104 protein-coding genes and 3 tRNA genes (1 of these 107 cut by a window edge) are annotated in these 111242 nt (G+C 67.0%); 62 read left to right on the top strand and 45 right to left on the bottom strand.

Annotation, left to right across the window (positions count from 1 at the left end; translation table 11 throughout):
* Together ACZ5MJ_RS12370 and ACZ5MJ_RS12365 are read left to right on the top strand one after the other, a co-directional pair.
* Window positions 1-213, top strand: the 3' end of a protein-coding gene (locus ACZ5MJ_RS12370) for a substrate-binding periplasmic protein (protein WP_464219648.1). It extends 537 nt beyond the left edge of the window; 213 of the gene's 750 nt are visible here — the last part of the coding sequence; its start codon lies beyond the left edge, outside the window; the stop codon is at window positions 211-213.
* Between the two features lie 3 nt (window positions 214-216).
* Window positions 217-531 carry a hypothetical protein gene (locus ACZ5MJ_RS12365; RefSeq protein WP_464219646.1) on the top strand — a complete coding sequence of 105 codons (315 nt, stop codon included), beginning with the start codon at window positions 217-219 and terminating at the stop codon, window positions 529-531.
* A 27-nt stretch (window positions 532-558) separates the two neighbouring features.
* Here ACZ5MJ_RS12365 and ACZ5MJ_RS12360 read toward each other — a convergent pair whose 3' ends face one another.
* From ACZ5MJ_RS12360 to ACZ5MJ_RS12345, 4 genes are all read right to left on the bottom strand, one after another.
* Window positions 559-774, bottom strand: a complete 216-nt coding sequence (locus ACZ5MJ_RS12360) for a DUF2188 domain-containing protein (protein ID WP_464219645.1) — start codon at window positions 772-774, stop codon at window positions 559-561.
* A 615-nt stretch (window positions 775-1389) separates the two neighbouring features.
* On the bottom strand, window positions 1390-2502 hold the full coding sequence (ppk2, locus tag ACZ5MJ_RS12355) for a polyphosphate kinase 2 (RefSeq protein ID WP_464219643.1): 1113 nt from the start codon (window positions 2500-2502) through the stop codon (window positions 1390-1392).
* Between the two features lie 13 nt (window positions 2503-2515).
* The gene (locus ACZ5MJ_RS12350; RefSeq protein WP_464219641.1) at window positions 2516-2731 is read right to left on the bottom strand and encodes a YdcH family protein; all 216 of its coding nucleotides are present in this window, start codon (window positions 2729-2731) and stop codon (window positions 2516-2518) included.
* 200 nt (window positions 2732-2931) lie between these two features.
* Window positions 2932-3753 (bottom strand): inositol monophosphatase family protein, encoded by an 822-nt coding sequence (locus ACZ5MJ_RS12345; protein WP_464219640.1) that lies wholly within the window; start codon window positions 3751-3753, stop codon window positions 2932-2934.
* Between the two features lie 211 nt (window positions 3754-3964).
* On the opposite strand from ACZ5MJ_RS12345, the gene ACZ5MJ_RS12340 reads away from it, so the two are divergent.
* Together ACZ5MJ_RS12340 and cysE are read left to right on the top strand one after the other, a co-directional pair.
* The gene (locus ACZ5MJ_RS12340; protein WP_464219638.1) at window positions 3965-4795 is read left to right on the top strand and encodes an RNA methyltransferase; all 831 of its coding nucleotides are present in this window, start codon (window positions 3965-3967) and stop codon (window positions 4793-4795) included.
* Window positions 4796-5100: 305 nt separating this feature from the next.
* Window positions 5101-5844 (top strand): serine O-acetyltransferase, encoded by a 744-nt coding sequence (gene cysE / locus ACZ5MJ_RS12335; RefSeq protein WP_464219637.1) that lies wholly within the window; start codon window positions 5101-5103, stop codon window positions 5842-5844.
* Between the two features lie 35 nt (window positions 5845-5879).
* Here cysE and ACZ5MJ_RS12330 read toward each other — a convergent pair whose 3' ends face one another.
* The 4 genes from ACZ5MJ_RS12330 to ACZ5MJ_RS12315 all read right to left on the bottom strand — a co-directional run bounded on the left by ACZ5MJ_RS12330 (window position 5880) and on the right by ACZ5MJ_RS12315 (window position 8639).
* On the bottom strand, window positions 5880-6677 hold the full coding sequence (locus ACZ5MJ_RS12330) for a UDP-2,3-diacylglucosamine diphosphatase (RefSeq protein ID WP_464219635.1): 798 nt from the start codon (window positions 6675-6677) through the stop codon (window positions 5880-5882).
* 66 nt (window positions 6678-6743) lie between these two features.
* Window positions 6744-7244, bottom strand: a complete 501-nt coding sequence (locus ACZ5MJ_RS12325; RefSeq protein WP_432259777.1) for a peptidylprolyl isomerase — start codon at window positions 7242-7244, stop codon at window positions 6744-6746.
* A gap of 22 nt (window positions 7245-7266) precedes the next feature.
* Complete coding sequence (locus ACZ5MJ_RS12320) at window positions 7267-7851, bottom strand: peptidylprolyl isomerase (protein WP_432259778.1); 585 nt, start codon at window positions 7849-7851, stop codon at window positions 7267-7269.
* 71 nt (window positions 7852-7922) lie between these two features.
* A complete protein-coding gene (locus ACZ5MJ_RS12315) occupies window positions 7923-8639 on the bottom strand; it encodes a tetratricopeptide repeat protein (protein WP_464219633.1) in 717 nt (238 codons plus the stop codon).
* Window positions 8640-8880: 241 nt separating this feature from the next.
* Between ACZ5MJ_RS12315 and cysS the strand changes: the two genes are divergently transcribed.
* From cysS to ACZ5MJ_RS12265, 10 genes are all read left to right on the top strand, one after another.
* Window positions 8881-10269: a cysteine--tRNA ligase gene (cysS, locus tag ACZ5MJ_RS12310; RefSeq protein WP_464219632.1), complete on the top strand. Its 1389-nt coding sequence runs from the start codon at window positions 8881-8883 to the stop codon at window positions 10267-10269.
* Window positions 10266-11126, top strand: coding sequence for a DNA-3-methyladenine glycosylase family protein (locus ACZ5MJ_RS12305; protein WP_464219631.1), 861 nt, complete (start codon window positions 10266-10268; stop codon window positions 11124-11126). Before cysS ends, ACZ5MJ_RS12305 begins: the two co-directional genes overlap by 4 nt.
* A gap of 115 nt (window positions 11127-11241) precedes the next feature.
* On the top strand, window positions 11242-12213 hold the full coding sequence (locus tag ACZ5MJ_RS12300) for an acetyl-CoA carboxylase carboxyltransferase subunit alpha (RefSeq protein WP_010808961.1): 972 nt from the start codon (window positions 11242-11244) through the stop codon (window positions 12211-12213).
* Window positions 12179-13636 (top strand): tRNA lysidine(34) synthetase TilS, encoded by a 1458-nt coding sequence (tilS, locus tag ACZ5MJ_RS12295; RefSeq protein ID WP_464219627.1) that lies wholly within the window; start codon window positions 12179-12181, stop codon window positions 13634-13636. The genes ACZ5MJ_RS12300 and tilS overlap by 35 nt, the downstream gene beginning before the upstream one ends.
* Before the next feature lie 123 nt (window positions 13637-13759).
* Window positions 13760-15010, top strand: coding sequence for an aspartate kinase (locus ACZ5MJ_RS12290; protein ID WP_464219626.1), 1251 nt, complete (start codon window positions 13760-13762; stop codon window positions 15008-15010).
* Between the two features lie 126 nt (window positions 15011-15136).
* A tRNA-Ser gene (locus ACZ5MJ_RS12285) sits at window positions 15137-15230 on the top strand.
* Between the two features lie 762 nt (window positions 15231-15992).
* Entirely contained in the window at window positions 15993-16439 is a 447-nt protein-coding gene (locus tag ACZ5MJ_RS12280; protein WP_464219625.1) for a hypothetical protein, read from the top strand.
* A 789-nt stretch (window positions 16440-17228) separates the two neighbouring features.
* The gene (locus tag ACZ5MJ_RS12275; RefSeq protein WP_464219623.1) at window positions 17229-17939 is read left to right on the top strand and encodes an SDR family NAD(P)-dependent oxidoreductase; all 711 of its coding nucleotides are present in this window, start codon (window positions 17229-17231) and stop codon (window positions 17937-17939) included.
* Between the two features lie 266 nt (window positions 17940-18205).
* Window positions 18206-18841 carry a glutathione S-transferase family protein gene (locus ACZ5MJ_RS12270; protein WP_464219622.1) on the top strand — a complete coding sequence of 212 codons (636 nt, stop codon included), beginning with the start codon at window positions 18206-18208 and terminating at the stop codon, window positions 18839-18841.
* A gap of 373 nt (window positions 18842-19214) precedes the next feature.
* Window positions 19215-19562, top strand: coding sequence for a hypothetical protein (locus ACZ5MJ_RS12265; protein ID WP_464219621.1), 348 nt, complete (start codon window positions 19215-19217; stop codon window positions 19560-19562).
* Window positions 19563-19897: 335 nt separating this feature from the next.
* Here the strand turns inward: ACZ5MJ_RS12265 and ACZ5MJ_RS12260 are convergent, their stop codons facing one another.
* On the bottom strand, window positions 19898-20668 hold the full coding sequence (locus ACZ5MJ_RS12260) for an IclR family transcriptional regulator (RefSeq protein ID WP_464219620.1): 771 nt from the start codon (window positions 20666-20668) through the stop codon (window positions 19898-19900).
* Window positions 20669-20764: 96 nt separating this feature from the next.
* Here ACZ5MJ_RS12260 and ACZ5MJ_RS12255 point away from each other — a divergent pair, with 96 nt between their 5' ends.
* The 5 genes from ACZ5MJ_RS12255 (at window position 20765) to ACZ5MJ_RS12235 (ending at window position 25432) form a co-directional block, all read left to right on the top strand.
* Window positions 20765-21742 (top strand): Bug family tripartite tricarboxylate transporter substrate binding protein, encoded by a 978-nt coding sequence (locus ACZ5MJ_RS12255; protein WP_464223710.1) that lies wholly within the window; start codon window positions 20765-20767, stop codon window positions 21740-21742.
* Between the two features lie 43 nt (window positions 21743-21785).
* Window positions 21786-22469 carry an RraA family protein gene (locus tag ACZ5MJ_RS12250; protein ID WP_464219618.1) on the top strand — a complete coding sequence of 228 codons (684 nt, stop codon included), beginning with the start codon at window positions 21786-21788 and terminating at the stop codon, window positions 22467-22469.
* Window positions 22466-23413: an NAD(P)-dependent oxidoreductase gene (locus tag ACZ5MJ_RS12245; protein WP_464219617.1), complete on the top strand. Its 948-nt coding sequence runs from the start codon at window positions 22466-22468 to the stop codon at window positions 23411-23413. The genes ACZ5MJ_RS12250 and ACZ5MJ_RS12245 overlap by 4 nt, the downstream gene beginning before the upstream one ends.
* A 37-nt stretch (window positions 23414-23450) precedes the next feature.
* On the top strand, window positions 23451-24431 hold the full coding sequence (locus tag ACZ5MJ_RS12240) for a Bug family tripartite tricarboxylate transporter substrate binding protein (RefSeq protein WP_464219616.1): 981 nt from the start codon (window positions 23451-23453) through the stop codon (window positions 24429-24431).
* A gap of 83 nt (window positions 24432-24514) precedes the next feature.
* Window positions 24515-25432, top strand: coding sequence for an SMP-30/gluconolactonase/LRE family protein (locus ACZ5MJ_RS12235; protein WP_464219615.1), 918 nt, complete (start codon window positions 24515-24517; stop codon window positions 25430-25432).
* A 2-nt stretch (window positions 25433-25434) separates the two neighbouring features.
* On the opposite strand, the gene ACZ5MJ_RS12230 is transcribed toward ACZ5MJ_RS12235, so the two are convergent.
* Entirely contained in the window at window positions 25435-28851 is a 3417-nt protein-coding gene (locus tag ACZ5MJ_RS12230) for an AAA family ATPase (protein WP_464219614.1), read from the bottom strand.
* A gap of 212 nt (window positions 28852-29063) precedes the next feature.
* Between ACZ5MJ_RS12230 and ACZ5MJ_RS12225 the strand changes: the two genes are divergently transcribed.
* A complete protein-coding gene (locus tag ACZ5MJ_RS12225; RefSeq protein ID WP_464219613.1) occupies window positions 29064-29993 on the top strand; it encodes an adenylate/guanylate cyclase domain-containing protein in 930 nt (309 codons plus the stop codon).
* 516 nt (window positions 29994-30509) lie between these two features.
* Window positions 30510-34019 carry a pyruvate carboxylase gene (locus tag ACZ5MJ_RS12220; RefSeq protein ID WP_464219612.1) on the top strand — a complete coding sequence of 1170 codons (3510 nt, stop codon included), beginning with the start codon at window positions 30510-30512 and terminating at the stop codon, window positions 34017-34019.
* A 34-nt stretch (window positions 34020-34053) separates the two neighbouring features.
* Here ACZ5MJ_RS12220 and ACZ5MJ_RS12215 read toward each other — a convergent pair whose 3' ends face one another.
* The 7 genes from ACZ5MJ_RS12215 to ACZ5MJ_RS12185 form a co-directional block, all read right to left on the bottom strand.
* Window positions 34054-35166 carry a porin gene (locus tag ACZ5MJ_RS12215; RefSeq protein WP_464219611.1) on the bottom strand — a complete coding sequence of 371 codons (1113 nt, stop codon included), beginning with the start codon at window positions 35164-35166 and terminating at the stop codon, window positions 34054-34056.
* A gap of 236 nt (window positions 35167-35402) precedes the next feature.
* Window positions 35403-36278, bottom strand: a complete 876-nt coding sequence (locus ACZ5MJ_RS12210) for an intradiol ring-cleavage dioxygenase (RefSeq protein WP_464219609.1) — start codon at window positions 36276-36278, stop codon at window positions 35403-35405.
* A 25-nt stretch (window positions 36279-36303) separates the two neighbouring features.
* Window positions 36304-37671 carry an amidohydrolase family protein gene (locus ACZ5MJ_RS12205; protein WP_464219608.1) on the bottom strand — a complete coding sequence of 456 codons (1368 nt, stop codon included), beginning with the start codon at window positions 37669-37671 and terminating at the stop codon, window positions 36304-36306.
* Window positions 37672-37873: 202 nt separating this feature from the next.
* Window positions 37874-38770 carry an NAD(P)-dependent oxidoreductase gene (locus ACZ5MJ_RS12200; protein WP_464219606.1) on the bottom strand — a complete coding sequence of 299 codons (897 nt, stop codon included), beginning with the start codon at window positions 38768-38770 and terminating at the stop codon, window positions 37874-37876.
* A 34-nt stretch (window positions 38771-38804) separates the two neighbouring features.
* Window positions 38805-39107, bottom strand: a complete 303-nt coding sequence (locus ACZ5MJ_RS12195; protein WP_464219605.1) for a YciI family protein — start codon at window positions 39105-39107, stop codon at window positions 38805-38807.
* Between the two features lie 11 nt (window positions 39108-39118).
* The gene (locus tag ACZ5MJ_RS12190; protein ID WP_464219604.1) at window positions 39119-39451 is read right to left on the bottom strand and encodes a YciI family protein; all 333 of its coding nucleotides are present in this window, start codon (window positions 39449-39451) and stop codon (window positions 39119-39121) included.
* A complete protein-coding gene (locus ACZ5MJ_RS12185; RefSeq protein WP_464219603.1) occupies window positions 39451-40953 on the bottom strand; it encodes a class I adenylate-forming enzyme family protein in 1503 nt (500 codons plus the stop codon). The genes ACZ5MJ_RS12190 and ACZ5MJ_RS12185 overlap by 1 nt, the downstream gene beginning before the upstream one ends.
* Before the next feature lie 141 nt (window positions 40954-41094).
* On the opposite strand from ACZ5MJ_RS12185, the gene ACZ5MJ_RS12180 reads away from it, so the two are divergent.
* The 3 genes from ACZ5MJ_RS12180 to ACZ5MJ_RS12170 all read left to right on the top strand — a co-directional run bounded on the left by ACZ5MJ_RS12180 (window position 41095) and on the right by ACZ5MJ_RS12170 (window position 43690).
* Window positions 41095-41859, top strand: a complete 765-nt coding sequence (locus ACZ5MJ_RS12180) for a GntR family transcriptional regulator (RefSeq protein WP_464219602.1) — start codon at window positions 41095-41097, stop codon at window positions 41857-41859.
* A gap of 236 nt (window positions 41860-42095) precedes the next feature.
* Window positions 42096-42674: an acyloxyacyl hydrolase gene (locus ACZ5MJ_RS12175; protein WP_464219600.1), complete on the top strand. Its 579-nt coding sequence runs from the start codon at window positions 42096-42098 to the stop codon at window positions 42672-42674.
* Between the two features lie 140 nt (window positions 42675-42814).
* Entirely contained in the window at window positions 42815-43690 is an 876-nt protein-coding gene (locus ACZ5MJ_RS12170; RefSeq protein ID WP_464219599.1) for a pirin family protein, read from the top strand.
* A 51-nt stretch (window positions 43691-43741) separates the two neighbouring features.
* Here the strand turns inward: ACZ5MJ_RS12170 and ACZ5MJ_RS12165 are convergent, their stop codons facing one another.
* The 7 genes from ACZ5MJ_RS12165 to ACZ5MJ_RS12135 all read right to left on the bottom strand — a co-directional run bounded on the left by ACZ5MJ_RS12165 (window position 43742) and on the right by ACZ5MJ_RS12135 (window position 52318).
* Window positions 43742-44890 carry a porin gene (locus ACZ5MJ_RS12165; protein WP_464219597.1) on the bottom strand — a complete coding sequence of 383 codons (1149 nt, stop codon included), beginning with the start codon at window positions 44888-44890 and terminating at the stop codon, window positions 43742-43744.
* Between the two features lie 263 nt (window positions 44891-45153).
* Window positions 45154-45978 carry an SDR family NAD(P)-dependent oxidoreductase gene (locus ACZ5MJ_RS12160; RefSeq protein ID WP_464219595.1) on the bottom strand — a complete coding sequence of 275 codons (825 nt, stop codon included), beginning with the start codon at window positions 45976-45978 and terminating at the stop codon, window positions 45154-45156.
* Window positions 45979-46019: 41 nt separating this feature from the next.
* Window positions 46020-46436 carry a MaoC family dehydratase gene (locus tag ACZ5MJ_RS12155; RefSeq protein ID WP_464219593.1) on the bottom strand — a complete coding sequence of 139 codons (417 nt, stop codon included), beginning with the start codon at window positions 46434-46436 and terminating at the stop codon, window positions 46020-46022.
* 14 nt (window positions 46437-46450) lie between these two features.
* Entirely contained in the window at window positions 46451-46891 is a 441-nt protein-coding gene (locus ACZ5MJ_RS12150) for a MaoC family dehydratase N-terminal domain-containing protein (protein ID WP_464219591.1), read from the bottom strand.
* A 19-nt stretch (window positions 46892-46910) separates the two neighbouring features.
* Window positions 46911-48098, bottom strand: coding sequence for a lipid-transfer protein (locus ACZ5MJ_RS12145; protein ID WP_464219589.1), 1188 nt, complete (start codon window positions 48096-48098; stop codon window positions 46911-46913).
* A 37-nt stretch (window positions 48099-48135) separates the two neighbouring features.
* Entirely contained in the window at window positions 48136-49275 is a 1140-nt protein-coding gene (locus tag ACZ5MJ_RS12140) for an acyl-CoA dehydrogenase family protein (RefSeq protein WP_464219588.1), read from the bottom strand.
* Between the two features lie 196 nt (window positions 49276-49471).
* Window positions 49472-52318, bottom strand: coding sequence for a LuxR C-terminal-related transcriptional regulator (locus tag ACZ5MJ_RS12135; RefSeq protein ID WP_464219587.1), 2847 nt, complete (start codon window positions 52316-52318; stop codon window positions 49472-49474).
* 372 nt (window positions 52319-52690) lie between these two features.
* On the opposite strand from ACZ5MJ_RS12135, the gene ACZ5MJ_RS12130 reads away from it, so the two are divergent.
* Window positions 52691-55456 (top strand): LuxR C-terminal-related transcriptional regulator, encoded by a 2766-nt coding sequence (locus ACZ5MJ_RS12130; RefSeq protein WP_464219586.1) that lies wholly within the window; start codon window positions 52691-52693, stop codon window positions 55454-55456.
* 33 nt (window positions 55457-55489) lie between these two features.
* On the opposite strand, the gene ACZ5MJ_RS12125 is transcribed toward ACZ5MJ_RS12130, so the two are convergent.
* On the bottom strand, window positions 55490-56458 hold the full coding sequence (locus ACZ5MJ_RS12125; RefSeq protein WP_464219584.1) for a Bug family tripartite tricarboxylate transporter substrate binding protein: 969 nt from the start codon (window positions 56456-56458) through the stop codon (window positions 55490-55492).
* A gap of 266 nt (window positions 56459-56724) precedes the next feature.
* Entirely contained in the window at window positions 56725-57888 is a 1164-nt protein-coding gene (locus ACZ5MJ_RS12120) for a CaiB/BaiF CoA transferase family protein (protein ID WP_464219582.1), read from the bottom strand.
* A 175-nt stretch (window positions 57889-58063) separates the two neighbouring features.
* On the opposite strand from ACZ5MJ_RS12120, the gene ACZ5MJ_RS12115 reads away from it, so the two are divergent.
* Entirely contained in the window at window positions 58064-58777 is a 714-nt protein-coding gene (locus tag ACZ5MJ_RS12115) for a hypothetical protein (protein WP_464219581.1), read from the top strand.
* 91 nt (window positions 58778-58868) lie between these two features.
* Here ACZ5MJ_RS12115 and ACZ5MJ_RS12110 read toward each other — a convergent pair whose 3' ends face one another.
* The 3 genes from ACZ5MJ_RS12110 to ACZ5MJ_RS12100 all read right to left on the bottom strand — a co-directional run bounded on the left by ACZ5MJ_RS12110 (window position 58869) and on the right by ACZ5MJ_RS12100 (window position 62075).
* Complete coding sequence (locus tag ACZ5MJ_RS12110; protein ID WP_464219580.1) at window positions 58869-59267, bottom strand: Zn-ribbon domain-containing OB-fold protein; 399 nt, start codon at window positions 59265-59267, stop codon at window positions 58869-58871.
* Between the two features lie 17 nt (window positions 59268-59284).
* A complete protein-coding gene (locus tag ACZ5MJ_RS12105) occupies window positions 59285-60451 on the bottom strand; it encodes a thiolase domain-containing protein (protein WP_464219578.1) in 1167 nt (388 codons plus the stop codon).
* Between the two features lie 70 nt (window positions 60452-60521).
* On the bottom strand, window positions 60522-62075 hold the full coding sequence (locus tag ACZ5MJ_RS12100) for an acyl-CoA synthetase (protein WP_464219577.1): 1554 nt from the start codon (window positions 62073-62075) through the stop codon (window positions 60522-60524).
* Between the two features lie 211 nt (window positions 62076-62286).
* Here ACZ5MJ_RS12100 and ACZ5MJ_RS12095 point away from each other — a divergent pair, with 211 nt between their 5' ends.
* The 8 genes from ACZ5MJ_RS12095 (at window position 62287) to ACZ5MJ_RS12060 (ending at window position 70822) form a co-directional block, all read left to right on the top strand.
* Window positions 62287-63045, top strand: coding sequence for an IclR family transcriptional regulator (locus ACZ5MJ_RS12095; protein WP_464219576.1), 759 nt, complete (start codon window positions 62287-62289; stop codon window positions 63043-63045).
* A 188-nt stretch (window positions 63046-63233) separates the two neighbouring features.
* On the top strand, window positions 63234-64862 hold the full coding sequence (locus ACZ5MJ_RS12090; RefSeq protein ID WP_464219574.1) for an ABC transporter substrate-binding protein: 1629 nt from the start codon (window positions 63234-63236) through the stop codon (window positions 64860-64862).
* A gap of 32 nt (window positions 64863-64894) precedes the next feature.
* A complete protein-coding gene (locus ACZ5MJ_RS12085; RefSeq protein WP_464219573.1) occupies window positions 64895-65866 on the top strand; it encodes an ABC transporter permease in 972 nt (323 codons plus the stop codon).
* Window positions 65867-65924: 58 nt separating this feature from the next.
* Complete coding sequence (locus ACZ5MJ_RS12080) at window positions 65925-66836, top strand: ABC transporter permease (protein WP_464219571.1); 912 nt, start codon at window positions 65925-65927, stop codon at window positions 66834-66836.
* A 10-nt stretch (window positions 66837-66846) separates the two neighbouring features.
* Window positions 66847-67809 carry an ABC transporter ATP-binding protein gene (locus ACZ5MJ_RS12075; RefSeq protein WP_464219569.1) on the top strand — a complete coding sequence of 321 codons (963 nt, stop codon included), beginning with the start codon at window positions 66847-66849 and terminating at the stop codon, window positions 67807-67809.
* Window positions 67806-68765, top strand: coding sequence for an ABC transporter ATP-binding protein (locus tag ACZ5MJ_RS12070; protein WP_464219567.1), 960 nt, complete (start codon window positions 67806-67808; stop codon window positions 68763-68765). The genes ACZ5MJ_RS12075 and ACZ5MJ_RS12070 overlap by 4 nt, the downstream gene beginning before the upstream one ends.
* Before the next feature lie 168 nt (window positions 68766-68933).
* Window positions 68934-69971, top strand: a complete 1038-nt coding sequence (locus ACZ5MJ_RS12065) for a porin (RefSeq protein ID WP_464219565.1) — start codon at window positions 68934-68936, stop codon at window positions 69969-69971.
* A gap of 2 nt (window positions 69972-69973) precedes the next feature.
* Window positions 69974-70822 (top strand): N-formylglutamate amidohydrolase, encoded by an 849-nt coding sequence (locus ACZ5MJ_RS12060; RefSeq protein ID WP_464219564.1) that lies wholly within the window; start codon window positions 69974-69976, stop codon window positions 70820-70822.
* Between the two features lie 13 nt (window positions 70823-70835).
* On the opposite strand, the gene ACZ5MJ_RS12055 is transcribed toward ACZ5MJ_RS12060, so the two are convergent.
* From ACZ5MJ_RS12055 to wrbA, 3 genes are read right to left on the bottom strand one after another with little or no spacing between them, the layout of a single operon-like run.
* The gene (locus ACZ5MJ_RS12055) at window positions 70836-72254 is read right to left on the bottom strand and encodes an FAD-binding oxidoreductase (RefSeq protein WP_464219563.1); all 1419 of its coding nucleotides are present in this window, start codon (window positions 72252-72254) and stop codon (window positions 70836-70838) included.
* A gap of 19 nt (window positions 72255-72273) precedes the next feature.
* The gene (locus ACZ5MJ_RS12050; RefSeq protein WP_464219562.1) at window positions 72274-72681 is read right to left on the bottom strand and encodes a DUF2069 domain-containing protein; all 408 of its coding nucleotides are present in this window, start codon (window positions 72679-72681) and stop codon (window positions 72274-72276) included.
* Window positions 72678-73280, bottom strand: a complete 603-nt coding sequence (gene wrbA / locus ACZ5MJ_RS12045; RefSeq protein ID WP_464219561.1) for an NAD(P)H:quinone oxidoreductase — start codon at window positions 73278-73280, stop codon at window positions 72678-72680. The genes ACZ5MJ_RS12050 and wrbA overlap by 4 nt, the downstream gene beginning before the upstream one ends.
* A gap of 163 nt (window positions 73281-73443) precedes the next feature.
* On the opposite strand from wrbA, the gene ACZ5MJ_RS12040 reads away from it, so the two are divergent.
* Window positions 73444-74787 (top strand): YihY family inner membrane protein, encoded by a 1344-nt coding sequence (locus tag ACZ5MJ_RS12040; protein ID WP_464219559.1) that lies wholly within the window; start codon window positions 73444-73446, stop codon window positions 74785-74787.
* A 47-nt stretch (window positions 74788-74834) separates the two neighbouring features.
* Here the strand turns inward: ACZ5MJ_RS12040 and ACZ5MJ_RS12035 are convergent, their stop codons facing one another.
* From ACZ5MJ_RS12035 to ACZ5MJ_RS12025, 3 genes are all read right to left on the bottom strand, one after another.
* The gene (locus ACZ5MJ_RS12035; RefSeq protein WP_464219558.1) at window positions 74835-75152 is read right to left on the bottom strand and encodes an Mpo1-like protein; all 318 of its coding nucleotides are present in this window, start codon (window positions 75150-75152) and stop codon (window positions 74835-74837) included.
* A 102-nt stretch (window positions 75153-75254) separates the two neighbouring features.
* Window positions 75255-76079, bottom strand: a complete 825-nt coding sequence (locus tag ACZ5MJ_RS12030) for an alpha/beta fold hydrolase (RefSeq protein ID WP_464219557.1) — start codon at window positions 76077-76079, stop codon at window positions 75255-75257.
* Window positions 76079-77401: an O-acetylhomoserine aminocarboxypropyltransferase gene (locus ACZ5MJ_RS12025; RefSeq protein ID WP_464219556.1), complete on the bottom strand. Its 1323-nt coding sequence runs from the start codon at window positions 77399-77401 to the stop codon at window positions 76079-76081. The genes ACZ5MJ_RS12030 and ACZ5MJ_RS12025 overlap by 1 nt, the downstream gene beginning before the upstream one ends.
* A gap of 251 nt (window positions 77402-77652) precedes the next feature.
* Here ACZ5MJ_RS12025 and ACZ5MJ_RS12020 point away from each other — a divergent pair, with 251 nt between their 5' ends.
* The 5 genes from ACZ5MJ_RS12020 to ACZ5MJ_RS12000 all read left to right on the top strand — a co-directional run bounded on the left by ACZ5MJ_RS12020 (window position 77653) and on the right by ACZ5MJ_RS12000 (window position 83374).
* Window positions 77653-78099 (top strand): CBS domain-containing protein, encoded by a 447-nt coding sequence (locus tag ACZ5MJ_RS12020; RefSeq protein ID WP_115662440.1) that lies wholly within the window; start codon window positions 77653-77655, stop codon window positions 78097-78099.
* Window positions 78100-78259: 160 nt separating this feature from the next.
* Complete coding sequence (locus ACZ5MJ_RS12015; RefSeq protein WP_464219554.1) at window positions 78260-80158, top strand: MFS transporter; 1899 nt, start codon at window positions 78260-78262, stop codon at window positions 80156-80158.
* Window positions 80159-80185: 27 nt separating this feature from the next.
* A complete protein-coding gene (locus tag ACZ5MJ_RS12010; protein ID WP_464219553.1) occupies window positions 80186-80908 on the top strand; it encodes a glutathione S-transferase C-terminal domain-containing protein in 723 nt (240 codons plus the stop codon).
* Window positions 80909-80982: 74 nt separating this feature from the next.
* Entirely contained in the window at window positions 80983-82092 is a 1110-nt protein-coding gene (gene aroC, locus ACZ5MJ_RS12005; protein WP_464219551.1) for a chorismate synthase, read from the top strand.
* A 1-nt stretch (window position 82093) separates the two neighbouring features.
* Window positions 82094-83374, top strand: coding sequence for an MFS transporter (locus ACZ5MJ_RS12000; protein WP_464219549.1), 1281 nt, complete (start codon window positions 82094-82096; stop codon window positions 83372-83374).
* On the opposite strand, the gene ACZ5MJ_RS11995 is transcribed toward ACZ5MJ_RS12000, so the two are convergent.
* Together ACZ5MJ_RS11995 and ACZ5MJ_RS11990 are read right to left on the bottom strand one after the other, a co-directional pair.
* A complete protein-coding gene (locus tag ACZ5MJ_RS11995) occupies window positions 83296-84402 on the bottom strand; it encodes an NAD(P)/FAD-dependent oxidoreductase (RefSeq protein WP_464219547.1) in 1107 nt (368 codons plus the stop codon). The genes ACZ5MJ_RS12000 and ACZ5MJ_RS11995 overlap by 79 nt on opposite strands.
* Before the next feature lie 37 nt (window positions 84403-84439).
* Complete coding sequence (locus ACZ5MJ_RS11990) at window positions 84440-85153, bottom strand: FadR/GntR family transcriptional regulator (protein WP_464219546.1); 714 nt, start codon at window positions 85151-85153, stop codon at window positions 84440-84442.
* Window positions 85154-85392: 239 nt separating this feature from the next.
* On the opposite strand from ACZ5MJ_RS11990, the gene ACZ5MJ_RS11985 reads away from it, so the two are divergent.
* Window positions 85393-86280, top strand: a complete 888-nt coding sequence (locus ACZ5MJ_RS11985) for a flagellar brake protein (RefSeq protein WP_464219544.1) — start codon at window positions 85393-85395, stop codon at window positions 86278-86280.
* Between the two features lie 116 nt (window positions 86281-86396).
* Here ACZ5MJ_RS11985 and ACZ5MJ_RS11980 read toward each other — a convergent pair whose 3' ends face one another.
* Window positions 86397-88085 (bottom strand): electron transfer flavoprotein-ubiquinone oxidoreductase, encoded by a 1689-nt coding sequence (locus ACZ5MJ_RS11980; RefSeq protein WP_464219543.1) that lies wholly within the window; start codon window positions 88083-88085, stop codon window positions 86397-86399.
* A gap of 333 nt (window positions 88086-88418) precedes the next feature.
* Here ACZ5MJ_RS11980 and ACZ5MJ_RS11975 point away from each other — a divergent pair, with 333 nt between their 5' ends.
* The 5 genes from ACZ5MJ_RS11975 to ACZ5MJ_RS11955 all read left to right on the top strand — a co-directional run bounded on the left by ACZ5MJ_RS11975 (window position 88419) and on the right by ACZ5MJ_RS11955 (window position 92963).
* Window positions 88419-89204 (top strand): SDR family oxidoreductase, encoded by a 786-nt coding sequence (locus ACZ5MJ_RS11975; protein WP_115013865.1) that lies wholly within the window; start codon window positions 88419-88421, stop codon window positions 89202-89204.
* Window positions 89205-89527: 323 nt separating this feature from the next.
* The gene (locus tag ACZ5MJ_RS11970; RefSeq protein ID WP_464219540.1) at window positions 89528-90130 is read left to right on the top strand and encodes a TRAP transporter small permease; all 603 of its coding nucleotides are present in this window, start codon (window positions 89528-89530) and stop codon (window positions 90128-90130) included.
* Window positions 90127-91431: a TRAP transporter large permease gene (locus ACZ5MJ_RS11965; RefSeq protein ID WP_464219539.1), complete on the top strand. Its 1305-nt coding sequence runs from the start codon at window positions 90127-90129 to the stop codon at window positions 91429-91431. Before ACZ5MJ_RS11970 ends, ACZ5MJ_RS11965 begins: the two co-directional genes overlap by 4 nt.
* Before the next feature lie 49 nt (window positions 91432-91480).
* The gene (locus ACZ5MJ_RS11960) at window positions 91481-92509 is read left to right on the top strand and encodes a DctP family TRAP transporter solute-binding subunit (RefSeq protein ID WP_464219538.1); all 1029 of its coding nucleotides are present in this window, start codon (window positions 91481-91483) and stop codon (window positions 92507-92509) included.
* A gap of 52 nt (window positions 92510-92561) precedes the next feature.
* Entirely contained in the window at window positions 92562-92963 is a 402-nt protein-coding gene (locus ACZ5MJ_RS11955; protein WP_018310310.1) for an acyl-CoA thioesterase, read from the top strand.
* 15 nt (window positions 92964-92978) lie between these two features.
* On the opposite strand, the gene ACZ5MJ_RS11950 is transcribed toward ACZ5MJ_RS11955, so the two are convergent.
* The gene (locus ACZ5MJ_RS11950; RefSeq protein ID WP_464219535.1) at window positions 92979-93524 is read right to left on the bottom strand and encodes a helix-turn-helix transcriptional regulator; all 546 of its coding nucleotides are present in this window, start codon (window positions 93522-93524) and stop codon (window positions 92979-92981) included.
* A gap of 170 nt (window positions 93525-93694) precedes the next feature.
* Here ACZ5MJ_RS11950 and ACZ5MJ_RS11945 point away from each other — a divergent pair, with 170 nt between their 5' ends.
* Together ACZ5MJ_RS11945 and ACZ5MJ_RS11940 are read left to right on the top strand one after the other, a co-directional pair.
* Window positions 93695-94396, top strand: a complete 702-nt coding sequence (locus ACZ5MJ_RS11945) for a CoA transferase subunit A (protein ID WP_464219533.1) — start codon at window positions 93695-93697, stop codon at window positions 94394-94396.
* 10 nt (window positions 94397-94406) lie between these two features.
* Window positions 94407-95045, top strand: coding sequence for a CoA transferase subunit B (locus ACZ5MJ_RS11940; protein WP_432259837.1), 639 nt, complete (start codon window positions 94407-94409; stop codon window positions 95043-95045).
* Window positions 95046-95120: 75 nt separating this feature from the next.
* Here the strand turns inward: ACZ5MJ_RS11940 and ACZ5MJ_RS11935 are convergent, their stop codons facing one another.
* Both ACZ5MJ_RS11935 and ACZ5MJ_RS11930 read right to left on the bottom strand, forming a co-directional pair.
* Window positions 95121-95603 carry a DUF411 domain-containing protein gene (locus ACZ5MJ_RS11935; protein ID WP_464219531.1) on the bottom strand — a complete coding sequence of 161 codons (483 nt, stop codon included), beginning with the start codon at window positions 95601-95603 and terminating at the stop codon, window positions 95121-95123.
* 10 nt (window positions 95604-95613) lie between these two features.
* A complete protein-coding gene (locus tag ACZ5MJ_RS11930) occupies window positions 95614-96390 on the bottom strand; it encodes a 3-hydroxybutyrate dehydrogenase (RefSeq protein WP_464219530.1) in 777 nt (258 codons plus the stop codon).
* A gap of 190 nt (window positions 96391-96580) precedes the next feature.
* Here ACZ5MJ_RS11930 and ACZ5MJ_RS11925 point away from each other — a divergent pair, with 190 nt between their 5' ends.
* The 13 genes from ACZ5MJ_RS11925 (at window position 96581) to ACZ5MJ_RS11865 (ending at window position 108756) form a co-directional block, all read left to right on the top strand.
* A complete protein-coding gene (locus tag ACZ5MJ_RS11925; protein ID WP_464219528.1) occupies window positions 96581-97462 on the top strand; it encodes an alpha/beta fold hydrolase in 882 nt (293 codons plus the stop codon).
* 44 nt (window positions 97463-97506) lie between these two features.
* Window positions 97507-97869: a RidA family protein gene (locus ACZ5MJ_RS11920; RefSeq protein ID WP_464219527.1), complete on the top strand. Its 363-nt coding sequence runs from the start codon at window positions 97507-97509 to the stop codon at window positions 97867-97869.
* 15 nt (window positions 97870-97884) lie between these two features.
* Entirely contained in the window at window positions 97885-100110 is a 2226-nt protein-coding gene (locus tag ACZ5MJ_RS11915) for a RelA/SpoT family protein (protein WP_464219525.1), read from the top strand.
* A gap of 21 nt (window positions 100111-100131) precedes the next feature.
* A tRNA-Val gene (locus ACZ5MJ_RS11910) sits at window positions 100132-100208 on the top strand.
* 357 nt (window positions 100209-100565) lie between these two features.
* Window positions 100566-102473: a threonine--tRNA ligase gene (thrS, locus tag ACZ5MJ_RS11905; RefSeq protein ID WP_464219523.1), complete on the top strand. Its 1908-nt coding sequence runs from the start codon at window positions 100566-100568 to the stop codon at window positions 102471-102473.
* A 48-nt stretch (window positions 102474-102521) separates the two neighbouring features.
* Window positions 102522-103043: a translation initiation factor IF-3 gene (gene infC / locus ACZ5MJ_RS11900; protein WP_464223709.1), complete on the top strand. Its 522-nt coding sequence runs from the start codon at window positions 102522-102524 to the stop codon at window positions 103041-103043.
* A gap of 168 nt (window positions 103044-103211) precedes the next feature.
* On the top strand, window positions 103212-103409 hold the full coding sequence (gene rpmI, locus ACZ5MJ_RS11895) for a 50S ribosomal protein L35 (RefSeq protein WP_006575466.1): 198 nt from the start codon (window positions 103212-103214) through the stop codon (window positions 103407-103409).
* Between the two features lie 28 nt (window positions 103410-103437).
* Window positions 103438-103794, top strand: a complete 357-nt coding sequence (gene rplT / locus ACZ5MJ_RS11890; protein WP_008650487.1) for a 50S ribosomal protein L20 — start codon at window positions 103438-103440, stop codon at window positions 103792-103794.
* A gap of 238 nt (window positions 103795-104032) precedes the next feature.
* Entirely contained in the window at window positions 104033-105064 is a 1032-nt protein-coding gene (gene pheS, locus ACZ5MJ_RS11885) for a phenylalanine--tRNA ligase subunit alpha (RefSeq protein WP_432259844.1), read from the top strand.
* 58 nt (window positions 105065-105122) lie between these two features.
* Window positions 105123-107570 (top strand): phenylalanine--tRNA ligase subunit beta, encoded by a 2448-nt coding sequence (gene pheT, locus ACZ5MJ_RS11880; protein ID WP_464219518.1) that lies wholly within the window; start codon window positions 105123-105125, stop codon window positions 107568-107570.
* A 101-nt stretch (window positions 107571-107671) separates the two neighbouring features.
* Window positions 107672-108082, top strand: a complete 411-nt coding sequence (locus ACZ5MJ_RS11875) for an integration host factor subunit alpha (RefSeq protein WP_432259846.1) — start codon at window positions 107672-107674, stop codon at window positions 108080-108082.
* 116 nt (window positions 108083-108198) lie between these two features.
* The gene (locus tag ACZ5MJ_RS11870) at window positions 108199-108624 is read left to right on the top strand and encodes a MerR family transcriptional regulator (RefSeq protein ID WP_464219516.1); all 426 of its coding nucleotides are present in this window, start codon (window positions 108199-108201) and stop codon (window positions 108622-108624) included.
* 55 nt (window positions 108625-108679) lie between these two features.
* Window positions 108680-108756, top strand: a tRNA-Pro gene (locus ACZ5MJ_RS11865).
* 139 nt (window positions 108757-108895) lie between these two features.
* Here ACZ5MJ_RS11865 and ACZ5MJ_RS11860 read toward each other — a convergent pair.
* The 4 genes from ACZ5MJ_RS11860 to ACZ5MJ_RS11845 form a co-directional block, all read right to left on the bottom strand.
* Entirely contained in the window at window positions 108896-109276 is a 381-nt protein-coding gene (locus ACZ5MJ_RS11860) for a helix-turn-helix domain-containing protein (RefSeq protein ID WP_464219514.1), read from the bottom strand.
* Window positions 109273-109647 (bottom strand): type II toxin-antitoxin system RelE family toxin, encoded by a 375-nt coding sequence (locus tag ACZ5MJ_RS11855; RefSeq protein ID WP_464219513.1) that lies wholly within the window; start codon window positions 109645-109647, stop codon window positions 109273-109275. The genes ACZ5MJ_RS11860 and ACZ5MJ_RS11855 overlap by 4 nt, the downstream gene beginning before the upstream one ends.
* A gap of 91 nt (window positions 109648-109738) precedes the next feature.
* Entirely contained in the window at window positions 109739-110245 is a 507-nt protein-coding gene (locus ACZ5MJ_RS11850) for a cupin domain-containing protein (protein WP_464219511.1), read from the bottom strand.
* A gap of 41 nt (window positions 110246-110286) precedes the next feature.
* Window positions 110287-110547, bottom strand: coding sequence for a hypothetical protein (locus ACZ5MJ_RS11845; RefSeq protein ID WP_464219510.1), 261 nt, complete (start codon window positions 110545-110547; stop codon window positions 110287-110289).
* Between the two features lie 207 nt (window positions 110548-110754).
* On the opposite strand from ACZ5MJ_RS11845, the gene ACZ5MJ_RS11840 reads away from it, so the two are divergent.
* The gene (locus ACZ5MJ_RS11840) at window positions 110755-111141 is read left to right on the top strand and encodes a hypothetical protein (protein ID WP_464219509.1); all 387 of its coding nucleotides are present in this window, start codon (window positions 110755-110757) and stop codon (window positions 111139-111141) included.
* Window positions 111142-111242 lie beyond the last annotated feature (101 nt).

The raw sequence follows: 111242 nt of genomic DNA, 5'->3' as shown, positions 1-111242 counted from the left end.
GACAATGGGCTGCAGATAGCATTCCGGATGCGAAATAATGCTCATCCTGATCTCAAGATCGTGGATTCGTACCAGCCAATCCAGGAGAACAAATTGGCCTTTGCAGTGCGAAAGGGTGACACTGACCTGCTTGCAAAACTGAATGCATCGTTAATGAAGCTACAAGCTGATGGCACAGTAAGGGTAATTTACTCAAGGTGGGGGCTCAATTAGCGATTGTCCCGCGTCTACGCCGGCAACAAACGATCTGAAGTGCTAGCATCGGTGCTCGGCGGAACGATTCCATCAAGCTGTTGCATCGACCGGTTGAATCCGCAGCACGCAGAGGCCGCTCGTGGTGGTGCTGGCCAGCAGTTGCTGCAGCAGGGCCTCGCGCTGCTCGATGGGCCGCACGCGGATGTCTCGGCCGCGATCGACCAGGGGGACGAAGGCGCAGAACGCAATCAGGTCGGCGCCGGCGTACCAGCGTCGTCGCAGCGCCCAGACATGCAGCCAGTCAAAGTCGGCGCGAAGCGGCCGCCGGCGTATTGACGCACAGCCCTTGGCAAGGCATCGGCGTTAGTGAGTGTCTTTGCTGAAGGTGAAGCGTTCGCGGATTTTGCCGCTCCGGCCGTGGATGAACAGTGCAACGCCATCCTCTTTCGCTTTTTCTGTGCCAGCGGCGACCGCCTGATCCTGCGTCAGGTATTCCGCGCTCGCTTCGTCTTCCCCTTCAACTTCGACGACCCAACCGTGCTGACCGGTTGGGATAACGTGGATATTGTGCGCATGCATGGTGGCTTCCTCCAGCTACCCGTTAATGATTTGATTCTGGCGCTGGCGTGTCTGAAAGCGCCAGCGGCGACCGTGTGATATCGCACAGTGAGTACTGGCCACGCCAGGCGCGGATCGGGTGCTAGAGGGGGCGAATGGGTCGGGCGGCTCCCGACAGGCGAACTAACCGGTAGGAGGGGCACAGTAGGCGCTGCCTTATCGCCGCCAGTCGAGTTACGCGAGAAGGCTGGCCACGCATTCCTTGAAGAACAGCTTATCTGGCTTGTCATCGATGCCGTGGATCATCAGGACGGCATCATGCTCGATAGCCGTTTGCATGCCCGCTGCGATAGTTTCATCGGCTCGGAGCAATCCACTGCCATGCAGTGCGAATGAACGAGGCGCGCGAACCAGCTTGGGACCACTGCGCCCGGTTCTCCTCGGACCCGAAGGGTGTTTACCTTACTTTTGGTGAGGCCGAGACCTCTTTGCGGCGTTACGTCTGGCGTAGGTTTGTGCTGGCCAGGGCGCGAAGGAGGGCGTTTTCGAATATGGGCGATATGGTACAGCACGGGGCTGCCGCCGCAGTGGCCGCGGAGCGGCTGCGGCGGCACTGTGGCGGCTTGATTTGGTGGCTTAATTTGCCAGCGCGCGCCCCACGATCAGCGGGTCGGGCTGCCCGATGGCGGTGGTATCGCGATTGGCGTAGGAGAAGCGCGCCAGGATGAAGCGCAGCGCATTGAGTCGCGCGCGCTTCTTGCAGTCCGAGCGGATCACGGTCCACGGCGCATCGGCGGTGTCGGTATGGGCGAACATTGCCTCCTTGGCGCGGGTGTAGTCGTCCCACTTGTCCAGCGAGGCCACGTCGACAGGGCTGAGCTTCCATTGCTTGAGCGGGTGGATCTCACGCTCGCGGAAGCGCCGCCGTTGTTCCTTCTGGCTGACCGAGAACCAGAACTTGAACAGGTGGATGCCGCTGCGCACCAGGTGCCGCTCGAAGTCCGGGGCCTGCTGCAGGAAATCCTGGTATTCGCGCGGCGAGCAGAAGCCCATCACATGTTCCACGCCGGCGCGGTTGTACCAGGAACGGTCGAACAGCACGATCTCGCCGGCAGCCGGCAGGTGCTGCACATAGCGCTGGAAGTACCATTGCCCGCGCTCGGTTTCAGAGGGCTTTTCCAGTGCCACCACGCGCGCGCCGCGCGGGTTCATGTGTTCCATGAAGCGTTTGATGGTGCCGCCCTTGCCGGCGGCGTCGCGGCCTTCGAACACGATCACCACGCGCTGGCCGGTTTCGCGCACCCAGGCCTGGAGCTTGAGCAGCTCCACCTGCAGGCGGTACTTCTGCTTTTCGTAGTTGCGCCGCGACATCAGGTTCTGGTACGGGTACGCGCCTTCGCGCCAGCCCGCGGACAGCTCATCGTCCGGATGCCGCTTGCGGCCGGCCTGCCAGGCGGCGGGATCGCCTTCGAGGATGAGGCTGCGCAGTTGCGCGGCCTCGTCGGGCGCCAGGCCGTCAAGCAGCGTGCGCATGGCATCGAGCATGCCGGCACCGTGGCCGGCGCGGCTGGCCAGGATGTCCTGCATGCTGCTGGCCGCGAGTTGCACCGCGGCGTCGACGGCGCTGTCGACTTCATTGCGCTGGGCCGACAGCGCCGAGTTGGTGGGCAGTACATCGCCCCTGGCCGTGGCGCGCGGACGTGGCGGGGTCGCGGTGTGGGACGGCTGGAGGGTGTCGCGATCGGTCATCTGCGGTCCTCGGTCAGGCAGCCTTGGTGCGCAGGATCTCGTAGAGCTGGTCCTTGAGCCGGAGCTTTTCCTTTTTCAGCCGCTCGATCTCGAAGGTGGAGGCCGGCACCAGCCCGGACTCCATGTTGTGGATTTCCTGGTCCAGCGCGTTGTGGCGGTGGAACAGGCGCGCGAAGCGGGCATCCTGGGTCTTCAGGGCGGTGATCTGGTCGCGGTATTCGGGGAACATGCTGGCTCTCCTGTGCTGGATCCGCGCGCACGGGGCGTGGCGCATGGATTCATTCTGGGGAGGGCAGGGTGGTGCGGCCTTGACCAGGATCATGGCCGTCGGAGGAATGAGAATGATCTGACTGGCGCCGCGCATAAAGCAAAACGCCCGCCGGGGCGCGGCGGGCGTCGGGGGCATGGCCGTCAGGCCATGTGCCGGTGTCAGGCGGCGGTGGGCTTGGCGTGGTCCAGCGAGAACGGCGACAGCAGGCGCACCATCTGGGCGAACGCCTTGGGGTTGCCGGCCAGCACTTCGCCCTGTTCCATCTGGCGCGGTTCGCCGGCGTAGTTGCCGACCAGGCCGCCTGATTCAGTGATCAGCAGCATGCCGGCGGCCATGTCCCACGGCTTCAGGCCGCGCTCGAAGAAGCCGTCGAGGCGGCCGCAGGCGACGTAGGCCAGGTCCAGCGCGGCGGCGCCCGGGCGGCGCAGGCCGGCACAGCTGCGGGTCATCAGCGCGAACATTTCCAGGTATTCGTCCATGCCTTCCAGGTCGCGGAACGGGAAGCCGGTGCCGATCAGGCAGTCGGCCAGCTTGTCGCGGCGCGTGACGCGGATGCGGCGGTTGTTCAGGAAGGCGCCGGCACCCTTGCTGGCGGTGAACAGCTCGTCACGGGTCGGGTCGTAGACCACGGCCTGCACCGGGGTGCCGCGGTGCAGCTGGGCGATCGAGACCGCGTATTGGGGGAAGCCGTGGATGAAGTTGGTGGTGCCGTCCAGCGGGTCGATGACCCAGGTGTACTCGCGGGCGTCTTCGCCTTCGGCCCAGGACTGGCCGGATTCTTCCGCTAGAATGCCGTGTTCCGGGTAGGCCGTGCGCAGGACCTCGATGATCGCGGCTTCGGCGGCGCGGTCCACCTCGGTGACAAAATCGTTGTGTTGCTTGCGCGAGACGCGCACCAGATCGACGTCGAGCGACGCGCGGTTGATGATGGATCCCGCCTTGCGGGCCGCCTTGATGGCGATATTGAGCATCGGATGCATGAATCTCTCCAGGCCGGCCACGACCGCGCGGCGGGGCGCCAAAGCGCCGCACGCCCGCTCATGGGCAGCTGACAACACAACGGATTGTAGAAGAACGTCGGGCGTCGCCGGTGCTGCTGCGCTCTGCTGAGAAAACTCGCAAAAGTGCCGCGAAAGACTCGCGAGCAAGCAAAAACCTGGCGCCGCGCCAAAGAAGAATCCCGAATTGTATATGAACCCGGCAATTGATACGAGCCAGCCCGCTTCCCATGGCGCAAGCGGCGACACCGGCGGCGACGCCTTCGGGCGCGTGCGCTTCGTGCTGGTCGAAACCAGCCACCCCGGCAACGTCGGCTCGGTGGCGCGCGCGATCAAGACCATGGGCTTCGGCAGCCTGGTGCTGGTCTCGCCGCGCGAGCCGGACGTGCTGCGGCACCCCGAGGCCATCGCCATGGCCAGCGGTGCCGACGATGTGCTGGCCGGCGCCGTGATCGTCGACCAGATCGACGCGGCCCTGGCGGGCGCCGCGCTGACCGTGGCCATGACGGCCCGCCAGCGCGAGTTCGGCCCGCCGCGGCTGCTGCCGCGCGCCGCCGCGGAACGCGCGCGCCAGACGCTGTCCGGCAGCGGCGGCGTGGCCTTCGTGTTCGGCAACGAGCGCTATGGACTGCCCAACGAGGCGGTCGAGCGCTGCAACGCCGTCACCCATATTCCCGCCAATCCCGCCTATACCTCGCTGAACCTGGCTCAGGCGGTGCAGCTCATTGCCTACGAACTGCGGCTGGCACTGCTGGAGGCGGCGCCGGACGCGGGTGCCAATATCGGCTATGCTGGTGAGCCGGCCACGGCCGAGCAGGTCGAGGCCATGTTCGGGCATCTGCAGACCGGCCTGGAGGCGATCGGTTTTCTCGATCCGTCCAATCCGCGCAAGCTGATGACCCGGCTGCGCCGGCTGCTGGCACGCAGCGGCCTGGAGCGCGAGGAAGTGAACATCCTGCGCGGCATCGCCAAGCACATGCTGATCGCCGCGCAACACCAGCCGGGCCCGCAAGGGGACCGGTGACAGGAGCAAGGACAGTGGCAGCAACCCATGGCGATTCGATGCAGGGCGAGGCACGCGCACGCAGCTGGTGCGCGGGTTGTTGCCGTGCCGCTGCGGGTTTGCGCGAGCCCGGGCGATGTTGATCGCGGCATCGATGGAATGTCCCTGACGGATCAGGGGCCAAATGCCGGCGCCAGAGACTGGCCCGGCAAATCACTTACACTCCCTGATCCCGTCCCCACCGGCCACCGACCTCGCCGGCGACCCTGCCCCGGGCACCAGCCCGGGTGGCGCGGCGCACGGCGCGGCACCACGACACGACCAAGATGTTCTCTCACCTGAAGGAAGATATCGACACGATCATGCTGCGCGATCCCGCCGCGCGCAGCCGCCTCGAAGTGCTGACCTGCTATCCCGGCCTGCACGCCGTGGTGTTCCACCGTTTTGCGCACGCATGCTGGAACGTGGGCTTGCACTGGCTGGGTCGCTGGATCTCGCACTGGTCGCGTTTTCTGACCGGCATCGAGATTCACCCGGCCGTCAAGCTGGGCCGGCGCGTGTTCATCGACCACGGCATGGGCGTGGTGATCGGCGAGACCGCCGAGATCGGCGACGATTGCACCATCTACCAGGGGGTGACGCTGGGCGGTACCTCGTTGTACAAGGGCCAGAAGCGCCACCCCACGTTGGGCGACGGCGTGGTGGTCAGCGCGGGCGCCAAGGTGCTGGGCGGATTCGTGGTGGGCGACGGTGCGCGCGTGGGCTCCAACGCGGTGGTGCTCAAGCCGGTGCCGCCAGGCGCGACTGCCGTGGGCATCCCGGCCCGCGTCATCCTGCCGGATGCGCCATCGGCGCAGCAGGGCGCCAGGCAGGAGTTCTCGGCCTACGGCATCACGCCCAATGCGGACGACCCGGTATCGCTGGCGCTCAAGAGCCTGATCGACAATGCGGCGGCCCAGCATGACCGCATCGAAGCGGTGCTGGCCGCGCTCGACCGGCTTGGCGAACACCTGGAGAACACGCCGAACGATCCCTTCGACGCAAGCGAGCTGCGCAAGCTGATGAAGTGAGCGGATGGCGAGACGGACTGCGCCGGCGCTGCCGGTCAGTCCGTCTGCGGCAGCAGACGAAACCCGTCGCGATCCAGTTGCAGCACCGCGGCGCGCGGATGCGCGCCATCGAGATCCCAATCGGTCAGCACCCAGCGCACGCCCCCGGCTTCTTCATGCCGCGCGGGGCGGTGCGTGTGGCCATGCACCAGCAGCGATGCGCCCGCCGCGCCGAGCAATTCGGCCGCGGCCGCCGGCGCCACATCGCCATAGATCACCGGCACGGCCGCGCCGGCGCTCAACTGCCTGGCGCGGTTGCCTTCACTGTCCGCGCGCAGCTTGCGCGCGATCGACAAACGCACCTTCAGCGGCAGCGCCAGGAACACGCGCTGCACCCAGCCCTTGCGGGTCCAGCGGCGGAATCGGTTGTAGCGTTCGTCGTCGATGCACAGCATGTCGCCGTGGCTGAGCACGACGCGCTCGCCGGCGCAGTGGATCACGGTGGGGTCGGGCAGCAGCGTGGCGCCCGCGGCGCGGGCGAAGCGCTGTCCCAGCAGGAAGTCGCGGTTGCCGTGCATCAGGTAGACCGCCACGCCGCGCGCTGCCAGCGCGCGCAGGGCGCCCGCCACGCGTTGCGCGAACGGCGAGTCAGCTTCTTCGTCGCCGACCCAGAATTCAAAGAAGTCGCCCAGGATGAACAGCGCGCGCGCGTGCTGCGCGGCGCGTTCGAGCGTGCGCTCGAAGGCCGCCAGCGTGCGGGGCATGCCGGGCGTCAGGTGCAGGTCTGAAATGAACCACGCCGGCGCCTGTACCTCGAGGGGACCGGCCACCGGCGTGTGGGGGATTGCGGTCATGCGTGGTGTCGGAAGGATAAAGCCGGCACGTGGGCGCGCACGGGACCGCAATCGGCAGGCATTGGCTTACTCGACGATGACGGCCTTCTCGATCACGACGTCTTCCAGCGGCACGTCCTGGTGGAAGCCCGAGCTGCCGGTGCGCACGCCCTTGATCTGCTCGACCACGTCGGTGCCGTCGACCACCTTGCCGAACACGGCATAGCCGAAGCCCTGCGGGGTGGGCGAGGAGAAGTTCAGGAAGTCGTTGTCGACCACGTTGATGAAGAACTGCGCGGTGGCCGAGTGCGGCGCGTTGGTGCGCGCCATGGCCACGGTGTAGCGGTCGTTCTTCAGGCCGTTGCCGGCTTCGTTCTCGATCGGGGCGTCGGTGCCCTTTTGCTTCATGCCGGGCTCGAAGCCGCCGCCCTGGATCATGAAGTTCTTGATCACGCGGTGGAAGATGGTGTTGTCGTAGTGGCCCTTGCGGACATACGACAGGAAGTTCTCAACCGACTTCGGGGCCTTTTCGGCGTCGAGTTCGATGGTGATGACACCCTGGTTGGTGTGGAGCTGGACCTTGGACATGGCGGTTTCCTCTGTTCGGTAATTATTTGACGACGCTGGCCGACTCGATCACGATCGGCGTGGCCGGCACATTGCGCATCGGGCCGTAGGCCGTGGTCGGCACGGTCTTGATCTTGTCGATCGTGTCCATGCCTTCCACCACCTTGCCGAAGACTGCGTAGCCGTTGCCGTCCGGCTGCGGGTAGTCAAGACTCGGATTATCCACCACATTGACGAAGAACTGCGCGGTGGCCGAGTTGGGGTCGCTGGTGCGTGCCATGGCGAGCGTGCCGGCCTTGTTCTTCAGGCCGCTGCGGGCTTCCAGCGGGATCGGCGCGCGCGTGGGCTTTTCCTTCATGTCGCGGTCAAAGCCGCCGCCCTGCACCATGAAGCCGTTGATCACGCGGTGGAAGATGGTGCCACTGTAGAAGCCGCTCTTCACATATTCCAGGAAGTTCGCGACGGTCTTGGGCGCGGCATCCGGGTAGAGCTCGACAGTGAACTTGCCGGCGCTGGTGACGAACTGGACGCGCTCGGCGGCCTTCTGCTGGGCCAGCGCGCTGAACGAAGACAGCGCCAGGGCGCCTGCGGTCAGGCCGGCCAGGACGATGCGACGGGAACGGATCATGAGTGGAACTCCGGTAGGTCTGGATGGACACGGCCCGGGCGCGCGGCGCCCGGGCCTGCGGATGGAAGCCGTCAGTTGGCCGCGGGGGCGCTGGCAGGTGCCTGGCGCCCGGCCGGTGCCGCCTTGCGGCTGCCGGCGGGTGCGGCCGGCTTTGCCGGCGCTGCCGCCGGGGCGGAAGCGGGGTTCAGCTGGCGCAGGCCGGCGCTGGCGCGGGCATCGCCCGGATTGCGGCGCAGCGCCTCGGCGTACGACTGCTCGGCCAGGCGGCGGTAGACATCGCCCAGGTTGGTATAGCCGATGGCAAAGCCCGGCTTGACCTGGGTGGCCAGCAGCAGCTCGGCCTCGGCGCGCTTCAGGTCGCCGCGCTTGGCGTAGAGCAGCGCCAGGTTGTTGTGCGGCTCGGGCAGTTCCGGAAAGTCCTGCGCCATCTCGGCAAAGGCCTGGATGGCCGCATCCTCGCGGCCGGACTGGGCCAGGGCCCAGGCGCGCTGGAAGCGAGCCTGCGCATTGCGCGGGTTGGCGGCCAGCACGCGATCGAAGCCCTTGATGGCCTCGTCATAGCGGCGCGCATTGGCGGCCTGCTGAGCCTCGCTCATGCCCGGGTCGGTCGACTGGATGCCGCCGGCCGGTGCGGTGGGCGCGGCCAGCGACAGCGGGCCGGTCTGCGCCTGGGCGGGGGCAGCCAGGGCGGCCGCCAGGGCCAGCAGGGGCAGTACGGCGCGATGGCCGCGCCGGCGCGCGGCGGCGGCGGGCGTGGCGAAGGACGGGGAGGGCAGCGGCAGGCTCATTGAGGACGGGTCCGTTATACTCCGCGGCATTCTAGCAAAGCGGCAAGTCCGGCACGAAGGCGATGCCATGGCGGCGCATGGTGCGCGACTTGCGTGCGCCCCGGCAGTGCAACGCTGCGGGCCCAACCCGCGCACCGCCTTCCGGTAAGATATGGGGCGCGACGGTATTGCGCCGGTGGCCACGGCCCGCGCTGCCTGCTGTGCGAACCCGGCAGTCCCCTCTCACCACTCACTTCGTTTCATGCAGCTTCTGAACATCTACAACACGCTCGCGCGTGAGAAACAGCCATTCGTGCCAATCGAACCCGGCAAGGTCCGCATGTATGTATGCGGCATGACCGTGTACGACTACTGTCACGTTGGCCATGCTCGCGTGATGGTCGTGTTCGATATGGTGCACCGCTGGCTGCGCGCCGCCGGCTACGAGGTGACATATGTGCAGAACATCACTGATATCGATGACAAGATCATCCGCCGCGCGGCCGAGAATGGCGAGACCATCGGCGAGCTGACCACGCGCTTCATCCAGTACATGCACGAGGATGCCGCCGCGCTGGGCGTGATCCGTCCCGACCATGAGCCGCGCGCCACCGACTACGTGCCGCAGATGCTTGACATGATCGGCAAGCTCGAAGCCAGGGGCCTGGCCTACCAGGCCAGCGACGGCGACGTGAACTATTCGGTGCGCAAGTTCGACGGCTACGGCAAGCTCTCGGGCAAGTCGCTGGAAGACCTGCGCGCCGGCGAACGCGTCAGTGCCAACGATGCCAAGCAGGACCCGCTGGACTTCGTGCTGTGGAAATCCGCCAAAGCCAGCGAGCCGCCCGAGACCAAATGGGAATCGAAGTGGGGCGCCGGCCGCCCGGGCTGGCACATTGAATGCTCCGCCATGAGCTGCGCGCTGCTGGGCGAGCATTTCGACATCCATGGCGGCGGGGCTGACTTGCAGTTCCCGCACCACGAGAACGAGATTGCGCAGTCTGAAGGCGCCAGCGGCAAGCCCTTCGTCAATATGTGGATGCACAACGGTTTCGTGCGCATCAACGACGAAAAAATGTCCAAGTCGCTTGGCAATTTTTTCACCATCCGCGAGGTCCTGAAGTCGTACGACGCCGAGGTCGTGCGCTTCTTCATCCTGCGCGCGCATTACCGCAGCCCGCTGAACTACAGCGACGCGCACCTGGACGATGCCCGCCACGCGCTGACGCGCCTGTACACCGCGCTCAAGGACAGTCAGCCGGGCGGCTGCGCGGTGGACTGGGACGAGCCGCACGCCAAGCGGTTTGCCGAGGCGATGGGCGACGACTTCAACACCCCGATCGCGATGTCGGTGCTGTTCGACCTGGCCAGCGAGATCAACCGCACCGGCTCGACCGCGGCCGCGCGCCAGCTCAAGGCGCTGGCCGGCACGCTGGGCTTGCTTGAGCGCGATCCGCACACCTTCCTGCAGGGTGGCAAGTCCGACGACGGCCCGTCGCCGGACGAGATCGAAAAGCTGATCGCCGCGCGCAAGACCGCCAAGGTCGAGCGCAACTTTGCCGAGGCGGACCGCATCCGCGCCCAATTGCTGGAAGCGGGCATCGTGCTGGAAGACAAGCCGGGCGGTGCCACCGAGTGGAGGCGTGCTTGAACGCTGCCGCGCGCAAGCCCGCCACCGCCACGACGCCCGTCGCGCCTGCCGCCACGCGCGGTCGTGCGAAGGCGGCCGGCCCGCGCCCGGGCAAGGCCGGCGCCAAGGAGGCGCCGCTGCCCGATGGCAAGGACACGGGCAAGGACGCGGGCAAACTCGCGGCAAAGACGCGCAACGCCAAGGCCGTGCTGCCCGAGGCGGATGCGGTGCCGCTGCCGGTTGAAACCGTCATCGATGCGGTGCGCCCCGCCTACTGGGACGAGGCCTGCGCCGACCTGATGAAGCGCGACCGCATCCTGCGCAAGATGATTCCGACCTATGGCCCGGCACACCTGGTGTCGCGCGGGGATCCGTTCGTCACGCTGGCGCGCGCGGTGGTGGGCCAGCAGATCTCGGTCAAGGCGGCGCAGTCGGTGTGGGAGCGGCTGCATGCGGCTTGCCCGAAGCTGGCGCCGGCGCAGTTCCTGCGCGCCGGCCCCGAGAAACTGGCCGGCTGCGGCTTGTCCAAGCGCAAGGCGGAATACCTGATCGACCTGGCCGACCATTTCAAGGCGGGCACGGTACACGTCGCCGAATGGGCGCGGATGGACGACGAAGCCGTCATCGCCGAGCTGACCCAGATCCGTGGCATCGGCCGCTGGACTGCCGAGATGTTCCTGATGTTCAATCTGATGCGGCCCAATGTGCTGCCGCTCGACGACGTCGGCCTGATCAACGCGATCTCCACCAATTACTTCAGCGGCGAACCGGTCACGCGCAGCGAGGCGCGCGAGGTGGCGGCCAACTGGGAGCCCTGGCGCACGGTCGCAACGTGGTACATGTGGCGCAGTCTCGACCCGCTGCCAGTGACGTATTAGGCATCGCGGCAAGAAAATTTAGTAGCAGGTGCAGTCCGGGCTATCTGGCAGGCGCTAAGATAGCGACCAAATTCCGGTAGAATGCGCCCCTTCACAGACAGGTACGTGTGATTTTATGAAAACCACCTTCCTGGATTTTGAGCAGCCCATTGCCGAACTCGAGGCAAAGATCGAAGAACTGCGCTTTGTGCAGGACGATTCGGCTGTCGATATTTCCGAAGAGATTTCGCGGCTGGCCGGCAAGAGCCAGCAGCTGACCAAGGACATCTACGCCAACCTGACCCCGTGGCAGGTTGCGCAAATCGCCCGCCACCCCCAGCGTCCCTACACGCTGGACTACGTGCGCGAGATCTTTACCGATTTCCACGAGCTGCACGGCGACCGCACCTTTGCCGACGATCTGTCGATCATCGGCGGCCTGGCGCGCTTCAATGGCCAGGCGTGCATGGTCATCGGCCACCAGAAGGGCCGTGATACGAAAGAGCGCGCCATGCGCAATTTCGGCATGCCCAAGCCCGAGGGCTACCGCAAGGCCAAGCGCCTGATGGAGCTGGCGGACAAGTTCGGCCTGCCGATCTTCACCTTTGTCGACACCCCGGGCGCATTCCCCGGCATCGACGCCGAAGAGCGCGGCCAGTCCGAGGCCATCGGCCACAACCTGTATGTGATGGCCGGCCTGAAGGTGCCCCTGATCGCCACCATCATCGGTGAAGGCGGTTCGGGCGGCGCGCTGGCGATTGCCGTGGGCGACGTGGTGCAGATGCTGCAGTTCGCCACCTACGCGGTGATCTCGCCCGAAGGCTGCGCCTCGATCCTCTGGAAGACCGCCGAGAAGGCACCGGAAGCCGCCGAGGCCCTGGGCCTGACCGCGCACCGCCTGAAGGCGCTGGGCCTGATCGACAAGATCGTAAGCGAGCCGCTGGGCGGCGCGCACCGTGACTACAAGGGCATGGCGGCAATGCTCAAGCGCTCGCTGGCCGAGTCGCTGCGCCAGTTCCAGGGCATGAGCGTGAAGGAGCTGCAGGCTCGCCGCTACGAGCGCCTGCTCGCCTATGGCAAGTTCAAGGAAACCGGCACCCAGGACTGACCCGTCCGCCCGGCTGACCGACAAGGTCGCACAGGCCCTCCAGGCCGGTGCGGCCTTTGTTGTTTCTGGTGGCGGTGCGGGCGAGGGCGCGGCAACGATCGCGGTGGCACTGTCGGGCGGTCGCGATTCGGTCACGCTGCTGCATGCCGCCCGCGCGGCTGCGGCAGCGTGGGGTGTTGGCGCGCGCGTGGTGGCGCTGCATGTCCACCATGGCCTGCAAGCCGAGGCCGACGACTGGGACCGCTTCTGCGCCGCGCTGTGCGAGCAGTGGCAGGTCGGCTATTTCGTACGGCGGGTGTCGGTGCGGCCGGAGGCGGGCGAGGGCGTGGAAGCGGCTGCACGCCGTGCGCGCTACGCCGCGCTGGCGGCGATGTGCGCCGACAGCGGGGCGCACCTGCTGCTCTTTGCCCATCACCAGGACGACCAGGTCGAGACCGTGCTGCTGCGGCTGTTTCGCGGCGCCGGCGTGGCGGGCATGGCCGGCATGCCCGCCATGCGCGCGCTGGATGAGGGCAGCGGCGTGATGCTGCTGCGTCCCTGGCTGGACGTGTCCCGTGCCGAAATCGAGGACTACTGCGCCGCCAACGCCTTGCAATGGGTCGACGATCCGTCCAATGCCGATGCCCGCTACGCGCGCAATGCCTTGCGCGCGCACCTGCCGGCGCTGCTGGAGGCCTTTCCGGCGCTGTCGGCCAATGTGGTGCAGGCGGCAGCGCATTTCGCGCAGGCTGGCCAACTGATCGATGCACTGGCCTCGGCCTCGCTGGCGGCGCTGGCGCACCCCGGCCGCGATCCCGATACGCTTTCCGAACTCGACCTGGCTGGCCTGCGCGCCTTGCCCGCGGCGCATGCCGATGCCGTGCTGCGCTTCTGGCTGCGCGACCTGAGTGTGCGCGCGCCGTCCACCGCGCGGCTGGCGGCGATGCGCGAGCAACTGGTCACGCACGCCGGCGGCGAGCCCGCGATCGCGCATGAGGGCCTGGTGCTGCGCCGCTTCCGCGACCGCGTACTGGCCTGCACGCCGCCACCGGCAGCCGCGCCGGCACCCGTGATGCTGGACTGGCGCGGCGAGGCGCGCATTGTCGTGCCCGCATGGCGCGGCGAACTTCACTTCTTCCGCGACGATACCTTCGGCGTGCCCGAAGCGGTGCTGCGCCAGCCCTTGCGCCTGGCCGCGCGCAGCGGCGGCGAGCGTATCGTGCTGCGCCCCGGCGGCCCGGCACGGGCGCTGAAGCAAGCCTGCCAGGAAGCCGGCATCCCGGCCTGGCGCCGGGCCTGGCTGCCGTTGCTGTGGGCGGGCGACACCCTGGTGCTGGCCGCCGGCCTCGGCATGCACCGGCGCTGGCCGGATGCCCAGGCGGCGCCGCGCTGGCGCGTGGAATGGCATCCGCGGCCGCCGGCGGTGGCGCCGCCGCCGCACTGAAACCGCCGGATCGCCGCCGGCATCACATCGGATCTGCAGCCCGGACCCCGCTCCCGCCTTGCCTGACGGGGCGTGTTCGTGTATTTTCAAGGGCTTTGCACAATCGCTGGCGTCGACAAGAAGATGGCTCTCATCGTTCACAAATACGGCGGCACTTCGATGGGTTCCACGGAACGCATCAAGAATGTCGCCAAGCGCGTTGCCAAGTGGCACCGCGCCGGTCACCGCGTAGTCGTGGTGCCTTCGGCCATGTCGGGCGAGACCAATCGCCTGCTGGGACTCGCCAAGGAAATTTCGCCGCAGCCCGATCCGCGTGAACTGGACATGCTCGCCTCCACCGGCGAACAGGCCAGCGTGGCGCTGCTGGCCATCGCGCTGCACGGCGAGGATATCGACGCGGTCAGCTACACCGGCTGGCAAGTGCCGGTGAAGACCGACTCGTCGTACACCAAGGCCCGCATCGAGTCGATCGACGACGAGCGCATCCTGGGCGATCTCGACGCCGGCCGCGTGGTCGTGATTACCGGCTTCCAGGGCATCGACGACGACGGCAACATCACCACGCTGGGCCGTGGCGGCTCGGACACCTCGGCCGTGGCCATTGCCGCCGCCATCGAGGCCGACGAGTGCCTGATCTACACCGACGTGGACGGCGTGTACACCACCGATCCGCGCGTGGTCGAAGACGCCCGCCGCCTGGACCAGATCACCTTCGAAGAAATGCTGGAAATGGCCAGCCTCGGCTCCAAGGTGCTGCAGATCCGCTCCGTGGAGTTCGCCGGCAAGTACCGCGTGAAGACCCGCGTGCTGTCGTCGCTGACCGACCCGCTTATGCCGCTCGAGCAGGAAATGCACTCGGGCACGCTGATCACTTTTGAGGAAGACTCCACCATGGAAGCAGCCGTCATCTCCGGCATTGCCTTTGCCCGTGACGAAGCCAAGATCACCGTTCTGGGCGTGCCGGACAAGCCGGGCATCGCCTACCAGATCCTGGGCCCGGTCGCCGACGCCAACATCGACGTCGACATGATCATCCAGAACCAGTCCGTCGACGGCAAGACCGACTTCACCTTCACCGTGCCGCGCGGCGACTACCAGCGCGCGCTGGCTATCCTGAACGATGGCGTGAAGTCGCATATCGGGGCCGGCAGCGTGTCGGGCGATCCGAAGGTGTCAAAGGTGTCGGTGGTGGGCGTGGGCATGCGCTCGCACGTGGGCATCGCCAGCAAGATGTTCCGCACCCTGGCGGAAGAGGGCATCAACATCCAGATGATCTCCACCTCGGAAATCAAGATCTCGGTGCTGATCGACGAGAAGTACATGGAACTGGCCGTGCGCGCCCTGCACAAGGCCTTCGAACTGGAACAGGCGTGATCCGTTCGTGAACACTTCTGACGGCGCGATTTTTGTGTTGTGTCATCAATTTTTCGTTGACCAGCGCGCGCAGCGTCGTTAGAATACGCGCTTCGTTGTGTGGCTCCCTCACACAACGCAAGTTTGGGAGACGTGGCCGAGAGGTCGAAGGCACTCCCCTGCTAAGGGAGCATCTGGGCCAAAACCTGGATCGAGGGTTCGAATCCCTCCGTCTCCGCCAGCAATGGCGGCGAACCCCGGAAGATCGCGGTCTTCCGGGGTTTTGTTTTTTCTGGCCCATCGGTTGCCCATCCGTGGCTCCCCCGAGGGGACCGACTCCATCGCAGAACGTCCGTCGTCCCGTCTGCGCCGCATATCCAAGAGCGCGGCGACAGCGCCTTGCGGGGCACGGAGCTTCGCTCATCCGCGTGCCGAGCGGCACCGAAGACTTTCATGGCATCCCCCTGCGTCACCGCGCGTGCTTCCTCGCCCACGCCTCTCGCAAGATGAGCGGCGTCGGTCATGGCTCGCAGGCGATGGCTGTGTTGACGCCGCCAGGCCCGCTACCAGAAGATTCTGCGCGTTCGGATGGCGGCGTCGGAGAGCTCCCGGTTCGTCCTTGGCGCACCGGTTCCCGGATTTTGGGGGGCTGGCCCCGTGGCCGGTCGCACGCTCGACTCGCTCGGGTCAATCGAGCGGAAGTAGGGGGAGGCCAGTCGCGCCGTAAGGGCGGACATCCGGCCGGCGGCTGGGGCATGAATTCTGCGCATCTCGGCTCCTCGCTGCCCTGTTGCGTGTTTTCGCAGGGCAGCACAATGCCAGCGAGTTCTGGCAGGACCGCACAAGGCGCGGGGCTGGCCGAATGGCCTTAAGCGACGCTGCCTTACCGTGACTTCCTTCCTTGGGTCCCGGAGCCAGGCGGGGCCTGGCCGGACCACCGAAGTTGGAATCGTAAATACTATATATACTGTATGAACGATGATGCCTAGGAACGGAGGACTTGATGGCAGGCGAATCACGGAAGAAGGTGGCCGCGTCGTTAGCACCGGACGCAATGGGCGAGGAAGGTACCGACATCAAGCTGCGCGCCGGCAAGGCGGGAAAGAAGGCGGCTTCTACCGCGAAGGTCTCGGCTGATGCTGCGGCAGCCACTGATGGAGGGGCTTCCAGTTCGAAGAAGGCAAAGAAGCCGGGCAATGGTGCGGCACCACAGGCAGAGAAACCACCCAAGAAGCCGAAGGTTGTCCGGGATAGCTTCACCATGCCGGAGCACGACTATGGAAAGCTGGCTGACCTGAAGCGAAAATGCCTGGCTGGTGGCGTCCAGGTGAAGAAGAGTGAGCTGCTGAGGGCGGGACTCCTGGCTCTCGAAGCCCTCTCGGAAAAGAGGCTGCTCAGCGTTGTTGCGCAAGTCGAGGCGGTCAAGACTGGACGGCCCGCAAAATCCTGAGCTGGCGCTCCGGGTCTGCTTCACGGAAGGTGCGACCGAAACAAAAGAGCCATCCAATGTGGATGGCTCCGGCAACCCCCCGCGACAATAATCACGTCTACCCAACTTGCACCTGCAGCCGAACGCTCTCCGGCATTCATGCCTTCCGCAGAGTTGCCTCGGCTCGACGTGCATCAAGCCGCTATATGGCCCACCCCAACGGTCCATATGCAACGCATTGTCAGTAATTCTGTCGTCGCGACTTGATTCGGCCTGATCATAGGGCACTTTTATTGCAGCAATAAGACGTTCCTGGCCGGCATTATTGGCGCTCGAAAAAAAGCCGGCGAGAGGTGAATCGCGGCGATGCGCGGCCTCAGGCGTGGGCGCCGTCCAGGTCGGATCGGCTGCGCGCGCCGGGTCAGCGGAGGGACCTGAGCGCGTCCCCCTTGTCGTACGTCGACATTGCGCGCGCCTCCGGTGTACGGGTCGCGCACGCCGGGACCGGCGGCCTGTGCGCCGGCGGCGGCAGCTGCCAGGGCGAGGGCGTACGCCATCCACTGCCAGGATGTCCATGCCGAATCGGAGGCAGTCGATGCTCAAGGAAGCGTTGTGCCAGAAAGTGGCGAACGGGATGCTTTACGCTCTCGGCAGCGGGCCGGTGGCGCGACTGACTTGTGCCCGCCACGCATAACTGTTTGTTGCCGCAAGGTCTTCGAACGCAGCACGGATTTGCCTAGATTGGAGCCCATCGGAGCCACCGGCCCGATCGGCAACACGGCCGAACCAACTGACATCGAGGTTCAAGACATGAGCGCAGCAAAGAAAGTCGTAGTCATCACGGGCGCATCGCAAGGTATTGGCGCTGAACTGGTCAAGGCATTCCGCGAGCGCGGCCATCGCGTGGTCGCCACGGCCCGCAGCATCCGGCCGTCGGATGATCCGGAGATCCTGGCGGTGCCTGGCGATATCGCCGATCCGGCAACCGCGCACCGCGTCATCTCCGAGGCCGTGGCAAAGTTCGGCCGCATCGATACGCTGGTCAACAATGCGGGCGTCTTCGTCGCCAAGCCGTTCACCAGCTATACGTCCGAGGACTATGCCACCGTCACCGGCATCAACCTGACGGGCTTCTTCCATATCACGCAGCTGGCCATTGCGGAGATGCAGAAGAACCGCAGCGGCCACGTGGTGAGCATCACGACCAGCCTGGTCGACCATGCGAACAGTGGCGTGCCGTCGGTGCTGGCCTCGCTGACCAAGGGTGGCCTGAACGCCGCGACCAGGTCGCTGGCCATCGAGTACGCCAAGACTGGTATCCGCGCCAACGCGGTTGCGCCGGGCGTCATCAAGTCGCCGATGCATCCGCCCGAAACCCACGAGGCGCTGGGCGCGCTGCATCCGGTGGGCCATATGGGCGAGATGCGCGACATCGCCGATGCCGTGCTGTATCTCGATTCGGCGCCGTTCGTTACTGGCGAGATCCTGCACGTCGACGGCGGCCAGAGCGCAGGGCACTGAGCGGGAGCGGGGCAAGGGGCAACGGCACGCGCGTCAATCCCGGGCCGCTGCCAGGTCTGCTCCTGTTCGAGCGCCGGCAATCATCGACATGATGCTGGTGGTGGCCTGAGGCGCGGGTATGCTGCGAACATGGCGGCTGCCCACCGCCCGCCACGCCAGGGGGGAGCGCTCAGCGCTCGAAGCCGTTCCCCCACGCATCAGGCTAGCTGATTCACGGCGGTGCGAAACTGCCAGTCGGCGCGCCCGACCTAAAAGGACTGCATCTTATGAGTATCCTGCTGCACACCTGGAATACGCCAAACGGACGCAAGATCAGCGTCGCGCTCGAAGAAATGGATTTGCCCTATACGGTCAAGACGGTGAATATTTCGAAGGGCGAGCAATTTGCGCCTGAGTTCCTGCGCATCAGCCCGAACAACAAGATCCCGGCAATCGTCGATCCCGACGGGCCCGGCGGGCAGCCGATATCGGTGTTCGAATCCGGCGCGATCCTGCTTTACCTTGGTGAGAAGACTGGCAGATTCCTGCCGGCAAGCCTGCGCGAGCGCGTACCGGTGCTCGAATGGCTGATGTGGCAGATGGGCGGATTCGGTCCCATGCCCGGCCAGGTCCATCATTTCCGCATGCTCGAGTCCGAAGTGGACCGACATTATGGTCTCAAGCGCTACTCGGAGGAAACGTACCGCCTCTATGGGGTGCTGGACCGCCGGCTTGCACACGTGGAGTTTGTCGCCGGCGAACTGTCCGTCGCCGATTTCGCGATCCTTGGCTGGGCATGGCGGCATGAGCGCCATCAGGTTTCCCTCAGTCAATTCCCGAACGTCAGGCGTTGGTACGAAACACTATGGGCGCGTCCCGGCGTGCAGCGCGGTTTTGCGGTCAAGCTGGATGCTACGGAGTAGCGAGACGCTGCCACGGCTACATCGCCAAATGTTTCGGTGAACTGCGGCATCCGTGGTGACAGCCTGTCGATGAAGCGGGTGCACCGCAAATTCTGGTCGCGTCGCGCCGCGATGGTGGCGCCCAGCCGGGGGCTATCGGGCCGATAGAAAAGAATTTCCTTGACTATCTACCTAGTAGTAGATAGGATGTGACTCATGGACGCGCTGCTTCCACCTGCAAACGAAGCAGGAAGCCAACGGACAGCGGGGCCATTGCACTACCGGAGGCGGTCTTTTTTTTGGCCTGGTTATCTATCTACTAGTAGATAACAATGCCGAAAGCGACTGGCCCAGAAGCAACTGATACGAGACATTGCCAAGTTAGGAGCCCATCATGACCAAGTTCGCCAAGACCCTGATCACCGCCGCAACCCTTGCCGCCGCCTTTGTGGGCGGTGCTGCCCAGGCCGGCACGGTGCCCGCCGACAAGTACGGCTACGAGTTCCGCGTAGGCAAGACCGATGCCTTCACCGACGGTGCCCGCGCCGGCAAGTTCGACCCCTTCACCGAGGGTGCGCGCGTGGGCGGCAAGTTCGACACGTTCACCGACGGTGCCCGCACGGTAGCCGGCCTGGACCGCAGCGGTGTCTCGGCTGCCCCGGCCCGCAGCTTTGACCCGTACACCGACGGCGCACGCGTGGGCGGCAAGTTCGACCCGTACACCGACGGCGCTCTGGCCTGATTACCCGCCGGCCTGGTTGCCGGCACCTGCTGACAAAAACGGGCGAAGCCGCAGAGGCTGCGCTTTGCCCGCTTGCCTGAGTTCATCATGCGTTTGCGTGACAGCGCCCTGATCCTGACCGGATGGGTCGGGCTTTGCCTGGTCAGCGGTTCGCTCATCACCCTGGTTGCGCAGGCTCTGCCGGCCTGAGCCGGCCGGCTGCATCGAGCGGGCTGATCATGGCGACGCGTTCCGTCCGCCAGCAACTGGATGGATTCGAGCGCCTCGACCACATTGTCTGCGTCGATGGCCACATTGCCGGTGCGCCGGGCTGGTTTGATCAGCCGGCAGGTTCATCAGGGATGCCAGGTTGACGGTTTTTCAATCTGCATCGCAGGCCGTTGGCTTCCTGCCATGGCATACGAAAGCCTGGTCGCCGCGTCGACGACTGTCTGTGCCAGTTCCAGCAGGCGTTCTTCGCTGAGCCGCGAGGTCGGTCCCGAAATGCACATCGAGCCGAGCAGCCGCCAGTGCAATCCGAATACCGGTGCAGACACGCTCGAGACTTCGGCTTCCCGCTCGCCAAGCGACAGATGAAAACCACGGCGGCGGATCATTTCATAGAGCTCGCCGGGCTCCCCCGAGAACGCCAGGATGACACGCCCCGGCGAGCCGCTGTCCAGCGGCAGTGCCGCCCCGATCCTGACGTGATGCCGGATAGCCTGCGGTCCTTCGACGCGGACCAGGCAGGTTCGCTGTTGTCCCTCCCGGACGTAGAACGAAGCGCTTTCACCGGTCTTGATCGTCAGCTCCCTCAGGACCGGCTCCACCACCTCGTGCACATTGAAGGTTGCCTGGTAGCACGCGCCCAGCCATCCCGCTGCGCGCCCAAGCCGCCAGCTGCCGTCTTCCTTCTGTACGAGATAGTTGTCTGCGGCGAGCGTGCGGGCGAGCCGGAGCACGGTGGTCTTGTGAATGCCGGTGCGCCGGCTCAGTTCGGCAAGCGACAGTTGCGGGTCATTGACCCCGAAGGCCTCCAGCACGCGCAAGGCCCGAGTGACGGCTGTCACGGCGCCCGGCGCGTCGTCGCTCGCGCGCGGGGTGTCTGAATCACTATCCTGGTTCATCGTACGAAATGCGTTGCACGGTGCGAAACGACATTGTATGCCGTGAAACGACCCACCACAATCCGGATCACAACGAAACAAGATTCGGAGACACCAATGAAGGCAATTTCCCGCCGAGGCGTGTTGGTCCTTGCCGGCCTGTTCATGGCATCGGCCGCTGTCCATGCCGTGCCGCAGTACCCCAGCAAGCCCATCAGAGTCATCGTCCCGTTTCCCGCCGGCGGGGGGACGGACATCATCGCGCGCGAAGTGACCAAAACGGTTGCCAGGTCGACCGGCTGGGTCTTTGTGGTCGAGAACAAGCCGGGGTCCGGTGGCAACCTGGGCGTGGACGCGGCAGCCAAGGCGCCCGCCGATGGCTACACCATCGTCATGGGGCAGACCAGCAACCTTGCGATCAATCCCTCGCTGTATGAACGGTTGCCTTATGACCCGTTGACGGATCTGGCGCCAATCGGCCTGGTCGCCTCCGCGCCGCTCGTGCTGGTCACGCACGTCAACTCGCCCTACAAGACGCTGCAGGACGTGATCCGGTCGGCCAGGGCAAAGCCCGGCGCGATCAATTTCGCATCGCCGGGCAACGGCACGGTGGCACACCTTGGCGGCGAGCAGCTGCAGAGCACCGCGAAGGTGAAGTTCACCCATGTGCCGTACAAGGGCGCGGCGCAGGCGGTCAGCGACCTGATGGGCGGGCAGGTCGATCTCTACATGGCATCGGTGCCGACGTTGCTCGGGCATATCCGGAACAACAGGATGCGGGCACTTGCGGTGACGTCCCCGAAGCGGGTGCAAGACCTGCCTCAGGTGCCGACCGTCGCAGAACTCGGCTATCCCGGCTTTGATACCGCGACCTGGTTCGGCTTCGTCGCGCCTGCCGCGACGCCGAAGGACATCGTGGTGCGCCTGAATACCGAGTTCAACAAGGCGCTCAAGTCTCCGGCGCTTGCCAGCAAGCTGAATGAACAAGGTGCGTCGGTGCTGGCCGGCACGCCCGAGGCGTTCAGCGCGCTGATCAGGCAGGACATCGGACGCTGGGCATCTGTCATCAAAACGTCCGGCACGAAGCTGGATTGACGCCCCTGTCTACCTATTCATTTCCTCTTGCCTGGAGTCCAGCATGACTTTGCCCAATATCATCAAATCGTTTGAGCGTGTGTCCGCCGAGATCGTGGCGCGGGCCGCCAGGTTCCAGCCGGCAATCCTTTCCGATGTCGGCGGACGCCGCGGTGCGTTGCATGGCCGGATCAAGGCCTTGCGGCCGACCATGAAAGTCGCCGGACCTGCCTTCACTGTCGAAGTTCGTCCGGGAGATAACCTGATGATCCATGCGGCGCTGGCGCTTGCGCAGCCCGGCGATGTACTGGTCGTCGATGGCAAGGGCGACCAGACCTCGGCGCTGATGGGGACGATCATGATGCATGCCGCCCGCCAGCGCGGCCTGGCCGGTGTTGTCATCGACGGCGCCGTCCGGGACAGCCTGGAGCTGGATGAAATGCAGTTCCCGGTCTTTTCGGTGGGGACGAATCCCAATGGCCCCACCAAGGAAGTCGGTGGCCGCATCGGGCACCCCGTCTCGGTTGGTGGCGTGACGGTGAACCCTGGTGACTATATCTGCGGCGATGCTGATGGGCTGGTTGTGGTGGAACGCGAAAAGATCGAAGCCTTGCTCGACGCCGCGGCAAGGAAGGAAGAGGCGGAAGCCATGCGTATTGCCCAGATCAAGGAGGGTAATACCACTGCGCCGTGGCTGCTGGCATCGCTGGTGACGGCCGGTGTCCTGAAGCTGGGAGAGGAACTGTGAGGAACCAGCCGGTCATTATCGTTACGGGTGCGGACCTTGCGCCGGAGGCGCTCGCGCTGCTGAGCGACTATGAAATCGTATTTGCCGGGAAGGCGCCCCAGACGGCTGATCTCGTGGCGCTGGCCAGGACGTACAACCCGGTCGGCATGATCGTGCGCTACGGCAGCGTCACCGCCGAAGTCATGGATGCCGCACCAGCCTTGAAGGTGATTTCGAAACACGGCACCGGAACCGATACCATCGACAAGGCCGCAGCGCAGGCGCGGGGCATCAGGGTGACCGCCGCCGCCGGAGCCAATGCCGCGGCTGTTGCCGAGCATGCGCTGGCGTTGATGCTGGCGTGCGCCAAATCGGTGGTGCCACTGGATGCGCGCATGCATGCCGGCCACTGGGACAAAGCGACGCACAAGAGCCTGGAGCTGAACGGACTGACCATCGGACTCATTGGCCTGGGCGCCATCGGGCGACGGTTTGCCAGGATGTGCGATGCCATCGGTATGCGCGTGATTGGTTTCGATCCCTTCGCCGCGGAACTGCCGGATTATGTCGAAGCTGTCCCGCTGGAACGGATCTGGGAAGCGTCGGATGTCATCTCGCTGCAATGTCCGTTGACGGCAGAGAACAAGGAAATGGTCAATGCCGGCACGCTTGCGCGCTGCAAGCCTGGTGTCATCATCATCAACACCGCCCGGGGCGGGCTGATCGACGAAGCGGCGCTGCGCGACGCCGTACAGTCGGGGCGCGTGGCGGCGGCCGGCCTGGATAGCTTTGCGCGCGAGCCGATGTCATCGCCGCATATCTTCCAGGGGCAGCCCGGCATCGTGTTGAGCCCGCATATCGGTGGCGTGACCACCGCGGCCTACGTCAACATGGGTGTCGCAGCGGCGACCAACACGATCGCGGTACTGAACGAGGCTGGCGAGCCCGCAGTCGGACAGCTATAGCCGTCATACAAGAACATCTCGCACCAATGGAGACAGCATGAAACAGAAGAAGGGCGGAGTGTGGATGCTCCAGGCACTGGCGTTGGCCACGCTTGCCGCCATGTCGATGGCAGCTCAAGCGCAAGGCTGGCCCGCCAAGCCGGTCAGGATTGTCGTGCCTTATCCCCCAGGCGGCGCGGTGGATGCCGTCACCCGCAAGATGGCGCAGCGGCTCTCCGAGCAGACGGGCCAGAGCTTCTACGTGGAAAACAAGGCCGGCGCGACGGGAACCATCGGCACGGCCCAGGTTGCGCGCGCGGCGCCGGACGGCTACACGCTGCTGGCCAACGACACGACCTACGCGCTGCTGCCCCACATCTTCAAGACCTTGCCTTTTGACCCGGCAAAGGACCTGCAGCCGGTTGCGGCATACGTGTTTGCGCCCATGGGTGTGGTGGTCAAGGCCGGTGGCAAGTACAAGACGCTGGCCGATCTGATCGCCGCGGCGAAGGCCGAGGACAAGGTCTCATATGGATCGGGCGGATCAGGTTCCACCCCTCACTTCGCCAGCGAGGCTTTTGGCATCGCCGCGGGAACACGCTTCATGCATGTGCCTTTCAAGGGCGCCGGCGAGGCTACCGTTGCGCTGCTGAGCGGTACCGTCGATTTCCAGATGGCCTCCATCCCGGGCGTCATCGGACAGGTCAAGGGCAACAAGCTGGCGGTGCTGGCCGTCAGCGGCACCAGGCGCTTGCCTGCGTTGGCCAACGTGCCTACCTTTGCCGAGGCTGGCGTCAAGGGCTATGGTGTGACCAATTTCACGGGCTTGTGGGCACCGAAGGGCACGCCCGCTGACGTGCTGGACCGCATCCAGAAGGAGGTGGGCAAGGCCATGGCGACGTCGGACATGCAAGCCTATGCTGAGAGTATCGGTGCCGAGCCAGGTTATTGGGATGCCGGTACCTTCAGGGCCGAAGTGGCCAGCAGAACCGCATTCTGGGGCAACGTTGCCCGCGGCACGGGCTTTCAAAAACAGTAGTGGCTGGCTGCATGCCGGAGGGCGGTGGCGTCACCCCCTTCTGGCCTCTGCTGCCGGAGACATCATCAACGGGATGCCAGGACATGTTTCTATTGAACCCACCGACGATCCGCGAAGCGCAGACGTATTCCAGCCTACCGGCCCGCTATCGCCAACAGCGGGGAACCGACTGGTCCAGGGCGAACCAGGGTGGGCGTGAGATCGACTCTTTTCTCGAAGGGCCTGTCGCCGACGATGCGGGCAACCTGTACGTCACCGATATCCCGAATGGGCGGATCTTCCGGATTGACCCGAAAGGCGAGTGGGATCTGGTTGCCGAATGGGAAGGCGAACCCAATGGCATGAAGTTCCTCAGCGCTGATTCCTTGCTCGTCACGGATTACCGCAACGGGCTCATGGAAGTGGACCTGCACGCCGGCAATGCCAGGCCGTACCTGCCACGCCGCAATACCGAGAGCTTTAAGGGCGTCAATGACCTGACCCTGGATTCGCGGGGAAACATCTATTTCACCGATCAGGGACAAACCGGCCTGCATGACCCCACGGGGAGGGTCTATCGGCTTACCCCGGAAGGCCGGCTGGAACTGCTGCTTGCCAATGTGCCCAGCCCGAATGGCATCGTGCTGTCGCCGGACGAGCGCTTCCTGTTCGTTGCCGTCACCCGGGGCAACTGCGTCTGGCGCATGCCCCTGCAGGAGGACGGCAGCGTGTCCAAGGCAGGACAGTTCTTCACGTCCTACGGTCCAAGCGGCCCGGACGGGCTCGCCATGGACGTCGATGGCCGCTTGCTGGTCGCCAACCCGGGACTCGCCTACGTATGGGTGCTCAATCATCGTGCCGAGCCGGTCGAGGTGATCCGTGGCACGGCCGGCCATTCGCTGACGAATCTTGCGTTTGGCGGTCCGGATCGCAGCACGCTCTTCATGACGGATTCGACGGCGGGCGAGATCCTGCGGATTGGCATGTCGGTTCCCGGCGTGAAGCCGCCGCAGCGGGTTTGATGTCAACGGCACGCGGCGCCGGCATCCTGCATATCCGCGCTGTCGAAACCTTCGGTGAATGCGCGCCGGATCTCCGCCAGCAGTTGCCTGGATGGCTCGATGCTGCCTTGCAGTCGCCACAGCTGCGCCAGATTCAGGGCCGCCCGCAATTCAAAGGATTTGGCATGCTGCCGGCGGGCTACCGCGATCGCGTTGCGAAAACACGCTTCCGCTTCTGCCTCGGCACCAGGCCTGAGGCCGCGGGGGGCCGAACTTTGCAGGATCAGTTCGCCCTTGACCCGATGCCACTCCGCTTCGCAATAGCGTTCCCCGATCCTTTCCACTGCGTCCTTCGCCTCGGCAAGCGCGCTCAGGCCTGACTCGATCTGTCCCACGTGCCCATAGGCCCGGGACAACAGCGCCTGGAAGTGCGAATACCCCAGCGTCGCCCCCGTCGCCTGATAGGCGGCCAGTCCCTGGCGCATCTGCGCGATGCCTTCGTGCTGCTGTCCCTGCTCGGAGAGCGCCCAGCCGCGAAGGATGGTCGTCCACGCCAGCCAGAACGGGAAGGCTTGTTCGGTCGAGAGCGCGATGCAGGCCTCGGCGTACTCTTGCGTGAGTCCGGGGTCGCGGCGGAACTGGTGCAGTTCCGCGACAAAGCAAAGGGAATGCGCCAGGCTGAACGGGTGGGACAGCTTCCGGGCCAGCGCGAGGGACCCTTGCGCATTCCTGACGGCCTGGTCGGGATAGCCGAGACACCACAAGACCAGAGCCGAAATGGATAGCGCCCGTACCTCCGGATCCACGCCATGAAAATTGAGGTGGTCGTAATGCGGTGCCTTGGTGTAGAGCTTGAGTGCATTCTGCAGATGGACCGCTGCAGCCGTAAACTTTCCCAGGTAATACAGCGTCGTTCCGAGCGAGACATGCGCCTCGGCCAGCAACTCGGGGTCTTGCGCATTCCTGGCCAGGCCAAGGAGTTGCCTCCCCAGCTGGTATGCCTTCGCATGTTCTGCTCGCAGAGAGAAATAGGTGCGCAATCCCACTTGCGTTCGAAAGCGCTGCGGTGTTTCCCCAACCTGGCTGCACAATGCCAGGGCATGGCTGTAAATGGCTTCCACCTCGGGCGAGGCAAATCCTCTGGCGGCAATCAATGCCGGCCCGATGGCAAGTCGCAAAGCGAGTTCCTGGCGTGCGCGTTCGGGGGTATCGGGCAGGCGCTTGAGCAATGCCAGGGCTGCATACAGTTGACGGATGGCTTCCTCATAGGCGGAGCGCTGTACGGCCTGCTGTCCGGTGGCCAGAAGGTACTCCACGGCTTTCGGATCGTTGCCGCTAAGGCTGTAATGCCGTGCCAGTTCGCTGTAGTAATCCTTCAGCTGATGGTGGAAGAGGGCCTCGATCGCATGGGCCGTGCGTTCATGCAGCGCAGTGCGTTGTTCCGTGAGCAGCGAGCTGCCGGCGACTTCCTGGGTCAGCGCATGCTTGAACGTGTATTCCGTGTCGGGGAATGCGGGCCGCTCGTAAATGAATCCGCCAGCCTCCAGTTGGGCCAGGAGACGGTGCAGCGGATCGTCAGGCTGCGCCACGACCCGCTGGATCAGGCGGTAAGGAAATTCCTTGCCGATCACGGCGAGGCTCTGCAACAAGTCCTTTTCGGCACGGGGAAGCCGGTCGATGCGGGCCGCCAGCACGCCTTGTACCGTGGTCGGGATATGCAGCGCCGTCGGGGTCTTCTCGATGCGGCAATGGCCAGGCTCGCCGTGCAGAACCTTCTCCTCGAACAGGGTCTGCACCACTTCCTCCATGAAAAAGGGATTGCCTTCCGTCTTCTCCATGATGAGCGTCTTGAGAGGCATGAGCGTGGGATCCTCGCCGAGCAGCACGGCGAGCAGTTGCCCGGCCTCGACCTGGCCCAGCGGATCCAGCCTGAGCTGCGTGTAGTGATCCTTTTCACGCCAGTCGTGCTGATACTCGGGCCGGTAATTCAGCAGCAGCAGAATCCTGGCGCCGGGCAAGTGGTCAGCGAGTACCTCCAGGAATGCCTCGGTTTCGTGGTCCAGCCATTGCAGATCTTCAAACAGGAGTTCCAGCGGCTGATTGTGGCTCTCCCGGACCAGCAGGCGCGTGATCGCCTCGAATGTGCGCTGGCGCCGGATCTGCGAGTCCATGTCCGGCAACGCAGAATTCGGGTCGGCGATGCCCAGCAGGTGCAGCAGATAGGGCAAGAGGTCTTCCAGCGTGCGGTCGAGCATCAGCACCCTGCCTGCAACCTTTTCCCGGCACCTCCGTTCGTCGTCCTGCACCTCGATCTGGAAGTAGTTCTTCACCAGTTCGATCAGCGGCAAGTAGGCAAAGGACTTGCCGTGCGAGACGGAAAAAGTTTCCAGGACCATGCAGCCGTGCTGTGACAGCGCCTTGAATTCGTGGAACAGTCGGGACTTGCCGACCCCGGCTTCCCCGACCACCCCGACAATCTGCCCGCTACCCGTCCTGGCCCGGTCCAGGGCCCCATGCAAATGCGCCAGCTCGTCCTGGCGTCCGACAAATTGCGCCAGGCCGCGACGCTGCGCCACTTGCAGGCGCGTGCGCAACACCCCCGGGCGCAGCACCTCGTACACGGCAAGGGGTTCCGGTATGCCCTTTACCTGGGCGGCGCCGAGGGCCTTGACGTCGAAATACCCGTCCGTGAGCCTGCGCACCGACTCGCTGACGAGAATGGAGGAAGGCGTGGCAATGGTCTCCATCCGCGACGCGATGTGGATCGTGTGTCCCACCGGATCGTAGTCCGTGTGCAGGTCGTCCCTGCGAATGGAACGCACCACCACCTCGCCGGTGTGGATCCCCACCCGGATCTGAAGCGGTATGCCTTGCTCGAGCCGGATGCGGTCACTGTGACGACGCATGGCTTCCTGCATCCGCAGCGCTGCATACACGGCGCGCTGCGGATGATCTTCGTGGGCGATGGGGGCGCCGAACAGGGCCAGGATGCCGTCTCCCAGGGACTTGGCGACATAGCCCTCATAGTGATGCACGGCCTCCATCATCAGGGCCATGACGGGGTCGATCAGGTGGCGTGCCGCTTCGGGATCCAGGTCGTGGATCAGGGCCGTGGAGCCGGCCATGTCGGCGAACAGGGCGGTAATGGTCTTGCGCTCACCCGCGGTGGATCCCCTGGCCTCCATGGCAGCCTGCTCGGCCAGAATGCGCTCGACCAGGTGACGTGGTGTGTAGTCGATAGGGGCGGGCGCGATCGGCCGGGCACCGCCGGACGGCTCTTCAGTGGGGATGGTGAAGGATGCGCCGCATTCCGTGCAGAACTTGTCAGCGGAGCCCGCCTCATGGCTGCAGTTCGGGCAGCGCCGTACAAGCCTGGCCCCGCAGTCCTTGCAGAATCTGGCTCCTTCGGGGTTGTCGGAGCCGCAGCTTGTGCAGCGCATATCGCCTCTTCACATCCGGCCCTTGTATGAACGATTAGACGCCTTCCGCACCGGGGTATCAATGGGCGCGACGGTGCCTGGCGCAGCAGGCAGATTCATATTGAGCATCAGGATCGGCGGTGCCAGAATTCCCTACATGCGGGGCGAGGCGCGGGGCGGGCGGTCACACATCGTGCTGGGCCGCCCGGCGCTGGCTGGCCGGACAGATCGGGATGCACATGGACCGGGAACTGCTGCACGAAGCGTCAGAGGGGTCGGTACTGTTTGCGGATGTCAGCGGCAGTACCCGGCTCTATGAACGGGCTGGCAACGCCGCCGCCGTTGCCGCGATCGGCCGCTGCATCGGTGCGATGCGATCCTGTTCCGAGGCGACGCAGGGCCGCCTCGTCAAGACCATCGGCGACGAGGTCATGGTGCTGTTCCCGTCCGCCGAACAGGCGCTGCGGGCGGCACTCGACATGCAGCTCGCCGTTTCTGAACTTCCGCCCGTGGCCGGCTTTTCCATGTCGGCCCATATCGGGTTCCACCATGGCCCGATCCTGTGCGAGGCGTCGGGCGATGTGTTCGGCGATGCCGTGAATCTTGCCGCCCGCCTGTCCAAGCTGGCCTCGCGCGGACAGATCATCACCAGCAAGGATGCGGTGGCGGACCTGCCCGCGCCGTTGCGCCAGATGACGCGCTACCTGTACCCCATCCAGGTGCGCGGCAGGGAGCAGCCGGTCGAGCTGTACGAGGCGATCTGGCAGCAGGCCACCGACCTGACCCTGATTGCGGGTTTCAACCAGCCCTTGCTGAATGCCAGCTTCCTCACGCTCCGCTACCGGGACACCGTGGTAGAAATGAGTGCCGCCTCCGCGCCGGTCACCATCGGGCGCGACGCCGGCATGACGATCGTCGTGACGGACCGGCTGGCATCCCGCTTCCAGGCCATGGCCGAGCCCCGCGCCGGCAGGTATGTGCTGATCGACAGGAGTTCGAACGGCACCCATGTCAGCCTGGACGGCAGCGAGCCATTCATCCTGCGCCGCGATGAGGTCACACTCAGGGGCCACGGCTGGATCGGCTTTGGCCCGTGGGCGGGACCGACCGCGGAGTGCATCGAGTTCGCGCTGTGCGTCGACAGGACTGGTGTGGCGCGCTAGCCGGCATGCTTGCGTTGAAATGGTGAATTTCAATTGTGAAATTCAAATTGTGTTCCGTACTCTGAAATCCCTTTCAAATCAGAAGGATGCAGCGTGGCCCGCTTCTTGCGCCCTGCGCACAGGATAGGCGCGGATTTCATCGTGCCTGCAATCTGCCGTCGCCCTGGCCATCGTGTTGTGTTGAGGGCAGGCGCCCCTGGCCTTGAAGAGGAATGCACCGCGATGTACTACGGACGAAACGGAACCGGCGCGCATAGCCGCGAGCTTGCCGGAGATGGCGATCAGCCGCGTGCCGGCCAGAATCGAAACGAACACGGCGACCGTGACCAGCAGTCGCCAAAGCGAACCAACTGGGCGTGGGCCGCTGCATCGGCGCATCATGACTGGATGGATTCGCACACTGCATTTGCACATTACGACTAGCGCCAGGGGCAAGCCTGACGCCCTTGCTGCATTCCCGATCACCTGACCCTGCCGTCGCGGTTGCGCATGGCTGGTTCGCTTCCTTGCATCCCCATGGACTACGCCCCTATCCGCTCCCTGCTGATTGCCAACCGTTCCGAGATCGCCATCCGCGTGATGCGCGCGGCCGCCGAGATGAATGTGCGCACGGTGGCGATCTATTCGAAGGAAGACCGCCTCGCGCTGCATCGCTTCAAGTCCGATGAGAGCTACCTGGTCGGCGAAGGCAAGAAGCCGCTGGCGGCTTACCTCGACATCGACGACATCCTGCGCATTGCCAGGCAGGCGAAGGTCGACGCGATTCATCCCGGCTATGGCTTCCTGTCGGAAAACCCGGAGTTCGCGCAGGCCGTGATCGACGCGGGCATCCGCTGGATCGGCCCGTCGCCCGAGGTCATGCGCAAGCTTGGCAACAAGGTGGCGGCGCGCAACGCGGCGATCGCGGCGGGCGTGCCGGTGATGCCGGCAACCGATCCGCTGCCGCATGACCTGGAAGCGTGCAAGCGCCTGGCCGCCGGCGTCGGCTATCCGCTGATGCTCAAGGCAAGCTGGGGCGGCGGTGGACGCGGCATGCGGGTGCTGGAAAGCGAGCAGGACCTTGAGGGGGCGCTGGCCGCGGCGCGGCGCGAGGCGCTGGCCGCGTTCGGCAACGACGAGGTGTATGTCGAAAAGCTGGTGCGCAACGCGCGCCACGTCGAAGTGCAGGTGCTCGGCGACACGCACGGCAACCTCGTGCATCTCTATGAGCGCGACTGTACCGTGCAGCGGCGCAACCAGAAGGTGGTCGAGCGCGCGCCCGCGCCTTACCTCGACGATGCCGGCCGGGCCGCGCTGTGCGAATCGGCGCTGCGGCTGATGCGCGCGGTCGGCTACACGCATGCCGGCACGGTCGAATTCCTGATGGATGCCGACTCGGGCCAGTTCTACTTCATCGAAGTCAACCCGCGCATCCAGGTCGAACACACGGTCACGGAGATGGTCACCGGGATCGACATCGTCAAGGCCCAGATCCGCGTGACCGAAGGCGGCCATATCGGCATGACCGAGAACACGCGCAACGAGAACGGCGAGATCGTCGTGCGCGCCGCGGGCGTGCCGGTGCAGGAGGCGATTTCGCTGAACGGTCATGCGCTGCAATGCCGGATCACCACCGAGGACCCGGAGAACGGCTTCCTGCCGGACTACGGCCGCCTCACCGCCTACCGCAGCGCGGCCGGCTTCGGCGTGCGCCTGGATGCCGGCACCGCCTATGGCGGCGCGGTGATCACGCCGTACTACGATTCGCTGCTGGTCAAGGTCACCACCTGGGCGCCGACCGCGCCCGAATCGATCCGGCGCATGGACCGTGCGCTGCGCGAGTTCCGCATCCGCGGCGTCGCGTCCAACCTGCAGTTCCTCGAGAACGTCATCAACCATCCCGCGTTCAAGTCCGGCGACGTCACCACGCGCTTTATCGACCTGACGCCGGAACTGCTGGCGTTCACCAGGCGCCTGGACCGCGCCACCAAGCTGCTGCGTTACCTGGGCGAGGTCAGCGTCAACGGGCACCCGGAGATGAGCGGCCGCCCGCTGCCATCGCTGCCGCTGCCCGCGCCGGTGCTGCCCGCCGTCGACACCAGCGGTGCGCTGCCCTACGGTACGCGCGACCGGCTGCGCGAACTGGGCGCGGACAAGTTCTCGCGCTGGATGCTGGAGCAGAAGCAGGTGCTGCTGACTGACACCACCATGCGCGACGCGCACCAGTCGCTGTTCGCCACGCGCATGCGCACCGCCGACATGCTGCCGATCGCGCCGTTCTATGCGCGCGAGCTGTCGCAACTGTTCTCGCTCGAGTGCTGGGGCGGAGCCACCTTCGACGTGGCGCTGCGCTTCCTCAAGGAAGACCCGTGGCAGCGCCTTGAGCAACTGCGCGAGCGCGTTCCCAACGTGCTGTTCCAGATGCTGCTGCGCGGATCGAACGCAGTCGGCTACACCAACTATGCCGACAACGTGGTGCGCTTCTTCGTGCGCCAGGCCGCCAGCGCCGGCGTGGATGTGTTCCGCGTGTTCGATTCGCTGAACTGGGTGCGCAATATGCGCGTCGCAATCGATGCCGTCGGCGAAAGCGGCGCGCTGTGCGAAGGCGCGATCTGCTATACCGGCGACCTGTTCGACAAGTCGCGCGCCAAGTACGACCTGAAGTACTACGTCGGCATCGCGCGCGAGCTGCAGCAGGCCGGCGTGCATGTGCTGGGCATCAAGGACATGGCCGGCATCTGCCGTCCGCAGGCGGCCGCGGCGCTGGTCAGGGCGCTCAAGGAAGAGACCGGGCTGCCGGTGCATTTCCATACCCACGATACCAGCGGCATCTCGGCCGCTTCGGCGCTGGCCGCGATCGAAGCCGGTTGCGATGCGGTCGACGGCGCGCTCGACGCCATGAGCGGGCTGACCTCGCAACCCAACCTGTCGAGCATCGCCGCGGCGCTGGCCGGCAGCGAGCGCGATCCCGGCCTCAGCTTGGAGCGCCTGCACGAAGCGTCGATGTACTGGGAAGGGGTGCGCCGCTACTACGCGCCGTTCGAATCCGAAATCCGCGCCGGCACCGCCGACGTTTACCGCCACGAGATGCCCGGCGGCCAGTACACCAACCTGCGCGAGCAGGCGCGCTCGCTCGGCATCGAGCATCGCTGGACCGAGGTGTCGCGCGCCTACGCCGAGGTCAACCAGATGTTCGGCGACATCGTCAAGGTGACGCCGACGTCCAAGGTGGTCGGCGACCTGGCCCTGATGATGGTGGCCAACGACCTGAGCGCCGCCGACGTGTGCGATCCGGCCAAGGAAATTGCTTTCCCTGAATCGGTGGTGTCGCTGTTCAAGGGCGAATTGGGCTTTCCGCCCGACGGCTTCCCCGCGGCACTGTCGCGCAAGGTGCTGCGCGGCGAGCCGCCCGCGCCGTACCGGCCCGGCGACCAGATCGCGCCGGTCGATCTCGACGCGGCGCGCGCCGCGGGCGAAGCCGCGTGCGAACAGCCGCTCGACGACCGCCAGCTGGCGTCGTACCTGATGTACCCGAAGCAGGCCGGCGAGTACCACGCGCATGTGCGCAACTACAGCGATACCTCGGTGGTACCCACGCCGGCCTATCTGTACGGCCTGCAGCCGCAGGAAGAAGTGGCCATCGACATCGCCGCCGGCAAGACCCTGCTGGTTTCGCTGCAAGGCACGCACCCCGATGCCGAGGAGGGGCTGATCAAGGTCCAGTTCGAGCTGAACGGGCAGTCGCGCACCGCGCTGGTCGAACAGCGCAGCACCACGCAAGCGGCCGCGGCGCGCCACAGCCGTCCGGTTGCCGAGCCCGATAACCCGCTGCATGTCGCCGCGCCCATGCCTGGCTCGATCGTGACCGTGGCGGTGCAGCCGGGCCAGCGCGTGGCAGCCGGCACGACGCTGCTGGCGCTGGAGGCGATGAAGATGGAAACCCATATCGCGGCGGACCGGGACTGCGAGATTGCGGCGGTGCATGTTCAGCAGGGGGATCGTGTGGCGGCGAAGGATCTGTTGATCGAGCTGAAGGACGTGGGTTGACGTTGGCGAAGGTCCTGCCTGCCGCTGCCAGCCGCTAGAACGAGTGCACGATGCCGGTATACACGCCTTGCTGCGTGACCCCGGCCAGCGGCTTGGTATCCGGCGTGACCTCCACCGAGAAGGCGGCATTGCCGCGGTTGACGACCGTGCCCACCGTCGCATAGAGCAGCGTGCGCTTGGACAGCGCGTAATTGGCGCCTAGCGCGAGCAGGGTGGCATTGCCGCCATCGCGGTTCAGGCGCGCGTGATAGCCGCCGGCCAGCAGGGTAAGGGTCGGCGTGGCGGCCCAGTTGGCGCCCAGCCAGTAGAGCTGGTGCTGGTTGGAAGCGGTGGGGTTGTTGGTGTCGGCAACGGTGGCGCCGCCGGAGCGGATCAGGCTGTAGCCGGCGAATACCTTGACGCTGCCCGCCTGGTAGGCGCCGCCGAGCGCATACTCGCGCGAGGTCGCGTACAGGTTGGTGAAGTTGCCGCTGTTGTCGCGGATGTCTTCATAGACGCCTTTGAGCACCAGCGGGCCGTTCTTGTAGCTGACGCTGCCGCTGAGCTGCCGCCCAGCGGTGGTGCTGCCGGGCACGCCGCCGGGACCGCCCTGGACGCGGAAGGAGAAGCCATTCCAGACCGGCGAGTTGTAGGTGATGGCGTGGTCGCGCGGTCCCCAGTTGCGGCCATAGGCAAGCGTGCCGAGGCTGGTGAACTGCATCGCGAACGGATCGACTTCCCATAGCTCGCCGTCGGTCAGCGCCATCGCGCGGCCCAGCCACACCGTGCCGTAGTCGCGGCTGGACAGGCCGACGACGGCGTAGCGGTTGAACAGGCTGTCGCCGACCGTGCGGCCGTTGTTGGCGGTGAACATGCTCTCCAGGTTGGCGACGGCGCTCAGGCCCTGTCCCAGGTCTTCCTGCATACGCAGGCCCCACCAGCTCACGCCCCACTGGCCGCCGTTGCGGAACACGCCGCCGCTGCCGCCGTTGGCGGTGGCCACCTTGCTGACGTAGTCGACGCCGCCGACGACACGGCCATAGAGCGTGACGCTGCTCTGTGCCCAGGCACCCGTCGCCATGAGCAGCGTGGCGGCGACGCAGGCCGGGCGGAAGCAACGCACGGCCCGGCGTGGACGGATGATGGATGCTGCATTGTTCGAAAACATCTCTGGCTCCATGCAATAGGAAGAGTCAGGTAATGAAATCCGCGGCGTGCAGCCACGCTTCGACAGGCAAAGCGCTCCCCGCCGCGCTTGCACGTGGGGCGAACGCGGGCAGGCCAGGCAGGCTTGGCGGCACGAGCGGCAAGACGGGCCCCCGCCACACCGCGCGGGTGGCTTGGGGGCACGCAGCTTGCGCAAGGGGCCCGGCAGCGCCGTGGCGCGGCCGGGTAGCGGAGGGCTTAGCCCGCCGGCGTCACGCGCTCGATCGTGAAGTCGTAGCGCAGCTCCAGGCAGGGACCGCCGATGCCGTATTCGTGGCGGCGCTCACCGGCCGCGACCGGCTCGAACCGGCGCACCAGCGACTGCTTCACGGCAAAGACCACGTCGGAATCGAGGTAGGGGTCCTCGGCATCGAAGATATGCGTCACCAGCGGCTTGCACCCCGGCGCGGTGATCCTGACGTGCAGGTGGGCGGGGCGCCACGGATGGCGGCTGGTGGCCTGCAGGAGCTCGCCGACCGGCCCGTCGGTGGGGATGGGGTAGCGCACCGGCCGCACGGTCTGCACCAGGAATTCGCCCGCATCGTTGACGCGGTACCAGCCGCGCAGGTTGTGCTCGGGCTGCCCGGCATCCTGGATGTCGTACATGCCGTTGGAGTTGGTCTGCCACAACTCCATCTGCGCGCCGGGCACCGGCGCGCCGTCGAGGTCAAGCACGCGGCCGCTGACGAACAGCGGCGGGTCGTCGCACGGCATCTGCTGGATCGATTCCCCCCACTGGCGTTCCGGCGTGCCCGGCACATAGAAGGGCCCGACCACGGTCGATTCCGTCGCGGCATGCGCCACGCGCGCGCTGATCATGTTGACCAGCATCGAGATGCCGAGGTTGTCGGAGAGCAGGATCATCTCCTGGCGCTTGTCATCGGAGATCTGGCCGACCGAGGTCAGGTAGAGGATGCCGCGCATCCACTCGTCCTCGGACAGCTTCACGTCGCGCACGAAGGCGTGCAGGTGCCGGATCAGCGATTGCAGGATCTCGCGCAGGCGCGGATCGGGGGTGTCCTGGTAACGCTGCAGGACGACGTCGGTCAACTGGGCTTCAGTCATGTTTTGCATGGTGGTGTCCTTGGCGCGGTTCGTTTCAGTGAGCGTAGGGTGCCGGCAGGAAGCGCTCGCCGGGGGCGACGCCGGCCTGGGCCAGCACATGGTCGCGCGAGCGCTCCAGGTCGCCGATCAGCCGCGTGACGTCGACATTCACCAGCTTGCCGTGGCGCTTGACGGCCTTGCCGGCCACCCATACCGAATCCACCAGGCCGGGATGGCCGGCCAGCACCACCGCGCCGACCGCGTTGTTCAGCGGCGCCATTTCCAGGTTGTCGGCGCGCAGCATGGCGATGTCGGCGTCCTTGCCCGGCGTCAGCGAGCCGATGCGGTCCGCCAGGCCCAGCGCGCGCGCGCCGTTGATGGTGGCAAAGGCCAGCACATCGGCCGTGTCGATCGGCAGGCGCTGCACGGTCTCGCCGGCATGGTCGGCGTGGTGATGCGCCCAGGCGCGCTCGACCAGCAGCACCGTGCGCATGACCTGGAACAGGTGGCCGCTGTTGGACGTGACGATGTCCACGCCCAGCGTGGGCGCCAGGCCAACGTCGAGCAGGCGGCGCGTCGCGGGCCAGCCGTGGCCCATCTGCAGTTCGATGTCGGGGGTCATCGAAGCCCACGCGCCGTGGTCGGCCATGATGCGGAACTCATCGTCGGCGAGCGAGTTGCAATGCACGCAGACCACGTCCTCGCCCAGCAATCCGTTTTCGGCCAGCCAGGCCACGGGCCGGTTCTTGCCCCAGGCGCCGTCGCCGACGTGCACCGAGATCAGCGCGCCGATGTCGCGCGCCAGGGCCCAGTCGTCGATGGTCACTTTCTCGCTGGCGTACTGCGGGCCGCGCAATGCCATGCCCATCTGCACCAGGTCATCGGCGCGCGAAAAATGCTCCTTCTTGACGCGGTAGGCATCGCGCGAAGTGGGCAGGTCGCTGACCGGCAGCCATTCGGCGTTGGAGTTGCCGTAGCACATCACGAAGCGCCCGCCCGAATCGCGCAGGCCATGCACCGCGCCATCGGTATGCGCGGGCGTGTTCATGTTGTGGGACCAGTCGAGCACGGTGGTGATGCCGGCGTTGAGGGCCTCGCAGGCGCCCGCCAGGTTGGCGGTGTAGATATCCCCGGCGCGGAAATGCTCGCCAAGCTGGCCGCGCACGCCGGCAAAGTACTGGTCCAGGGTCCAGTCGGCGGCGATATTGCGCAGCGTGGTCTGCCACACGTGGCGATGGGTATCGACCATGCCCGGCATCACGATGGTGCCGGTGCCATCGATGATCTCGGCATCTGCGGCCTGCAGGCCGGTGCCGACTGCGGCGATCCTGGTGCCTTCGATCAGCACGTCGCCCTTGTCTAAGTTGCCGATTGCCGGGTCGACGGTGATGACGCTGGCGTTGCGGATAAGGATGCGTTTCATGAGGTGTCTCCTGTGGTCTTGCTTGTGGTTGCTTTGGTTGTTGTGAGTGTCTGGGTGTCCGGGCTCACGCTGCCGTGCAGCGCACCCGCAAAGTCCTGGTCCGCCTCCAGCAACAGCACCTGCCGCCGGCGGTCCGCCGAGAGCCGGTTGGCCAGCACCTAGCCCGCCGCGCCCGCGCCGACGATCAGGTCGTCATAGGTTGTCATGACGCGTTGCCGGTGCCGTCCAGGACGGGCGCGGTCCCGGCCAGCAGCTCGGCCGTCAGCACACTGGCGATATAGTCGTCGCCGCCATGACCGTGCGCGAGCGATACGCAGTTGAGCTGGCTGACCAGCGCCGCCAGCGGCAGCGGCACGCCGGCATCCCCGCCGGCTGCCAGGATCAGGCGCAGGTCCTTGGCCATCTGCGCGCACGAGAACAGGGGGCTGAATTCGCGCCGGCGCAATTGCGCGGCCTTGACCTTGATCAGCGGCGAGGCCAGCACGCTGGAGCTCATCACGTCGAGCAGGTCGTCCCAGCGGATGCCGCCCTTGCTGCCCAGGGCCAGCGCCTCGGCCATCATTGCCGCGGTGGTGCCGACCATCAGGTTGAGCACCAGTTTCATGCTGCGCGCCTGTTCGTCCGGACCAAGGTAGCGCGGCGGCTGGCCCCAGGCCGACAGCAGCGGCAGCGCGGCCTCGAAGGCCTCGCGCGGACCGGACACCATGGTCGCGAGGCTGCGCTCCTGCGCCTGCACCGGCGTGCCCGACACCGGCGCGCGCAGGTAGCGCACGCCGGCCGCTGCCGCGGCGCGCGCTACCGTGGCAGAGGCCTGCGGCGACACAGTGCTGGTATCCACGTACAGCATGCCGGGCTGCGCGCCGGCAAACACCGCTGGCGCCACGGCCAGCAGCGCCGCATCGTCCGGCAGCGACGAGAACACGGCCTGCGCGCCACGGGCAGCCTGTTCCGGCGTCTGCGCAAGGGTTGCGCCGAGCGCCTGCGCCTGTTGGCGCGCCGGCTCGGACAGTTCCGCCACGCGCACGGCATGGCCCGCCGCCAGCAGGCTTGCCAGCATCGGCAGGCCCATCTTGCCCGCCCCGATCCAGCCGATATTCATGACAGGCTCCTGGTGTCGATGGATGAATCGGCACTCATTGCGGCGCTCCCGCGGCGCGATCGTCGACACGCTTGTGGAACGCATGGATGCGCACCGTTTCCCAGATGCCCAGCGACCAGAACGGGTCGTTGCGGTTGAAGTCGTCGACTTCGGCGCGGGTATCGGCCTCGACCAGGAAGAAGCTGCCCTGCATGTCGTTGCCCGCATCGTCCACCAGCGGGCCCGACACCAGCGTGCGGAGCGGATGGGCGGCAAGGTAGGCGCGGTGCTTGTCGACGTTGGCCAGGCGCGTCGGCAGCATGCCGGGCTTGTCGACGGCGTAGATGATCCAGTGCATGGTGTGGCCTTTCAGATGGGGTTGACGGAAGCGGTGGGGCCGTTGGGACCGCCGAAGGTCCAGTCCCAGCGGCGGATGTCCACGCTGGCAAACAGGCCGGCGCGGTAGTACGGGTCTTCGTGGCTGAACGCGACCACGTCGTCGTGGCTGGCGGCGCTGACGATCAGCAGCGAGCCGTTCATCACGGTGCCGTCGCCCGCGAGCGAGGCGCCGCTGGCAACCACGGTGACGCGGGCATGGCTGCCGCGCAGCCAGTCGCGGTGGCGCGCGCGGGTGGCGCTGCGCAGCGCCAGCGCGTCGGGCTTGTCGGTGGCGATCACCATGAAGTACATGGGCGCGTTCATCACGACTGGCTCCCGGCGGCGGCCTGTTCGCGGATGCGGCGCGCGACTTCATCCTTCAGCGTCTTGCCGACCGGGCTCCTGGGCAGCGTGTCGAAGATATGCACGGCCTTGGGCGCCTTGACCGCGCCGATCTCCTGCTTGACGAAGCGGATCAGCGCTTCCGCGGTGACGCTGGCGCCGGGGCGCAGCTGCACCGCGGCGTGGACGGCTTCGCCCCATTTGTCATCGGCGATGCCGACCACGGCGCTCTCATAGATCGCCGCATGGCGGCCGATGGCCTCCTCGACATCGGAGGGATAGACGTTGAACCCGCCGGTGATGATCACGTCGCGCATGCGCGACTTCAGGAACAGGAAGCCGCGCTCATCGATCGCGCCGACGTCGCCGGTATGCAGCCAGCCGTCGACGATGGTGGCCGCGGTCAGCTCCGGCATGCGCCAGTAGCCCGACATCAGCAGGTCGCCGCGGGCCACGATCTCGCCTTCCTGGTCCGGCCCCAGCAACGTGCCGTCCTTGCCCATCACCGCCACCCGGGTGGCCATGCTGGGCTGGCCGACCGAGCCCAGGTTGCGCGGATCGGCCAGCTGCGCGGGACGCATGCAGGTCATCACGGTGGGCGCTTCGGTCTGGCCGTAGGTGGTGGCCACCACGTTGCCGAACAGCCGCTGCGTCTCCTGGATGCGTGCCGGCGGCATCGGTGCCGCGCCATAGACCAGCAGGCGCAGGCTGGCGACATCGCGCGGCGCGCGCACCTGTTCGGCACACAGGGCGTAGATGGCCGTCGGCGGCTGGAACAGCGAGGTCACGCCCGCGTCGGCGATCCAGTCGAGCAGTGTCGGGGCGGCGGTGTCCGGCGGGAATACCAGGCCGCCGCCCGCGCCCAGCACCGCGAGCACATAGGTGGAGGCGCCGTGGGTCAGCGGGGCGCTGACCAGGAAGCGGTCGTCGGCGTTGAAGCCGAACTCGTGCCACTGCGTCAGCACCGTGGTGTTCCATGCGCGCATGGACTGCATCACGCCCTTGGGGGTGCCGGTGGTGCCGCCCGTGAACTTGATCGCCTGGATGGCGTCGAGCCCGACGGTCAGCAGCGGACGCGGCGCGCCGGCGTGGGCCTGGATATGTTCGCCGATGGACTCCAGCGGCACCACGGCGGCATTCACGACGGACAGCCGCTCGCGCATGGCGCTGTCCAGCACGACGATGGTGGGCTCGGTGAAGGCCAGGATGCGCTCGAGCTCCGGCGTGCCATTGCGCGGGTTCAGCGGCACCCAGGTCTTGCCGGCGGCCACCGCGGCCAGCAGCGCCACCAGGTGATCGACACTGTTGGCCGCACCGATGGCCAGGCGCGACTGCGGCGCGGGGTCGATGCGCGCAAAGGCGGCGGCAAGGCTGCCGACGCGTGCTGCCAGGTCGGCGAAGCTCAGCTCGCCCGCGGCGGAGCGCACGGCGGTCCTGCCCGGATGGCGGGCCGCGGCGCGCCAGAAGAAGTCGATCGGGTGCATTGAGATCCTTTTGGCCTTCCGGCTGCGTCTCGGTGATTTCTGTTTCGTGGTCGGTTTGGATCGAACGTTCAAACATTCGAATGTTGTCGAGTATAGCGCCGCTTTGTATCATGTCAACATTCGAATGATTCCCGGATCCGCATGACTTCCCAGCCACAACGCCTGCGGGCCCCCCAGCCCCACTACCTGGCGGTCGCCAATGAACTGATGGAAGAGATCCTGGCCGGACGGCTGGCGGTGGGCGACCAGTTGCCGGCCGAGCCCGAACTGGTGCGCAAGTACCAGCTGAGCCGCTACGGCGTGCGCCAGGCGATCAAGGCGCTGATCGATCTGGGCCTGGTCTCGCGTCAGCAGGGCATCGGCACGCGCGTGCTCAGCAACCAGGCGCGCGCGCGCTACAACCAGAGCATCGCCGGGCTGGACGACATTGCCCGCTATGCGCAGGAGACGGACTTCCGCATTCTTTCCCGGCACATGGTGGCGCCGGCCGAAAGCCGGGTGCCGCTGCCGGCGGAAGAGGCGGAAGGGGCCGGGGACGCGGACAAGTGGCTGCATATCGCCGGCCTGCGCAGCACGCTGGGCGCAGGCTTGCCGATCTCGCTGGCCGACATCTACGTCAGTCCCCGCTACGCGCGCCTGCCCAAGCTGGGCGCGACGCTGAACGTGCCGGTGCACGACTTGATCGAGCGGCAGTTCGGCACGCGCGTGACACGCGTCGACCAGGACACCCAAGGCGCGCTGGTGAGCCAGGACGAGGCGGAGCTGCTGCAGGTCGAGCCGGGCAGCGCCGCGCTGCGTATCATCCGGACCTACTTTGTCGACGACGAAGTCATCGAGGTCACGCTCGGCGTGCATCCCGCCGAGCGCTACAGCTACAAGCAGAGTTTCGAGCTGGAAGGGCGGTAGCGCGCCCACCTGCCGGCGGCACGCTGTCGGCGGGCTGACGCATTGTTCCGGCCTTGAAACACTGTGTTTGTTTCAGGCAGGCTTCCGCAAATCTGAAGCGCTGTTATCTTCTCGTGTCCTGAGTCGGAAGTTCGTTGCAGACTTATGCAACGAACTTGCGATTCAGGACGCTAGCGCCCTGATCACAACAAAGTGGTGGCACCGCGATCCCCGTGGACGCCGCCCGTAACTCACGGATGCCAGTGAAAAAAGCAACCATACCCATGCGGCTGGCGCAGTTCTCGGCCGCCATTCCCTTTGCGGCCTGCCTGTGCGCGCTGCCGGCCACGGCCGGCGCGGGAACCTTCTCGATGCAGGGCGGCTATGGCCGCGACAACGGCCACGGCGTTGAGAAGTACGAAGTGGCCGCGCGCTGGGACGATATCGTGCAGTGGCAGCTGTCGAGCCGCTTTGCGCTGTCCCTGGACGGCGAGGTCAATGTCGCGAACTGGCGGGCGCTGTCGTCGCGGCCGTCGAGCCAGCTGACCGAGTTCGGCGTGTCGCCGATCCTGCGGCTCAGTTATGCCGGCGAGTACGCGACGCCGTTCGTCGAAGCCTCGGTGGGCCTGCGCGTGCTGAGCCACACCGAGATCGCCGGCGGCCATCGCATGGGCTCGGCCTTCCAGTTCGCCGACATGCTCGGCGTGGGCGTTGCCTTCGGCAAGGCGCAGCGGCTTGCCATCGGCTACCGCTTCCAGCACCAGTCCAATGCCGGCATCCAGGAGCCCAATCCCGGCACCAACTTCAGCATCGGCTACGTGCGCTACCGCTTCTGACGCACTGGCGGCGCGACATCGTTCCAGCAGCAGGACACTGCATCGCATTCCCACCGTCTACCGCGCGTCGGTCGCGGCGCCTATCATCGCTTCATGGATCATTGCTTGCCGCTATCGGCAGGCATACTCGGAGATCAGACATGAAGCGCATTCTGGGTGTCTACAGCGCACCGCGTCCGCACTGGGTCGGAGACGGCTTTCCGGTGCGCTCGATGTTTTCGTACATGAGCCACGGCAAGCAGCTCAGCCCGTTTCTGCTGCTGGACTACGCCGGCCCGGCCGACTTCACGCCGACGCGGCGACCGCGCGGGGTGGGCCAGCACCCGCACCGTGGCTTCGAGACCGTGACCATCGTCTACAAGGGCGAGGTCGCGCATCGCGACTCGACCGGGCAGGGCGGTGTCATCGGTCCCGGCGACGTGCAGTGGATGACGGCGGGTGCGGGCATCCTGCATGAGGAGTTCCATTCGCCGGCCTTTACGCAAAGCGGCGGCGCGCTGGAAATGGTGCAGCTGTGGGTCAACCTGCCGGCCCGCGACAAGATGGCCGCGCCCGGCTACCAGGCGATCGTTGACCGCGATATTCCGGACGTGCCGATGCCCGATGGCGCCGGCACGGTGCGGGTGATCGCCGGCGAGTATGGCGGCAAGGCCGGGCCGGCCCGCACCTTTACGCCGATGCATGTGTGGGACATGCGCCTGAACCAGGGCGCCAGCACCCGGCTGGCGTTGCCGGAGGGCTGGCATACCGCGCTGGTGGTGCTGCGCGGCAAGGTCACGGTCAACGCCGAGGCGACCATGCGCGATGCCGAGATGGTGGTGCTGGACGGCGCCGGTGAAGATGTCAGCATCGAAGCCGGCACCGACGCGGTGGTGCTGCTGCTCAGCGGCGAGCCGATCGACGAGCCCATCGTCGGACACGGCCCGTTCGTGATGAACACTGAAGCGCAGATCGCCGAGGCCTTCCGCGATTTCAGCAGCGGCCGCTTCGGCAGCATGGCGGCTGGCCGGCAGTAGGCGCCAGCCGCGGCAGCGGGGCGGGCCTTCGCGGCTCGCCCCGCGCCGGCATCAGAAGATCTGCCGGATCCCCACGGTTACGCCCACCATGCTCTTCTGCCCGGCCATGGTCGGGTACTTGAAGGCAAAGGCGGTGGCGGCGCTGTCGAAGCTCAGGCCGCCGTTGCGCGCATAGCCTGCCGACAGGTACACGTCGGTGCGCTTGCTGAAGTTGTAGTCGGCGATAAGGCTGACCTGCTGCATGTTCGCAGGGTTGGTCTCGGGCGCCGTGGCGTTGGCGCGCGCACCCTTGACGTCGGCATAGTAGTAAGCCAGCGACAGGCCCAGCGCGGGCGTGGCCTGGTAGTTGACGCCGGCCCACCAGTAGTCGTCGCGCAGCAGCGTGCTGCCGTTGGCGAACTCGCCCTTGTTGTAGCGGTAGCCGAGCGTGAACTTGAACGGGCCGGTGTTGTACAGCGCGGCCGCGCCGAGCTTGGTCATGGTTCCTGGCTGGCCGGTGACCGCCGCGGGGCGCCACACGTCGGCGGCAAGCGAGGCGCCGAAGCCGCTGCGGTCCAGGTACGTCAGCGAGCCGCCGTAGGCGATGTTGTCGCTGAAGTGCCCCGGCACCTCGCCCGCACCGCCGTTGGCAAGCAGGATGGCGGCATTCTGCACCGCCACGCCGGCGCCGAACGAGAAGTGCGCCACCGCCTGCAGCAGACCGAACTGGCCGGTGTACTTGACCATATTGTCTTCGCGGTAGTTCAGGCCCATCCACCAGATGCCCGGCTCATAGGTGGCGGCAAAGCGCAGCGGCGCGAAGTTGGCCATGCCGTCGAAGAACGACGTGTACTGGCGGCCGAAGGTGAGCTTGCCGAAGGTGTTGTTCTGCAGGCCGACATAGGATTGGCGATTGAACAGCGGCGCGCTCTGCAGGTTGCCGCTGTCCCACTGGAAGCCGCTTTCCAGCACGAACAGCGCCTGGTTGCCGGCGCCCAGGTCTTCCACGCCCCGCAGGCCCCAGCGCGAGGCGGACAGGCCGCCGACCTGGGGCATGGCGAATCGGCTGCCGCCCTGGTTTGGCGTGGCGGCCGATGCAGCGACGCGATTGACATACTCGATCGATCCGTCGATGACCCCATACAGCGTCACGCCGGACTGTGCATTGGCGCTGCCCGCGGCCGCGCCCAGTACAGCCAGCGTGATAAGCGATTTCTTCATGCTAAGTCGTCTCCTGTCGGTTTTTATGGAAAACTCTGGCCGGTTGCTGCGCCCGGCTTCGTTCCATTAGACCTTCGTGCGCTGTGCCGTACCCCCTCCTAAAGGGAGTGAATCGGGGGCCGGGTGTTGCCACGGCGCACGGTTGATGGCAGGAGGAGATTCCCTATTGACTTGAACCGGGCAGGGGCGATGCGTGGTCGCGTGCCGGCAAAGCACAAAAAAAGGGCTCGCCTGAGCGAGCCCCCGTGCCGGTGCGGCTGAAATTACTGCACGTTGCCGGCGACAGCGATCACCTGGCCGGTGATGTAGTTGGAGTCCGGCGAGCAGAACAGATAGACGCCGCCCGCGGCTTCTTCCGGGGTGCCGCCGCGGCCCATCGGATTGCGCTGGGCGTGCGACTTGAGCATTTCCGGGTTCAGGCCCACGCGGATCTCCCGGCCCTCGATGTTCACCGTGGCGCCCGCCTTGGCGTCGGCCGAGGTCATGCGGGTGTGGATCAGCCCGAACGCCACCGCATTCACGTTGACGTTGAAGCGCCCCCACTCGCGCGCCATGGCGCGGGTCATGCCGATCACGCCGGCCTTGGCGCCGGAGTAGTTGATCTGGCCGGCATTGCCGTTCAGGCCCGAGGTCGACGAGATATTGACGATCTTGCGGTACACCTCGCGGCCGGCTTCCTTGTCCGCGGCGGCCAGCGCCTTGATGTGCGGGTAGGCGGCGCGCAGGATGCGGAACGGCGCGGTCATGTGGCAGTCGAGGATGGCGTACCACTGCTCGTCGCTCATCTTCTGCACCACGTCGTCCCAGGTGAAGCCGGCGTTGTTGACGATGATGTCGATGCTCTTGAAGTTGCTCATCGCCGTATTGATGAAGCGGTCGGCAAAGTCCGGGGCGGACACATTGCCCACGCAGGCCACGGCCTCGACGCCCATTGCCTTCAGTTCTTCGACCGTCTGTTGCGCCGGCTCGGCGTCCAGGTCGTTGATGACCAGGCGCGCGCCCTCGCGTGCCAGGCGCTTGGCGATGGCGTTGCCGATGCCGCGGCCCGAACCGGTGACCAGTGCCACCTTGCCTTCAAGTGCTCCCATGTCTGACTCCTTAGTGTGCGACATTGTGTTTGCTCAGGGACTTACAGTGCGACGACCGCGTCGCCCAGGATCCTGCTTTCGCCATACTGGTTGGCGGTCTGGATTTCCAGCCTGATGCGCTGCTCGCCGTCGGCTTCCAGCTTTTCGACCACGCGGCCGGTGCAGGTGATGCGATGGCCCAGGTGCGTGATGCCGACGAAGCGCACGCCGAACTGGCGCAGCTGGCGTTGGTCGACCCACTGCGTCAGCAGCCGGCCGAGATAGGCCATCGACAGCATGCCGTGCGCGAACACGTCCGGCATGCCGGCCTTGCGCGCGAAATCGATGTCGATATGGATCGGGTTGTGGTCGTTCGAGGCGCCGGCGAACAGCGCCAGCGTGGTGCGGTTGACCGGCTCCAGCGTCAGCGGGGGCAGGGTGTCGCCGACCTTGACCTGGTCGAAACTCAGTTTGCTCATGCGGGTTCTCCGGTTCAGCCGTTGCGATGCACCAGCACGCTGCGCAGGTCGGCCACGTGCTCGCCGTCCTGGTTGGTCACGCGCGTCTCGCGCACCACGAATTCCAGCGCGCCGCCCTTCTTGTCGTAGATGTCGGCGATGGTGGACTTGAAGTGCAGCGTGTCGCCGGCGTAGGCCATGCGGTGGTAGGTGAAGGACTGCTCGCCGTGCAGGATGCGGTCGATGCGGATGCCCAGTTCGTCGCGCCATCCGGTGGCCGGCCCTGCCAGTTCCAGCGAGAACAGAAAGGTCGGCGGCAGCGGCAGGCCCGGGTGGCCGGCGTCGCGCGCGGCGGCTTCATCGATATAGACCGGGTCGGTCTGGCCGGTCGCCTTGGCGAAGAAGCGCAGCTGGCTGGCCGGCGCGGATGCGCGGAAGTCAGCCACCACCTTGCCGATATGTTTCTTGTCGATCATCAAAGTCTCCTTGCCGTGCTCAGGCGTGCTTCTGGTACAGCGTGACCACGCACGCGCCGCCCGGGCCCAGGTTGTGCGTCAGCGCCAGCCGCGCGCCTTCCACCTGGCGCTGGTCGGCCTTGCCGCGCAGCTGCTGGACCATCTCGTAGCATTGCGCCAGTCCGGTGGCGCCCAGCGGATGGCCCTTGGACAGCAGGCCGCCCGACGGGTTGACCACCCACTTGCCGCCGTAGGTGTTGTCGCCGTCGTTGACCAGCTTCTCGGCGCCGCCTTCCGGGCACAAGCCAAGGCCTTCATAGGTCAGCAGCTCGTTCTGCGCGAAGCAGTCGTGGAGCTCGATCACATCGATGTCCTGCGGGCCCACGCCGGCCTGCTCGTACACCTGCCGCGAGCCTTCGCGGGTCATGTCGAAGCCGACCACGCGGATCATGTCGCGTGCGTCGTAAGTGCTGGGGCGGTCGGTGGTCAGCGACTGGCCGGCGATCAGCACGTCGGTCTTCAGGCCCTTCCTGCGGGCGAAAGCTTCCGAGACCACGATCGCGGCGGCGGCACCGCAGGTCGGCGGGCAGGCCATCAGGCGCGTCAGCACGCCTTCCCACAGCGCCGGCGCGGCCAGCACGTCCTCGGTGGTCAGCACGTCGCGGAACACGGCCAGCGGGTTGTTGGCGGCGTGGCGGCTGGCCTTGGCGCGGATCCTGGCGAAGGTTTCCAGTTTCGTGCCGTACTTGTCCATATGGGCCTTGCCGGCGCCGGAGAACTGGCGGATGGCATTGGGCAGGTCCTTGCGGTCGACCAGTTCGTCCACCAGGCCGATGGCGCGCTCCAGCGCCGGGGCGCGGTCGTCCCAGCGCGACTTCAGCGCGCCGGGCTGCATGAACTCGAAGCCGACCGCAAGCGCGCAGTCCACCGCGCCGCTCTGCACCGCCTGGCGCGCCAGGAACAGCGCCGACGAGCCGGTGGCGCAGTTGTTGTTGACGTTGATGACCGGGATGCCGGTCATGCCGACCTGGTACAGCGCCTTCTGGCCGCAGGTCGAATCGCCATACACGTAGCCGGCGTAGGCCTGCTGCACGTCCTCGTAACCGAGGCCTGCATCTTCCAGCGCCTGGCGCACGGCCGTGGCGCCCATCACGTCATAGCTGTCGCTGCTGCCCGGCTTCCTGAACGGGATCATGCCGGCGCCGGCAACGAATACCTTGCGAGTCATGTGTGTGCTCCGATGAAAGATTGTTGATAGCCGGCGCTTACAGCTTGCGCGCGATCAGTTCGCGCATCACTTCGCTGGTGCCGCCGTAGATGCGGGTCACGCGCATGTCGGCAAAGGCGCGCGCCACCGGGTACTCCATCATGTAGCCGTAGCCGCCGTGCAGTTGCACCATCTGGTCCAGCGCGGTGCCCAGCACTTCGGTCGAATGCAGCTTGGCGACGGCCGCTTCTTCCAGCGTCAGGCGGCGGCGGATGTGCTCGCCGATGTAGTGGTCGATCAGCAGGCGCACCGAGATGGCCTGGGTCTTGATATCGGCCAGCTTGAACTTGGTGTTCTGGAAGTCCCACACGGTCTGGTTGAAGGCCTTGCGGTCCTTGACGTAGGCCAGCGTGTGCTCCAGGCAGACTTCCAGCTTGGCTGCGGCGCTGACGGCGATCGACAGGCGCTCCTGCGGCAGCTCGGTCATCAGGTAGGCAAAGCCCTTGCCTTCCTCGCCCAGCAGGTTGGCCACCGGCACCCGCACGTTGTCGAAGAACAGCTCGGCGGTGTCCTGCGCGTGCTGGCCGACCTTCTCCAGCTTGCGGCCGCGGCGGAATCCCTCGCGGTCGCCCTCGACCACGATCAGGCTGACGCCGCGCGCGCCGGCGCTGGGGTCGGTCTTGCAGACCATGATGATCAGGTCGGCGTTCAGGCCGTTGCTGATGAAGGTCTTGCTGCCGTTGATCACGTACTCGTCGCCGTCGCGGGTGGCGGTGGTGCGGATCGCCTTGAGGTCGCTGCCGGTGCCCGGCTCGGTCATGCCGATGGCCAGAATGTATTCGCCGGAGCAGACCTTGGGCAGCCAGCGCTGCTTCTGCTCTTCATTGCCGAGGCGGGCGATGTACGGGGCGATGATGTCCGAGTGCACGCCGAAGCCGACGCCGCTCAGGCCGACGCGGGCGTATTCCTCGGCAAACACCGCCGAGTGGCCGAAGTCGCCGCCGCCGCCGCCGTACTCGGTCGGCAGCGTCACGCACAGCAGGCCTTCGCGGCCGGCCTTGAGCCAGGTCTCGCGGTCGACCTTGCCGGCCTTGTCCCATTCGGCTTGCCTGGGCAGGCATTCGCGTTCCAGGAAGCGGCGTACGGTGGTGCGGAACATCTCGTGGTCGTCACGATAGATGGTGCGGTTGATTTCCATGGGGTGACTCCGGATATCGGTCTGCGGGAGGTTGCCTCGGCCAGGGAAGCGGCCACTGGTATGGCGCTAAGGTACCGGGGAGGAGGGGGCCGCGAACACCACCCGCGTCAGGTGGCCGGAGACAGCAAAGGGGGGCCGCGCGGGGAATGCGCGGCGTCGGGGAAGGGGGGCTGTAGGGAGGTGGGCGGTTGCGCCGTCAGCGCGGCGCGTCCGGCGGCTGGGTGCCGCCGGCCTGGTCCAGCTCTCGGTCGCGGGCGCGGGCGACGGCCTCGTCGCGGCTGCTGACGCCGAGCTTGCGGAAGATGTTGCGCAAGTGCCATTTCACCGTTTCCGGCGACAGGCCCAGCGTGCGCGCGATTTTCTTGTTGGGCAGGGCCTGGCCGAGCAGGCGCACGACATCTGCTTCACGGTCGCTCAGTTCCTCAAGGCGCTGGTCGGCCCGGGCCGCGCCGGGCGCCGCGGTGCCCGGCGCAGAGGCTTCGGCGGCACGCGGCGGCACGGTGGCCCGCAGGCGCTCGACATAGAAGGCCAGCACCGGGTCCAGCGTGGCGTCGGCGGCCACGCCGGCGATCTGGCCGAGTGCGCCGGGGCAGGCGTCGATCAGGGTGCGCATCAGGCCGAGGCGGTGGCCGCGGCGCAGGCCTTCCAGCACATGGACGCGTGCCGCCTCGGTGTCGCCGCGGCGCGATGCCACCACCGCCGCCAGCATATGCAGCTGCGCCACGTGGCGCTGCCAGCCGCGCGTCTCGCAGTACGCCATCAGCGGCGTCACGCGCGCCGCGGCCGCGCGCATGTCGTCGTGCGCAAGGCATAGCAGCAGGTGGGCGCGTTCGGTCACCAGGTGGATCGCGTCCAGCGAGCCGCGCGGCGCGTTGCGGTGGCGCGCGGCAATCGCGTCCAGGCGGGCCAGCGTGGTCTCGGCAGCGCTGATGTCGCCGCCGGCCAGGTGCAGCCGGACCTGGTTGGCCAGGCTCTGCGCGACCAGCCGGTCAAGGCGCAACTGCGTGCCGTAGTCTTCCAGCCGCTCCAGCTGCGCGAAGGCATCGAGGCGGTGGCCGCAGATCCAGTGCGCGGCCGCCAGCACGGTATGCACGCGCAGCACCGAGTCGGGGATCGAGACCCGCTCGAGCACGTCGACCCGGTCTTCCAGCAGCCGGCGCGCGGCCTCCAGGTCGTTCTGTTCGTACAGCACCTCGCCGAGCAGGGCCGCGGCAAAGTACTCCGGCTCGGCACCGGCGCCGCCGTGGCCAACTTGTTCGACTTCACGCAGCACGTCGCGGGCAACGCGCTCGGCCTGGATCATGTTGCCTTCCAGCGCATGGCTGAAGCCGATCATGCAGCGGCCGTTGAGCATGCCGCTGGCGGTGCCCAGCAACGGCATGCCGTCGACCACCAGCGGCGGCGCTTCGGTCTGGATGCGGCGGGCGCGCTCGTAGTCGCCCAGGTGCATGTAGAGCCACGACAGCAGGTTGTTGCGCGAGCCGATAAACAGCGCCGGCATGTCGGCGGGCGCGCTCTCGACCTGCGGCAGCAGCGCCAGCGCGGCCTGGCTGTCGTCGCGCAGCAGCACCAGCGAAAAGCGCAGCAGCGCCAGCCGGTAGCGCAGCGAGGCGTCGCCCGGCGGGATGTCGGCCTCCAGCCGGTCCGCGGCCGCGGCGCACGCGTCCAGGTCGCGCGAGAACATCTGCGTGCGCAGCGCCAGCAGGCGCAGTTCCGGGCGCGCCTGCACCTGGTCGGCGGGGATGGTGCGCAACAGGCCCAGCGCCTTGCGCACCTCGCCGCGCAGGATCAGGGTGTCGGCATAGCGCTGCACCAGGTCGGCGGCGGTGTCGGCATCGCCGGCCAGCACCGCGTGGCGCACCGCTTCTTCCAGCATGCGATGGTCGCGGAACCAGCGCCACGCCGCCGCGTGCACGGCGCGCTGCTGGGCCTCGCTGCGCGAGCGGAAGCGCTGGGCCAGGGTTTCGCGCAGCAGCGGATGCAGCCGGTACCAGGCTTCGCGCTCGGGGCCCTGCGCCGGTGTGATGAAGAGGTTCTCCTGCTCCAGCCGTGTCAGCAGCGCCAGGATCTCGCCTTCGCGCAGCGTCTGTTCGCTCAGGGCCTCGCACAGCGATGCGGTGAACCGTTCGCACGCGGCCGCGCGCACCAGCAGCTCGGCCTCGTCGGGCGCCAGGCGCGACAGCACTTCGCGCTCAAAGTACTCGGCGAAGGCGCCGGCGTCCTGCACGCTGGCCTGCACGAAGCCGGTGGCAAAGGTGAGGCCGCTGGCGTTGGCCTTCTTGCGTTTCCAGTGGGCCGCAAAGAGCTGCAGGCCGGCGACCCAGCCGTCGGTCAGTTCATGCAGCATGCGCGCGTCGCGCATGCTGATGTCGCCCAGCTGGGCGCGCAGGAAATGCTGCGATTCGGCCAGCGTGAAGCGCAGGTCGCGCTGGTCCAGCTCGAGCAGCAGCCCCTGGTCGCGCAGGCGCCCGAGCGACAGCGCCAGCGCCGCGCGCGAGGCCAGCACCACGTGGAAATTGGCCGGGGCGTAGTCGAGCAGCCACTGCAGCGGCTCCAGCACGCGCGGCGACGTCAGGTGGTGCACGTCGTCGAGCACCAGCGTCACGTCGCGCGGATGGGCGGCAATGCCGCGCACCAGCGCGATGATGGCGCGCTCGACGGCTTCGTCGTCGGTGCCGCGGTCGGCCAGCACCATGGCTTCGCGCGTCAGCGCGGGGCTGACCTCGGACAGGCTGCCGAGCAGGCGGTCCAGCCAGCGCTGGCGCTCGTTGTCGGCCGGCTCCAGCGTCAGCGCGGCCATGTCGAAGCCGAGCGCCAGCAGGTCCAGCCGCCACGCCGTCAGCAGCGCGGTCTTGCCGTAGCCGGCCGGGCCCTGCAGTACGATGCAGCGCCGGCGCCTGGCCTCGGTCAGCTGCGCCAGCAGGCGCTCGCGCGAGACCACGCGCGCCGCGCTGCGCAGCGTGGCCGGCCGGGACGGCTGCGAGACCGGCGCGGCGGGCGGGCTCTGGGGTGCGGCTGGCGGATTGGCTGGCGTCTGGGGCATGGGCGGGGCAGGACGGTGCAGGTGAGAGGCAGGTGCGGTGCCGGTGGGGGGCCGCTGGGGGGCCGGTGAGGCAGGGCGGTGTCCTGCAACGGCAGCACGTTGTGACGATTGTACTGGCAGACGCGGCATGGCGGCCAAGCCACGTCCGGCGGGCTCGCGGGGTGGCCCCCGGGTGGCCCATGTGAGACGCGCACTGCACCCCCGGGCCACCCGGAACAGGTGGGGAAGGGTTTGCCGGGTGTCCGGCCACAAGGCCGCGCTTTATATTCGCGCAGCGGCAAGCCCGCCGGCCAGGCGCGTGCCGCCACGCCCCGCCGTTGCTTCGCCGCTTCGTCCCTTGCCCCCGCTTCAATTGCGCACCGCTGGACGCTCATGGAAACCATACCTGCCGCCGTCGCGACCCGCCTCGTGCCGCCGCGCCAGAACCGGCGCTCGGTCGCGCGCGAGGCCCTGCTGCAGCGCTTGCACGACGCCAGGCATGGCCGGCTGGTATTGCTGTCGGCGCCTGCCGGCTACGGCAAGACCACGGCGATGGCGCAGTGGCGCCACCGCCTGCTGGCCGAAGGCGCGCGCGTGGCGTGGCTCACGCTCGCGCCGGAAGATGATGATGTGAGCCAGTTCCGCGCGAGCCTCGATGCCAGCCTGCGGCAGGCCGGCATCCGGCCGTGCCGGCCAGGTTCGCGCCGCGATCTTGCCCATGAGCCGGCGCAGCCGGCTTCGCTGCTGCCGGCCTTTGTCACGCTGCTCGACGGCGTGCCGGGCGAGATCTACCTGATGCTGGATGGGCTCGACCGGCTGCGCTGCCCCGCCACGCTGGGCTTCCTGCAGGGAGTGCTGCATGCACGCCTGCCGCACCTGCATCTCGTCGCCGCCGCGCGCGGGCAGGTCGGGCTGGCGCTCGGCCGGCTGCGCGCCGGCCGCGACCTGGCCGAGGCCGGTCGCGCCGAACTGGCTTTCAGCCTGGTCGAGACGCTGGCCTTCGTGGCCAGGCGCGTGGAAGGCCGCACCGCGCGCCGGGAGAGTTCGCAAGCGGCCATCGATACGGCAGTCGTGCTGCAAGAGGTCACCGAGGGCTGGCCCGCGGGGCTCGAACTGGTTGCCGGCTCGCTCAGGCGCGCCTGCGAGCCGGCGTGGCCGTACCCGCAATCGGCCGCGCTGCATGCCTACTGGCGCGAGGAGGTGAGTGCGGGGCTGCCGCCCGCGCTGCTGGACTTCCTGCGCTGCCTCGCCGTGCCGCGCCGCATCCACCCCGAGCTGGCCGAGCAACTGAGCGGATGCGCGCAGGCGCCGGCGCGGCTTGCCGAGATCGCGGCACGCGGCCTGTTCCTGGAGCCGGCCCCGGCCGGGCCGGACGAAGCGAATGCCGGTGGGCCCGGCGCGGACTGGTATCGCCTGCATCCATTGTTCCGGGCGCACCTGCTGCACGATCTGGAACAGCACGAGCCCGCCACGCTGCAACGGCTGCACGGGCTGGCGGCCGCGTGGCTGGACCGCTGTGGCAAGCCGGCGGACGCGATCGGCCACGCGCTGCACAGCGGCGATTTCGGCCGCGTCCTGGCCCTGGCGCAGGCCACCGCGACCCATTTGCCTGGTATCAGCCCGCTGCGCGATTTCCTGCAATGGTCCGACGGCATCGCGCCGGCGCGGCTGGCGCTGCATCCGGCGCTGCTGTTGGCGGCGGCATGGGCGTGCGTGGTATCGGTGCGGCCGCAGCACGCCGAGCACTGGATCCGGCGCTGGGAAGCCAGTGCCGGGCCCGGCGTGGATACCGGCGCGCAGGCCACGGTGATGCGCGCGACCATCGCCGCGCAGCAGGATGACCACCCGCGCGTGCTGGCGCTGCTCGACAGCCTGCAGGGCCAGCCGCTGGGCAATCCCGCGCTCGAGCAGATCCGCATGACCCTGGCGCTGCGCTGCGGCACCATGCTGGGCCGCCCGCCGCGCTCGCGCGCGCCATACCGCTGCGCGGCGCAAGGCGGCGCTACCGAGATCGCGCTGATGGGGGCCGGCACGTTGGCCCTGGTGGCATGGATAGAGGGCAATGCCTATGAGACGCTGCGGCTCGGCACTGACGTGCTGGCGGCAGCGCAGCACGCCTACGGGCGCCGCTCGATCGCGGCCAGCCTGTGCGCGGTGCCGGTGGCGGCGGCGCTGTACGAGCAGGACCGCATCGCCGACGCCAGCGAAGTGCTGGCGGGCCGCCTGCAGACCCTGCGTACCGGTACGCCGGATGTGCTGATCGAAGCGGCGCTGTCTCACGCCAGGCTGCAATGGGTGGCGGGCGCGCGCCACGAAGCCCTGGCGGAACTGGCCGAAGCCGAAGCCATGTTCCACCGCCGCGGCCTGCCGCGCGGCGTGGCGCGCATGGTGGCCGAGCGCCAGCGGCTGGCGCTGCAGGGCCATGACCTGCGCCATGCGCAGCGGCTGCAGGCCGCGCTGGAGGAACTGGTGCACCAGTATCCGGGCGAGACGCCGCGCAGCCAGGAGATCGCCGCCGCAGCGGCGCTGGCCCGTGCACGGCTGGCGCTGGCGCAGGGCGACCCCGCCGGCGCGCTGGCGGCGCTCGAGGCGGTGCGTGCCTTGCAAACGGCGTCAGTCCGGGAACACCTGATGGTGACCGCCGACCTGCTGCAGGCGATCGCACTCGAAGATCTCTATCGTCCCGACGAAGCGCGGCAGTCCTTTGGCGCCGCGCTGGCGGCCGGCGAGCGGCTGGGCCTGGTGCGCACCTTCATCGACGAAGGCGAGCGCACCTGTGGCTTGCTGGCGAGCGTGGCCGGGCACGTGCCAGGAAGGTCCGCTTACGTGGCACGCCTGTGTGCAGCCGCCGCGATGCCGGTATCGGTGGCCGGGTCCGCCGAGTTCACGCACGAGGCCGCGCATGCGCCTGCCGTGCCGGCTGCGCCGGCGGCACTGCCACCGGCCGACGTCGGCAAGGGCAGGCTGCTGACCCCGCGCGAGCGCGAGATCCTGGCGCTGCTGGAACAGGCGATGTCGAACAAGCGCATCGCGCTGGCGCTCAACCTGAGTGTCGACACCGTCAAGTGGAACCTGCGGCAGATCTACGCCAAGCTCAATGTGTCGCGCCGCTACGATGCCATCCTGGTGGCACGCAGCGCGGCGCAGCGGCCGGGCTGACCGCGCTCGCGGCCCCCCGGCTGCGCGCATGCCTTACTCAGCGGTGGCGCCGCTGGTCTTGATCATCTGGGCGACCACGGGCTCGGTGGCGTCGAACTCACGGCGGAACTCCGCCGGCGAGTTGCCCACCGGCTCCATGGCCAGCGCCTCGAGCCGCGCGCGCATCGTTGGCGACTGGATCGACGCCCGTGCTTCCGTTCCCAGCCGCGAGAGGATCGCGGCCGGGGTGCCTGAGCGCGCGAACAAGCCAAGCCAGGCCGGCGAGCGCAGCTCCTGTTCCTTCAGCCCGGCTTCGGCCATGGTCGGCACGTCGGGCAGCTCCTTGACGCGCTTGTCGCCCATCACGGCCAGCGCCGTCAGCCGGCCGCTCTTGATATGCGGGCCGAGCGTGCTCAGCGAGCCGATCGCCCAGGCGATATTGCCGGCGATCATGTCCTGCGCCATCGGCGCTTCACCCTTGTAGGCCACGTGCGCCATGTCCAGGCCGCGCACCTGGTTCAGGTGCGCGCCAACCAGGTGCGGGAAGGTGCCGACGCCGTAGGAGCCGTAGCTGACCTTGCCCTTGTTCTTCGCGGCCCAGTCCAGGAACTGCTGCACGTTCTTGACCGGTACGTCCCGGTTCACCGCCAGGACGAGCTTGCCCACGCTCACCTCGGTGATAAAGGCCAGGTCCCTGCGCACGTCGTACGGCACGTTGCGGTACAGGTGCGGGGTGTTGATCAGCGGCCCCGAGTGGGTGAGCAGGATGGTGTAGCCGTCCGGCGCGGCGCGAGTGACGGCCTGCACGGCGATCACGCCGGCGCCGCCGGGCTTGTTGTCGACGATGATGGTTTGTCCCAGGCGCTTGCCCATGTCCTCGGCCAGCGCGCGCGCCACGGTGTCGGTGGCGCCGCCGGGCGGGCCCGGGACCACGAAGGTGATGGGCCGCGATGGATAGCCCTGGGCGCCGCACGCTGCGCTCCATGCCATGGCTGCCATCGCGATCAGGGATTTCATGCGCATGATGTGATGCCTCGAAAGAAGGAAGTGGGGGAGCAGGGGCCGCGCAGCACGAGAGGCTGCATGTGGAAACTTATAGGACGCGCGGCGGTTTGCGTGCCCCCCATATCGGCTGGGCGGGATTGCCCTAGGTGGTGTCGCCTGGCCGCCGGGCGGCCATCAAAAGAATGCTCCGGCGCGGGGCCGGAGCAAAACACACGGCCGGACAGCGGCGGCCAGGTGGAGACAGGACTGTGCGGCGCGGCGCGTGCCGCGCGCGGGGGTGCGCTTCAGCGCGGCGGCATCACGCCCAGGCCCTTTGCCTGCAGCTGTGCCACGCCATCGGCATCGAAACCCCAGTCGCGCAGCGCGGCGGCGCCATGCTCGCCGCGCGCGGGCGCGGGACCGGAGATCTCGGACGGCGTGCCGAGGAAGCGCGGCGCCGGCGCCGGCTGCACCACGCCCGCGATGTCGACAAAGCTGCCGCGCGCCAGGTGATGGGGGTGGTGGGGCGCTTCGCTGAACTCCAGCACCGGCGCGATGCAGGCATCGCTGCCTTCGAACACCGCGCACCATTCGTCGCGCGTGCGCGTCAGGAAGACGGCCTCGAACTGCTCGCGTAGCAGCGGCCAGCCCTTGCGGTCGTACTGGGCCGGGAGGTCCTTGCCGGCAAGGCCGAGCTTGTCCAGCAGCTCGGCGTAGAAGCGGCCTTCGACCGGGCCGATCGACATGTACTTGCCATCGCGCGTGCGGTAGTTGTCATACCAGGGCGCGCCGCCGTCGAGCACATTGGACTGGCGTTCCTCGCGCCAGTTGCCCGAAGCCAGCAGGCCCCAGAACACGGCGCCCAGCTGTGCTGCGCCTTCGGTCATGGCCGCGTCGACCACCTGGCCCTTGCCGCCGCGCTGGACGTTGAGCAATGCCGCCACCACGCCAAGCGCCAGCAGCATGCCGCCGCCGCCATAGTCCCCGACCAGGTTCAGCGGCGGCACCGGGGCCTGCCCGGCGCGCCCGATACCGGACAACACGCCGGACAGCGCGACATAGTTCAGGTCATGGCCGGCACGGTCGGCCAGCGGGCCGGTCTGTCCCCAGCCTGTCATGCGCGCATAGACCAGCTTCGGGTTGCGCGCCAGCGCAATGTCGGGCCCCAGGCCCAGGCGCTCCATGGTGCCGGGGCGGAAGCCTTCGATCACCACGTCGGCGCGCTCCACCAGCGCCAGCGCCGCGCGCTGCGCATCGGGCTGCTTCAGGTCCAGCGTGACCGAGCGCCGGCCGCGCCCGGTGATGTCCACGCGCTTGCCGGTGGCCGACCTGGGCCCCAGGTCGGCCGGCGCGGCGGGGCGGTCGACGCGCAGCACGTCGGCGCCCATGTCGGCCAGCAGCATTGCGCCGAACGGGCCTGGCCCGATGGCTTCGAATTCGAGTACGCGGATTCCGCTCAGTACACCCATGGTGGTTCTCCTTTTGCACTGGTCGCAAGTAGACCAAAAGCAGGCGCGACTGGCCCCCACCCGTATCAGGTAGGACCCCGGCCACCCTCTCTGCAGTGCACAAATGCGCTCCTATAATCGGCTCACCATGCGGCCCGCCCGTGCGTGCCGGAAGCTGAATGAGCCGGAGCCAGAAGTGAGCAATACCCAGCGCGCCATCGCATCGCCAACGCGGACACGGCAGGCCGCACGCCTGTTGCCCGTCCTGAGCGAACTCAGGCAGGAAGTGCGCTCGCTGAGCCGGCGTGCGCATCGCCTTGCGCTTGCGCAGGCCGATGGTGATGACGACGCGTGCCGCCATCAGTTGGCGCGGTTGTTCGAGCGCTGGATCGAAGACGGCTCGCCACGCGCGCAAGTGATCTGCTTTGCCTCGGCCGCGGAGTTCGGCCTGCCGCTGCACCGGCAGGCCGAGCGCTGCCGCGCCGCGGCGATGTGCGACGGTTCCGACGCGGTGCGCGCCTTGTACTGGGCGGCGCTGCACCGTACCCGCAGCCGCGTCGGCATGACCGCGCAGATGGAAGATGCGGTGGGCGCCGCAGCGCAGCCTGCAGTGTCGGCAGCCGATCAGGGCCCGGTGCCGGCCACCGCATCGGCACAGCCGCTATGCCGCCGCTGCGAGCGGCTGCGCCTGGATGCGCGCTGTGCCAACGGCCACGGTGCTTTGCGCCCGCTGGGCGACATGCAGTGGCGCAGCCTTGCCGCCGGCGTGCAATGCCAGACGCGCGAGCATCAGTGCGATACCTGCCACACACGCTGGACCCAGCACCGCAGCGCGGCGGATCCCTTCACGGCATGGGCCATCAGCCGGCGCGATGTCGCGATGCCGGCAAGGGACGCGCTGACGGCCTGAAAGCGATGTCCCCGGTCGGCTCTGACGGCTGACGGAAAAACGGCGCGCCGGTCCTTGCGGACCGGCGCGCCGTTCTGTTTGCTGCCTGTCGTCAGGCCAGCGTGAAAGTCGGCACCGGTGCGCCGCCATCGCTGGGCGAGAACTTCACCTGTACGTTCTGCCCGATGCGCACCGTGTCGAGGTCGCAATCGACGATATGGGTCATCATGGTCACGCCTTCATCCAGCTTCACATAGGCGATGCAGAACGGGTTGGGGCCGGCGCGGCGGGTCACGCTGAAGGTGTAGATGGTGCCGCGGCCGCTGGCCTGCTTCCACGAGGTGGTGCCCATGCAGAACGGGCACAGCACGCGCGGATACCAGTGGGGCTTGCCGCAGTCGTCGCAGACCTTGACCAGCAGTTTCCCTTCGCGTGCTGCCTGCCAGAAAGGCAGGTTGTCGGGCTGTTCGTCGGGGGCTTTGTAGACAAAGGGGATATGAGGAGTGGTCATGTCATGGCTCCCGCGCATTATTCACGTTCAAGGATCAGGGTGGCGCTGCCATGGCGCGAGCCCAGGTAGCCGCCGGTGCCTTGCGCCAGCGCCAGGTCGCAGTTGGCGACCTGCACCGCCGGATGGGCCTCGCCGCGCAACTGGCGCACGGCCTCGATCACCTTGGTGATGCCGCCGCGGTTGGCCGGATGGTTGTTGCACAGGCCGCCGCCGTCGGTATTGAAGGGCAGCTTGCCGACGCCGGAGATCAGGTTGCCGTCGGCGACGAACCTGCCGCCTTCGCCTTTCTTGCAGAAACCCAGGTCTTCCAGCTGCATCAGCACGGTGATGGTGAAGCTGTCGTAGATCGACGCGTACTTGATGTCGGCCGGCGTGACGCCGGCTTCCGCGAACGCCGTGGCGCCAGAGAAGCGCGCGCCGGACCAGGTCAGGTCGACCTCGCCGCCGAGCTGGCCCTTGATGGTTTCGCCCGCGCCGCGGATCTTCACTTTCGGCCGCTTCAGCGTGGCGGCGATTTCCGGGCGCGCCACGATCAGCGCGCCGCCGCCGTCCGATACCACGCAGCAGTCGAGCTTGTGCAGCGGATCGGAAATCATCGGCGAATTCAGCACGTCTTCGACCGTGACCACGTCGCGCAGCATGGCATGGGGGTTGTGCTGCGCGTGGTGCGACGCGGCCACCTTGACCCAAGCCATCTGCTCGGCCGTGGTGCCGTATTCGTGCATATGGCGCATGGCCGCCATCGCGTACAGGTTGACGGTGACCGGGCTGAACGGGCTTTCGAACGGCATGTCGGGCAGGTTGGCGCCCCAGTTGCGTGCCTGCGTGCCGCTGGAGCCTTCCGAGCGCGGACGGCCCGCCAGCGTGATCAGGGCCACGCTGCACTTGCCGGCCGCGATGGCCTGTGCCGCGTGCGAGACATGGACCAGGTAGGCGGAGCCGCCGGTGTCGGTGGAGTCGACATGGCGCACCTTGAGGCCGAGATAGTCGACCATGTTGACCGCGCCCAGCCCGGGCGCGTCGCCGGCGCAGAAATAGCCGTCCACGTCGGCCAGCGTCAGGCCGGCGTCCTGCAGCGCGCCCTTGGCGCTTTCGGCGTGCAGCTGCGCCACCGTCTTGTCGGGTGCCTTGCGGGTGGGGTGCTCGTAGGCCCCGACGATATAGGCCTTGCCGTTGATGCTCATCTGTTCTCCTTCAGTACGTCAAATTGCGCCATGTATGGATCTTGCGAACCGCGTGCCTGCCTGGCGGGGTTCAGTTCACCGCGCGCGTCTTGCCTTCCCAGTGCGGCGCGCGCAGGTCGCGCTTGAGGATCTTGCCCGCGCCCGACAGCGGCAGCGCTTGCCGGAACTCCACCGTCTTGGGGCACTTGTAGCCGGCGATATGCGCGCGGCAATGGTCCTGGATTTCCGCGCCGGTGGCTTGCATGCCGGGTTTGAGCACCACCACCGCATGCACGGCCTCGCCCCATTTCTCATGCGGCACGCCGATCACGGCGCTCATCGCCACGGCCGGGTGGCGGCCGAGCACGTTCTCGACTTCGGCGGAATAGACGTTCTCGCCGCCGCTGACGATCATGTCCTTGAGGCGGTCGACGATAAAGATATAGCCCTGCTCGTTCATGTAGGCGCCGTCGCCGGTGTGCAGCCAGCCGTCCTGCAGGGCCTTTGCGGTGTCTTCGGGGCGGTTCCAGTAGCCAGGCGTGACGCCGGCGCTGCGCACCAGGATCTCGCCCACGGCGCCGCGCGGCACCTCGTTGCCTTCCGGGTCGACGATCTTCACTTCGATGCCGATGCCGGCGCATCCGGCGGACAGGTGCAGCCCCTGCGCGCGCGCCGCCGGGCTGTGGTTCTCGGGCGGGTTGGTGGTGACGATCATGGACTCGGTCATGCCGTAGGAGTGGGCAAAGTCCACGCCCGGCAGTTTCTCCATGGTCTGCTCCAGCACGGCGGCGCTGATGGCGGAAGCCCCGTAGCCAAGGCGGCGCACGCTGCTGAGGTCATGCTTCGGGAAATCCGGATGGCTGATCAGCATCTGGATCATGGTCGGCACCAGCGCCAGTTCGGTGATGCGCTCGCGTTCGATGGTCTCCAGCATCTCGCGCGGCTCGAACATGGGCATGATCACGTGTGTCTCGCCTGCCAGGAACTGGTTCAGCACGCGCGCCATCGACGCAACATGGAAGAACGGATTGACATGCAGCGCCCGGCCCCCGCGCAGCGGCGGGGTATCCGCCATGCGCTGCAGGCAGCCGCACCACAGCGTGCCGTGGGTCTGCATCACGCCCTTGGGAAAGCCCGTGGTGCCGCCGGTGTACATGACGATGGCCAGGTCGTCGCCGCCGCGCTCGGCGTCGGGCACCGGCGCGCTTTGCGCAACCAGCTGCTCGAACGACAGCATGCCGTCGGGCGCTTCGCCGTCGCCGGCGTGGATCAGCACCGGCGCACGCCTTGCCGCGTCGCGGATGCCCGCGGCCATCGGCAGGAACTGGTCGTCGATCACCAGGATGCCGGTGTCGCAATCGTCCAGCGAATAGACCACTTCAGGCACGCTCCAGCGCACATTGACCGGATTGAGCACGCCGCCGCCCCACCAGGCGGCCATGGCGTATTCGAGGTAGCGGTCCGAGTTCTGCGCGAGGATGCCGACCCGGTCGCCCGGCTGCATGCCGAGCGCCTGCAGCGCGCCGGCCAGGCGCGCCACGCGGTCGAAGAATTCGCGGTTGGTGCGGTGCCGGCCGCGGAACACGGTGACGATCCGGTCGGGATGTTGCTGCAGGGCGCGGTGCAGGGCTCTGGTCAGGTACAACGTTGTCTCCGTTATGTTTTCGGGCGTGATGCGGCGAGTCGAACCTCAGGAGTATTGCGTAGCATAAGCCTGGTCTTGTATTCGGAAGTGCCAAAGGGTGTATTCGCCGAGCGGCATGCGAGCGTGCGTGCCGGACTGGTGGCATATCGAATGTTTGCGCCGACCGCTACAATCGCACTGGACATTTCTGAAATCTGTGCAAGAAAAATCGATGACCTACATCGTTGAAGCGGTGGACGAAGCCCTGGGCCTGCTGATGCTGGTGGCCGGGCACCCATCGCTGGGCGTGACCGAACTGGCGCGGCGGGCGGGGCTGACCAAGGCGCGCGCGTTCCGCTTGCTGACCACGCTGGAGCACCGGGGCCTGATCGCGCGCGAGTCGCCGGCGGCGGTCTACAAGCTCAGTTACAACGCGCTGCTGGTGGGCAATGCCGCGCGCGAGCAGTTCGACCTGGTCAAGCTGGTGGGGCCGCGGCTGGCGGCGATCGGCGCGGCCTGCGGCGAGAACGTGATCGTGCGCGTGCGCGACGGGCTGGAATCGGTTTGCGTGGCGCGGCATGAGTCGACGCAATCAGTGCGCGTGCATACCGAAATCGGCAACCGCCGGCCGCTGCACGTGGGGGCCTCCGGCAAGCTGCTGCTCGCTTTCGCTGCGCCCGAGGTGCTGGACGCGGTGCTGGCGCACCAGCTTGAGCGCTTCACCGACAAGACCATCATCGCGCCGCAGTCCCTGCGCGACGAGCTTGCAGCGATCCGTGCCGCCGGCTATGCCGTGTCGGTCGGCGAGCGCGATACCGAGGCCGTGTCCACCGCGGCGCCGCTGCGCGACCACAGCGGTGCCGCGGTGGCGTCGCTGAGCATCGCCAGCCCGGCCAGCCGGACCACGCAGGAGGCGCTGGACCGGCATGTGGCGATGGTGGTGGCGGAGGCCGCGGCCTTGTCCCGGGCGCTCGGCCACACCGGCGGCTGAACCTGGCCAGGCGCGGCAGGTCCGCGCAATTTCCCGACCTCTCAGAGCGGCGCTTCGGCGCCGCTTTTTCTTTGCCCTTGCACATCACAGGGGTAAACCCTGCTTATCGACACCGGTCTCGATGTCTTATCCTTCGATACGCTGTATCACTCATTGAAACATTGTTTCGAGAAACGAACCAGATCCCCATGCCTCACCTTGCTGTCCAACTGGCGTCACGTATCGCCGCCGCTGCCATGGCTGCCCTGGCGTGGCTCGCGGCCGGCCACGCCGCGCATGCCGCCGATCTCCGCATCGGCTACAAGGCCGAGATCAGCGCCGCCGATCCTCATGTGCTGGACGCCGCCGGCCGCAACCTGTGGGGTCATGTGTACGAGACCCTGGTCGGCCTGGACAATGCGCTGCGCCCGGTGCCACTACTAGCCACCGCCTGGCGCCAGCTTGACGACCGCAACTGGGAGTTCCAGCTGCGCCCGGGCGTGCGCTTCAGCAACGGAGAGCCGTTCACGGCCGAAGATGCCCGCTCCTCGATCGAGCGCGCGATGAGGCTGCCGGGCGCGCGCACCTTCCGCACCTACCTGAAGTCGGTGGCGGCGGTAGAGGTGACGGGGCCGCTGACGCTGCGCGTGCGCACGCGCTCGTCCAACCCGGTGCTGCCGCAAAACCTCGGCATGGTGGCGATGCTGCCGCGCTCGCTGGGCAAGGCCGTGCGCGAGGCGGACTTTGCCCATGGCAGCGCCAGCATCGGCACCGGCCCGTACAAGCTGGTGGCCTGGGAGCACGGCCAGCAGCTGACGCTGGCGCGCAATCCGGGCTACTGGGGCGGGCCGCAGCCGTGGGACCGCGTGGTGTTCCAGTTCATCCCGAAGGAGCCGGCGCGGGCCTCGGCACTGCTGTCCGGGCTGGTGGATGTGATCGACGCCTCGTCGGCCAGCATTGCCGAAGCCTTTGCGCGCACCAATGGCCGCATCCGCACCGTATCGGCGACGTCGTACATGCTGAACTACCTGCAGCTGGACCAGGCCCGCGCGGTGTCGCCTTATGTGCAGGACAACGCCGGCCAGCCGCTGGCGGCCAATCCGCTGCGCGATGCCCGCGTGCGCCAGGCCATCAGCCTGGCCATCGACCGCGACCTGATCGCGGCGCGCGTGACCAAGGGCGATTCCGTGCCGGCCGGGCAGATGGTGCCGCAGGGCTTCTTCGGCTTTGCCCCGGCGGTGCCGGCGCCGCGTGCCGATGCCGCCCGCGTGCGCCGCCTGCTGGCCGAGGCGGGCTATCCCGAGGGCTTTCGCCTGACGCTGCATTGCCCCAACGACCGCTACCTGAACGACGCCAAGACCTGCGAGGCCGTAGGGCAGATGCTGACCCGCGCCGGCATCCGCACCGAGGTGCGCACGCTGCCGTACTCGGTCTATATCACCCGCGCCACGTCAGGGGGCGAGGGCGGCAAGCCTGAGTTCAGCGCCTTCCTGCTGGGCATCGGCGCGGTCAGCGGCGATTCGCTGGAGCCGCTGGTGGCGGTGGCGCACACCCAGGACAAGGCCGCCGGGCTGGGCGCCAACAACCGCAGCGGCTATGCCAATCCGGCGGTGGATGCGCTGATCGGGGAAGCGATGCACACCATGGCGCCGGCACCGCGCGACCAGGTGCAGCAGCGCGCGGCCGAGAAGCTGGCCGCCGACGCGGGCATCGTGCCGCTGCATCACCTGCGCGCGGCGTGGGCCTATCGCGACGGCCTTGCCGTGCAGCCGCGCAGCGACGGCTTCACCTATGCCAGCAATATCCGCCCGGCGCCGCCGGCCGTCCCGCAACGCTGAGCCGCGCCACGGACTATCCCGCCTTAACCATCATGCTCGAAACCCTTGTCAAACGGCTGCTGCAGAGCCTCGTGGTGCTGTGGCTCATGTCGGTGCTGACCTTCTGCGCCGTCAACCTGATCGGCGACCCGGTGCACCTGCTGGTCAGCCCCACCGCCACCGAGCAGGAGATCACCGAGGCGCGCCACGCGCTCGGCCTGGACCTGCCCATGCCCCGGCAATACCTGCGCTTCCTGCACGGCGCCCTGCACGGCGACCTGGGCGATTCCTTCATCTACAACCGGCCGGCGATCGAGCTGATTGTCAGCCGCGTGCCGGCCACGCTGGAACTGGCCGTGACCGCGCTGCTGCTGTCGCTGGGCATCGGCATCCCGATGGGTGTGTTCGCGGGCCTGAAGCCGCACAGCCGGCTGGCGCGGATGCTGATGGCGTGCTCGCTGGGCGGCGTGATCATGCCCACGTTCTGGATCGGCATGATCGGCATCCTGGTGTTCTCGGTGAACCTCGGCTGGCTGCCCTCGGGCGGGCGCGGCCCGGTCAGCACGGTGCTGGGCGTGCCGCTGTCGGTGACGAGTTGGGAGGGCATCCGCTTCCTGCTGCTGCCGGCGCTGACGCTGTCGCTGTTCAAGATCTCGCTGGTGGCGCGGCTCACCGAAGCCGGTACCCGCGAAGTGGCCGGGCAGGAGTACATCAAGTTTGCCCGCGCCAAGGGTGTGGGCGGCGCGCGGCTGGTGCTGCGCCACGTGGTGCCCAATGTGCTGATCCCGATCGTCACCGTGGTCGGCCTGGAGTTCGGCCACCTGATTGCGTTCTCGGTGGTGACCGAGTCGGTGTTCTCCTGGCCCGGCATGGGCAAGCTGATCATCGATTCGGTGCTGGCGCTGGACCGCCCGGTGGTGGTGGCCTACCTGCTCGTCACGCTGGTGCTGTTCGTGGTGCTGAACCTGGTGGTCGACCTGCTCTACGTGGTGCTCGACCCGCGCCTGCGGCACAAGGCGGCATAGCACCGCCCGCGCACGCTGCCCCAAGCCTTTCTCCTTACAGAAGAACGAGACTGAACCGATGTCCCTGCCTGTATCTGAAATCGACACTGCCGTGCCGCCTGCGGCACGTCCCTCGTTGCTGCGGCGCTTCTGTGCCAACCGCGTTTCTGCCACCGCGCTGGCATTGCTGGTGGCGCTGCTGCTGGTGGCCGTGCTGGCTCATGTGATCAGCCCGCAGAATCCGTATGACCTCGCCACGGTATCGGTGATCGATTCCGAACTGCCGCCGGGCAGCGTCGGCTACGAAGGCCAGGCGCACTACTGGCTGGGCACGGACGGCGCCGGGCGCGACCTGCTCAGCGCCATCTTCTACGGCATCCGCATCAGCGTGGGCGTGGGCGTGATCAGCGCGGTGGTGGCGCTGATGGTGGGCAGTGCCGTTGGCCTGGCCGCCGCTTACTTCGGCGGGGTAGCCGATGCCGCGATCATGCGCGTGGTCGACCTGCAGCTGAGCCTGCCCGCGGTGCTGGTGGCGCTGATCCTGCTGGCGGTGCTGGGACAGGGCGTGGACAAGACCCTGCTGGCGCTGGTGATCGTGCAGTGGGCCTACTTTGCCCGCACCGTGCGCGGCGCGGCGCAGGTGGAGCGGCGCAAGGAATATGTCGAGGCTGCGCTCGGACAGGGACTGCCGGCGCTGCGCGTGATGTTCCGCCATATCCTGCCCAACTGCATGGCGCCGCTGGTGGTGACCGGCACGCTGCAGATCGCGCATGCGATCACGCTGGAGGCCACCATGAGCTTCCTGGGTATTGGCCTGCCGCGCACGCAGCCGTCGCTGGGCATGCTGATTGCCAACGGCTTTGAATACATGCTGTCGAACAAGTACTGGATCAGCATCTTCCCCGGCGTGGCCCTGGTGCTGCTGATCGGCTCGATCAACCTGGTGGGCGACCGCCTGCGCCGCGTGCTCAATCCGCGGCTGGAAGGGTAAGGAGCCCGGCATGGCACTACTGGAAGTTTCCGGCCTGAGCACCAGCTTCGCGTTTGCGCGCGGGGCGGTGAAGGCGGTGGATGGGGTTTCGTTCGCGCTGGAGCCGGGCGAGATCCTCGGCATTGTCGGCGAGTCCGGTTCGGGCAAGTCGGTGACGGCGTTCTCGCTGATGAACCTGCTGGATCCGCCCGGGCGCGTCACCGGCGGCTCGGTCCGCTTCAAGGGGCAGGAGCTGCGCGCGTGTACCTCGCGCCAGTGGCAGGCGCTGCGCGGCGACCGCATGGCGATGGTGTTCCAGGACCCGATGATGTCGCTCAATCCGGTGATGCGCGTGGGCGACCAGCTGGCCGAGACCGTGCTGGTGCATCACCGACGCACCCGCGCGCAGGCGCATGCGCAGGCGGTGGATGCCCTTACGCGGGTGGGCATTCCCGCACCGGAGGAGCGCATGCGCGCCTATCCGCACGAGCTGTCGGGCGGCATGCGCCAGCGCGTCGCGATCGCCAATGCGCTGATCAACCGCCCGGACCTGATCATTGCCGACGAGCCCACCACGGCGCTGGACGTCACCATCCAGGCGCAGATCCTCTACGAGATGAAGCAGCTGGTGCGCGACACCGGCGCCGCCGCGATCTGGATCACCCATGACCTGGCGGTAGTCAAGGACCTGGTCGACCGCGTCTGCGTGATGTACGCGGGCCGGGTGGTGGAGCAGGGCCGCGTCGCCGACCTGATCGAACGGCCGCTGCATCCGTACACGCGCGGCCTGCTGGATTCGCTGCCCACGCCGGCCATGCGCGGCGAAACCTTGCGCGCGATCCCGGGCGCCGCGCCGGCGCTGGCCGCGCTGCCGCCAGGCTGCGCCTTTGCGCCCCGCTGCCCGCGGGCGCAGGACGCGTGCCGCCAGGCACCTGCCGAAACCACCGTGCGCGGCCGGACGCTGCGCTGCTTTTATCCCCTGGAGGCGGCATGACAGTCATGCTCGAAGCGCGCAACCTGCAGAAACGCTTCTCGCTGAAGCCCGGGCTGCTGGGACGCATGGCCGGCAAGCCGATGCAGGCGGTGCATGCCGTCAACGATGTCTCGCTGCAGGTGACCAAGGGCGAGGTGCTGGGCGTGGTGGGCGAGTCCGGCTGCGGCAAGTCCACGCTGGGGCGCATGCTGGCGGGTCTGCTGCCGCAGACGGGTGGCGAGATCGCGTGGGAAGGCAAGCGCGCCGACATCGCGTCCGCCGGCTATCACCGCGCCGTGCAGATGGTGTTCCAGAATCCCTATGCCTCGCTCAACCCGCGGCTGCGCATCGGCCAGGCCATTACCGAAGGCGCGGTCTACCACGGCATCGTCAAGCGGGCGCGCGCGGCGTCGTTCGCCGGCGACCTGCTGCAGCAGGTGGGCCTCGATCCCGGCTACGCCGAGCGCTTCCCGCATGAGTTCTCCGGCGGGCAGCGCCAGCGCGTGGCGATTGCCCGCGCACTGGCCTTGCGTCCGCGCCTGCTGATCTGCGACGAGGCCGTTTCCGCGCTCGACGTCTCGGTGCAGGCGCAGATCATCAACCTGTTCATGCAGCTGCGGCGCGAACATGAACTGACCTATGTCTTCATCAGCCACAACCTGGCGGTGGTGGAGCATATGTCGGACCGCGTGGTGATCATGTACCTGGGCCGCATCGTCGAGAGCGGCGACGCGCGCGCGGTGTTCGCCGCGCCCAGCCACCCCTATACCCGCGCGCTGCTGGCCGACGCGCCGCGCCTGGGCGCCAGCCCGCCCGCGCACCAGCCGATCCGCGGCGAGCTGCCCAGCCCGCTGGCGCCGCCCACGGGCTGCGCCTTCCATCCGCGCTGCCCGCATGCGAGCGCGCGGTGCGCGGCCGAAGTACCGGTGCTGCGCGATATTGGCGGACGGCTGTCCGCCTGCCACCTGAATGACTAGATAGCCGCCGCCCGGCGCGGCCGGCCCACGCTCCCCAGACCATCGATGCCATCCCGCCTCGCGCGGGAGGGCGGGGAGCGTGCGCGCTGCGCGGACAGATAACGCGGCAGTTGGGACCAACCGAGGGGGATTCGTGCATTGGCACACAACAAGAGAGGGAGCAGAAGCATGAAGGGTATCCAGACCAGGAGCGCGTTCGGACGCGCCTGCATCGGCGGCGCGCTGGCGATGCTGTCGGCGGCGGCCGACGCATCGGTGACGCTGTACGGCCGCATCGACACTGATATCGAATACCAGAAGGGGCCGGACGGCCGGGTCACGCAAATGACCGACAACGCCTCGCGCTGGGGCATGCGCGGCAGCGAAGATCTGGGCGGCGGGCTGCGCGCCGCGTTCGGGCTGGAGCAAGGGTTTTTCGCCGATACCGGCATGGCCACCAACCCGCAGTTCCGCAATGCCTTTGTCGGCCTGGAGGGCGGCTTCGGCGCGATAGCACTGGGGCGGCTGGATTCAGCGGCGATCGTGGGGTCGCCGATCTATTCGCAGGTGACGCAGAACATCGACTTCGCCATCCATGATGCCGGCGCCACCGCCATCGGCACCAAGGTGCTGAACGCGCGCAACCGCGTGTCGAATGCGCTGGGCTATGTGACGCCGGACTTCGGCGGCTTTTCCTTGCGCGCGCGGGTGAACCTGGCGGGGCCCGATCCGGCCACGCCCAACGCCAAGTCCCCGGTGAAGGCGGAAGACGATTTCCGGCAGTACGACCTTGGCCTGAACTACGCCGCCGGCAACTTTGCCGCCGGCGTGGGCTATTCGCGCGATGCCAAGACCGGCGGACTGGTGGCCAACGACTTCCGCGACAAGGTGCAGGCGGTGGCTTCGTACGACTTCACCGTGGTCAATCTCTACGGCATCTATGGGCGCGACCGCTACGTCAGCACTGCCACCACGCGTACCGACGTGCCGTACTGGCTGGTCGGCTTCACCGTGCCCTATGGCGCCCACAAGCTCACCGTGAACTACATGGAGCGCGCGGTGCAGCGCGACCCGCAGGGCCGGCTCAAGAAGGTGCAGGCCGCCTACGGCTACAGCCTGAGCAAGCGCACCATGCCCTACGTTTTCTTTGACCGCGAGGATCCCAACTCGCACCAGGCCGGCGATACCGTGACCACGGTGGGCATCGGCATCCAGCACAAATTCTGATAATGGCTCTTCCTTATTCGCTGACTGAACCTGCTGGCGCGGCCTTGCCGCTGGTGGTGGACTCCCCGCACAGCGGCCTGGCGCATGCCGAGACCCTGCCGCTGGCCGCGCCCCCCGAAGCCCTGCTGACGGGCTGGGACGCCTACGTCGACCAGCTCTTCGCGCATGCGCCGATGGTGGGCGGCACGCTGCTGTGCGCGGGCTTTCCGCGCTGGCTGGTCGATGTCAACCGCGCCCGCGACGATATCGATCCCGCGCTGATCGACGGCACCATGCCCTATGCCGTGCGGCCCAGCGACAAGGCCGCGCGCGGCATGGGCGTGCTGCGCCGGCTGGCGCTGCCGGGCGTGCCGGTCTACGCCGCGCCGCTGTCGCCCGAGATGGCGGAGCACCTGGTGAAGACCTACTACGATCCCTACCACGCCGCGTTGTCTGGCCTGCTGGCGCAGCATCACGCGCGTGCGGGCTCGGTGTGGCACATCGACTGCCATTCGATGAAGTCGCGCGGCAATGCGATGAACGTGGACAGCGGTGCGGAGCGGCCGGATTTTGTGATCAGCAACGGCGACGGCGTCACCTGCTCGGACGCGTTCATCGACCTGGTGGCGCAGTGCCTGAGGGGCTTCGGCTACCGGGTAGGCATCAACTGGCCGTACAAGGGGGCGGAACTGATCCGCGCCTACGCCGACCCGGCGCAAGGACGCCACAGCCTGCAGATCGAGATCAACCGCGCGCTGTATATGGACGAGGCAACGCTGGCGCAGCATGCGGGCTATGCGGTGCTGCGCGGCCATCTCGACGCGCTGCTGGAGAACGTGGCGGCATATATCCGCGCCGAACTGGGAAGATGATCGGGGCGTGCGCTCAGATCACCTTGCCGGGATTCATCAGCCCCATCGGATCGAGCGCGCCCTTGATCGCGCGCATCATCGCCAGCTCGACTTCGCTCTTGTATAGCTGGTTTTCCACGCGCTTGAGCTGGCCCAGCCCATGCTCGGCGGAAATCGAGCCATTATGCGAGCGCACGCTGTCGTGCACGATGCGGTTGAGCTGGTCCTGGTTTGCCAGGAAAGCGTCATGGTCGACCCCTTCGGGCGGCGACACGTTGTAGTGCAGGTTGCCGTCGCCGAGGTGACCGAAGGTCACCATGCGCGCGCCGGGGAAGGCGTTCTGCAGCAGCGCGTCGGTGGTTTCGATAAAGTCCGCCACGCGCGACACCGGCACGGCAATATCGTGCTTGATGTTCTTGCCGTCTTCCACCTGCGCCAGCGGGATATGCTCGCGCAGGTTCCAGAAGTCGCGCGACTGCTGCACCGACTCGGCCACCACCGCGTCGGCCACCACGCCGGCGTCGAAGGCGGTCGACATCATGGTCTCGAAGATGCCGCGCGCATGGGCTTCGCTTTCGCTGTCGGACAGTTCCAGCAGCACCAGCTGCGGGTGGATGTCAGCGAACGGGTAGCGCAGTTGCGGGAAGTGCCGCGTCACCAGCGTCATGCTGAGCGCGGACATCAGCTCGAACCCGGTCAGCATGGCGCCCGCGTGCGATTGCGCGATGGCCAGCAGCGCCAGCGCCGCGCGCGGACTCGGCACCGCGGCCAGCGCCGTGACCGAGGCGCGCGGCGGCGGGAACAGCTTCATTACCGCCGCGGTGATGATGCCCAGCGTGCCTTCGGCGCCGATAAAGAGGTCGCGCAGGTCATAGCCGGTGTTGTCCTTGCGCAGGCCGCGCAGGCCGTGCCAGATTTCGCCCGACGGCGTCACCACTTCCAGCCCCAGGCACAGCTCGCGCGTGTTGCCGTAGCGCAGCACCGCGGTGCCGCCGGCATTGGTCGACAGGTTACCGCCGATGGTGCAGCTGCCCTCGGCCGCCAGGCTCAGCGGAAACAGCCGGCCGTGCTCGTGCGCCACGTCCTGCAGGTGCTGGAGCACCACGCCGGCCTCGACGGTGATGGTGTTGTTGAGCGGATCGACCTGGCGGATGCGGGCGAGGCGCTGCAGCGAGACCACCACCTGGTCCTGTCCCGCCACCGGCGTGGCGCCCCCGCACAGGCCGGTGTTGCCGCCTTGCGGCACCACGGCGATCTTGTGCGCATGGCAGGCATGGACCACCTCGGCGACTTCCTCAGTGGTGCCGGGACGCAGCACCGCCAGCGCCTCGCCGCTGTAGCGCTTGCGCCAGTCGGTCAGGTAGGGCGCCTTGTCGGCCGCGTCGGTCAGCACATGCTGCGCACCGAGCGCGGCACGGCACAGTGCGAGGAAGGAGTCTTGAGGCGAGGTCATGGCGATGGCGGGATGGGGGTCAGGACTTGGGCGCGGCCGCCTTGCCGGCCGCGCGGGCGCGGCGCTTGTACGGGCGCAGGTACAGGATGGTGCTGGTGAAGAACACCAGTGTCAGCGCCACCTCCACCCACGCCAGCGTGGACGAGGGCGCCCGGTCGCTGGTGGCGCGCACGATCCCTTCGGTGAAGAACAGCAGGATCAGCATCGACGACCACTGCATGGTGTAGCGGTTGCGCGTGAGCACGCCGCGCAGCGGCAGCAGCAGTGGCAGGAACTTGATGACCAGCCATGAGCCGCCGGGGCGCAGCGGCGCCAGGAACCATTCCCAGGCGATGCACAGCACCATCAGCGCGAGCAGGCTGCCGACGCTGAAGCGGAACAGCCAGGGACTGTGCAGCGCCTGGTCGCTGTTGGAAACGGGGGTCATGCCGCGTCTCCCGCCAGGCGCAGCGCGGTCTGCGCCAGCCGCCGGCCCATGGCGATGGCCAGCGCCGATTCGTCTTCCGTGACCGGGCCGCGGTTGTCGCCGTGGGCATGGTGGCTGGGGCCGTAGGGCGTGCCGCCCGAGGCGGTGGTCATCAGGCCCTTCTCCGAATACGGCAGGCCCAGGATCAGCATGCCGTGGTGCAGCAGCGGCAGCATCATCGACAGCAGCGTGGTTTCCTGTCCGCCGTGCAGGCTGCCGGTGGCGGTGAACACGCAGGCCGGCTTGCCAGTCAGGGCGCCTGACAGCCACTGGCCCACGGTGCCGTCCAGGAAGTACTTCATCGGCGCGGCCATGTTGCCGAAGCGGGTGGGGCTGCCCAGCGCCAGGCCGGCGCATTCGTCCAGGTCGCGCAGCTCGGCATAGGGCGGGCCGTCGGCCGGAATATCGGATGCGGTGGCCTCGCAGACGGTGGATACCGGCGGCACCGTGCGCAGCCGGGCCTGGGCGCCGGGGACGCTGTCGATACCGTTGGCGATCAGCTCGGCAAGTTTGCGGGTGCTGCCGTGGCGGCTGTAGTACAGGACAAGGATGTCGGTCATGGAGCGGGATGGCCGGCGGTGGAGGGGCGGTGCGCAGCGGATGCCGGAAACAATGCGCGTATTATAGATGCGCCCCCCGCGCCATCTCCCATCGGCCACGCGCCCCTGGTGCAGCGGGGGCGCTCATCGATCCGACAGACCAGATCCAGGAGGTTGTTTGCGCATGATTGGAACCCGCGTCGCCCGACTGCGCCGGGAATGGAACCTGCAGAAGCTGCGCGCCCTGACGCGCTATGCACTGCGCCGCGCCGGCGAAGACCGGCTGCCGCAGGTCTCGGCCAGCCTGACCTTCACCACCGTGCTGGCCGTGGTGCCGGTGCTGACGGTGGCGTTCGCGCTGCTGGCTGCGTTCCCGGTGTTCCGCGACTTCCGCAACGCCATCGAGGCGTTCCTGTTTCAGAACCTGATTCCCGGCAACGTCAGCGAATCGATCCAGCGCTACCTGGGCATGTTCGCCAAGAGCGCGCGCGGGCTGACCGCGATGGGCCTGGGCGGGCTGATGGTCACCTCGGTGCTGACCATGCTGACCGTGGAAGATGCGCTCAACGCGATCTGGCGCGTCAAGCAGCGGCGTCCGCTGGCGCAGCGGGTGCTGGTGTTCTGGGCCGTGCTGACCTTCGGGCCGGTACTGATCGGCGCAAGCCTGTCGATCAGCTCCTACCTGATCTCGATCTCGGCGGGTTATGTCGGCACCATGCCGGTGGGGCTTGGGCTGCTGGTGGGCGCGGCGCCGGTGCTGCTGTCGGCGCTGGCCTTTGCCTTCCTGTACACGGCCGTGCCCAATGCCTATGTGGAGTGGCGCGATGCCATCGTGGCGGGCCTGGTGGCGGCAATCGCTTTCGAGTTCGCCAAGCGCGGCTTCGGCTACTTCATTACGCATATCCCGACTTACACGGCGGTCTATGGCACCTTTGCGGCGCTGCCGATCTTCCTGCTGTGGATCTACCTGAGCTGGCTGGTGACGCTGCTGGGCGCCACCATCGCCGCCAACCTGCCGGTGATCCGTCAGGGCTACTGGCGCCGCCGCACCTTTGCCGGCAGCGAGTTCTTCGATGCGTTGGGCGTGCTGCTGCTGCTCTACCGCGCCCGCGACGAAGTGCCGCGCAGCGTCGGTGAGCTGGACCTGAGCCGCAAGCTGCGGGTCGAGGCCGATTACCTCGCGGGGCTGCTCGGCAAGCTCAAGGCCATGCATCTGATCGGGCGCCTGCAGCAGGAGCGTGGTCAGGCTCACTGGGCGCTGCTGTGCGATCCGTCGCAGGTGACGCTGCGCACGCTGCATGACCGCCTGGTGCTGAACCTGCCGCGGTTGCCGCGCACGGCGCTGGCGCAGGAACTGCGGGGGGCTGATGCGCTCAAGTCGATCCTGGATAATCCGCAGCTCGATCAGACGCTGGAGGCGGTGTTCCGGCTGCAGCCGGTGGATTTGCCTCCGGCGGGGGATGGGAATGGGGCGGGGCAGAGGCGGACGCTGGAGGTGGTGCCGCCGGGGTGGCATGGGCAGGTTTGAGTTTTTCTGGGGGGCTCGTTGGTCCCCACCCAAACAACCACCCCCCCTCAAAACGGAATCCTCCCCCGCCAGATATCCCCATACATCACCCAATCCCCCATCAGGCTATAAACCGGATGCCGAAACGTAGCCGGCCGGTTCTTCTCGAACCAAAAGTGCCCGACCCACGCAAAGGCATAGCCAGCCACCACCGCGGCGAGCAGCCACCACGCATTGCCGGTAACAACCATTGCCACCAGGCACAGCAACGCCACCGTCGACCCGACAAAATGCAGCCGCCGGCAGGTCCGGTCCTGGTGTTCACTCAGGTAATAGGGATAGAAAGCCGCGAAATTCTCGAACTCGCGCACGCGGGCGTGGGCCATGGCTGTCTCCGGCAGGTCTTGTTTTGTGCAGTGTAGACCTTCTGCGCCGAGGTGTAGGGAGGGTGGCTGCCGGCGGAGCCGGCCAGCCACCCGGGGCCTGACTTAGCCCGCTGCCACCACCTTGCGTGCAAAAGCCGCAAGCGCGTCCAGCACTTCATCCGGGCGCTCCCCCATCAACGCATGCCCGCAGGGCACCGTCACCAGGCTCGCCTTGGCCATCTTGCCGGCCAGCGCCTGGGCCGCCTTGGGCGACGTCATCATGTCCTTGGTGCCGGTGATGAACAGCGCCGGGCAGGCGACCGCGGCTGCGGCCTCCTCCCCATGGGCGTAGGCGTTGCAGGCCGAGAAGTCATTGTGGAACACATGGGCCTGCGGGTTGTTGCGCGACACGCGCTCCATCAGCCGCTGGCTGCCGCCATGCATCCACGCGCCCGGCCCGGGCGAAGACGGCTTGTTGGCCAGGCTCGAATGCGACCAGGCGTTGACCATGGCGATGGCCTCGTCCTCTCGGTTGAGCGAGGCGTCCAGCAGCGCGTCCGAAACCTTCATCGGGTAGGCCGTGGCCAGCAGGCCGATGCCGCGCACCGCCTGCGCATGCCGCGCCGCGCATTCCAGCGCGATCAGCGAGCCCATGCTGTGGCCGAAGACGAAGGCCGGCGCTTTCACGCCGGCGGCCGCCACCAGGGCCATGACCCAGTCGGCCATCGCTTCGACAGTGGTCAGCGGCGCGCCCTTGCTGCGGTTGTGGCCCGGCAGGTCCACCGCCAGCACCGAGAAACCGTGGTTGGCGAACCAGCGCGTCTGCAGGGCCCACACGCTGTGGTCATTCTGCGCGCCGTGGACAAACACGGCACAGGGCAGGGCCGGATCGAAGGGTTTGCCGCCGGTATAGGCGTAGGCCGGCTGGCCTGCAACGTTCAGTTCCATCAGGCTTGCCCTCCCTTGTTGCCAGCACCTGCGCCCATGGCCTTCTCGGCTGCCTTCAGGCCGCGCTTGAGATCGTCGATCAGGTCATCCGGGTCTTCCAGTCCGATCGACAGCCGGATCGTGCCTTCGGTGATGCCGGCCGACTGCAGCGCCGCGGCGTCCATGCGGAAGTGCGTGGTCGAGGCCGGGTGGATCACCAGCGAGCGTGCGTCGCCCACGTTGGCCAGGTGCGAGAACAGCGACATGCTCTCGATAAAGCGCTGGCCGGCCATGCGGTTGCCCTTCAGGTTGAAGCTGAACACCGCGCCGCAGCCGCGCGGCAGCAGGCGCTTGGCCAGTTCATAGTCGGGGTGCGATTCCAGTTCCGGATACGACACCGATTCCACCATCGGGTGCGACACCAGGAACTGCACCACCTTGCGGGTGTTGTCGACATGGCGGCTCATGCGCAGCGGCAGTGTCTCGACGCCCTGCAGCAGCTGCCAGGCGGCCATCGGGTTCATGCAGGCGCCGAAGTCGCGCAGGCCCTCGCGGCGCGCGCGCAGCAGGAAGGGCGCTACGGTGCTTTCCTCGGTGAACACCATGTTGTGGAAGCCCTCGTACGGCTCGGACAGCTCGGGGAAGCGCCCCGAGGCCTCGAAGTCGAAGGTGCCGCCTTCGACCAGCACGCCGCCGATGGTGGTGCCGTGGCCGCCCAGGAACTTGGTGGCCGAGTGGTAGAGCAGGCCGGCGCCGTGGTCGAACGGGCGCAGCAGGTACGGCGTGGTGAAGGTGGAATCCACCAGCAGCGGGATGCCGTTGTCCTGGCCCAGTTGCGCGAGGGTGGGAATGTCCAGCACGTCCAGCCCCGGGTTGCCCAGGGTCTCGCCGAACAGCAGCCGGGTGTTGGGGCGGATCGCGGCGCGCCAGGCGTCGATGTCGCGCGCCTTGACGAAGGTGGTCTCGATGCCGAAGCGGCGCAGCGTGTAGTGCAGCAGGTTGTGCGAGCCGCCGTACAGCGCCGACGAGGCCACCACATGCGAGCCCGCGCCCATCAGCGTGGCCACCGCCAGGTGCAGCGCGGCCTGGCCCGAGGCCGTGGCGATGGCGCCGGCGCCGTTCTCCAGCGCGGCGATGCGCTCTTCCAGCACGGCCACGGTGGGGTTGGAAATGCGCGAGTAGACGTGCCCCGCGCGCTCCATGTTGAACAGCGACGCGGCGTGCTCGCTGTCGCGGAACACGAAGGAAGTGGTCAGGTGGATGGGAGTGGCGCGGGCCCCGGTGGCGGGGTCTGGTGCGGCGCCGGCGTGCAGCGCCAGCGTGTCGAAGCGGGTTCCGGACATGGTCGGTGGGCCTTGAGTTGTCTCCGGCCAGCATCGTAGCACCGTGCGCCCGCCCACGCCCTGCCGCCGCCCGCAAACCGGCCCCCCGCTTTACTTTGACGGCGGGTTTGGGCTAGGATCGGCCAATGGGCAGACAGTGCCCGCACACCCATAGACAGATAACAAAACGACCGGTATCGCCGCCTGTGCCCCCTGGCCGGAGCGATGCCCTCAGTTTCAGCTCAGTTTGAGCGCAGGCAGCGGAGACCAACATGAAAGTCAGCGACATCCTCCAGATCAAGGGCAATACGCTCTATACCGTGACGCCTGACACCTCCTTGCTGGTAGCCGTCCACACCATGGCCGAGCACGATATCGGCTCGCTGGTGGTGATGGAGTACGGCGACCTGGTCGGCATGCTGACCTTCCGCGAGATTATCGAGACGCTCGCCCGCAATCACGGCAACGTCGGCACCACCAGCATCCGCAAGGTGATGGACGATGCGCCGCTGACCTGCACCATGGAGACCGACGTCAACGAGGTCCGCCGCATGATGCTGGAACGTCACACGCGTTACCTGCCGGTGCTCGACAACCGCACGCTGATGGGCGTGATCTCCTTCTACGACGTCGCCAAGGCCGTGGTCGAGGACCAGAGCTTCGAGAACAAGATGCTCAAGGCCTATATCCGCGACTGGCCGGAAGAGCGCGCCGAGTGACCTTGCCAGTCCGCCCGGGCATTCCGGGCTGAGGATTGCTTCGAAAATTCCCTCGATTGACGCCCCGCAGTCGTGGCGGGGTGGCGGCCGGGCGCCGGCTCCGGCAAACTTGCCGGCGTTCCCATTTGCGCGGCGGTCGCCCGGACCGACCGGCCCATCCATGAGCCAACACAGCCAGTTCCGACTGCTCGGCCTGCGCCGCTTCGCCCCGTTCTTCTGGACCCAGTTCCTGGGGGCGATGAACGACAACCTCTTCAAGGTCGCCTTCACCTCGCTGGTGACCTACCACACGGCGCTGTTCGAGGGCGTGGACGCGCGCAGCGCGGCCTTCCTGATCTCGGCCATCTTTATCGCGCCGTTCGTGCTGTTCTCGGCCACCAGCGGGCAGATCGCTGACAAGCTGGAGAAGTCGCGCCTGATCCGGCTGGTCAAGTCGCTGGAAATCGCCATCATGTTGCTTGGCCTGGCCGGCTTTACCTGGCACAGCGCGCCGCTGCTGTACACCGGCACCTTCCTGATGGGGCTGCATTCCACGCTGTTCGGGCCCGTCAAGTTCGCCTACCTGCCGCAGCACCTCGATGAAAGCGAGCTGGTCGGCGGCAACGGCATGGTCGAGATGGGCACCTTTGTCGCGATCCTGATCGGGACCCTGATCGGCGGCGAACTGGCCGGGCTGCAACAGGGCGGCACCATCGTGGGGCCGATGTATGTAGGCGCGGTGTGCGTGGCCCTTGCCGTGGCGGGTCGGCTGGTGTCGGGCCGCATCCCGGCCTCGCCGGCGCCGCAGCCGGACCTGCGCATCAACTGGAACCCGTTCTCCGAGACCTGGCGCAACCTGGTGCTGGCGCGCGGCAATCGCACGGTATTCCTGAGCCTGCTGGGCATCTCGTGGCTGTGGTTCCTGGGCGCCACCTTCCTGACCTCATTCTTCAGCTATGCCAAGGATGTGCTGGGCGGCGACCAGAACGTGGTGACGCTGCTGCTGGCGGTGTTCTCGGTGGGCATCGGCACCGGTTCGCTGCTGTGCGAGCGCTTGTCCGGGCGCCATGTCGAGATCGGCCTGGTGCCGTTCGGATCGATCGGCATGACCGTGTTCGCGGTCGACCTGTACTTTGCCAGCCACGGGCAGCCGCCGGCGGCGCTCAGCGGCCTCGGCGGCTTCCTGGCCGAGCCGCACCACTGGCGAGTGCTGGCCGACCTGTTTCTGCTGGCCATGTTCGGCGGCTTCTACAGCGTGCCGCTGTACGCGCTGATCCAGAGCCGCAGCGCGCCCACGCACCGCGCCCGCATCATTGCCGCCAACAACATCCTGAACAGCTTCTTCATGATTGCCGCCTCGCTGCTGGGTGTGGCCATGACGCAGGCCGGCTACAGCATCCCGCACCTGTTCCTGGTGGTGGGGCTGCTCAATGCGGCGGTGGCGGTCTATATCTACTCGCTGGTGCCGGAATTCCTGCTGCGCTTCATCGCGTGGATCCTGGTCCATACCGTCTACCGGCTGCGCCGCGTCAATGCCGAGCGCATCCCCGCCGACGGCCCGGCAGTGCTGGTCTGCAACCACGTCAGCTTTGCCGACGCGGTGGTGCTGATGGCCTGCAGCCCGCGCCCGGTGCGCTTTGTGATGGACCACAATATCTTCAAGGTGCCGCTGCTGTCGTGGTTCTTCCGCCAGGCCCGCGCGATCCCGATCGCGCCGGCGCATGAGAATCCGGACATGCTCAAGCGCGCCTATGACAGTGTGGCGCAAGCATTGGAAGAGGGCGACCTGGTCTGCATCTTCCCGGAAGGCAAGATCACCGCGACCGGCGACATCAACCCGTTCAAGCAGGGCGTGCAGCAGATCATCCAGCGCACGCCGGTGCCGGTGGTGCCGATGGCGCTGCGCGGGCTGTGGGGCAGCTTCTTCTCGCGCAAGGGCGCCCCGGCGATGTCGCGGCCGTTCCGGCGCGGCATCCTGAACCGGCTGGAACTGGTGGTGGGCGAGCCGGTGCCGCCCGAGGCCGCCACGCCCGAGGGGCTGCAGCAGATGGTGCAGGCCCTGCGCGGCGACTGGCGTTAATTCCATGGTGTGCAAACCGAATCGACGATGATTACGCTCTACACCTTTGGCCCTGCCTTCGGGCTGCCCGACGCCAGCCCCTTCGTCACCAAGGCCGAGATGCTGCTCAAGCTGGCGGGCCTGCCTTACCAGGCGCGGCGCGGCAGCCTGCGGCGCGCGCCCAAGGGCAAGCTGCCCTACCTGGACGACATGGGCCGGATCGTGGCGGATTCCACCATGATCCGCTGGCATATCGAGAAGACCTACCACATCGACTTCGACGCCGGCCTGAGCGCGGCCGAGCGCGGTATCGCCTGGGCCGCCGAGAAGCTGATGGAAGACCACCTGTACTGGGCGGTGGCGCGGGTGCGCTGGCTGGACCAGGCCAATTTCGACAAGGGGCCGGCCCAGTTCTTCCGCGGCGTGCCGGCGCCGGTGCGCGGCCTAGCCGAGCGCCTGGTGCGCTACAAGGTGCGCAAGACGCTGTGGGGGCAGGGCCTGGGCCGCCATAGCGAGGAGGACCTGGTGGCGCTGGCCAGCAAGGGCGTGACCTCGATCGCCGACATCCTCGGCGACAAGCCCTACCTGATGGGCAACCTGCCATGCGGGGCCGACGCCACGCTGTTTGCCTTCGCCGGCAGCCTGCTGTGCCCCGTATTCGACACCCCGATCCGCACCGCGGCGGAGGGCCATGCCAACCTGGTGGCCTATATGGCGCGGATGCGCGCCGAGTTCTACCCGGATCTGGTGGCGCAAAGCGCGGCCGCCTGAACCCGCCGGGCCGCCAGCGGGGCGGCATTGGCCTTACAATGGAGGCCGTCCCCAATTCCTGTGCGGTTTCCATCATGTCCGGCAACACCCTTGGCCTGCTTTTCACTGTGACCACCTTCGGCGAATCGCACGGGCCCGCCATCGGCGCGGTGGTGGACGGCTGCCCGCCGGGCATGGCGCTGACCGAGGCCGACATCCAGGGCGACCTGGACCGTCGCCGGCCGGGCACCTCGCGCCACGTCACGCAACGCCAGGAAGCCGACCAGGTCGAGATCCTGTCCGGCGTGTTCGAGGGCAAGACCACCGGCACTCCGATCTGCCTGCTGATCCGCAATACCGACCAGCGCAGCAAGGACTACGGCAATATCGTCGAGACCTTCCGCCCGGGCCATGCCGACTACACCTACTGGCAGAAATACGGCATCCGCGACCATCGCGGCGGCGGCCGCTCGTCGGCGCGCCTGACCGCGCCGGTGGTGGCGGCCGGTGCCGTGGCCAAGAAGTGGCTGCGCGAACAGTACGGCACCGAGATCCGGGGCTATATGTCGCAGCTGGGCGAGATCGCCGTGCCGTTCACGGACTGGTCGCAAGTGCCCGAGAACCCGTTCTTCGCGGCCAATGCCGACATCATTCCCGAGCTGGAAACCTATATGGACGCGCTGCGCCGCGACGGCGACTCCGTCGGCGCGCGCATCGAGGTGGTGGCCAGCAATGTACCGGTGGGCCTGGGCGAGCCGCTCTTCGACAAGCTCGACGCCGATATCGCCCACGCCATGATGGGCATCAACGCGGTCAAGGGCGTGGAGATCGGCGCCGGCTTCGACAGCGTGGCCCAGCGCGGCAGCGTCCATGGCGACGAGCTGACCGCCGGGGGCTTCCGCACCAACAACGCCGGCGGCGTGCTGGGCGGGATCTCCACCGGCCAGGATGTGACCGTGTCGCTGGCAATCAAGCCGACTTCCTCGATCCGTACCCCGCGCGAATCGATCGACAAGGCCGGCAACGCCGCCACCGTCGAGACTTTCGGCCGCCACGACCCCTGCGTGGGCATCCGCGCCACGCCGATCGCCGAGGCCATGCTGGCGCTGGTGCTGATCGACCACGCGCTGCGCCACCGCGCCCAGTGCGGCGACGTCAGGGTCGAAACGCCGCGCATCCCCGCGCAGGCCGGCCAGACCCGTTGAGTTGACGCCGCACCCAGCGGGCGGCGAGGGCGGCGCCAGCGGCGCCGGCCGCCCGGACTACGCGCGTTTCGGGCTCTTCTACCTTGGCTACTACGGCTACGTCGGCCTGATCTCGCCCTACGTCAGCCTGTATTTCGCCGACCGCGGCTTCAACCCGGTGCAGATCGGCGTGCTGATGGCGAGCTTCCAGGTCAGCCGCATCGTCGGGCCCTATCTGTGGGGCTGGCTGTCCGACGTGATGCACACGCGCGTGCGCATCCTGCGCGTGAGCGCGTTCACCTCGTTGCTGGCCTTCCTGATGCTGCCGGGCGTCGGCAGCTACGGCGGCATGATGGCGATGATGCTGACGCTGAGCCTCCTGACCAGCGCAATGTCGCCGCTGGGCGATGCCCTGACCATCTCCACGCTGCGCCGCTACGGCGCCTTCGACCATAGCTACGGCCGCATCCGCATGTTCGGCTCGGTCGGCTTCATCGGCGCGGTGCTGGCGGGCGGGGCGCTGTTCGAGGCAGTCGGCATGCGCGCCTTCCCGTGGGTGGCCAGCACGCTGCTGGCGATCCTGGCCGGGGTGGTGCTGAGTATGCGCGACGCCGCCGACGAAGGTCCGCGCACGGCACCGCCGCGCGCCTTGCCGCTGCTGCGCCGGCCCGACGTGGCCTGGTTCCTGGCCTCAGCCTTCCTGATGATGTTCGCGCACGCCGCGCTCTATGTGTTCTATTCGCTGTGGCTGGCCAAGCTCGGCTACAGCAAGTTCGCCATCGGCGTGATGTGGACCATCGGCGTGGTCGCCGAGATCGTCTTCTTCTACTACCAGGGCCTGCTGTTCGCGCGCTACGCGCTGCGCACCATCCTGGCCGGCACCTTCGTTCTGGCGGCGCTGCGCTTCGGCCTGACCGGCTACTTCGCGCAGATTGCGTGGCTGATGGCGCTGGTGCAGGTGCTGCACGCCGCCACCTTCGCCGCGCATCACAGCGCCAGCCTGAAGCGGCTGCAAACATGGTTTGCCGGGCCGCTGCAGGGGCGCGGGCAGGCGCTGTACACGGGCATTTCCTACGGCGTCGGCGGCACGCTGGGCGGGCTGGCGATGGGCTGGACCTGGAACGCGCTGGCGCCGGAGCATACCTTCGGGCTGGCCGCCATTGCGGCGGCCGCCGGCGCGGTCTGTGCCGTGATGAGCTTCCGCGCGGAAGGCGATGACGCCGTTCAGGCCAGCACCGCGCAGACCCGTTCGGCGATGGCCAGCGACGAGGTCAGCCCCGGCGACTCGATGCCGAACAGGTGAACCAGCCCCGGCACGCCATGCGCGGCGGGGCCGTCGATGCGGAAGTCCGCCGCCGCTTCACGCGGGCCGCTGATCTTGGGGCGGATGCCGGCATATCCCGGCTGCAGCGCGCCGTCGGCCAGCCCCGGCCAGTAGCGGCGCACCTCGTCATAGAAGCCGTCGGCATCGGCCGGGTCCACGCCATATTCGATCTCGTCGATCCAGCGCACATTGGGGCCGAAGCGCGCCTGGCCGCCCAGGTCTAGGGTCAGGTGCACGCCCAGCCCGGCGGCCTCGGGCACCGGGTAGATCAGCCGTGAGAACGGCGCGCGCCCGGCCAGCGTGAAATAGCAGCCCTTGGCGTAGTACTGCGGCGGGATATGGGCTTCGGGCATGCCCTCGATGCGGCGCGCCAGTTCCGGCGCGGTCAGCCCGGCTGAGTTCACCACGGTGCGCGCCAGCAGCGTGGTGGCGCTGCCTTCCTCGCTGCCGATCTCCAGCCGGATCCCGTCCGGCGTCACCGCGCCGCCCAGCACCGGCGACTGCACTGCCAGCATTGCGCCGGCGTTTTCCGCGTCGCCCAGCAGCGCGGTCATCAGGCCGTGGCTGTCGACGATGCCGGTCGACGGCGACAGCAGCGCGGCATGGCATTGCAGTTGCGGCTCCAGCGCCTGCGCCTCGGCGCGGCTGATCAGGCGCAGGTCGTCGACGCCGTTGGCCGCCGCCTTAGCGCGGATGCCTTCGAGCGTGGCCACCTGGGCCTCGCTGGTGGCCACGATCAGCTTGCCGCAGCGCTGGTGCGCCACATGGTGGCTGGCGCAGTAGTCGTACAGCATGGCCTTGCCGCGCACGCACAGCTGCGCCTTGAGCGAGCCGGCGGGGTAGTAGATGCCGGCGTGGATGACCTCGCTGTTGCGCGCGCTGGTGATGGTGCCGAAGGCATTCTCGGCTTCCAGGATGATCACTTCACGGCCCTGCAGCGCGAGCGCGCGTGCCGCGGCCAGTCCCACCACGCCGGCGCCGATGACGACGCAATCCACTTGTTCCATGGTTGTTCCTTGCTCCAATGTCCTGTGTGTTCGGGGCTCAGGCCGGCAGGCCCAGGCGTGCGGCGGCGGCCGCAAGGTGGCGCTGCGCGGCATGGCGCGCTGCCGCGGCGTCGCCGGCGGCAATGGCTTCGGCCAGCGCCGCATGTTCCTGGTCGGCGGCGCGCGGCACGCCGGTTGTCGCGCTCAGCCGCGCGGTGTTCTCCCAGGCACGCTGGCGCGCGGCCAGCATCTGCTGGCTGACGAAATCGGTGAGGCCGGTAAAGCAGGGGTTGTGCGCGGCCTCGGCAATGGCACGGTGGAAGGCCATGTCGGCCGCGGCCGCACTGGGCATGTCGCCGTGGCCGTCGGCTTGAGCCTGCATCACCGCGAGCGCGGCACGGATGGCGTCGATATCGGAACCGGTGCGCCGCTGCGCGGCCATTTCGGCGCAGGCGGTTTCCACCACCCGGCGCAGCTCGAACAGCTGCAACAGCGTCGGGCCGCCGTCGGGCTCGCTGGCCACGCGCCAGGCCTGGCCGCCCGGTGTCTCGGACACATAAGCGCCCGAGCCCTTGCGTGTCACCAGCACGCCATCGGCCTTCAGCTGGGCGATGGCCTCGCGCACGATCGGCCGGCTCACGCCGAAGGTATCGGCCAGGCTCGCTTCCGCCGGCAGGCGCGCGCCCGCGCGGTAGCGGCCGGCGAGGATGTCGTCGTGCAGGGTCTGGGCAATGCGGCTGGCCAGCGAGGCCGGGCGGGGCAGGATGGTCATGGCTCGATGTGTCAGGCTGTCAGACAGCTTTTGGTGATTCTGGCCATAACTTTGCGGCGCGTCAAGGTTTCCGCAGGGAGCGAATGCTACACATGCGGCCTCGGTCAATCATCGCGCACTTAATTTCGCCGCGCCGGCGCCGATAGAAACCCAATACAGGTGGCGGATCCTGCGCGTCGGCTCCGCCCAGGGCTTGACATGCCCCGTGGCGTCCACCCCGGGGCCTACCGCGAACAGCCATGATCCAGCTCACACCTAACGATCTTCCCGTCGGATACCCGCTGCCCTGGTCGCTGCTTGATGGCGAGGGCAATCTGGTGCTCGGCAGCGGCAACGTCATTCCCGATGAACGCGACCTGGCGCTGGTGTTCCGCCACGGCGTGGTCTGCCGCGAAGATGGCGGCGACGATGCCGATGACGAGTTGCGTCCAAGTACCGGGCCGCTCGGCCTGCAGGTCGGCACTCTGCTGCATATCAAGCTCGACGGCGAGGCCGCGCGCCCGGCCGCCAGCCGGCTGATCGGCTTTATCGAGCAGGGCCTCTTTGTCACCTGGCCGCAGCTTGGTGGGCGCGACCTGCCGCTGAAGGCAGGCGATGCTGTGCTGCTGCGCGGCTTCTCGGGGCAGGCCATCCACAGCTTCACCTCGACCATCACCGCCGTGTGCCGCAGCCCGTTCCGCTACCTGGTGCTGTCGGCGCCGGTGCAGCAGCATGCCACGCCGGTGCGCAAGGCGGCGCGCGTGCCCACCCGGCTGGCGGCCTACCTGACCGAGCCCGGCGATGACGAAGCCATCGACACCGGTGCGGCGCGCCTGGCGCTGCTGTCAGACCTCAGCACCGGCGGCGCACTGGTGCAGACCACCGCACCGGCGCCCGCGCCGGGCAGCCGCGTGCGGCTGCGCTTCCAGCTGCGGACGGCGTCACTGGACAGCGAGGTCACCATCGATGGCTGGGTCCGTGTCGCCGCGCCTGGCGCGGCCAGCGACGACGCCGACTTCCCTGCCTTCGGCGTGGCCTTCGATGTGCTGGCCGAGCGCGAGCTGACGCTGCTGCAGTGCTATATCTACGAACAGCTGCTGTCCAGCACCCGCATGCCCCTGCAGCCCGCGGCTGTCGCGGCCGTTTAGCGGCATCCCGCCTATGTTCTGATTGTCTCCACGCGCCAGCGCTACCGGCCGCGGATGCAAAAACGGCACTGGGTTTCCGGTGCCGTTTTCACATGCCTGCCGCTGGCGCGCCAGGCTTACATGCCGACGTAGTTCGGGCCGCCGCCGCCTTCCGGCGTCACCCAGACGATGTTCTGGGTCGGGTCCTTGATGTCGCAGGTCTTGCAGTGCACGCAGTTCTGCGCGTTGATCTGCAGGCGTTCCTTGCCCGACGTCTCGTCCTGCACGAACTCATACACACCTGCCGGGCAATAGCGCGACTCCGGGCCGGCGTACTTGTCCCAGTTGATGTTGACCGGCACGCTGGCGTCCTTGAGCGTCAGGTGCGCCGGCTGGTTTTCTTCGTGGTTGGTGTTGCTGATGAACACCGAGCTCAGGCGGTCGAAGGTCAGCTTGCCGTCCGGCTTCGGGTACTCGATCTTCTGGCACTCGGCGGCCGGCTTCAGGTACACGTGGTCCGGCTTCACGCGGTGGATGGTCCACGGCGGGTTGCGGATGCCCAGCTTGGGCAGCAGCCATTGCTCGATGCCGGTCATCAGCGTGGCGGTGGTGCGGCCCTTCTTGAACCACTGCTTGAAGTTCTTGGCCTGCAGCAGTTCCTTGTGCAGCCAGCTCTGCTCGAACGCGGCCGGGTAGGCGGTCAGCTCGTCGTGCTGGCGGCCGGCCTGCAGCGCGTCATAGGCGGCCTCGGCGGCCAGCATGCCGGTCTTGATGGCGGCATGGCTGCCCTTGATGCGCGAGGCGTTCAGGTAGCCGGCGTCGCAGCCAACCAGCGCGCCGCCCGGGAACACGGTCTTGGGCAGTGACAGCAGGCCGCCGGCGGTGATGGCGCGCGCGCCGTAGGAAAGGCGCTTGCCGCCCTCGAAGTACTGGCGGATTTCCGGGTGCGTCTTGAAGCGCTGGAACTCCTCGAACGGCGACAGCCACGGGTTGGTGTAGTCCAGGCCGACCACAAAGCCGACCGCGACCTTGTTGTCTTCCATGTGGTACAGGAACGAGCCGCCGTAGGTGGCCGGATCCAGCGGCCAGCCGGCGGTGTGCACCACCAGGCCGGGCTTGTGTTTGGCGGGGTCGATTTCCCACAGTTCCTTCAGGCCGATGCCGTAGCTCTGCGGATCCTTGCCGGTATCCAGGCCGAACTTGGCGATCAGCTGCTTGCCCAGGTGGCCGCGCGCGCCTTCGGCGAAGATGGTGTACCTGGCATGCAGCTCCATGCCCAGCTGGAAATTCTCGGTGGGCTCGCCTTCCTTGTTGATGCCCATGTTGCCGGTGGCCACGCCCTTGACCGAGCCGTCTTCGTTGTAGAGCACCTCGGCGGCGGGGAAGCCCGGGAAGATCTCAACACCCAGCGCCTCGGCCTGCTGGCCCAGCCAGCGCACGAAGTTCGACAGGCTGATGATGTAGTTGCCTTCGTTGTGGAAGCACTCGGGCAGCAGCGCGGGCGGCGTGCCCTTGGAGCCGGACTGGTTCAGGAACAGGAACTTGTCTTCGGTCACGGCCTGGTTCAGCGGCGCGCCCAGTTCCTTCCAGTTCGGGATCAGCTCGTTGAGGGCGCGCGGATCCATGATGGCGCCCGACAGGATGTGGGCGCCGGGCTCGGAGCCCTTTTCCAGTACGCACACGTTGACGTCGGCGCCTTTCTCCTGCGCGAGTTGCTTGAGGCGGATGGCGGTGGCCAGGCCGGCGGGGCCGCCGCCGACGATGACCACATCGTATTCCATGGCTTCGCGCGGGCCGAACTGCTCCAGGAGCTGTTGCTGATCCATTGTCTCTAACCCTCTATTTCTTTGCTGCTTGCTTGCGATTGTGGGAAATGCGGTGATCGTTCTGCTGAGAACCCGGCCCGGTGCGCGGACAGGAGCCCGCGGGAAGGGAGTTGTCGGCGTTTCGGTCTTGAACGCCGCCCGAACGGCGCCCGAAGGCTGCCGGAACGCGCGTTTTCCCTCTTTCCCTTTGCTGGCCAAGTTCTTAGAATCTCCGGCATTGTCCGGGACTCGCCACCCACAGGCAAGGATTTTTTTGGAACGGTCGTTCTTTTTTCTGATATGCTGCCTTCTGCTCCCGAACAGGCCGGAGGGGCTCCCGCACAAGAGGTCATCATGGGTTTGTCGATCAATCTGGAAGGCAAGGTCGCGCTGGTCACCGGCGCTTCAAGCGGGCTGGGCTCGCGTTTCGCCACGGTGCTGGCCGCCGCCGGAGCCAAGGTGGTGCTGGCCTCGCGCCGCAGCGAGCGGCTCAAGGAGCTGCGCGCGGCCATCGAGGCCGAGGGCGGCAGCGCCCACGTGGTGCGCCTGGACGTCACCGACCCGGACAGCATCCGCGCCGCCGTGGCGCACGCCGAGACGGAAGCCGGCTCGATCGACATCCTGGTCAACAACTCCGGCGTGTCGACCACGCAGAAGCTGACCGACGTGACTCCCGACGATTTCGATTTCGTCTTCGACACCAATACCCGCGGCGCCTTTTTCGTCGCCCAGGAAGTGGCCAAGCGCATGATCGCGCGCGCCAAGGGCGCCGAGCGCAACGGCAGCCCGCTGCCGCAGGCGCGCATCGTCAATATTGCCTCGGTGGCCGGGCTCAAGGTGCTGTCGCAGATCGGCGTCTATTGCATGAGCAAGGCCGCCGTGGTGCACATGACCAAGGCCATGGCGCTGGAATGGGCGCGCCACGGCATCAATACCAACGCCATCTGCCCGGGTTATATCGACACCGATATCAACCACCACCACTGGGACTCGGACGCCGGGCAGAAGCTGATCCAGATGCTGCCGCGCAAGCGCCTGGGCAAGCCCGAGGACCTCGACGGCCTGTTGCTGCTGCTGGCATCCGACCAGTCGCAGTTCATCAATGGGGCCGTCATCACCGCCGACGACGGCATGGTCTGACCGCCTCATTCCTGGCAGTGGGGGCGCAACGCCCCCGCATCCCGGCGCGCGCCGTAAGCGGCGCGGGATACCCAAATTGCGGCCCCAGAGCTTATCCGGCCCCCCTTGGGCGCGCCGTCGCCAGCACAAATCGATAGTCAGAAAATTCGTGCGTAGCGTGCCAGTCTTGGCATAATCCGCCATGTCTGTAGATTAAGTCATAAGAACCCGATTCACCATGAAGAAGCGCCCCTTCTTCATGGTGAATCGGGTTCTCACATACAAGTAAAAAAACGCCGCGGTGGCCGGATGGCCCGAGCGGCCCTGGACCGGAGGCCGGGGAGATGGAGCCACAACAAGAGGCACGGCGCAACGCCGTGCCGCAACACGTCGTCGATTCCGCGCTGATCCCGCAGGCCGCCGACGAAGCGCAGGACGCTGAATTCCGGGTATCGCCCCGCATCGAGGACTGGATTGGCGTGATCGTGATGGTGCTGCTGGTCGGCATCACCTTCGCCAACGTGGTGGTCCGCTATTTCACCGACGAATCGTTTGCCTGGACCGAGGAGTTCTCGGTCTTCCTGATGATCGTGCTGGCGCTGGTCGCCGGCAGCGCGGCGGTGGCGCGCGACCGCAATATCCGCATCGAATTCTTCTTCGAGCGAGGCAGCGCGGCCCGGCAGCGGCGCCTGGCGATCCTGTCGGCGCTGGCCGTTGCGGTCATGTTCATCGCGCTGGCGGTGCTGGGCGCGCGCATCACCTGGGACGAATACACCTTCGGCGAGACCTCGCCGGGCATCGGCGTGCCGAGCTGGTGGTACTCGATCTGGCTGCCGCTGCTGTCGGCCGGCATCGCGCTGCGCGCGCTGGGGCTGGCAGTGCGCAACGTGCGCGCCCTGAAGGCGCTGCACGCGGCCAGGGCAGGCGCGACGGAGGCGGCGCAATGACCCTCGTCGCCATCATCCTGTTCGTGGTCTTTATCGGCCTGATGCTGCTGGGCGTGCCCATCGGCGTGTCACTGGGCCTGGGCGGCCTGGTCGCCATCGGCCTGTCCAACCTGGATACCCAGATGTTCGGCCTGCTGGCCGTGCCGCAGAACTTCTATGCGGGGCTGGCCAAGTATCCGCTGCTGGCGATCCCGATGTTCGTGCTGGTGGGATCGATCTTCGACCGCTCCGGCGTGGCACAGCGGCTGGTGACCTTTGCCATCGCCATCGTCGGCCGCGGCCCCGGCATGCTGCCGCTGGTGGCGATCCTGGTGGCGATGTTCCTCGGCGGCATCTCCGGCTCCGGCCCGGCCAACGCGGCCGCGGTGGGTGGGGTGATGATCGCGGCGATGTCGCGCGCGGGCTATCCCGGCTCGTACAGCGCCGCCGTGGTCGGCGCGGCCGCCGCGACCGACATCCTGATCCCGCCCTCGGTGGCGTTCATCATCTACAGCGTGCTGGTGCCTGGCGCATCGGTGCCGGCGCTGTTCGCGGCCGGCATGATCCCGGGCATCCTGGCCGGCGTCGCGCTGATCGTTCCGGCGGTGTGGCTGGCGCGCAAGCACAATATGGGCGCGATCGAGGCGGGACTGCCGCGCCCGCCGTTCTGGAAGAGCCTGTGCGAAGCCGCCTGGGGCCTGGTCGCGCCGTTCCTGATCCTGGGCGGCATGCGCGCGGGCTGGTTCACGCCGACCGAAGCGGCGGTGGTCGCGGTGGTCTACGGCCTGTTCGTGGGCATGGTGATCTACCGCAGCATCGGCATGCGCGACCTGTTCACCATTTTCCAGGAGGCGGCCGAGACCTCGGCGGTGATCCTGCTGGTGGTGGCGCTGGCCGGCATCTTTGCCTATGCGCTGTCGACGCTGGGCGTGATCGACCCGCTGGCGCAGGCCATCGCCACCTCCGGGCTGGGCGAGTACGGCGTGCTGGCGCTGATCGTGCTGCTGCTGATGACGGTGGGCATGTTCCTGGACGGCATCTCGATCTTCCTGATCTTCGTGCCGCTGCTGCTGCCGATCTCCAATGCCTTCCACTGGAACCCGGTGTGGTTCGGCGTGGTGCTGACGCTGAAGGTGGCGCTGGGCCAGTTCACGCCGCCGCTGGCCGTGAACCTGATGGTGTCGTGCCGGATTGCCCGCGTGCGCATGGAAGAGACCGTGCCCTGGGTGATCTGGATGCTGCTGGCGATGTTTGTCGCCATGCTGATGGTGCTGGCCTATCCGCCGCTGGCGACCTGGCTGCCGGACTACCTCGGCTATTGATGTTCCGCATTCACCAACAAGAACTCACGCTTTCCCGAGAGGAGATGAAATGAAACGTCGTGCCCTGATGCTCGCAACGGCTGCCGCCATGGCCGCTTCCGCCTTCGCCCCCGCCGGCGCGATGGCCCAGACCTACAAGTCCGAGTACAAGATGTCGCTGGTGCTTGGCCCGGCCTTCCCGTGGGGAAAGGGCGGCGAGATCTGGGCCGACCTGGTCAAGCAACGCACCAACGGCCGCATCAACATCAAGCTGTACCCGGGCACCTCGCTGGTGGCCGGCGACCAGACGCGCGAATTCTCGGCGATCCGCCAGGGCGTGATCGACATGGCGGTGGGCTCGACCATCAACTGGTCGCCGCAGGTCAGGGAACTGAACCTGTTCTCGCTGCCGTTCCTGATGCCTGACTACAAGGCGCTGGACGCCCTCACGCAGGGCGAAGTCGGCAAGTCGATCTTCACCACGCTGGAAAAGGCCGGCGTGGTGCCGCTGGCCTGGGGCGAGAACGGCTTCCGCGAGGTGTCCAACTCCAAGCGCGAGGTTCGCAAGCCTGAGGACCTCAAGGGCCTGAAGCTGCGCGTGGTGGGTTCGCCGCTGTATATCGAGACCTTCAACGCGCTCGGCGCCAACCCGACCCAGATGAGCTGGGCCGATGCGCAGCCGGCGATGGCCTCGGGTGCGGTCGACGGCCAGGAGAACCCGCAGTCGGTGTTCGCCGCCGCCAAGCTGTACACGGTGGGCCAGAAGTTCGTCACAACCTGGGGCTATGTGGCCGATCCGCTGATCTTCGTGGTCAACAAGCAGATCTGGGAAAGCTGGACCCCGGCCGACCGCGAAATCGTCAGGCAGGCCGCCATCGACGCCGGCAAGCAGGAAATCGCGCTGGCCCGCAAGGGCCTGGCAGAGCCGGGCGCGCCGGCGTGGAAGGACATGGAGGCGCACGGCGTCAAGGTCTCGCACCTGACGCCGGCCGAGCACGACAGCTTCCGCAAGGCCACCGCCAAGGTCTACGACAAGTGGAAGAAGCAGATCGGCGCCGACCTCGTGACCAAGGCCGAAGGCGCGATCGCCAAGCGCTAAGCCACGCAGGGGGCCCGCCGGATTCGGCGGGCCTTTTCATTTGGAGACTGTGATGAAGCACGTCTATACGGTGGTCATGCCGATCCGCTGGGGCGACATGGATGCCATGGGCCATGTCAACAACACCGTCTATTTCCAGTACCTGGAGCAGGCGCGCATCGAGTGGTTCGCATCGCTGGGCCGCGGCGGCAAGGATGCGAGCGGGCAGGGGCCGGTCATCATCAATGCGCATATGACCTTCCTGAAGCAGCTGCGCTATCCGGGCGATATCGAGTGCCGCGTCTACGCCGGCCAGCTGGGCCGCACCAGCTTCGAGACCCGCATGGAAATCCGCCGCACCGACCTGCCCGACGTGGTCTGGGCCGAGGGCGGGGCCAAGGTGGTGTGGTGCGATTACACGCAGGAGAAGTCGGTGCCGGTGCCGGCCGAGATCCGGGCGATCATCGAGGGCTGATGCCCGCCGCGGGGCTCAGTGGTTGACCAGCCGCTGCACCAGGTCCACTGACGTGCTGGCCCCGTACTTCTTCATCAGCCGCGCCCGGTAAATGTCCACCGTGCGCGGGCTGATCGCCAGCAGCTTGCCGATCTGCTTGCTGGTCTTCCCCTCCACCAGCTGCGCCGCGATGTCGCGTTCGCGCGCGGTCAGCTCGGCCGTGACCTGGCGCTTCTGCGACAGGTCCTCGAAGGTCCAGATCCCGGCGCCCAGCGGCTGCGAGCGGTCCAGCGCGCGGCCGGTGACATGGCACCAGAACAGTTCCCCGCCGGCGCGCTTCATGATGCGCTCGTCCGAGTACATGCCGCGCGTGCCCATGATCGGCGCAATGCGGGCCCCGGTGCGCTCGAATTCGTCGACGGTGGGGTAGAGCACCTGGAACGACTGGCCCAGCAGCGCCTCGCGCGTGGTGCCGAAAATGCGGCAGACCTCCTCGTTGCAGTCGTCGATCACGCGTTCGCGTGACAGCACCAGGCCCACGGGGGCGAGCTGGAAGGCGGTCTGGTAGTCGATTGCGGGCATCTGCTTATGTATTTTTACGTAATGGCGTAGCCGGCTATGCTTGCGTATGCTGTCGGTCGGACGAGAGACGGCGCCCATCGCCGATTGTACCGTTACAATTTCCCTGCGTCGCCCGCCGCACAACCCGGTGGCGGGAGGATCGACAGGGACTACCGAGGAAGGAGCGAAGCATGAACAAGGTCTACGCCAGCGCCGCAGAAGCGCTTGCAGGCGTCGTCCGCGACGGCCAGACGATCGCTGTAGGCGGTTTCGGCCTGTGCGGCATCCCCGAGGCGCTGATTGCCGCGCTGCGCGACAGCGGCGCCAAGCAGCTCACCTGCATCTCCAACAATGCCGGCGTCGACGGCTTCGGCCTGGGCCTGCTGCTGGCCACGCGCCAGATCCGGAAGATGATCTCGTCCTACGTGGGCGAGAACAAGGAGTTCGAGCGCCAGTACCTGGCGGGCGAACTGGAGCTGGAATTCACGCCGCAAGGCACGCTGGCCGAGAAGCTGCGCGCCGGCGGCTCGGGCATCCCGGCCTTCTTCACCAAGACCGGTGTCGGCACCATCGTCGCCGAAGGCAAGGAAGTCCGCGAATTCGACGGCGAGCAGTACGTGATGGAGCGCTCGCTGACCGCCGACGTGGCGCTGGTCAAGGCCTGGAAGGCCGACAAGGCCGGCAACCTGGTGTTCCGCCGCACCGCGCGCAACTTCAACCCGATGTGCGCCATGGCGGGCAAGGTCACCGTGGCCGAGGTCGAGCAGATCGTCGAGACCGGCGAGCTGGACCCGGATGAAATCCACCTGGCCGGCATCTTCGTGCAGCGCCTGGTCCTGAACACCACCCCCGAGAAACGCATCGAGCAGCGCACCGTGCGCGCGGCCAGCTGAGGAGACCATCATGGCATGGACACGTGACGAAATGGCCGCGCGCGCCGCGGCCGAGCTGCAGGACGGTTTCTACGTCAACCTGGGCATCGGCTTGCCGACGCTGGTGGCCAACTGGGTGCCGGAAGGCATGGAAGTGTGGCTGCAGTCCGAGAACGGCCTGCTGGGCATCGGCCCGTTCCCGACCGAGGACGAGGTCGACGCCGACATGATCAACGCCGGCAAGCAGACCGTGACGACGCTGCCGGGCTCGTCGATCTTCTCGTCGGCGGACTCGTTCGCGATGATCCGCGGCGGCCACATCAACCTGGCGATCCTGGGTGCGATGCAGGTCAGCGAGAAGGGCGACCTGGCCAACTGGATGATCCCGGGCAAGATGGTCAAGGGCATGGGCGGCGCCATGGACCTGGTGGCCGGCGTCGGCCGCGTGGTGGTGCTGATGGAACACACCGCCAAGAAGAAGGACGGCACCGAGGACATCAAGATCCTGAAGGACTGCAACCTGCCGCTGACCGGCCTGGGCGTGGTCAACCGCATCATCACCGACCTAGGCGTGATCGACGTGACCGACGCAGGGCTGAAGCTGGTGGAAACGGCGCCGGGCGTCAGCCGCGAGGAAATCCAGGCCAAGACCGGCGCGCCGCTGCTGTAAGCGGCCAGCGGCCTGCGGAAAGGAAAAAGGCCCCGCCGGTGCGAACCGGCGGGGCCTTTTCCATGGGTACGGTAGTCAGCCGGCCTGCTTGTTGTAGCTGGCAAACACCTTGGCGGTGCCGTCGGCCTTGACCAGCAGCACGTCGAACGGGTCCTTGCGCGGGCCCTGTTCCATGCCGGGCGAGCCGACCGGCATGCCTGGCACGGCCAGGCCGACCGCCTTGGGTTTCGCGGCGAGCAGCTTGCGGATATCCGCCGCCGGTACATGGCCCTCGATGGCGTAGCCGCCGATATACCCGGTATGGCATGAGCCGAAGCGCTCCGGCATGCCAAAGCGCTGGCGGTACACGCCGGTGTCCTCGACGTCATGTACCGTCACGGTGAAGCCGTTGCTGCGCAGGTGATTGACCCAGTCCTCGCAGCAGCCGCACAGCGGGCTCTTGTAGATGTCGATGGCAAGCGGCCTGGCGGCTTGCGCGAGCGCGCCCGCCACCGGTGCCAGCGCCCCGGCCGGGACCGCGCCCAGCGCCAGCGCGCGCAGGAAACTGCGTCGTTGCATCGCCCGCTCCTTACTGCGCCACCCAGCCGCCGTCCATGTTCCAGATCGCGCCGCGGACCTGGCGGGCCGCTTCGGATGACAGGAACACGGCCAGCGCGCCCAGCTCATCGGGCGTCACGAACTGGCCCGACGGCTGCTTCTCGATCACCAGTTCGTGCTTGGCCTGCTCGACGGAGATGCCTTCCTTCTGCGCGCGGGCTTCGACCTGCTTCTGCACCAGCGGGGTCAGCACCCAGCCCGGGCAGATCGCGTTGGCGGTGACGCCGGTCTGCGCGGTTTCCAGGGCGGTCACCTTGGTAAAGCCGACGATGCCGTGCTTGGCCGCCACGTAGGCGGACTTCTGCGCCGACGCCACCAGCCCGTGGGTGGAAGCCACATTGATGATGCGGCCCCAGTCCTTCTGCTTCATGCCGGGCAGCGCCAGGCGGGTGGTGTGGAAGGCCGAGGTCAGGTTGATGGCGATGATCGCGTCCCAGCGCTCGGGCGGGAAATCCTCGATGCTGGCCACGTACTGGATGCCGGCGTTGTTGACCAGGATGTCGGTGCCGCCGAAGTCGGACTGCGCGTAACGCATCATGTCTTCGATCTCGGCCGCCTTGCTCATGTCGGCGCCGTGGTAGCCGACGCGGATACCCTGGCCGGCCTGCGCGATCTCGGCCTTTGCGGCGTCCACGTCACCAAAGCCGTTGACGATGATGTTGGCGCCCTGCGCCGCCAGCGCTTTCGCGATACCGAGCCCGATGCCGCTGGTCGAGCCAGTCACCAGTGCGGTCTTGCCGTTGAGCATGTATGCCTCCGTCGAGAGAAAGAGATGCCACAGAAGGAATGCCACAGGGTTGGCGGTGCGCGGCCGCGCATGCGGGGCGCAGACACTGTGCTGTGGCATTGTACCCGCTGCGGCGTACAATCCAGCTTTGCTCAACCTCCGGCGGCGGCGTCTTTCGGCGCTGTGCGGTCGGGTTCGTCAGGGAGTCCAGATGTCTGCCAGTCCGCGTCTCGGTTTTGTCCAGTGCATCAGTCCGGCGGGCCTGCACCGCATGGCGTACCACGAGTGGGGCGACCCCGCCAATCCGCGCGTGCTGGTGTGCGCGCACGGCCTGACCCGCACCGGCCGCGACTTCGACACCGTGGCTGCCGCACTGTGCGGCGACTACCGCGTGGTCTGCCCCGACGTGGTCGGGCGCGGCCGCTCCGAATGGCTGGCGGACCCCAACGGCTACGTGGTGCCGCAGTATGTCGCGGACATGGTCACGCTGATTGCGCGGCTCAACGTGGAGAAGGTCGACTGGTTCGGCACCTCGATGGGTGGCCTGATCGGCATGGGCCTGGCCGGGTTGCCGAAGTCGCCGGTGCGCAAGCTGCTGCTCAACGACGTGGGTCCGAGGCTGGCGCCTTCCGCGGTGGAGCGCATCGGCGCCTACCTGGGCCTGCCGGTACGCTTCAAGACCTTCGAGGAAGGGCTGGCCTACCTGCAGACCATCAGCGCATCGTTCGGGCGCCATACGCCCGATCAGTGGCGCGAACTCAACGCCGCCATCCTGAAGCCGGTGCAGGGCACCGACGGCCTGGAATGGGGCTTGCATTACGATCCGCAGCTGGCGGTGCCGTTCCGCAAGTCCACGCCCGAGGCCATTGCCGCGGGCGAGGCCGCGCTCTGGCGCAGCTTCGAGGCCATCGAGGCCCCGGTGCTGGTGGTGCGCGGCGCGCAGTCCGACCTGCTGCTGCGCGATACCGTCGCGGAGATGGTGGCGCGCGGCAAGCATGTGAGCTCGGTGGAAGTGCCCGACGTGGGCCACGCGCCGACCTTTGTCGATCCGGCGCAGATCGCGATTGCCCGGCAGTTCTTTACCGGGGCCTGATCGCGTTTAACGCCGGCCTTGTTTTTATCCGTCAACGCATTGTCATGAGTAACCCTGAACTGAAGCGCGCCCACGTGGGCAAGCGGTTGTCCGAATACGCGGTCTACAACGGCGTGGTCTACCTGGCCGGGCAGGTGCCCGAGGTCGATCCCAAGGCCGATCTCCGTGGCCAGACGCGCGAGGTGCTTGGCCATATCGACCGCCTGCTGGCCGAGGCCGGCAGCGACAAGACCCGCATCCTGTCGTGCCAGATCTTCCTCACCAACGTCGACCTGATCGGGGAGATGAACGAGGTCTGGGACGCCTGGGTGCCGCAAGGCAACACGCCCCCGCGCGCGACCGTCGAAGCCCGCCTGGCCAATCCCGATTACCTGATCGAAGTGGTGGTGACCGCTGCGCTCAACTGATGCAGGCGTAGTGACATGGTGACGTCGACCGACCTGACCGGGCGGGTCGCGGGGATTCCGGACACCGAACTGGTCGAGCGCGCGCTGGCCTACGTGCGCGAGCACGGCGCCGAGGTGGCGCTGCCCACCGGCGAGACCGTGCTGTCGCACGCGCAGGGCATGCTGCGCATTCTTGATGGCCTGCGCGTCGACGATGCCGCGCGCGCTGCTGCCTGCCTGTTCGGGCTGGTGGCATTCGTGCCCGGCACCGAGGCCGAGATCGCGCCGCGCTTCGGCGACGAGGTGGCGCGGCTGGTCGATGGCGTGCGGCAACTGCTGCGCATCGGCGCCATCGCCGGCAGCCGCCCCGACGCCGAGCCCTCCACCTCGAAGAACGAGGCGCAGGCCCGCCACGAGCAGGTCGAGGCCTTGCGCAAGATGCTGCTGGCGTTCGCCCAGGACATCCGCGTGGTGCTGGTGCGCCTGGCCTCGCGGCTGCAGACGCTGCGCTGGCTGGCCGAGACCAAGCAGGCGCCGCTGCCCGGCGTGGCGCGCGAAACACTGGACATCTACGCGCCGCTGGCCAACCGCCTGGGCATCTGGCAGATGAAGTGGGAGCTGGAGGACCTGGCGTTCCGCTTCGAGCAGCCCGATACCTACAAGCGCATTGCCAGGCTGCTGGATGAAAAGCGCATCGAGCGCGAAGGCTATATCGCCAGTGCCATCGCGCGGCTGCAGTCCGAACTGGCAACCGCCGGCATCCGTGCCGAGGTCAGCGGCCGGCCCAAGCACATCTACAGCATCTGGAAGAAGATGCGCGGCAAGGAGCTGGATTTTGCCGACCTGTACGATGTGCGCGCCTTCCGCGTGATCGTCGACGATATCAAGGACTGCTACACGGTGCTGGGTATCGTCCACCATATCTGGCAGCCGATCCCGCGCGAGTTCGACGACTATATCTCGCGGCCCAAGGCCAATGGCTACAAGTCGCTGCACACGGTGGTGATCGGCGATGACGGGCGCGCGTTCGAGGTGCAGATCCGCACCCACGAGATGCACCACTTCGCCGAATACGGCGTGGCCGCGCACTGGCGCTACAAGGAGGCGGGCAGCCGCGGCTATGCCGGGCAGTTCTCCGCCAGCGAGCGCTATGACGAGAAGATAGCGTGGCTGCGCCAGCTGCTGGCGTGGAAGGACGACGCCGACCACAGCGTGGCGCACGACGAGTCGTGGGAGCAGATCAAGCACGCCGCGATCGACGACCACATCTACGTGCTGACGCCGCAGGCGCGCGTGGTGGCGCTGCCGCAGGGCGCGACCGCGGTCGACTTTGCCTACTACCTGCACAGCGACCTCGGCCACCGCTGCCGTGGGGCGCGCGTCGACGGCACCATGGTGCCGCTGAACACGCCGCTCAAGAACGGCCAGACCGTGGAGATCATCGCGGTCAAGCAGGGTGGCCCGTCGCGCGACTGGCTCAATGCGGACCTGGGCTACCTGGCCAGCAGCCGCGCGCGCGCCAAGGTACGCGCGTGGTTCAACGCGCTTGATTCGCAGGAAACCATCGCGCAGGGCCGGGTGCTGATCGACAAGACGCTGCAGCGCGAAGGCAAGACCGCGGTCAAGCTGGAAGACCTGGCCACGCGGCTGGGCTTCAAGGCGCCGGAAGAACTGTTCGCGGCGGTGGCGAAGGACGAGTTCAGCCTGCGCCATGTGGAGCACGCGCTGCGCCACCCGGAGGGCGAGGTCCAGGCGCCGCTGAGCGAGGAAGACGCCGTCACCAAGAAGAGCCGCGCCACCAGCGTGGCGCGCGGCGCCAAGAGCGGCGTGCTGGTGGTGGGGGTGGATTCGCTGATGACGCAGATGTCGCGTTGCTGCAAGCCGGCGCCGCCGGACGATATCGTCGGCTTTGTCACGCGCGGGCGCGGCGTGTCGATCCATCGGCGCAGCTGCCACACCTTCCAGCAGCTGGCGGCGCGCGCGCCGGAGCGGGTGATCCAGACCGAGTGGGGGCAGAAGAGCCACGCCGCGGTCTATCCGGTCGACATCCATGTCGAAGCGATCGACCGGCAGGGGTTGCTGCGCGATATCTCCGAAGTGCTGTCGCGCGAGAAGATCAACGTCACCGGCGTCAAGACACTCTCCAGCAAGGGCGTGGCGCGCATGCAGTTCACCGCCGAGGTGTCCGAGGCGACGCAACTGCAGCGCGCGCTGCTGCTGATCGAAGAGGTCCAGGGGGTGTTGCAGGCAAAAAGAAAGTGATGCTATACTTGCGGCTTCGCTAGGCTCGTAGCTCAGCTGGTTAGAGCACCACCTTGACATGGTGGGGGTCGTTGGTTCGAGTCCAATCGAGCCTACCAACGAATTGCAGTAAAGCAGTAAAAGAAGTGCGGCAAGTCCGATTCAACCCCATACGGAACGGAAGGGCATCATGGTTATGACACCGCGAACTACTACCGCTGGCAAGCGACAGTAGTCGAGGTGCGCCTTCGACCCGGTTGGATCGGGTTTGACAAAGAGAAACGCGGCCTTGGCCGCGTTTTTTTTCGTCTGTCGCCTGCCAGCACCCTGATAAGCTGCCGCCTTCGCGCGCTGCAGAGCAGGGCAGCAAGGAATGAATCGCCAGCCCCGCAGGCATGCGGGCCGGTGCCACAAGATGCAGTTTGATCCGCTCAGGCGATGCGCAAGGCGCAGCCGGCGGAACCTGGAGAGTCGAAATGATCGCAATCACGCTGCCGGATGGGTCCCGCCGCGAGTTTCCCGGCCCGGTAACGGTTGCCGAAGTGGCGCAGAGCATCGGTTCCGGCCTGGCCAAGGCCGCGCTGGCTGGCAAGGTGGATGGCCAGATGGTCGACACGAGCTACAGGATCGACCGCGATGCCGAGCTGGCCATCGTCACGGACAAGGATGCCGACGGCGTCGATGTGATCCGCCACTCCACGGCCCACTTGCTGGCCTATGCCGTCAAGGAACTGTATCCCGAGGCGCAGGTGACGATCGGGCCGGTGATCGAAAACGGCTTCTACTACGACTTCGCCTACAAGCGTCCCTTCACGCCCGAAGATCTGGCCGCCATCGAGAAGAAGATGTCGGAACTCGCCCGCAAGGACGAGAAGGTCACGCGCGAAGTGTGGAACCGCGACGAGGCGGTAGCGCTGTTCGAGTCGATGGGCGAGAAGTACAAGGCCGAGATCATCGGCTCGATCCCGGCTGACCAGGAAATCGGCCTGTACCGCGAAGGTAGCTTCGTCGACTTGTGCCGCGGCCCGCACGTGCCGTCCACGGGCAAGCTGAAGGTCTTCAAGCTGATGAAGGTGGCCGGCGCCTACTGGCGCGGCGACGCCAACAACGAGATGCTCCAGCGCATCTACGGCACGGCCTGGGCGAAGAAGGAAGACCAGGAGGCCTACCTGCACATGCTGGAAGAGGCCGAGAAGCGCGACCACCGCAAGCTGGGCAAGACGCTTGACCTGTTCCACCTGCAGGAAGAGGCGCCCGGCATGGTGTTCTGGCACCCGAAGGGCTGGCAGGTGTGGCAGGCCGTGGAGCAGTACATGCGCGGCCGCCTGACGGATGCGGGCTACGATGAAGTCCGTACGCCGCAGGTGATGGACCGTTCGCTTTGGGAAAAATCAGGCCACTGGCAGAACTACAAAGAGAACATGTTCGTCACGGAGTCGGAGAAGCGCGACTACGCGATCAAGCCGATGAACTGCCCGGGCCACGTGCAGATCTTCAACCACGGCCTGCGCTCGTACCGCGACCTGCCGCTGCGCCTGGCCGAGTTCGGCGCCTGCCACCGCAACGAGCCGTCCGGCGCGCTGCACGGGCTGATGCGCGTGCGCGGCTTTGTGCAGGATGATGCCCACATCTTCTGCACGGAAGAGCAGATCGTGGCCGAGGCCAAGGCCTTCAACGAACTGGCCTTCTCGGTCTATGAAGACTTCGGCTTCAAGGATGTGAAGGTCAAGCTGTCGCTGCGACCGGACCAGCGCGCCGGCTCGGATGAGATCTGGGACCATGCCGAAGAGGGCCTGCGCCTGGCGCTGCGCGCCTGCGGCGTGGACTGGGAAGAGCTGCCGGGCGAGGGTGCTTTCTACGGCCCCAAGGTCGAGTACCACATCAAGGACGCGATCGGCCGCTCGTGGCAGTGCGGCACGCTGCAGCTGGACCTGGTGCTGCCGGAGCGCCTGGATGCCGAATACGTCTCCGAGGACAACTCGCGCAAGCGTCCGGTGATGCTTCACCGCGCCATCCTGGGTTCGTTCGAGCGCTTCCTGGGCATCCTGCTGGAAAACCACGCCGGCGCGCTGCCGGCCTGGCTGGCGCCGGAGCAGGTGGTGGTCATGAATATTGCGGATTCGCAGGCAGAGTACGCTGAAAGCGTCGTGCAATTGCTGCAAAAACAAGGGTTTAGGGCCAAGGCCGATTTGCGTAACGAGAAAATTACGTATAAAATCCGCGAGCATTCGCTTCAAAAGGTTCCCTACCTGCTGGTAGTGGGCGACAAGGAGCGGGATGCCAATCAAGTGGCCGTGCGTGCCCGGGGCAATGTGGATCTGGGTGTGATGCCCGTCTCCGCGTTTGTTGAGCGTCTGCAAAACGACGTCGCCAGCAAAGCCTGATGGGTGGAGAGCACGGCTTGTTTTTTTGTCTTCTTGAGGTAACGCAACATCGCTACGGACAAAGGTCATCGCATCAACCGGGAAATCAGCGCGCCTGAGCTGCGCCTGGTAGGGGTTGATAACGAACAGCTCGGCATCGTCAAGTTCATGGACGCGCTCCGGCTGGCTGAAGATAAGGACTTGGACCTGGTGGAGATCGCGCCGAACGCGGTCCCGCCCGTCGCCCGGATCATGGATTACGGGAAGTTCAAGTACGAGGAAGCCAAGCGCGCCCACGAGGCGAAGCTGAAGCAGAAAATCATCCAGGTCAAGGAAGTCAAGTTCCGGCCGGGTACGGATGATGGCGACTACAACGTCAAGCTGCGCAACCTGAGGCGCTTCCTGGAAGACGGCGACAAGACCAAGATCACGCTGCGGTTCCGTGGTCGCGAGATGGCGCACCAGGAAATCGGCGCGCGCATGCTCGAACGCCTGAAGGCGGACCTGGAAGAAATCGGCCAGGTCGAGCAGATGCCGAAGATGGAAGGGCGCCAGATGGTGATGGTGCTCGCCCCCAAGAAGAAGAAGTAATTTTTGCGCGATGCGGCGGCCGGGATGCCAGGCATCCCGGCGTTGCTTCGTGCAGAAGTCGCGCGTCGCCCGCAGGGGATGCACGCGCAACAACAAGTGGATGCGGGTCTTGCAAGCGTCGGCGTGAGCCGTCCACCTGCATGCATGTCATATGAGCTGGAGTTTTTCATGCCGAAGATGAAGACGAAGAAAAGCGCCTCCAAGCGCTTTACTGCCCGTCCGAACGGTTCGTTCAAGCGTGGCCAGGCCTTCAAGCGTCACATCCTGACCAAGAAGACCACCAAGAACAAGCGTCAACTGCGCGGTACCCAGGACGTCCATGAGACGAACCTGAAGTCGGTGCGCGCGATGATGCCGTACGCATAACCCCTAACGAAAACGAAAGGAGCATTACATGCCTCGAGTAAAGCGTGGGGTCACTGCACGGGCCCGTCACAAGAAAGTCATCGACGCTGCCAAGGGTTACCGCGGCCGTCGCAATAACGTCTACCGTATCGCCAAGCAGGCGGTCATGCGTGCTGGCCAGTACGCATACCGCGATCGCCGCAACAAGAAGCGCGTGTTCCGCGCCCTGTGGATTGCGCGTATCAATGCCGCGACGCGTGAGCATGGCATGACCTACAGCGTGTTCATGAACGGTCTGAAGAAGGCCTCGATTGAACTGGACCGCAAGGTGCTGTCGGACATGGCTATTCACGACAAGCCTGCCTTTGCCGCCATCGTCAACCAGGTGAAAGCCACCGTTGCCTGATGCCGGCTGCGGCCGCGCGCAAGCGTAGCCGGGCAAGCACCGACCGCAAGGTCGACCGCTGACCGCAAGGTCTGCTGAAACGGGGCTCCTCACCGAGCCCCGTTTTTATTTCGAATGCCGTTTCGGTTGCCGCTATCCCGCTGCCGAGACCGTATTCGAAACGAACACCGCACGTAGTGCCAACCCACGTCGGACCGGCGCGTACCGGCCCGACGCCAAAAATTCCACGACCGCCGCCATGTCTCAGGATCTGGATCAAATTGTCGCCGATGCCCAGGCCGCCTTCGCCGCCGCCAACGACAACGCCACGCTGGAAAACGAAAAGGCCCGCTTCCTGGGCAAGACCGGCGCGCTGACCGAGCTGCTCAAGGGTCTCGGCAAGCTCGACCCGGACACCCGCAAGACCGAAGGCGCCCGCATCAACCAAGTCAAGCAGCAGGTCGAAGCCGCGCTGCAGGCGCGCCGCCAGGGGCTGGCCGACGCGCTGATGAACGCGCGCCTGGCCGCCGAGGCTATCGACGTCACGCTGCCTGGCCGCGCGGTCAGCCGCGGCAGCCTGCACCCGGTGATGCGCACGTGGGAGCGCGTGGAACAGATCTTCGGCTCGATCGGCTTCGATGTGGCCGACGGCCCCGAGATCGAGACCGACTGGATGAACTTCACCGCGCTGAACAACCCGGACAACCACCCGGCGCGTTCGATGCAGGACACCTTTTACGTCGACGGCCGCGACAGCGAAGACAAGCTGCTGCTCCTGCGTACGCACACCAGCCCGATGCAGGTGCGCTATGCGAAGATGCACGTCGAGAAATACGCTGGCAAGGCAATGCCGCCGATCAAGGTGATCTGCCCGGGCCGCACCTATCGCGTCGACAGCGACGCCACGCACTCGCCGATGTTTAACCAGGTCGAAGGCCTGTGGATCGGCGAGGACGTCAGCTTTGCCGACCTCAAGGGCGTGTACACCGACTTCCTGCGCAAGTTCTTCGAGCGCGACGACATCCAGGTGCGCTTCCGCCCGTCGTACTTCCCGTTCACCGAGCCGTCGGCGGAGATCGACATGGCCTTCGGCAATGGGAAATGGCTGGAAATCTCCGGTTCGGGCCAGGTGCATCCGAACGTGCTGCGCAATATGGGCCTCGATCCCGAGCGCTATATCGGTTTTGCGTTCGGCTCCGGCCTGGAGCGCCTGACTATGCTGCGCTATGGCATCAACGACCTGCGCCTGTTCTTCGAGGGCGACGTGCGCTTCCTGCGCCAGTTTGCCTGACGCGCCGCCGCCTCACTCGACATCGACTACACAGAATACTTACCGGATCAGAAGCGCCATGCAATTCTCGGAATCCTGGCTTCGCACCTTCGCCAACCCTGAAAAGATCTCCACCGACGCGCTGTCGCACACCCTGACCATGGCCGGGCTGGAAGTGGAAGAGGTGGGCCCGGTCGCGCCGCCGTTCGACAAGATCGTGGTCGCGCGCGTGCTGTCGACCGAGCGCCATCCCAACGCCGACCGTCTCAATGTGTGCCAGGTCGATGCGGGCACCGGCGAGACCCTGCAGATCGTCTGCGGCGCGCCCAATGTCAAGCCGGGCATCCTGGTGCCGTGCGCACTGGTGGGCGCCGTGCTGCCGCCGGCAGAGGGCGGCGGCAACCCGTTCGAGATCAAGGTTGGCAAGCTGCGCGGCGTGGACAGCTACGGCATGCTGTGCTCGGCGCGCGAACTGAAGCTGTCGGAAGACCACGGCGGCCTGATGGTGCTGCCGGAAGACGCGCCGGTCGGCCAGGACATCCGCCAGTACCTCGACCTGGACGACCAGGTCTTCGTCATCAAGCTGACGCCGAACAAGGCCGACTGCCTGTCGATCCATGGCGTGGCACGTGAAGTGTCGGCCCTGACCGGCGCCCCGCTGACCTTGCCCGAGATGAAGCCGGTGGCGGTGACGATCCAGGACAAGCTGCCGGTCAAGGTATCGGCCCCGGACCTGTGCGGCCGCTTTTCCGGCCGCGTGATCCGCGGCGTCAACGCGCGCGCGGCCACGCCGCACTGGATGGTACAGCGCCTGGAGCGCTCGGGTCAGCGCAGCGTTTCCGCGCTGGTCGATATCTCCAACTACGTGATGCTGGAGCTGGGCCGTCCGTCGCACGTGTTTGACCTGAGCAAGATCCACGGCGGCCTGGACGTGCGCTGGGGCCGCAAGGGCGAACAGATCAAGCTGCTCAACGGCAATACCATCGAGGTCGACGAGCAGGTCGGCGTGATCGCCGATGACAAGGAAATCGAGAGCCTGGCCGGCATCATGGGTGGCGACAGCACCGCCGTGACGCTGGACACCACGGACATCTATCTCGAGGCCGCATTCTGGTGGCCCGCCGCGATCCAGGGCCGTGGCCGCCGCTACAACTTCTCGACCGACGCCGGACACCGCTTCGAGCGCGGCGTGGACTACGCCACCACCGTCGAGCACATCGAACGCATCACCGCGCTGATCCTCGAGATCTGCGGCGGCCAGGCCGGCCCGGTGGACGACCACGTGGTCAACCTGCCGCAGCGCAAGCCGGTCAGCCTGCGCGTGGCGCGCGCCGAGCGCGTGCTCGGCATCGAGCTGTCGCCGGCGGCCATTGCCGATGTGTTCCAGCGCCTGCGGCTGCCGTTCACGCGCACGCAGGGCGCCGACGGCGAGGTGTTTGAAGTCACGCCGCCGAGCTACCGCTTCGATATCGAGATCGAGGAAGACCTGATCGAGGAAGTGGCCCGCATCTATGGTTTCGAGCGCATCCCGGCGCGTCCGCCGATCGCCGAAAGCGAGATGCGCCCGACCGACGAGGCCCGCCGCTCCACCCACGTGGTGCGTCATGCCGTGGCCGCGCGCGACTACCAGGAGGTGATCAACTTCGCCTTCGTCGAAGAGAAGTGGGAGCGCGACTTCGCCGCCAACGACAACCCGATCCGCCTGCTGAACCCGATCGCCAGCCAGCTGGCGGTGATGCGCTCGACGCTGATCGGCGGGCTGGTCGACAAGGTGCGCTACAACCTGAACCGCAAGGCCGCGCGCGTGCGCCTGTTCGAGGTGGGCCGCGTGTTCCATCGCGATGGCAGCGTGCAGGACGGCGGCCTGACGGTGGCCGGTTATGACCAGCCGATGATGGTCGCGGGCATCGCCTACGGCCCGGCCTTCGAGGAGCAGTGGGGCATCCCTGCGCGCAACGTCGACTTCTTCGACATCAAGGGCGATGTCGAGGCCCTGTTCCATCCGCGCGTGCCGCGCTTCGAGCCGGTGTCGCACCCCGCGCTGCATCCGGGCCGCGCCGCGCGCGTGCTGCTCGATGGCAAGCCGGTTGGCGTGGTCGGCGAACTGCATCCGCGCTGGCTGCAGGAATACGAGCTGGCGCACGCACCGGTGCTGTTCGAACTGCAGCTCGACGCGCTGCGCGAGAGCGGCCTGCCGGTGTACACCGAGATCTCCAAGTTCCCGGCCGCCGTGCGCGACCTGGCCGTGGTCGTGAAGCAGACGGTACGCGTGCAGGACCTGCTCGACGCCATGCGCGCGGCACTGGAAAAGCAGGGCTACGGCCGCTACTGCCAGAGCCTCGTGCTGTTCGACGAGTTCCGTCCCAAGGGCGCTTCCACCGCCATTGGCGCGGACGAGAAAAGCCTTGCGTTCCGGGTTACCTTGCAAGATACTGGGTCGACCCTCCAGGACGAAACCGTCGACAGCGCAGTGCGCTGCATGGTCGACGCGCTGACAGAGGCCTTCCAGGCCCGGCTGCGCGGCTAAGCCATCGCCAGTACGCGACAAGTACGCGACGGACACACGATAAACAAGGGCGCCCGGGCCAGCCCCGGGCGGATCGCCAGACAGACACTTGAGCGATCGACATGAATGATCGAGACGCGAATTCCATGACCGCTGCAGCACTGGGTGAGATGAGCGACCGGCAGGCTTCCTCCCTTGACGATGCAATGCCGGACGCCCGCGCGACCGAAGTTCCCACGCTGACCAAGGCCGAGCTCGCCGAGATGCTGTTCGACCAGGTGGGCCTGAACAAGCGCGAATCGAAGGACATGGTCGAAGCCTTCTTCGACGTCATCCGCGAAGCGCTGGAGCAGGGCGACAGCGTCAAGCTGTCCGGCTTCGGCAACTTCCAGTTGCGCGACAAGCCGCAGCGGCCCGGCCGCAATCCCAAGACCGGCGAAGTCATCCCGATTACCGCGCGCCGCGTGGTGACGTTCCACGCCAGCCAGAAGCTCAAGGGCCTGGTGGAAGAACGCGCCGACATCGCCGGCTGACGCGTCCCCCGAACGGCGGATTGCTTCCCGCGGCCGGCATCGGTATTCTTCTGGGCGCGCACCTGCAGCGCGCCAACCTCATGGCCGGCATGGCCTGACGCTCGTCTACACACCACATGTCGGACAAATCCAGCGACCGCATCGCGTTGCCGCCGATCCCGGCCAAGCGCTACTTCACCATTGGTGAGGTGAGCGAGCTTTGCGCCGTCAAGCCGCATGTCCTGCGCTATTGGGAGCAGGAGTTCACGCAGCTCAAGCCGGTCAAGCGCCGCGGCAACCGCCGCTACTACCAGCACCACGAAGTCCTGCTGATCCGACGCATCCGCGAACTGCTGTACGAACAGGGCTTCACCATCAACGGTGCGCGCAATCGCCTCGATGAAGGCCGTCACCACAGTGCGGCAACGGCAGCGCAGGAAGCCGTGGAAGCCAGCGACGAAAGCGCAACGGCACTGTCGGTCGACATCGCCGGCTTGCGCAGTGAACTGGTCGAAATCCAGCACCTGCTTGCGCAATTGCGCGAGATCGCGAAGCACGGATAATTTCGACGTCACCCGCTAGTCATACGCGAAATGCTTCTGTTATAATCTTTTGCTTCGGGGCGTAGCGCAGCCTGGTAGCGTACCTGCATGGGGTGCAGGTGGTCGGAGGTTCAAATCCTCTCGCCCCGACCAGACAGAAACCCGCTTGGTGAATAGCCAGGCGGGTTTTTTATTTTGTTTGCGGCGCGTTTGCCAACGTGCCGCAACGGGATGCGGGCGTGCCCAATGCCCGTTGCGATGCTCGCAGCGGCGCCGTGGGGTCCGGAGTGCCTTACCCGCCGTTGGGTTCCACCAGCACATCCATCGGCACGTCGAGCGCGGCAGCAATTTTCTGCAACACCTCGATGGTGCCGTCGCGCTTGCGATTCTCGAGCTGGCTCAGGTAAGGCGTGCTTACGCCGGCCGCAGTGGCCACGGCATCCTGTGTCATGCGACGGTATTCGCGCCAGGCCTTGATAGGGTGGTCCCCGGCCAGTTCGGCGTCGACGACTGCCGCCGGGATGCGCAGACCGTCATCCCTTGCCTTGGCAGCATCGAAGAGCGCGATGTCTTCAAGATCTTCGAAGAGGTGCTTCACACGATCCCAGATTTCAATGGGCACCACCGCGAATTCACGCTGCCCATCGCGTTCGATGAACTGGATCTCTGTCATTGGTAGGCGCCTCCACGCGGTTTGATGGCCAGCACCATAATCACCAGCCGGCCATTCTCGATCTGGTACAGCACGCGCCAGTCGCCCACGCGCAGACGATAGCCATCACGGCCGGCCAACTTTCGGGCATTCGGGTTTGGCGCGTAAGGATCGACCGCAAGCGCGTCGAGCTTGGCGCGGATGATTGTCGCGACGTTCCGGGGCATTGCCTTGAGGGCTTGTGCGGCTTGCCTGCTGAATTCGATGCCGTGCACGTGGAATATTAGCAAATTGCTAACTTTATTGGCAAAGGGATTTCTCGGGTCGGATTCCCGCGCGGCCAGGACCGGAAGCCAGAAAAAGGCCACCGGATACCCGGGTTCTCTCGCCATGGCGCCTTTGCCCCCCGGCGTAGACTGGCCCCGCTGTACTCATCGGCCCGCCAGCACCCCGCCGCGGCGGGCTGTTTTTTTTATGCGAGGGCTATCGCGACAGCCTGCGCAACAGTGCGTCATATCCGCTTGCCAGCCCGGCAAGCGCCGCTGCGTCGGCCAGCTCGAACTCGCTGAACTGGAAGGCCGGCGCCACGGTGCAGCCGACCAGGGCAAAGTCCACGCCGTCGTCCAGATCCACGCGTTCGGCGGCGAACCACTGACCGCCGGGCACCATCGCCTGGAAGGCCGAGCCGGGATGCCGCAGCGGGTCGCCCAGCCGCTGCGTGACGATGGTGCCGTCCACGATCCGGTGCACGTCCACCGGCGAGCCGGCGTGGTAGTGCCACAGTTCGTCGGACCGGATGCGGTGCCATGCGGAAAAATCGTTGCCGCACAGCATGTAGTGGATTGCGGTGCAGGCTTCGCGGGTGCGTCCGTCCTGGCACGCGACCCGTTCTTCGCTGCGATAGGTTTCTCGGTAATAGCCGCCTTCCGGATGCGGCTGCAGGTCGAGCGAGCGGATCAGTTGGCGAGCGGTCGGGCTGAGATCTGGCATGGGGGCAGGGCGCGTGGCGCATTGGGCGCGGAAGGCTTGGCTTAAAGCAGCGTGAAGCGAGCCTGCCCCGGGCCGACCAGCGCCGGGCGGCTCACTGGATAGCGGTGGCGGGTGCCCTGTGCGTCGAAGGAGAGGAAGTCGGGTGTCCAGCGCAGGGATTGCAGCTGGCGTGGCTCGATGCCGTCGACGACGATGGCGCCTGCGTTCACGCTGACACTGCCGCAGGGCAGGCGCAGGGTTTCGGTGTCGTCGCCGAAGTAGTAGGCCTCGAGCAGGATGGAATCGGACTGGTACAAGGGCATGGCAGTGTCCTGATACTGTATGAATGTACAGTATAGCCACGGCCTGCCGTTCGGTCATCCCCCTCGATTCTCATTTTTCGGGCGTCGGCGCACACGAGCCGCCGGCCGCTTGCAAGCGGTGTCGCCGCGGATTGGTATAACCTGAAACCAAGGCCGGTCGCACCACACCGTCGTGCCAGGACCGGCCGGGTCGCTACGGGGGATGCCATGGCGAGGTGCGGAAGCAAGGCTTGCTGGTTCGGCCTGGGCATGGCGCTTGGCGCGGCGGTGGGCGGTGCCTGCGCGATGCTGGTGCGTGCCGCCGCGCAGGAGCGGGTGCTACGCCAGCGCGATGCGCCGATGGTGCCGTCCGATGCCACCGCGGACCAGGCGCTGACCGTCGATGCCACCGATGTGGTGGAGTACCGCGGCTTCGTCATCCATGTCTTCTGCCATGCGCTGGGCATGGGGCGGTTCAGGTCCCTGTGCGATATCTGGGAGTCGGGCGCCGTGGTGCTGGAGGGCGGTGGGCCGCCGACCACGCATGTGACGGCCGAGGAATCGCGATCCGCGGCGATTGCGTGGGCGCGGCAATGGGTGCAGCGCAACGGTTGAAAATCGCCCGCCACCGGACGACTGGCCCGATAATCGCGGCGGAGCAAGCGCGGACTGCCTGCCTGGCGGGCCGTGTCCGCCCCGGATCGCGCCCCGGACAC

The sequence above is a fragment of the Cupriavidus sp. LA-1 genome (assembly GCF_055385985.1).
Note: the sequence above shows the minus strand (reverse complement) of the source record. Positions and strands in the feature narration are given on the sequence as shown.

Excerpts from the sequence above, each read along its gene's own strand:
- ACZ5MJ_RS12360 (WP_464219645.1), bottom strand. The coding sequence starts at position 774 with ATGCATGCGCACAATATCCACGTTATCCCAACCGGTCAGCACGGTTGG.
- ppk2 (WP_464219643.1), bottom strand. The coding sequence starts at position 2,502 with ATGACCGATCGCGACACCCTCCAGCCGTCCCACACCGCGACCCCGCCA.
- ACZ5MJ_RS12350 (WP_464219641.1), bottom strand. The coding sequence starts at position 2,731 with ATGTTCCCCGAATACCGCGACCAGATCACCGCCCTGAAGACCCAGGAT.
- ACZ5MJ_RS12345 (WP_464219640.1), bottom strand. The coding sequence starts at position 3,753 with ATGCATCCGATGCTCAATATCGCCATCAAGGCGGCCCGCAAGGCGGGA.
- ACZ5MJ_RS12340 (WP_464219638.1), top strand. The coding sequence starts at position 3,965 with ATGAACCCGGCAATTGATACGAGCCAGCCCGCTTCCCATGGCGCAAGC.
- cysE (WP_464219637.1), top strand. The coding sequence starts at position 5,101 with ATGTTCTCTCACCTGAAGGAAGATATCGACACGATCATGCTGCGCGAT.
- ACZ5MJ_RS12330 (WP_464219635.1), bottom strand. The coding sequence starts at position 6,677 with ATGACCGCAATCCCCCACACGCCGGTGGCCGGTCCCCTCGAGGTACAG.
- ACZ5MJ_RS12325 (WP_432259777.1), bottom strand. The coding sequence starts at position 7,244 with ATGTCCAAGGTCCAGCTCCACACCAACCAGGGTGTCATCACCATCGAA.
- ACZ5MJ_RS12320 (WP_432259778.1), bottom strand. The coding sequence starts at position 7,851 with ATGATCCGTTCCCGTCGCATCGTCCTGGCCGGCCTGACCGCAGGCGCC.
- ACZ5MJ_RS12315 (WP_464219633.1), bottom strand. The coding sequence starts at position 8,639 with ATGAGCCTGCCGCTGCCCTCCCCGTCCTTCGCCACGCCCGCCGCCGCC.
- cysS (WP_464219632.1), top strand. The coding sequence starts at position 8,881 with ATGCAGCTTCTGAACATCTACAACACGCTCGCGCGTGAGAAACAGCCA.
- ACZ5MJ_RS12300 (WP_010808961.1), top strand. The coding sequence starts at position 11,242 with ATGAAAACCACCTTCCTGGATTTTGAGCAGCCCATTGCCGAACTCGAG.
- tilS (WP_464219627.1), top strand. The coding sequence starts at position 12,179 with ATGGCAAGTTCAAGGAAACCGGCACCCAGGACTGACCCGTCCGCCCGG.
- ACZ5MJ_RS12290 (WP_464219626.1), top strand. The coding sequence starts at position 13,760 with ATGGCTCTCATCGTTCACAAATACGGCGGCACTTCGATGGGTTCCACG.
- ACZ5MJ_RS12280 (WP_464219625.1), top strand. The coding sequence starts at position 15,993 with ATGGCAGGCGAATCACGGAAGAAGGTGGCCGCGTCGTTAGCACCGGAC.
- ACZ5MJ_RS12275 (WP_464219623.1), top strand. The coding sequence starts at position 17,229 with ATGAGCGCAGCAAAGAAAGTCGTAGTCATCACGGGCGCATCGCAAGGT.
- ACZ5MJ_RS12270 (WP_464219622.1), top strand. The coding sequence starts at position 18,206 with ATGAGTATCCTGCTGCACACCTGGAATACGCCAAACGGACGCAAGATC.
- ACZ5MJ_RS12265 (WP_464219621.1), top strand. The coding sequence starts at position 19,215 with ATGACCAAGTTCGCCAAGACCCTGATCACCGCCGCAACCCTTGCCGCC.
- ACZ5MJ_RS12260 (WP_464219620.1), bottom strand. The coding sequence starts at position 20,668 with ATGAACCAGGATAGTGATTCAGACACCCCGCGCGCGAGCGACGACGCG.
- ACZ5MJ_RS12255 (WP_464223710.1), top strand. The coding sequence starts at position 20,765 with ATGAAGGCAATTTCCCGCCGAGGCGTGTTGGTCCTTGCCGGCCTGTTC.
- ACZ5MJ_RS12250 (WP_464219618.1), top strand. The coding sequence starts at position 21,786 with ATGACTTTGCCCAATATCATCAAATCGTTTGAGCGTGTGTCCGCCGAG.
- ACZ5MJ_RS12240 (WP_464219616.1), top strand. The coding sequence starts at position 23,451 with ATGAAACAGAAGAAGGGCGGAGTGTGGATGCTCCAGGCACTGGCGTTG.
- ACZ5MJ_RS12235 (WP_464219615.1), top strand. The coding sequence starts at position 24,515 with ATGTTTCTATTGAACCCACCGACGATCCGCGAAGCGCAGACGTATTCC.
- ACZ5MJ_RS12230 (WP_464219614.1), bottom strand. The coding sequence starts at position 28,851 with ATGCGCTGCACAAGCTGCGGCTCCGACAACCCCGAAGGAGCCAGATTC.
- ACZ5MJ_RS12225 (WP_464219613.1), top strand. The coding sequence starts at position 29,064 with ATGCACATGGACCGGGAACTGCTGCACGAAGCGTCAGAGGGGTCGGTA.
- ACZ5MJ_RS12220 (WP_464219612.1), top strand. The coding sequence starts at position 30,510 with ATGGACTACGCCCCTATCCGCTCCCTGCTGATTGCCAACCGTTCCGAG.
- ACZ5MJ_RS12215 (WP_464219611.1), bottom strand. The coding sequence starts at position 35,166 with ATGTTTTCGAACAATGCAGCATCCATCATCCGTCCACGCCGGGCCGTG.
- ACZ5MJ_RS12210 (WP_464219609.1), bottom strand. The coding sequence starts at position 36,278 with ATGCAAAACATGACTGAAGCCCAGTTGACCGACGTCGTCCTGCAGCGT.
- ACZ5MJ_RS12205 (WP_464219608.1), bottom strand. The coding sequence starts at position 37,671 with ATGAAACGCATCCTTATCCGCAACGCCAGCGTCATCACCGTCGACCCG.
- ACZ5MJ_RS12200 (WP_464219606.1), bottom strand. The coding sequence starts at position 38,770 with ATGAATATCGGCTGGATCGGGGCGGGCAAGATGGGCCTGCCGATGCTG.
- ACZ5MJ_RS12195 (WP_464219605.1), bottom strand. The coding sequence starts at position 39,107 with ATGCACTGGATCATCTACGCCGTCGACAAGCCCGGCATGCTGCCGACG.
- ACZ5MJ_RS12190 (WP_464219604.1), bottom strand. The coding sequence starts at position 39,451 with ATGAACGCGCCCATGTACTTCATGGTGATCGCCACCGACAAGCCCGAC.
- ACZ5MJ_RS12185 (WP_464219603.1), bottom strand. The coding sequence starts at position 40,953 with ATGCACCCGATCGACTTCTTCTGGCGCGCCGCGGCCCGCCATCCGGGC.
- ACZ5MJ_RS12180 (WP_464219602.1), top strand. The coding sequence starts at position 41,095 with ATGACTTCCCAGCCACAACGCCTGCGGGCCCCCCAGCCCCACTACCTG.
- ACZ5MJ_RS12175 (WP_464219600.1), top strand. The coding sequence starts at position 42,096 with ATGCCAGTGAAAAAAGCAACCATACCCATGCGGCTGGCGCAGTTCTCG.
- ACZ5MJ_RS12170 (WP_464219599.1), top strand. The coding sequence starts at position 42,815 with ATGAAGCGCATTCTGGGTGTCTACAGCGCACCGCGTCCGCACTGGGTC.
- ACZ5MJ_RS12165 (WP_464219597.1), bottom strand. The coding sequence starts at position 44,890 with ATGAAGAAATCGCTTATCACGCTGGCTGTACTGGGCGCGGCCGCGGGC.
- ACZ5MJ_RS12160 (WP_464219595.1), bottom strand. The coding sequence starts at position 45,978 with ATGGGAGCACTTGAAGGCAAGGTGGCACTGGTCACCGGTTCGGGCCGC.
- ACZ5MJ_RS12155 (WP_464219593.1), bottom strand. The coding sequence starts at position 46,436 with ATGAGCAAACTGAGTTTCGACCAGGTCAAGGTCGGCGACACCCTGCCC.
- ACZ5MJ_RS12150 (WP_464219591.1), bottom strand. The coding sequence starts at position 46,891 with ATGATCGACAAGAAACATATCGGCAAGGTGGTGGCTGACTTCCGCGCA.
- ACZ5MJ_RS12145 (WP_464219589.1), bottom strand. The coding sequence starts at position 48,098 with ATGACTCGCAAGGTATTCGTTGCCGGCGCCGGCATGATCCCGTTCAGG.
- ACZ5MJ_RS12140 (WP_464219588.1), bottom strand. The coding sequence starts at position 49,275 with ATGGAAATCAACCGCACCATCTATCGTGACGACCACGAGATGTTCCGC.
- ACZ5MJ_RS12135 (WP_464219587.1), bottom strand. The coding sequence starts at position 52,318 with ATGCCCCAGACGCCAGCCAATCCGCCAGCCGCACCCCAGAGCCCGCCC.
- ACZ5MJ_RS12130 (WP_464219586.1), top strand. The coding sequence starts at position 52,691 with ATGGAAACCATACCTGCCGCCGTCGCGACCCGCCTCGTGCCGCCGCGC.
- ACZ5MJ_RS12125 (WP_464219584.1), bottom strand. The coding sequence starts at position 56,458 with ATGCGCATGAAATCCCTGATCGCGATGGCAGCCATGGCATGGAGCGCA.
- ACZ5MJ_RS12120 (WP_464219582.1), bottom strand. The coding sequence starts at position 57,888 with ATGGGTGTACTGAGCGGAATCCGCGTACTCGAATTCGAAGCCATCGGG.
- ACZ5MJ_RS12110 (WP_464219580.1), bottom strand. The coding sequence starts at position 59,267 with ATGACCACTCCTCATATCCCCTTTGTCTACAAAGCCCCCGACGAACAG.
- ACZ5MJ_RS12105 (WP_464219578.1), bottom strand. The coding sequence starts at position 60,451 with ATGAGCATCAACGGCAAGGCCTATATCGTCGGGGCCTACGAGCACCCC.
- ACZ5MJ_RS12095 (WP_464219576.1), top strand. The coding sequence starts at position 62,287 with ATGACCTACATCGTTGAAGCGGTGGACGAAGCCCTGGGCCTGCTGATG.
- ACZ5MJ_RS12090 (WP_464219574.1), top strand. The coding sequence starts at position 63,234 with ATGCCTCACCTTGCTGTCCAACTGGCGTCACGTATCGCCGCCGCTGCC.
- ACZ5MJ_RS12085 (WP_464219573.1), top strand. The coding sequence starts at position 64,895 with ATGCTCGAAACCCTTGTCAAACGGCTGCTGCAGAGCCTCGTGGTGCTG.
- ACZ5MJ_RS12080 (WP_464219571.1), top strand. The coding sequence starts at position 65,925 with ATGTCCCTGCCTGTATCTGAAATCGACACTGCCGTGCCGCCTGCGGCA.
- ACZ5MJ_RS12075 (WP_464219569.1), top strand. The coding sequence starts at position 66,847 with ATGGCACTACTGGAAGTTTCCGGCCTGAGCACCAGCTTCGCGTTTGCG.
- ACZ5MJ_RS12070 (WP_464219567.1), top strand. The coding sequence starts at position 67,806 with ATGACAGTCATGCTCGAAGCGCGCAACCTGCAGAAACGCTTCTCGCTG.
- ACZ5MJ_RS12065 (WP_464219565.1), top strand. The coding sequence starts at position 68,934 with ATGAAGGGTATCCAGACCAGGAGCGCGTTCGGACGCGCCTGCATCGGC.
- ACZ5MJ_RS12060 (WP_464219564.1), top strand. The coding sequence starts at position 69,974 with ATGGCTCTTCCTTATTCGCTGACTGAACCTGCTGGCGCGGCCTTGCCG.
- ACZ5MJ_RS12055 (WP_464219563.1), bottom strand. The coding sequence starts at position 72,254 with ATGACCTCGCCTCAAGACTCCTTCCTCGCACTGTGCCGTGCCGCGCTC.
- ACZ5MJ_RS12050 (WP_464219562.1), bottom strand. The coding sequence starts at position 72,681 with ATGACCCCCGTTTCCAACAGCGACCAGGCGCTGCACAGTCCCTGGCTG.
- wrbA (WP_464219561.1), bottom strand. The coding sequence starts at position 73,280 with ATGACCGACATCCTTGTCCTGTACTACAGCCGCCACGGCAGCACCCGC.
- ACZ5MJ_RS12040 (WP_464219559.1), top strand. The coding sequence starts at position 73,444 with ATGATTGGAACCCGCGTCGCCCGACTGCGCCGGGAATGGAACCTGCAG.
- ACZ5MJ_RS12035 (WP_464219558.1), bottom strand. The coding sequence starts at position 75,152 with ATGGCCCACGCCCGCGTGCGCGAGTTCGAGAATTTCGCGGCTTTCTAT.
- ACZ5MJ_RS12030 (WP_464219557.1), bottom strand. The coding sequence starts at position 76,079 with ATGGAACTGAACGTTGCAGGCCAGCCGGCCTACGCCTATACCGGCGGC.
- ACZ5MJ_RS12025 (WP_464219556.1), bottom strand. The coding sequence starts at position 77,401 with ATGTCCGGAACCCGCTTCGACACGCTGGCGCTGCACGCCGGCGCCGCA.
- ACZ5MJ_RS12020 (WP_115662440.1), top strand. The coding sequence starts at position 77,653 with ATGAAAGTCAGCGACATCCTCCAGATCAAGGGCAATACGCTCTATACC.
- ACZ5MJ_RS12015 (WP_464219554.1), top strand. The coding sequence starts at position 78,260 with ATGAGCCAACACAGCCAGTTCCGACTGCTCGGCCTGCGCCGCTTCGCC.
- ACZ5MJ_RS12010 (WP_464219553.1), top strand. The coding sequence starts at position 80,186 with ATGATTACGCTCTACACCTTTGGCCCTGCCTTCGGGCTGCCCGACGCC.
- aroC (WP_464219551.1), top strand. The coding sequence starts at position 80,983 with ATGTCCGGCAACACCCTTGGCCTGCTTTTCACTGTGACCACCTTCGGC.
- ACZ5MJ_RS11995 (WP_464219547.1), bottom strand. The coding sequence starts at position 84,402 with ATGGAACAAGTGGATTGCGTCGTCATCGGCGCCGGCGTGGTGGGACTG.
- ACZ5MJ_RS11990 (WP_464219546.1), bottom strand. The coding sequence starts at position 85,153 with ATGACCATCCTGCCCCGCCCGGCCTCGCTGGCCAGCCGCATTGCCCAG.
- ACZ5MJ_RS11985 (WP_464219544.1), top strand. The coding sequence starts at position 85,393 with ATGATCCAGCTCACACCTAACGATCTTCCCGTCGGATACCCGCTGCCC.
- ACZ5MJ_RS11980 (WP_464219543.1), bottom strand. The coding sequence starts at position 88,085 with ATGGATCAGCAACAGCTCCTGGAGCAGTTCGGCCCGCGCGAAGCCATG.
- ACZ5MJ_RS11975 (WP_115013865.1), top strand. The coding sequence starts at position 88,419 with ATGGGTTTGTCGATCAATCTGGAAGGCAAGGTCGCGCTGGTCACCGGC.
- ACZ5MJ_RS11970 (WP_464219540.1), top strand. The coding sequence starts at position 89,528 with ATGGAGCCACAACAAGAGGCACGGCGCAACGCCGTGCCGCAACACGTC.
- ACZ5MJ_RS11965 (WP_464219539.1), top strand. The coding sequence starts at position 90,127 with ATGACCCTCGTCGCCATCATCCTGTTCGTGGTCTTTATCGGCCTGATG.
- ACZ5MJ_RS11960 (WP_464219538.1), top strand. The coding sequence starts at position 91,481 with ATGAAACGTCGTGCCCTGATGCTCGCAACGGCTGCCGCCATGGCCGCT.
- ACZ5MJ_RS11955 (WP_018310310.1), top strand. The coding sequence starts at position 92,562 with ATGAAGCACGTCTATACGGTGGTCATGCCGATCCGCTGGGGCGACATG.
- ACZ5MJ_RS11950 (WP_464219535.1), bottom strand. The coding sequence starts at position 93,524 with ATGCCCGCAATCGACTACCAGACCGCCTTCCAGCTCGCCCCCGTGGGC.
- ACZ5MJ_RS11945 (WP_464219533.1), top strand. The coding sequence starts at position 93,695 with ATGAACAAGGTCTACGCCAGCGCCGCAGAAGCGCTTGCAGGCGTCGTC.
- ACZ5MJ_RS11940 (WP_432259837.1), top strand. The coding sequence starts at position 94,407 with ATGGCATGGACACGTGACGAAATGGCCGCGCGCGCCGCGGCCGAGCTG.
- ACZ5MJ_RS11935 (WP_464219531.1), bottom strand. The coding sequence starts at position 95,603 with ATGCAACGACGCAGTTTCCTGCGCGCGCTGGCGCTGGGCGCGGTCCCG.
- ACZ5MJ_RS11930 (WP_464219530.1), bottom strand. The coding sequence starts at position 96,390 with ATGCTCAACGGCAAGACCGCACTGGTGACTGGCTCGACCAGCGGCATC.
- ACZ5MJ_RS11925 (WP_464219528.1), top strand. The coding sequence starts at position 96,581 with ATGTCTGCCAGTCCGCGTCTCGGTTTTGTCCAGTGCATCAGTCCGGCG.
- ACZ5MJ_RS11920 (WP_464219527.1), top strand. The coding sequence starts at position 97,507 with ATGAGTAACCCTGAACTGAAGCGCGCCCACGTGGGCAAGCGGTTGTCC.
- ACZ5MJ_RS11915 (WP_464219525.1), top strand. The coding sequence starts at position 97,885 with ATGGTGACGTCGACCGACCTGACCGGGCGGGTCGCGGGGATTCCGGAC.
- thrS (WP_464219523.1), top strand. The coding sequence starts at position 100,566 with ATGATCGCAATCACGCTGCCGGATGGGTCCCGCCGCGAGTTTCCCGGC.
- rpmI (WP_006575466.1), top strand. The coding sequence starts at position 103,212 with ATGCCGAAGATGAAGACGAAGAAAAGCGCCTCCAAGCGCTTTACTGCC.
- rplT (WP_008650487.1), top strand. The coding sequence starts at position 103,438 with ATGCCTCGAGTAAAGCGTGGGGTCACTGCACGGGCCCGTCACAAGAAA.
- pheS (WP_432259844.1), top strand. The coding sequence starts at position 104,033 with ATGTCTCAGGATCTGGATCAAATTGTCGCCGATGCCCAGGCCGCCTTC.
- pheT (WP_464219518.1), top strand. The coding sequence starts at position 105,123 with ATGCAATTCTCGGAATCCTGGCTTCGCACCTTCGCCAACCCTGAAAAG.
- ACZ5MJ_RS11875 (WP_432259846.1), top strand. The coding sequence starts at position 107,672 with ATGAATGATCGAGACGCGAATTCCATGACCGCTGCAGCACTGGGTGAG.
- ACZ5MJ_RS11870 (WP_464219516.1), top strand. The coding sequence starts at position 108,199 with ATGTCGGACAAATCCAGCGACCGCATCGCGTTGCCGCCGATCCCGGCC.
- ACZ5MJ_RS11860 (WP_464219514.1), bottom strand. The coding sequence starts at position 109,276 with ATGACAGAGATCCAGTTCATCGAACGCGATGGGCAGCGTGAATTCGCG.
- ACZ5MJ_RS11855 (WP_464219513.1), bottom strand. The coding sequence starts at position 109,647 with ATGGCGAGAGAACCCGGGTATCCGGTGGCCTTTTTCTGGCTTCCGGTC.
- ACZ5MJ_RS11850 (WP_464219511.1), bottom strand. The coding sequence starts at position 110,245 with ATGCCAGATCTCAGCCCGACCGCTCGCCAACTGATCCGCTCGCTCGAC.
- ACZ5MJ_RS11845 (WP_464219510.1), bottom strand. The coding sequence starts at position 110,547 with ATGCCCTTGTACCAGTCCGATTCCATCCTGCTCGAGGCCTACTACTTC.
- ACZ5MJ_RS11840 (WP_464219509.1), top strand. The coding sequence starts at position 110,755 with ATGGCGAGGTGCGGAAGCAAGGCTTGCTGGTTCGGCCTGGGCATGGCG.